This window comes from Streptomyces sp. NPDC056128, from assembly GCF_042263835.1.
In the GTDB taxonomy this organism is placed as follows: domain Bacteria; phylum Actinomycetota; class Actinomycetes; order Streptomycetales; family Streptomycetaceae; genus Streptomyces.
The window spans coordinates 1-105351 of record NZ_JBHJVQ010000017.1 but is presented as its reverse complement, the minus strand read 5'-3'; the positions used below and the strand labels follow the sequence as shown (position 1 = coordinate 105351).

The 105351-nt window shown below is 73.0% G+C and carries 99 protein-coding genes, 1 tRNA gene and 2 pseudogenes; 54 read left to right on the top strand and 48 right to left on the bottom strand.

The window, feature by feature from the left end:
- Positions 1-132: 132 nt before the first annotated feature.
- Together ACFC1X_RS26855 and ACFC1X_RS26850 are read right to left on the bottom strand one after the other, a co-directional pair.
- A complete protein-coding gene (locus ACFC1X_RS26855; RefSeq protein WP_376357804.1) occupies positions 133-423 on the bottom strand; it encodes a hypothetical protein in 291 nt (96 codons plus the stop codon).
- Positions 424-498: 75 nt separating this feature from the next.
- Positions 499-1299 carry a hypothetical protein gene (locus tag ACFC1X_RS26850; protein WP_376357801.1) on the bottom strand — a complete coding sequence of 267 codons (801 nt, stop codon included), beginning with the start codon at positions 1297-1299 and terminating at the stop codon, positions 499-501.
- 408 nt (positions 1300-1707) lie between these two features.
- Between ACFC1X_RS26850 and ACFC1X_RS26845 the strand changes: the two genes are divergently transcribed.
- From ACFC1X_RS26845 to ACFC1X_RS26835, 3 genes and pseudogenes are all read left to right on the top strand, one after another.
- Positions 1708-2529, top strand: a complete 822-nt coding sequence (locus ACFC1X_RS26845; protein WP_376357798.1) for a hypothetical protein — start codon at positions 1708-1710, stop codon at positions 2527-2529.
- Between the two features lie 46 nt (positions 2530-2575).
- Positions 2576-3572 (top strand): annotated as a pseudogene (locus tag ACFC1X_RS26840) (helix-turn-helix transcriptional regulator).
- A 335-nt stretch (positions 3573-3907) separates the two neighbouring features.
- Entirely contained in the window at positions 3908-4123 is a 216-nt protein-coding gene (locus ACFC1X_RS26835; RefSeq protein WP_161327356.1) for an I78 family peptidase inhibitor, read from the top strand.
- A gap of 7 nt (positions 4124-4130) precedes the next feature.
- On the opposite strand, the gene ACFC1X_RS26830 is transcribed toward ACFC1X_RS26835, so the two are convergent.
- Together ACFC1X_RS26830 and ACFC1X_RS26825 are read right to left on the bottom strand one after the other, a co-directional pair.
- Positions 4131-5150 (bottom strand): phosphatase PAP2 family protein, encoded by a 1020-nt coding sequence (locus tag ACFC1X_RS26830; protein ID WP_376357794.1) that lies wholly within the window; start codon positions 5148-5150, stop codon positions 4131-4133.
- A 238-nt stretch (positions 5151-5388) separates the two neighbouring features.
- A complete protein-coding gene (locus ACFC1X_RS26825) occupies positions 5389-6576 on the bottom strand; it encodes a glycosyltransferase family 39 protein (protein ID WP_376357792.1) in 1188 nt (395 codons plus the stop codon).
- Positions 6577-6833: 257 nt separating this feature from the next.
- Here ACFC1X_RS26825 and ACFC1X_RS26820 point away from each other — a divergent pair, with 257 nt between their 5' ends.
- The gene (locus tag ACFC1X_RS26820; RefSeq protein WP_376357789.1) at positions 6834-8435 is read left to right on the top strand and encodes an MFS transporter; all 1602 of its coding nucleotides are present in this window, start codon (positions 6834-6836) and stop codon (positions 8433-8435) included.
- Positions 8436-8717: 282 nt separating this feature from the next.
- The gene (locus ACFC1X_RS26815) at positions 8718-9911 is read left to right on the top strand and encodes an acyl-CoA dehydrogenase family protein (RefSeq protein WP_376357786.1); all 1194 of its coding nucleotides are present in this window, start codon (positions 8718-8720) and stop codon (positions 9909-9911) included.
- A 63-nt stretch (positions 9912-9974) separates the two neighbouring features.
- Here the strand turns inward: ACFC1X_RS26815 and ACFC1X_RS26810 are convergent, their stop codons facing one another.
- On the bottom strand, positions 9975-10412 hold the full coding sequence (locus ACFC1X_RS26810; protein ID WP_122617409.1) for a cell division protein SepF: 438 nt from the start codon (positions 10410-10412) through the stop codon (positions 9975-9977).
- Between the two features lie 289 nt (positions 10413-10701).
- Here ACFC1X_RS26810 and ACFC1X_RS26805 point away from each other — a divergent pair, with 289 nt between their 5' ends.
- From ACFC1X_RS26805 to ACFC1X_RS26780, 6 genes are all read left to right on the top strand, one after another.
- Positions 10702-11892: a DUF5685 family protein gene (locus ACFC1X_RS26805; protein WP_376357783.1), complete on the top strand. Its 1191-nt coding sequence runs from the start codon at positions 10702-10704 to the stop codon at positions 11890-11892.
- A gap of 341 nt (positions 11893-12233) precedes the next feature.
- Positions 12234-13313 (top strand): LLM class flavin-dependent oxidoreductase, encoded by a 1080-nt coding sequence (locus ACFC1X_RS26800; protein WP_376357780.1) that lies wholly within the window; start codon positions 12234-12236, stop codon positions 13311-13313.
- On the top strand, positions 13310-14335 hold the full coding sequence (locus ACFC1X_RS26795; RefSeq protein ID WP_376357777.1) for an LLM class flavin-dependent oxidoreductase: 1026 nt from the start codon (positions 13310-13312) through the stop codon (positions 14333-14335). The genes ACFC1X_RS26800 and ACFC1X_RS26795 overlap by 4 nt, the downstream gene beginning before the upstream one ends.
- A 4-nt stretch (positions 14336-14339) precedes the next feature.
- A complete protein-coding gene (locus tag ACFC1X_RS26790) occupies positions 14340-15125 on the top strand; it encodes a DUF1684 domain-containing protein (RefSeq protein ID WP_376357774.1) in 786 nt (261 codons plus the stop codon).
- Positions 15126-15329: 204 nt separating this feature from the next.
- Positions 15330-16232: a S1 family peptidase gene (locus ACFC1X_RS26785; RefSeq protein ID WP_376357771.1), complete on the top strand. Its 903-nt coding sequence runs from the start codon at positions 15330-15332 to the stop codon at positions 16230-16232.
- Positions 16233-16629: 397 nt separating this feature from the next.
- On the top strand, positions 16630-17712 hold the full coding sequence (locus ACFC1X_RS26780; protein WP_376357768.1) for a S1 family peptidase: 1083 nt from the start codon (positions 16630-16632) through the stop codon (positions 17710-17712).
- Positions 17713-17808: 96 nt separating this feature from the next.
- Here ACFC1X_RS26780 and ACFC1X_RS26775 read toward each other — a convergent pair whose 3' ends face one another.
- Positions 17809-18870, bottom strand: a complete 1062-nt coding sequence (locus ACFC1X_RS26775; RefSeq protein ID WP_376357763.1) for a DUF3533 domain-containing protein — start codon at positions 18868-18870, stop codon at positions 17809-17811.
- Positions 18871-19036: 166 nt separating this feature from the next.
- Between ACFC1X_RS26775 and ACFC1X_RS26770 the strand changes: the two genes are divergently transcribed.
- Both ACFC1X_RS26770 and ACFC1X_RS26765 read left to right on the top strand, forming a co-directional pair.
- Positions 19037-22516, top strand: a complete 3480-nt coding sequence (locus ACFC1X_RS26770) for a DNA polymerase III subunit alpha (RefSeq protein ID WP_376357761.1) — start codon at positions 19037-19039, stop codon at positions 22514-22516.
- The gene (locus ACFC1X_RS26765; protein WP_376357758.1) at positions 22513-23484 is read left to right on the top strand and encodes a hypothetical protein; all 972 of its coding nucleotides are present in this window, start codon (positions 22513-22515) and stop codon (positions 23482-23484) included. The genes ACFC1X_RS26770 and ACFC1X_RS26765 overlap by 4 nt, the downstream gene beginning before the upstream one ends.
- 14 nt (positions 23485-23498) lie before the next feature.
- Here the strand turns inward: ACFC1X_RS26765 and ACFC1X_RS26760 are convergent, their stop codons facing one another.
- Complete coding sequence (locus ACFC1X_RS26760) at positions 23499-23873, bottom strand: cupin domain-containing protein (protein WP_376357755.1); 375 nt, start codon at positions 23871-23873, stop codon at positions 23499-23501.
- A 259-nt stretch (positions 23874-24132) separates the two neighbouring features.
- On the opposite strand from ACFC1X_RS26760, the gene ACFC1X_RS26755 reads away from it, so the two are divergent.
- Positions 24133-24579 carry a MarR family winged helix-turn-helix transcriptional regulator gene (locus ACFC1X_RS26755; RefSeq protein ID WP_376357752.1) on the top strand — a complete coding sequence of 149 codons (447 nt, stop codon included), beginning with the start codon at positions 24133-24135 and terminating at the stop codon, positions 24577-24579.
- Between the two features lie 200 nt (positions 24580-24779).
- Entirely contained in the window at positions 24780-25646 is an 867-nt protein-coding gene (locus tag ACFC1X_RS26750; protein ID WP_376357750.1) for an esterase/lipase family protein, read from the top strand.
- A gap of 68 nt (positions 25647-25714) precedes the next feature.
- On the opposite strand, the gene ACFC1X_RS26745 is transcribed toward ACFC1X_RS26750, so the two are convergent.
- Entirely contained in the window at positions 25715-26776 is a 1062-nt protein-coding gene (locus tag ACFC1X_RS26745) for a lytic polysaccharide monooxygenase (protein ID WP_376357747.1), read from the bottom strand.
- A 270-nt stretch (positions 26777-27046) separates the two neighbouring features.
- Here ACFC1X_RS26745 and ACFC1X_RS26740 point away from each other — a divergent pair.
- A pseudogene (locus ACFC1X_RS26740) lies at positions 27047-27163 on the top strand (GNAT family N-acetyltransferase); the annotation flags it as partial.
- A 31-nt stretch (positions 27164-27194) separates the two neighbouring features.
- Here the strand turns inward: ACFC1X_RS26740 and ACFC1X_RS26735 are convergent.
- On the bottom strand, positions 27195-27329 hold the full coding sequence (locus tag ACFC1X_RS26735; protein WP_122617396.1) for a hypothetical protein: 135 nt from the start codon (positions 27327-27329) through the stop codon (positions 27195-27197).
- 151 nt (positions 27330-27480) lie between these two features.
- On the opposite strand from ACFC1X_RS26735, the gene ACFC1X_RS26730 reads away from it, so the two are divergent.
- Positions 27481-28098, top strand: coding sequence for a class I SAM-dependent methyltransferase (locus tag ACFC1X_RS26730; RefSeq protein WP_376357744.1), 618 nt, complete (start codon positions 27481-27483; stop codon positions 28096-28098).
- 13 nt (positions 28099-28111) lie between these two features.
- Here the strand turns inward: ACFC1X_RS26730 and ACFC1X_RS26725 are convergent, their stop codons facing one another.
- Positions 28112-28612, bottom strand: coding sequence for a DUF402 domain-containing protein (locus ACFC1X_RS26725; protein WP_376357741.1), 501 nt, complete (start codon positions 28610-28612; stop codon positions 28112-28114).
- A complete protein-coding gene (locus ACFC1X_RS26720; RefSeq protein ID WP_376357738.1) occupies positions 28593-29519 on the bottom strand; it encodes a GNAT family N-acetyltransferase in 927 nt (308 codons plus the stop codon). Before ACFC1X_RS26720 ends, ACFC1X_RS26725 begins: the two co-directional genes overlap by 20 nt.
- Positions 29520-29590: 71 nt before the next feature.
- Between ACFC1X_RS26720 and ACFC1X_RS26715 the strand changes: the two genes are divergently transcribed.
- Positions 29591-29959, top strand: a complete 369-nt coding sequence (locus ACFC1X_RS26715; protein WP_376357736.1) for a GntR family transcriptional regulator — start codon at positions 29591-29593, stop codon at positions 29957-29959.
- Here ACFC1X_RS26715 and ACFC1X_RS26710 read toward each other — a convergent pair.
- The 5 genes from ACFC1X_RS26710 to ACFC1X_RS26690 form a co-directional block, all read right to left on the bottom strand.
- A complete protein-coding gene (locus tag ACFC1X_RS26710) occupies positions 29947-30786 on the bottom strand; it encodes a DUF72 domain-containing protein (RefSeq protein WP_376357733.1) in 840 nt (279 codons plus the stop codon). The two genes, ACFC1X_RS26715 and ACFC1X_RS26710, sit on opposite strands and share 13 nt — an antisense overlap.
- Positions 30787-30838: 52 nt before the next feature.
- Positions 30839-31933, bottom strand: coding sequence for a DUF5925 domain-containing protein (locus ACFC1X_RS26705; RefSeq protein ID WP_376357731.1), 1095 nt, complete (start codon positions 31931-31933; stop codon positions 30839-30841).
- Positions 31934-32033: 100 nt separating this feature from the next.
- Positions 32034-32843: a polysaccharide deacetylase family protein gene (locus tag ACFC1X_RS26700; RefSeq protein WP_376357728.1), complete on the bottom strand. Its 810-nt coding sequence runs from the start codon at positions 32841-32843 to the stop codon at positions 32034-32036.
- A complete protein-coding gene (locus ACFC1X_RS26695) occupies positions 32836-33855 on the bottom strand; it encodes a glycosyltransferase family 2 protein (protein WP_376357726.1) in 1020 nt (339 codons plus the stop codon). The genes ACFC1X_RS26700 and ACFC1X_RS26695 overlap by 8 nt, the downstream gene beginning before the upstream one ends.
- Entirely contained in the window at positions 33852-34736 is an 885-nt protein-coding gene (locus ACFC1X_RS26690; RefSeq protein WP_376357723.1) for a glycosyltransferase family 2 protein, read from the bottom strand. The genes ACFC1X_RS26695 and ACFC1X_RS26690 overlap by 4 nt, the downstream gene beginning before the upstream one ends.
- Positions 34737-35288: 552 nt before the next feature.
- Between ACFC1X_RS26690 and ACFC1X_RS26685 the strand changes: the two genes are divergently transcribed.
- Positions 35289-36095, top strand: coding sequence for an SGNH/GDSL hydrolase family protein (locus tag ACFC1X_RS26685; protein ID WP_376357720.1), 807 nt, complete (start codon positions 35289-35291; stop codon positions 36093-36095).
- On the opposite strand, the gene ACFC1X_RS26680 is transcribed toward ACFC1X_RS26685, so the two are convergent.
- The 4 genes from ACFC1X_RS26680 to ACFC1X_RS26665 form a co-directional block, all read right to left on the bottom strand.
- The gene (locus ACFC1X_RS26680; RefSeq protein WP_376357717.1) at positions 36065-37729 is read right to left on the bottom strand and encodes a serine/threonine-protein kinase; all 1665 of its coding nucleotides are present in this window, start codon (positions 37727-37729) and stop codon (positions 36065-36067) included. The genes ACFC1X_RS26685 and ACFC1X_RS26680 overlap by 31 nt on opposite strands.
- A 78-nt stretch (positions 37730-37807) precedes the next feature.
- Positions 37808-39334: a sulfite exporter TauE/SafE family protein gene (locus ACFC1X_RS26675; protein ID WP_376357715.1), complete on the bottom strand. Its 1527-nt coding sequence runs from the start codon at positions 39332-39334 to the stop codon at positions 37808-37810.
- Entirely contained in the window at positions 39331-40836 is a 1506-nt protein-coding gene (locus ACFC1X_RS26670) for a tetratricopeptide repeat protein (RefSeq protein ID WP_376357712.1), read from the bottom strand. The genes ACFC1X_RS26675 and ACFC1X_RS26670 overlap by 4 nt, the downstream gene beginning before the upstream one ends.
- Positions 40837-40891: 55 nt before the next feature.
- The gene (locus ACFC1X_RS26665; RefSeq protein ID WP_376357710.1) at positions 40892-42424 is read right to left on the bottom strand and encodes a DUF4331 domain-containing protein; all 1533 of its coding nucleotides are present in this window, start codon (positions 42422-42424) and stop codon (positions 40892-40894) included.
- Between the two features lie 215 nt (positions 42425-42639).
- Between ACFC1X_RS26665 and ACFC1X_RS26660 the strand changes: the two genes are divergently transcribed.
- The 3 genes from ACFC1X_RS26660 (at position 42640) to ACFC1X_RS26650 (ending at position 44376) form a co-directional block, all read left to right on the top strand.
- Positions 42640-43182 carry a sigma-70 family RNA polymerase sigma factor gene (locus tag ACFC1X_RS26660; protein ID WP_122617384.1) on the top strand — a complete coding sequence of 181 codons (543 nt, stop codon included), beginning with the start codon at positions 42640-42642 and terminating at the stop codon, positions 43180-43182.
- The gene (locus ACFC1X_RS26655) at positions 43179-43991 is read left to right on the top strand and encodes an anti-sigma factor domain-containing protein (protein ID WP_376357708.1); all 813 of its coding nucleotides are present in this window, start codon (positions 43179-43181) and stop codon (positions 43989-43991) included. The genes ACFC1X_RS26660 and ACFC1X_RS26655 overlap by 4 nt, the downstream gene beginning before the upstream one ends.
- Positions 43992-44106: 115 nt before the next feature.
- Complete coding sequence (locus ACFC1X_RS26650) at positions 44107-44376, top strand: hypothetical protein (RefSeq protein ID WP_064727101.1); 270 nt, start codon at positions 44107-44109, stop codon at positions 44374-44376.
- 254 nt (positions 44377-44630) lie between these two features.
- Here ACFC1X_RS26650 and ACFC1X_RS26645 read toward each other — a convergent pair whose 3' ends face one another.
- Together ACFC1X_RS26645 and ACFC1X_RS26640 are read right to left on the bottom strand one after the other, a co-directional pair.
- Positions 44631-45449 (bottom strand): ABC transporter permease, encoded by an 819-nt coding sequence (locus ACFC1X_RS26645; protein WP_376357705.1) that lies wholly within the window; start codon positions 45447-45449, stop codon positions 44631-44633.
- Positions 45446-46390 carry an ATP-binding cassette domain-containing protein gene (locus tag ACFC1X_RS26640; protein WP_376357702.1) on the bottom strand — a complete coding sequence of 315 codons (945 nt, stop codon included), beginning with the start codon at positions 46388-46390 and terminating at the stop codon, positions 45446-45448. The genes ACFC1X_RS26645 and ACFC1X_RS26640 overlap by 4 nt, the downstream gene beginning before the upstream one ends.
- 63 nt (positions 46391-46453) lie before the next feature.
- On the opposite strand from ACFC1X_RS26640, the gene ACFC1X_RS26635 reads away from it, so the two are divergent.
- On the top strand, positions 46454-47158 hold the full coding sequence (locus tag ACFC1X_RS26635; protein ID WP_376357700.1) for a TetR/AcrR family transcriptional regulator C-terminal domain-containing protein: 705 nt from the start codon (positions 46454-46456) through the stop codon (positions 47156-47158).
- An 18-nt stretch (positions 47159-47176) separates the two neighbouring features.
- Here ACFC1X_RS26635 and ACFC1X_RS26630 read toward each other — a convergent pair whose 3' ends face one another.
- Genes ACFC1X_RS26630 through hmgA form a run of 3 tightly spaced genes read right to left on the bottom strand, consistent with a single transcriptional unit; the run spans position 47177 to position 50461 of the window.
- A complete protein-coding gene (locus ACFC1X_RS26630) occupies positions 47177-48337 on the bottom strand; it encodes a type ISP restriction/modification enzyme (protein WP_376357697.1) in 1161 nt (386 codons plus the stop codon).
- Between the two features lie 22 nt (positions 48338-48359).
- Positions 48360-49109: a GntR family transcriptional regulator gene (locus tag ACFC1X_RS26625; protein WP_376357694.1), complete on the bottom strand. Its 750-nt coding sequence runs from the start codon at positions 49107-49109 to the stop codon at positions 48360-48362.
- A gap of 26 nt (positions 49110-49135) precedes the next feature.
- Positions 49136-50461 (bottom strand): homogentisate 1,2-dioxygenase, encoded by a 1326-nt coding sequence (gene hmgA, locus ACFC1X_RS26620; protein ID WP_376357691.1) that lies wholly within the window; start codon positions 50459-50461, stop codon positions 49136-49138.
- A 191-nt stretch (positions 50462-50652) separates the two neighbouring features.
- Between hmgA and ACFC1X_RS26615 the strand changes: the two genes are divergently transcribed.
- The 10 genes from ACFC1X_RS26615 to ACFC1X_RS26570 all read left to right on the top strand — a co-directional run bounded on the left by ACFC1X_RS26615 (position 50653) and on the right by ACFC1X_RS26570 (position 63128).
- The gene (locus ACFC1X_RS26615; RefSeq protein WP_376357688.1) at positions 50653-51222 is read left to right on the top strand and encodes a hypothetical protein; all 570 of its coding nucleotides are present in this window, start codon (positions 50653-50655) and stop codon (positions 51220-51222) included.
- A 7-nt stretch (positions 51223-51229) separates the two neighbouring features.
- Positions 51230-51847: a TetR family transcriptional regulator gene (locus ACFC1X_RS26610; RefSeq protein WP_376357685.1), complete on the top strand. Its 618-nt coding sequence runs from the start codon at positions 51230-51232 to the stop codon at positions 51845-51847.
- Positions 51848-51964: 117 nt separating this feature from the next.
- Positions 51965-54262: a molybdopterin-dependent oxidoreductase gene (locus ACFC1X_RS26605; protein WP_376357682.1), complete on the top strand. Its 2298-nt coding sequence runs from the start codon at positions 51965-51967 to the stop codon at positions 54260-54262.
- Between the two features lie 141 nt (positions 54263-54403).
- A complete protein-coding gene (locus ACFC1X_RS26600) occupies positions 54404-55873 on the top strand; it encodes a CitMHS family transporter (RefSeq protein ID WP_376357679.1) in 1470 nt (489 codons plus the stop codon).
- Between the two features lie 57 nt (positions 55874-55930).
- Positions 55931-57184 (top strand): MFS transporter, encoded by a 1254-nt coding sequence (locus ACFC1X_RS26595; RefSeq protein WP_376357676.1) that lies wholly within the window; start codon positions 55931-55933, stop codon positions 57182-57184.
- A 2-nt stretch (positions 57185-57186) separates the two neighbouring features.
- The gene (locus ACFC1X_RS26590) at positions 57187-57375 is read left to right on the top strand and encodes a hypothetical protein (RefSeq protein ID WP_376357673.1); all 189 of its coding nucleotides are present in this window, start codon (positions 57187-57189) and stop codon (positions 57373-57375) included.
- Positions 57376-57551: 176 nt separating this feature from the next.
- On the top strand, positions 57552-58907 hold the full coding sequence (locus tag ACFC1X_RS26585; RefSeq protein ID WP_376357670.1) for an ABC transporter ATP-binding protein: 1356 nt from the start codon (positions 57552-57554) through the stop codon (positions 58905-58907).
- A 130-nt stretch (positions 58908-59037) separates the two neighbouring features.
- Positions 59038-60426 (top strand): aldehyde dehydrogenase family protein, encoded by a 1389-nt coding sequence (locus ACFC1X_RS26580; protein ID WP_376357667.1) that lies wholly within the window; start codon positions 59038-59040, stop codon positions 60424-60426.
- Between the two features lie 22 nt (positions 60427-60448).
- A complete protein-coding gene (locus tag ACFC1X_RS26575) occupies positions 60449-61546 on the top strand; it encodes a Zn-dependent alcohol dehydrogenase (protein WP_376357664.1) in 1098 nt (365 codons plus the stop codon).
- A gap of 256 nt (positions 61547-61802) precedes the next feature.
- Complete coding sequence (locus tag ACFC1X_RS26570) at positions 61803-63128, top strand: MFS transporter (protein WP_376357661.1); 1326 nt, start codon at positions 61803-61805, stop codon at positions 63126-63128.
- Here the strand turns inward: ACFC1X_RS26570 and ACFC1X_RS26565 are convergent.
- The 3 genes from ACFC1X_RS26565 to ACFC1X_RS26555 all read right to left on the bottom strand — a co-directional run bounded on the left by ACFC1X_RS26565 (position 63120) and on the right by ACFC1X_RS26555 (position 65557).
- A complete protein-coding gene (locus tag ACFC1X_RS26565; protein WP_376357658.1) occupies positions 63120-64088 on the bottom strand; it encodes a DMT family transporter in 969 nt (322 codons plus the stop codon). The two genes, ACFC1X_RS26570 and ACFC1X_RS26565, sit on opposite strands and share 9 nt — an antisense overlap.
- 70 nt (positions 64089-64158) lie before the next feature.
- Positions 64159-64869 (bottom strand): ArsR/SmtB family transcription factor, encoded by a 711-nt coding sequence (locus ACFC1X_RS26560; RefSeq protein WP_376357655.1) that lies wholly within the window; start codon positions 64867-64869, stop codon positions 64159-64161.
- A 46-nt stretch (positions 64870-64915) separates the two neighbouring features.
- Positions 64916-65557 carry a TetR/AcrR family transcriptional regulator gene (locus ACFC1X_RS26555; protein ID WP_376357652.1) on the bottom strand — a complete coding sequence of 214 codons (642 nt, stop codon included), beginning with the start codon at positions 65555-65557 and terminating at the stop codon, positions 64916-64918.
- Between the two features lie 103 nt (positions 65558-65660).
- Here ACFC1X_RS26555 and ACFC1X_RS26550 point away from each other — a divergent pair, with 103 nt between their 5' ends.
- The 3 genes from ACFC1X_RS26550 (at position 65661) to ACFC1X_RS26540 (ending at position 67918) form a co-directional block, all read left to right on the top strand.
- Positions 65661-66812 (top strand): acyl-CoA dehydrogenase family protein, encoded by a 1152-nt coding sequence (locus ACFC1X_RS26550; protein WP_376357649.1) that lies wholly within the window; start codon positions 65661-65663, stop codon positions 66810-66812.
- A 77-nt stretch (positions 66813-66889) separates the two neighbouring features.
- Entirely contained in the window at positions 66890-67204 is a 315-nt protein-coding gene (locus ACFC1X_RS26545; RefSeq protein ID WP_376357646.1) for a YiaA/YiaB family inner membrane protein, read from the top strand.
- A 60-nt stretch (positions 67205-67264) separates the two neighbouring features.
- Positions 67265-67918: a TetR/AcrR family transcriptional regulator gene (locus tag ACFC1X_RS26540; RefSeq protein ID WP_376357643.1), complete on the top strand. Its 654-nt coding sequence runs from the start codon at positions 67265-67267 to the stop codon at positions 67916-67918.
- On the opposite strand, the gene ACFC1X_RS26535 is transcribed toward ACFC1X_RS26540, so the two are convergent.
- Positions 67909-68370, bottom strand: coding sequence for a MaoC family dehydratase (locus ACFC1X_RS26535; protein ID WP_376357640.1), 462 nt, complete (start codon positions 68368-68370; stop codon positions 67909-67911). The two genes, ACFC1X_RS26540 and ACFC1X_RS26535, sit on opposite strands and share 10 nt — an antisense overlap.
- Before the next feature lie 112 nt (positions 68371-68482).
- On the opposite strand from ACFC1X_RS26535, the gene soxR reads away from it, so the two are divergent.
- Positions 68483-68992: a redox-sensitive transcriptional activator SoxR gene (soxR, locus tag ACFC1X_RS26530; protein ID WP_376357637.1), complete on the top strand. Its 510-nt coding sequence runs from the start codon at positions 68483-68485 to the stop codon at positions 68990-68992.
- 572 nt (positions 68993-69564) lie between these two features.
- On the opposite strand, the gene ACFC1X_RS26525 is transcribed toward soxR, so the two are convergent.
- Complete coding sequence (locus ACFC1X_RS26525; RefSeq protein ID WP_376357634.1) at positions 69565-70305, bottom strand: 3-keto-5-aminohexanoate cleavage protein; 741 nt, start codon at positions 70303-70305, stop codon at positions 69565-69567.
- Positions 70306-70394: 89 nt separating this feature from the next.
- Positions 70395-71000, bottom strand: coding sequence for a hypothetical protein (locus tag ACFC1X_RS26520; protein WP_376357631.1), 606 nt, complete (start codon positions 70998-71000; stop codon positions 70395-70397).
- Positions 71001-71222: 222 nt separating this feature from the next.
- Between ACFC1X_RS26520 and ACFC1X_RS26515 the strand changes: the two genes are divergently transcribed.
- Positions 71223-74030 carry a penicillin acylase family protein gene (locus ACFC1X_RS26515; RefSeq protein WP_376357628.1) on the top strand — a complete coding sequence of 936 codons (2808 nt, stop codon included), beginning with the start codon at positions 71223-71225 and terminating at the stop codon, positions 74028-74030.
- A gap of 16 nt (positions 74031-74046) precedes the next feature.
- On the opposite strand, the gene ACFC1X_RS26510 is transcribed toward ACFC1X_RS26515, so the two are convergent.
- The gene (locus ACFC1X_RS26510; protein WP_376357626.1) at positions 74047-75303 is read right to left on the bottom strand and encodes an exo-beta-N-acetylmuramidase NamZ domain-containing protein; all 1257 of its coding nucleotides are present in this window, start codon (positions 75301-75303) and stop codon (positions 74047-74049) included.
- 172 nt (positions 75304-75475) lie between these two features.
- Here ACFC1X_RS26510 and ACFC1X_RS26505 point away from each other — a divergent pair, with 172 nt between their 5' ends.
- From ACFC1X_RS26505 to ACFC1X_RS26495, 3 genes are read left to right on the top strand one after another with little or no spacing between them, the layout of a single operon-like run.
- Positions 75476-76246 (top strand): SDR family oxidoreductase, encoded by a 771-nt coding sequence (locus ACFC1X_RS26505; protein ID WP_376357878.1) that lies wholly within the window; start codon positions 75476-75478, stop codon positions 76244-76246.
- On the top strand, positions 76243-77913 hold the full coding sequence (locus ACFC1X_RS26500) for a class I adenylate-forming enzyme family protein (protein ID WP_376357623.1): 1671 nt from the start codon (positions 76243-76245) through the stop codon (positions 77911-77913). Before ACFC1X_RS26505 ends, ACFC1X_RS26500 begins: the two co-directional genes overlap by 4 nt.
- A 35-nt stretch (positions 77914-77948) precedes the next feature.
- Positions 77949-78542 carry a TetR/AcrR family transcriptional regulator gene (locus ACFC1X_RS26495; protein ID WP_376357620.1) on the top strand — a complete coding sequence of 198 codons (594 nt, stop codon included), beginning with the start codon at positions 77949-77951 and terminating at the stop codon, positions 78540-78542.
- Positions 78543-78594: 52 nt separating this feature from the next.
- Here ACFC1X_RS26495 and ACFC1X_RS26490 read toward each other — a convergent pair whose 3' ends face one another.
- The 6 genes from ACFC1X_RS26490 to ACFC1X_RS26465 form a co-directional block, all read right to left on the bottom strand.
- Entirely contained in the window at positions 78595-79809 is a 1215-nt protein-coding gene (locus tag ACFC1X_RS26490; RefSeq protein ID WP_376357617.1) for an acyl-CoA dehydrogenase, read from the bottom strand.
- A 6-nt stretch (positions 79810-79815) separates the two neighbouring features.
- On the bottom strand, positions 79816-80841 hold the full coding sequence (locus ACFC1X_RS26485) for a phosphotransferase family protein (RefSeq protein WP_376357614.1): 1026 nt from the start codon (positions 80839-80841) through the stop codon (positions 79816-79818).
- Positions 80842-80933: 92 nt separating this feature from the next.
- Positions 80934-81245 carry a DUF202 domain-containing protein gene (locus tag ACFC1X_RS26480; RefSeq protein WP_376357612.1) on the bottom strand — a complete coding sequence of 104 codons (312 nt, stop codon included), beginning with the start codon at positions 81243-81245 and terminating at the stop codon, positions 80934-80936.
- Positions 81246-81248: 3 nt separating this feature from the next.
- Positions 81249-81641, bottom strand: coding sequence for a YidH family protein (locus ACFC1X_RS26475; RefSeq protein ID WP_376357609.1), 393 nt, complete (start codon positions 81639-81641; stop codon positions 81249-81251).
- A 356-nt stretch (positions 81642-81997) separates the two neighbouring features.
- Complete coding sequence (locus ACFC1X_RS26470; protein WP_376357606.1) at positions 81998-82507, bottom strand: NUDIX hydrolase; 510 nt, start codon at positions 82505-82507, stop codon at positions 81998-82000.
- A 24-nt stretch (positions 82508-82531) separates the two neighbouring features.
- Positions 82532-83425 (bottom strand): DMT family transporter, encoded by an 894-nt coding sequence (locus ACFC1X_RS26465; protein WP_376357604.1) that lies wholly within the window; start codon positions 83423-83425, stop codon positions 82532-82534.
- Positions 83426-83679: 254 nt separating this feature from the next.
- Here ACFC1X_RS26465 and ACFC1X_RS26460 point away from each other — a divergent pair, with 254 nt between their 5' ends.
- Together ACFC1X_RS26460 and ACFC1X_RS26455 are read left to right on the top strand one after the other, a co-directional pair.
- Entirely contained in the window at positions 83680-84624 is a 945-nt protein-coding gene (locus tag ACFC1X_RS26460; RefSeq protein WP_376357602.1) for a hypothetical protein, read from the top strand.
- 38 nt (positions 84625-84662) lie between these two features.
- Positions 84663-86201 (top strand): APC family permease, encoded by a 1539-nt coding sequence (locus ACFC1X_RS26455; RefSeq protein ID WP_376357600.1) that lies wholly within the window; start codon positions 84663-84665, stop codon positions 86199-86201.
- A 49-nt stretch (positions 86202-86250) separates the two neighbouring features.
- On the opposite strand, the gene ACFC1X_RS26450 is transcribed toward ACFC1X_RS26455, so the two are convergent.
- Genes ACFC1X_RS26450 through ACFC1X_RS26435 form a run of 4 tightly spaced genes read right to left on the bottom strand, consistent with a single transcriptional unit; the run spans position 86251 to position 90082 of the window.
- Entirely contained in the window at positions 86251-87291 is a 1041-nt protein-coding gene (locus ACFC1X_RS26450) for an L-idonate 5-dehydrogenase (RefSeq protein WP_376357598.1), read from the bottom strand.
- Positions 87292-87308: 17 nt separating this feature from the next.
- Complete coding sequence (locus ACFC1X_RS26445; protein ID WP_376357596.1) at positions 87309-88070, bottom strand: SDR family oxidoreductase; 762 nt, start codon at positions 88068-88070, stop codon at positions 87309-87311.
- A 40-nt stretch (positions 88071-88110) separates the two neighbouring features.
- Positions 88111-89508: a GntP family permease gene (locus ACFC1X_RS26440; RefSeq protein WP_376357594.1), complete on the bottom strand. Its 1398-nt coding sequence runs from the start codon at positions 89506-89508 to the stop codon at positions 88111-88113.
- Between the two features lie 46 nt (positions 89509-89554).
- Positions 89555-90082: a gluconokinase gene (locus ACFC1X_RS26435; protein WP_376357592.1), complete on the bottom strand. Its 528-nt coding sequence runs from the start codon at positions 90080-90082 to the stop codon at positions 89555-89557.
- Positions 90083-90219: 137 nt separating this feature from the next.
- Here ACFC1X_RS26435 and ACFC1X_RS26430 point away from each other — a divergent pair, with 137 nt between their 5' ends.
- Positions 90220-90921 carry a FadR/GntR family transcriptional regulator gene (locus ACFC1X_RS26430; protein ID WP_122617343.1) on the top strand — a complete coding sequence of 234 codons (702 nt, stop codon included), beginning with the start codon at positions 90220-90222 and terminating at the stop codon, positions 90919-90921.
- Between the two features lie 14 nt (positions 90922-90935).
- Here the strand turns inward: ACFC1X_RS26430 and ACFC1X_RS26425 are convergent, their stop codons facing one another.
- Together ACFC1X_RS26425 and ACFC1X_RS26420 are read right to left on the bottom strand one after the other, a co-directional pair.
- The gene (locus ACFC1X_RS26425; RefSeq protein ID WP_376357590.1) at positions 90936-91307 is read right to left on the bottom strand and encodes a YchJ family protein; all 372 of its coding nucleotides are present in this window, start codon (positions 91305-91307) and stop codon (positions 90936-90938) included.
- A gap of 53 nt (positions 91308-91360) precedes the next feature.
- A tRNA-Leu gene (locus ACFC1X_RS26420) sits at positions 91361-91448 on the bottom strand.
- Between the two features lie 163 nt (positions 91449-91611).
- Here ACFC1X_RS26420 and ACFC1X_RS26415 point away from each other — a divergent pair.
- From ACFC1X_RS26415 to ACFC1X_RS26405, 3 genes are all read left to right on the top strand, one after another.
- Positions 91612-92937 carry a M20/M25/M40 family metallo-hydrolase gene (locus ACFC1X_RS26415; RefSeq protein ID WP_376357588.1) on the top strand — a complete coding sequence of 442 codons (1326 nt, stop codon included), beginning with the start codon at positions 91612-91614 and terminating at the stop codon, positions 92935-92937.
- Positions 92938-93067: 130 nt separating this feature from the next.
- Entirely contained in the window at positions 93068-93301 is a 234-nt protein-coding gene (chpH, locus tag ACFC1X_RS26410; RefSeq protein ID WP_376357586.1) for a chaplin ChpH, read from the top strand.
- A 170-nt stretch (positions 93302-93471) separates the two neighbouring features.
- Positions 93472-94290 carry a chaplin gene (locus tag ACFC1X_RS26405; RefSeq protein WP_376357584.1) on the top strand — a complete coding sequence of 273 codons (819 nt, stop codon included), beginning with the start codon at positions 93472-93474 and terminating at the stop codon, positions 94288-94290.
- Positions 94291-94345: 55 nt separating this feature from the next.
- Here the strand turns inward: ACFC1X_RS26405 and ACFC1X_RS26400 are convergent, their stop codons facing one another.
- Positions 94346-94534: a DUF5703 family protein gene (locus tag ACFC1X_RS26400; protein ID WP_376357582.1), complete on the bottom strand. Its 189-nt coding sequence runs from the start codon at positions 94532-94534 to the stop codon at positions 94346-94348.
- Positions 94535-94581: 47 nt separating this feature from the next.
- Here ACFC1X_RS26400 and ACFC1X_RS26395 point away from each other — a divergent pair, with 47 nt between their 5' ends.
- Positions 94582-95340, top strand: coding sequence for a hypothetical protein (locus ACFC1X_RS26395; RefSeq protein WP_376357580.1), 759 nt, complete (start codon positions 94582-94584; stop codon positions 95338-95340).
- 42 nt (positions 95341-95382) lie between these two features.
- Here ACFC1X_RS26395 and ACFC1X_RS26390 read toward each other — a convergent pair whose 3' ends face one another.
- Both ACFC1X_RS26390 and ACFC1X_RS26385 read right to left on the bottom strand, forming a co-directional pair.
- Positions 95383-97566, bottom strand: coding sequence for a helix-hairpin-helix domain-containing protein (locus ACFC1X_RS26390; protein WP_376357579.1), 2184 nt, complete (start codon positions 97564-97566; stop codon positions 95383-95385).
- On the bottom strand, positions 97563-98549 hold the full coding sequence (locus ACFC1X_RS26385) for an aldo/keto reductase (protein WP_376357577.1): 987 nt from the start codon (positions 98547-98549) through the stop codon (positions 97563-97565). The genes ACFC1X_RS26390 and ACFC1X_RS26385 overlap by 4 nt, the downstream gene beginning before the upstream one ends.
- A gap of 113 nt (positions 98550-98662) precedes the next feature.
- On the opposite strand from ACFC1X_RS26385, the gene ACFC1X_RS26380 reads away from it, so the two are divergent.
- Positions 98663-99718, top strand: coding sequence for an LLM class F420-dependent oxidoreductase (locus ACFC1X_RS26380; RefSeq protein WP_234960835.1), 1056 nt, complete (start codon positions 98663-98665; stop codon positions 99716-99718).
- Between the two features lie 226 nt (positions 99719-99944).
- Positions 99945-100733: a ferritin-like domain-containing protein gene (locus ACFC1X_RS26375; protein WP_376357575.1), complete on the top strand. Its 789-nt coding sequence runs from the start codon at positions 99945-99947 to the stop codon at positions 100731-100733.
- Positions 100734-100737: 4 nt separating this feature from the next.
- Here ACFC1X_RS26375 and ACFC1X_RS26370 read toward each other — a convergent pair whose 3' ends face one another.
- The gene (locus ACFC1X_RS26370; protein WP_376357573.1) at positions 100738-101733 is read right to left on the bottom strand and encodes a magnesium and cobalt transport protein CorA; all 996 of its coding nucleotides are present in this window, start codon (positions 101731-101733) and stop codon (positions 100738-100740) included.
- 61 nt (positions 101734-101794) lie between these two features.
- Here ACFC1X_RS26370 and ACFC1X_RS26365 point away from each other — a divergent pair, with 61 nt between their 5' ends.
- The 4 genes from ACFC1X_RS26365 to mshC all read left to right on the top strand — a co-directional run bounded on the left by ACFC1X_RS26365 (position 101795) and on the right by mshC (position 105285).
- Positions 101795-102481 carry a histidine phosphatase family protein gene (locus ACFC1X_RS26365; RefSeq protein WP_376357571.1) on the top strand — a complete coding sequence of 229 codons (687 nt, stop codon included), beginning with the start codon at positions 101795-101797 and terminating at the stop codon, positions 102479-102481.
- A gap of 79 nt (positions 102482-102560) precedes the next feature.
- A complete protein-coding gene (locus ACFC1X_RS26360) occupies positions 102561-103151 on the top strand; it encodes a DUF3090 domain-containing protein (RefSeq protein ID WP_122617332.1) in 591 nt (196 codons plus the stop codon).
- Positions 103115-103945 carry an SCO1664 family protein gene (locus ACFC1X_RS26355; RefSeq protein WP_376357569.1) on the top strand — a complete coding sequence of 277 codons (831 nt, stop codon included), beginning with the start codon at positions 103115-103117 and terminating at the stop codon, positions 103943-103945. Before ACFC1X_RS26360 ends, ACFC1X_RS26355 begins: the two co-directional genes overlap by 37 nt.
- 110 nt (positions 103946-104055) lie before the next feature.
- A complete protein-coding gene (mshC, locus tag ACFC1X_RS26350; protein ID WP_376357568.1) occupies positions 104056-105285 on the top strand; it encodes a cysteine--1-D-myo-inosityl 2-amino-2-deoxy-alpha-D-glucopyranoside ligase in 1230 nt (409 codons plus the stop codon).
- The last annotated feature ends 66 nt before the right edge of the window (positions 105286-105351 follow it).

The following is a 105351-nucleotide window of genomic DNA, read 5'->3' as shown; positions in this document are numbered from 1 at the left end:
AACCCCCCCCCCCCCGCCAACCCCGTTAGATTAACGACCGGGGGGCTCGTAGATGTGATAAAGACCCTGGTCGTCCGACGAGAGCGGGGCCCCCCGGCCGGGGTCACCCTCTCTCGTCGTACGGGGTGGCCGTCAGACACCCCTGCGCGGGGCCGGTGGCAGCGCCGCCGGGACGTGCTGGGTCCCGACCCGCTGCCACACCGACTGCTGGCCGACGCGGGCGCTCTGGGCCCCCGCGCTGTAGGCGCTGTACGAGCCTCTGCCGCGCGGGATGCTCCGGAAGGCGGTGAACCCCAGCTCCTCCTCACCGCTGCGATCGCCCGGCAGCGATCGGAAGGACCTGACGTACTCGGCGTAGAGCGCGTCGTAGATCGGCGTGGTCGAGGGGCCGCCATGGCGGTGGAAGGCGTCGTATGCGTACACGTATGTCCAAACGACCTCACGCGGGAAGGGATGCGGCCCAGGTGGCGGCCGCCCGGCACCCGCGTGAATCTCCGGTCAGGTTCCCGCCAGCGGCAGCGCCGCCGCGACCAGCTGTCCGCCCGCCGCTGCCTTGTCCAGCGCGTCCCGCAGCAGGTCCTCGCGCGGCTGCCGGCCGATCGAGCCCACGGGCGCCGCGAACATCAGTACCTGCTGGTGCTTGTTGGCCGCCGTGCGCCAGCCCTCGGTGACCTGGAGGGGCTGGTGCGCCTGCCACCAGGCCACCGGCCGGCCGCCGTCCGTGCCGGGCTGCAGCACCGCGTGCAGCTGACCCATCGCGAGCAGCACCGACCAGCCGTGCAGCACGGAGGGCGTGGAGGCCAGCTCGGTGACCGGCATGAAGCCCTGTTCGATCAGCAGCGGCAGGAAGTCGTCCCCGGCGCCGGCCGTCCCGGGCCGCGCGATCGGCGCGGTCGGCTCCACCACGAGGGCCGGGTGCAGCTCCCCGGCGATCAGGACCAGACCGCTGGTCACGCCGAGCACCGCCTGCTCGGGGGCCTGCTCGGGCGGGGCGGGCCGCTGCTGCTCGGGCCGGGCGGCCTGGTCGGCGTTGATGGACCGCACGGCGCCCTGGAGCTGCGCCTCGGTGACCTTGACGACCTGCGAGGGCAGGCAGCCGGCGTGGGCGAAGGCGAGGACCGCGGTCTCGTCGCCGATGAAGAGAACGGTGCTGGTGCGCTCCTGCTCGCAGTCGCCCGGGGTGCGACAGGACGTGCAGTCGTAGCTGCCCGGGGCGGACTCCCCGGCGAGCAGGCGGTCGGCTTCTTCGTCGCCGATCTCGGCGCGTACGTCGTCGCTGACGTCGAGCATGCGCGGCACGGGGGCTCCCTCGGGATGCGGTGCGTGACCGGACCGGGTGGCTCCTGGTCCGTGGTCCGGGCGGGTCCCCGGCTCATGCAAAGACAACGGGTGATCTGTGGCGGGAGTCACGCCCCATGGCCAACGGAATCGAACCGTGCGACGCGCGTGATCGTCTCCCGGCCACCTTCGCGGGGATGCACCCAAGTGACCTGCGGTGGAAGGGGGTTGAGCCCGGACGCGGACCGTGATCGTCGTCGCCGCAAGTCGACAAATCAGGAAATCAGTGAATGAATTGGGTGACTGGAAAAGGCCGTGGTCCCGGCCGATACTCCGGTCGTGACCACATCGCAATCGGACACGAACAACCAGAAGGCAGGGTTCCGGGTCTAACCGGACGATGAGAAGCCCAGGGAGGAACCGCATCGCATGACGACGCCGAACCCACCGGCCGCTCCGCTGCGCGCCGACTGCGTCGGCGACTCCGCGGGCGGCCTGACCTTCGACGTCGCCGCGCGCGGGAACACCGGGGCGGCCCTGCTCATCCTGCGCCGCCGCGACACCGACGCCGAGGAGACGGTCAGCCTGCCGCTGGCGCCGGCCGCCGAGGGCCTGCTGCGCGCCGCGCTGCCCAGCAGCGTCTCCCTGCCCGAGGGCCGCTGGGACGCCTACGCCGCCCTGTCCGACGGCGAGCCCAGGCGCCTGGTGCCCGGCGTCACCGACCTGCGCTCCCTCGCCGCCCGCATCCCCGGCGGGCTGCTCGGCCACGTCGCCGTCCGCATCCCGTACGCCACCCGCCAGGGCAACCTCACCGTCCGCAGCTGGCTGCGCGCCCCGCACGCGGAGACGGCGGAGCTGGGGCTGGTGAACGGCGGCCTGGCCGTGCGCGGGCGGGTGTACGGCACTCAGCTGACCTCCGGCGCCCACGCCGAGCTGCGGGCCAGGACCGCCGCCGACGGGGACGAGGAGGGCGTACGGCGGGTGGACGTCGTCACCGAGCGGACCGACTTCGGCTTCACCGTGCGCTACGACACCCTGGCGCCGGGCGACTGGGACCTGTGGCTGCGGCCCGCCGGTGAGTCCGGCCCGGTCGTGCGCCTGGCGCGGCTGCTGGACGACGTCGCCGACAAGCACCCGGTCCTCACCTATCCCCGCGCGCGGGTGCTCACCGCGGCCGGCCCCGTGGCGGCCGGGCCGTACTACACGGACGACAACGACCTGTCGCTCTCCGTCGTCCCGCTGGAGTCCTGACCCTCGCGGACAGAACCTGTCCTCGACCGCTGGCAGACTCGGCGCCATGCTCGAGACCTCGGCACGACTGCTGCGCCTGCTCTCCCTTCTCCAGGCCCACCGCGAGTGGTCCGGCACCGACCTGGCCGACACGGCTCGGTGTCTCCCCGCGCACCGTGCGCCGGGACGTGGACCGGCTGCGCGAGCTGGGCTACCCGGTCAACGCCAGCCCCGGCACCGGTGGCGGCTACCAGCTGGGCGCGGGCGCCGAGCTGCCGCCGCTGCTGCTGGACGACGACGAGGCGGTCGCCGTCGCCGTCGGTCTGCGCGCGGCCGCCGGGCAGGGCGTCGAGGGCATCGGCGAGACCTCCGTCCGGGCCCTCGCCAAGCTGGAGCAGGTGCTGCCGAACCGGCTGCGCCGTCGCGTGGGCGCCCTCACCGCCTTCACCGTGCCGATGCTGCGGGACCCCGCGTCGGCGGCCGTCGACCCGGCCGTCCTGACCGAGCTGGCCCATCTGTGCCGGGACGGCGAGCGGCTGCGCTTTGGCTACCGGGGCCACGACGGCGGGGAGAGCCGCCGCACCGTCGAGCCGTACCGGCTGGTCTGCTCCGAGCGTCGCTGGTACCTGGTCGCCTTCGACCTCGACCGCGCGGACTGGCGCACCTTCCGGGCCGACCGGATCACGCCCAGGCCGCCGCACGGCCCCCGCTTCGTCCCGCGCGAGCCGCCCGCCGAGGACCTGGCCGCCTATGTCTCCGAGGGCGTCTCCACGCGCGCGTACGCCACGCACGCCACCGTGCGGCTGTTCGTGCCCCTGGCGGAGGCCGCCGAGCGGATCTCGCCCACGGCGGGAGTCCTGGAGGCGGAGGGCCCGGCCAGCTGCCTGCTGCGCACCGGCGCCGGGAGCCTGGAGGTGATGGTGGTGCACGTGATGCTGCTCGGCTTCGACTTCGAGGTGCTGGAGCCGGCCGCGCTGACGGAGGCGATGCGGGCGGCGCGCGACCGGCTCGACCGGGCCCTGGCCCGGCCCCGGCAGCCTCGGGGAGATGGGGAGAACCTGTGAGCGATGGGTGTCTTTCCTGTGTCCCGCGTTCGGTCCGCGTAAGCGATTTCGAAGTCGCCCGCACGTTCGTTCGGGGATGTTCGGGTGCGGAATGCGGACCGGCCCGGGGGCGTATTGCGGGCCAATTTCGTCCGCCTATTCGACGGTCCGCGGCGACACGCGGTAATTCACCTCACCCGTCCGCGAAAGGCGTACAGAACCGTCCGTCCGTGTGACGGAGTTCCCGCAAAACGCGCCCCGTGATCCTGTGACAGAAATGTGACCGTAGGTGCATCCGCGCCCCGTGTTACCGGCCTGGGCTTCCCCGGTCCGGGGGCAGGGCATAGCGTGGCCGCATGGCACCGATTCCGACACCCCCGGCCGAACCCCAGGACAGCCCGGACGGCTACGTCGGCCTCGATTCCGACGAGGCCGAGCGGCTGGCGCGCGAGCGTGGCTGGTCGACGGTGCGGTCCCTGGCGCCGGGCACGATCATCACCATGGAGTACCGCGTGGGCCGCCTCAACTTCGAGGTGAAGGACGGCCGCGTGGCCCGGTCCTGGAAGGGCTGAGGCGCGCTCAGCCGCCCGACAGGGGGCGTGCGGCCGGGGCCGTGTTGCGCGGGTGCCGGTCGGCGTGCGGTGGCCGTCGGCTGCCCGCGGGGGTCACCGGCGTACGGTCCGAGCGCGCCGTGTGCGGGCCCGGAGCCAGATGCGCCGGGGCGCGGGTGGTGCGGGGCGAGGCCACCGGCTCGCGGGACGGCGCGTCCTCCCGGCCGGGCACCGGCGGGGTGAGGACCACGGGCGGGCCGGCCGGCCGACTCGTGGCGTCCTCGCTGCCGCGGCGGGCGTACCAGCGGTCGCGCAGGCCGAGGATCCAGGCCTCGGCGCGGGTGATCAGCGGTTCGAACCAGGGCAGCGCCAGCAGGATCAGCAGTCCGGCCGCCCAGCCGAGGAGCACGTCGCTCAGCCAGTGCGTACCGAGGTAGACGGTGGACATGCCCACCCCGAGCGAGGTGACCGCCATCAGGGCCGACAGCCAGCGCCGCGCCCTCGGCGTCGAGGCCAGGTAGGCCAGGATGCCCCAGGTCACGACGGCGTTCGCGGTGTGACCGCTCGGAAATATATCGCCGCCGAGCCACATCTCGTTGGAGCCGATCGTGGTCGCGTAGTGCGGTCCCAGCCGGCCCATGCCGTACTTGGCGGCACCGACCGTGACGTTCAGCAGGAGCAGGGAGACGCCGAGCGCGAGCAGCGGGCGCAGGGTGTGCTGCCGCCAGGAGCGCCAGCCCAGCCAGGCCGCGACCATCACGGCGGTGGGGCCGCGCTGGCCCAGTACGACGTAGTAGTCGACGAAGGCGTGGATCTCCGGCCACTGCTGGTAGGGCCGGAAGAACATGACCTGCCAGTCGAGCCGGACCAGCCACGAGCTGATCAGCACGGCCCACACGATCGCGAGGTAGAACGCGAGGGTTCCGGCGAACAGCGCGATCCTGTGCCGGCTCATCTCCGGCACGGCCAGGAGCGCCGGTCGTTCCGGCTCCCGGTCCAGTCTCGCGAACACCCGGTCCAGACGGGTGAGCTTCCGTTCGGTACGCACCCGATCGACGTTACAGCGAGTGAGGAGTGATCCCAGCCGAATCAACGGGTTTGTGATGACGATGTGATGTGGGATTCCTCTCAGGCGACGCTCTATTTCCGGCGAATGCGCAATCCCCGCCGGCCGTGGACTTCAATTCCTTTGATCGGTCCGGTCGGCGGTTTTATCGTGCTTATGAATTAGTTAACCGAATGCTGGTACGGAATTCTCCCGGCGGCCACCGGGCGCCCGCGGCCGGTCAGGGCGGTCCTGACCCGTTCAGCCAGAACGCCCCGTACACCGCCGACACCACCGCGAGGGCCCCCACGACAAGCGCTGACCTGGGCGTTCGCAGCTTGGCCAGGGCCACGGCGAGGGGCAGCAGCAGGGGAAAGGCGGGCAGCAGCAGCCGGGGCTTGGATCCGAAGTAGCTCGACGCGCACAGGGCGAGCACCACGACGAGGCCCGCGTACACCAGCAGCGCGAGCGGCTGGCGCCGCCGTACGCACACCACGTACAGCCAGACCAGCAGCGCGACCCCGACGATCAGTCCCACGCCCGCCAGGGCCCCCGGGAACGACGTGAACTTCCCGGCGACGAAGCGGGCGAAGGCCGCGCCCCCGTCGAAGCCGTTGCGCCAGCCGGCCTGCACGTCGAGATAGCCGAGCGGGCCCCCGCCGGTGCGGTGACCGACCCACAGCACGTAACCGGCGGCGCCCAGAGGTGCGAGGAGCATGCCGAGCACGCGCCGTGCGCCCTCGCCGGGGGCGCGCCCCGGCCGGTGGGCGCCGTCCGGGACGGCGTCGCTCCGGCTTCGCACGAATGCCGCGACCGCGGCCACCCACACCGCCGCCGTCACCGCGAGCCCCACCGGGCGGGTCAGCCCCGCCAGCGCGGCCAGCGTCCCCGCCGTCACCCAGCGCCCGGTCAGCACCGCGTACAGCGACCAGGCGGCCAGCGCCGTGAACAGGGACTCGCTGTACGCCATCGACTGCACGACCGCGACCGGCAGCACCGCCCACAGCAGCACGGCGCAGACGCCGGCGCGGCGGCCGTAGAGGTGCTCCGCCACCGCGAAGATCCCCCAGGCCGCGGCGAGCGAGGCGAGCAGGCTCACGACGAACCCGGCATCCGCGTACGACAGGGGCGTCACCGCCGCCCCGAGCCGCTCCAGCCACGGCAGCAGCGGGAAGAACGCCAGGTTGGAATGGACGTCCCCGTTGGGCAGCCGCACCTCGTAGCCGTACCCCAGCTCGGCGACCCTCGTGTACCAGAGGGAGTCCCAGCGGGCCGTCAGCAGCGTGTACGCGCTCTTGTCGCGGGCGGCGCTCCACAGGGCCAGGGCGAGCAGGCCGAGGGCGCGTACGGCCGCGTAGCCCAGGAGCGCCGGGGCGGCCCGGCGCAGGGCACCGGGGCGGTCCGCCGCGCGCGTGTCAAGATCGGTCACGGGCTCGATTATCGGCCGGGCGGGGCGGCGGCCCGTCGGCCGGGGCGGGCGGAACCGCGGCCGCGGTGGCACATGCCGCACAGGTCACGCGGGATGTGTGAGGCCCGCCACATGTGCGGTGCGCGCTCTCGCGTAATCTGGCCAGTCACTCGCGTTCCGTTGCACGGCCCGGAGACCTCCGCTCCTCTCCGGCGACCCGCAGGGGAGTCCCCACCCCGCGCAGCCCGCCGGACGCGAGGGAACATGGAGGTACGTACATGTCCGGTACGACCACGGCCGCTGTCGAGCTGCGCCGTCGGGCTGCCGGGGCCGGTGCCAACCGCTGGGTGGTCCTGGTCGTCCTCTGCGTCAGCCTGCTGCTCGTCGCCGTGGACGCCACGGTCCTCCACGTGGCGGTCCCCGCCGTCACCGAGGACCTCAGGCCCGGTGCGATCGAGCTGCTCTGGATCGTCGACATCTATCCGCTGGTCTGCGCCTCGCTGCTGATCCTCTTCGGCACGCTGGGTGACCGGGTGGGCCGCAGACGGGTCCTCCTGCTCGGCTACGCGCTCTTCGGCGTCGCCTCCGCGCTGGCGGCCCTCGCCGACAACGCCCAGGTCCTGATCATGGCCCGCGCGCTGCTCGGTGTCGGCGGCGCGATGATCATGCCCGCGACGCTGTCGATCCTGCGCCAGGTCTTTCCCGACCGGCGGGAGCGGGCGCTGGCCATCGGCATCTGGAGCGCGGTGGCCGCGGTGGGCGCGGCGGTCGGGCCGCTGCTCGGCGGGTTCCTCCTGGAGCACTTCTGGTGGGGCTCGGTCTTCCTCGTCAACATCCCGCTGATGCTGGTCAGCCTGCCGGTGGGGCGGCTGCTGCTGCCCGAGTCGAAGGGCGACGGGCGCGGGCCCTGGGACGTGGTCGGCGCGCTGATGGCGGCGGCCGGTCTCTTCGGGGTCGTCCTGGGCGTGAAGCGGCTGGGCGGCGGCGAACCGGTGGCGAGCCTGTTCACCGTGGTGCCGCTGGTGCTGGGCGCGGCCCTGCTGGTCGGGTTCGTACGGCGGCAGCGGCGGCGTACGCACCCGCTGGTGGACCTGGAGATGTTCCGGCGGCCGGCCTTCAGTACGTCGGTGGGGTGCATCGTGCTGGCCATGCTGGCGCTGGTGGGCCTGGAGCTGATCGCGGCGCAGTACCTGCAGCTGGTGCTCGGGCTGTCGCCGCTGGAGACCGGGCTGCGGCTGCTGCCGCTGACCTTCGCGGCGATGGCGGCGGGGCTGGCGGGCGCGCGGATGCTGCGGCGGTTCGGGCCGCGGCGGATGGTGTGCGCGGGGTTCTGTCTGACGGCCTTCGCGGTGGTGCTGCTGACGGCACTGGGGCGGAGCGACAACTGTGCGCTGATGCTGTCCGGGTTCGTGCTGCTCGGGTTCGGTCTGGAGACGACGCTGTTCGGGGCGTACGAGTCGATGCTGAGTGAGGCGCCGCAGGAGCAGGCGGGTGGGGCGGCGGCGATCGGCGAGACGTCGTACCAGCTCGGGGCCGGGATCGGGATCGCGCTGCTGGGGAGTGTGATGAACGCGGCGTACGGGCCCGGGGTGGCGGGGGGTGTGCCCGGGGTGCCGTCGTCGGCGTCTTCGGCGGCGGGGCATTCGTTGGGGGAGGCGTACGAGGTTGCCGCGCAGCTGGGGGGGCCTGCGGGGGTTGCGCTGCGGCGGGCCGCGGGGGATGCGTTTGTGCACGGGCTGCATGTGACGTTGGTGGTGAGTGCGGGGTTGTTGTTGCTGGGGGCGGTGATGGCGTTGCGGTTGCCGCGGGTGATGCAGTGCGAGGAGTCGGTGTCGGTGCCCGCGCCGCGGGACGCGGTGGAGTCACGCGTCTCGGTGTGACCGCGGACCGTCTCCCACCCACGCACCACCCGTTCACCGCTAAGAGAGGGGTGGACGTCGCCAGTGGGGGTGTGGCGTCGTCGGCGGCTTGCGGTGGGTGGTTCGTGCTTACCCGCAGCCGCCGATGGTGGTGCACCGCCACGGGCGACGTTCGCCTCTCGGTCGACGGTGAACGGGTGGTGCGTGGGTGGGAGGCAGGGTGGACGTGCGCCACACTGCCGCGTAACGTCGGCGTCGAGCCGTAACTAGCACTGCTAGTTTTATCGTCCCGGAGGGTGTCCCATGGCCTCGTCCCCCAAGTTGCCCGCCTTCGACCCCGTCGACCCCCTCGGCATCGACGACCTCCTGGACCCGGAGGACCTGGCGATCCGGGACACCGTGCGGGACTGGGCCGCCGACCGCGTGCTGCCGTACGTCGCCGACTGGTACGAGCAGGGCGAGCTGCCCGGCATCCGGGACCTCGCCCGCGAACTCGGCGCCATCGGCGCACTCGGCATGTCGCTGGAGGGCTACGGCTGCGCCGGCGCCACCGCCGTGCAGTACGGCCTCGCCTGCCTGGAGCTGGAGGCGGCCGACTCCGGCATCCGCTCCCTGGTCTCCGTGCAGGGCTCCCTCGCCATGTACGCCATCCACCGCTTCGGCAGCGAGGAGCAGAAGCAGGCATGGCTGCCGCGCATGGCCGCCGGTGACGTCATCGGGTGCTTCGGGCTGACCGAGCCCGACCACGGGTCCGACCCGGCCAACATGCGCACCCACGCCAAGCGGGACGGCGGCAGAGACTGGATCCTCAACGGCCGCAAGATGTGGATCACCAACGGGTCGGTGGCCGGCGTGGCCGTCGTCTGGGCGCAGACCGAGGACGGCATCCGGGGATTCGTGGTGCCGACCGACAGCCCCGGCTTCTCCGCCCCCGAGATCAAGCACAAGTGGTCCCTGCGGGCCAGCGTCACCAGCGAGCTGGTCCTGGACGACGTACGGCTGCCGGCCGACGCCGTACTGCCGGAGGCCACCGGGCTGCGCGGACCGCTCGGCTGTCTCACCCACGCCCGCTACGGCATCGTCTGGGGTTCGATGGGCGCGGCCCGCAGCTCCTTCGAGGCGGCCGTGGAGTACGCGAAGTCGCGGGAGCAGTTCGGGCGGCCCATCGGCGGCTTCCAGCTGACCCAGGCCAAGCTCGCCGACATGGCGGTCGAACTGCACAAGGGGATCCTGCTCGCCCACCACCTCGGGCGCCGCATGGACGCCGGCCGCCTGCGTCCCGAGCAGGTCAGCTTCGGCAAGCTCAACAACGTGCGCGAGGCCATCGACATCTGCCGCACGGCCCGCACGATCCTCGGCGCCAACGGGATCTCCCTCGAATACCCCGTCATGCGGCACGCGACGAACCTGGAATCGGTGCTCACCTACGAGGGCACCGTCGAGATGCACCAGCTGGTGCTGGGCAAGGCGCTCACCGGACTCGACGCCTTCCGGTAGGACGGGTCAGGTCCCGGGGGAGTCCGGCGTGGGGCGGGCGGGGCCGTGGTGAACGGCCCCGCCTCAGCTCTGGTTGAAGAAACCGTCGGAACGGTGCGCGGCGGGCTCGCCGCTGATGACCTGGGTGTCGGCCGGGCTGAGCAGGAAGACCCGGGTGGAGACCCGCTCGATCGAACCGCGCAGGCCGAAGATGAGCCCGGCGGCGAAGTCGACGACGCGCTTGGCGTCGGTCGCCTCCATGGCCGTCAGGTTCATGATGACCGGGACCCCTTCCCGGAACAGTTCGCCGATGGACCGTGCGTCCCGGAAGCTGTCCGGGGTGACGGTCGCGATGCGGCGGCCCTTCTCCTCGGCCACGTCCGAGGCCACCTTCACCCGCGGGTCCGTGACCCAGGCGTCCCCGGACTCGGTGCCCTCGGAGTAGTCGTCGTCGTAGTAACGCTCGTCATCGTTGTCGTCGACGAGGCCGAGCCACGCACTCGCCTTGCGTACCGATCCCATGGACGCCTCCTCTCACAGCGGTCTTTCGTGCTTCCGCATCCCTATGGTCATCCATGATGCGGACGTCGCGCCAAGTGGATAGACGCCGCCCGGGGGGTTTGTGACGGTACTGGTGCACAGCGAATCCGTCGAGAGTCCTTGTGTCCCAAGGGTCGTTTCCCAAACGGCTGCTGACTGTGAGTGAAATATGATTCTTCGCGGCGGACGGGTGAGACGGGGTGCGTACGGGTGAACGGGGCGCTCGGTACGATGCCGCAGCTCAGCGTCGTACCAACCACGGGGGAGCGTCGTGTTCGGAATAGTCAGGCCGTGCAGGCACCGGCTCGGAGAGAGCCTCACGAGCCAGTGGATGGCGCATTTGTGCGGGTTGTGTCTCGCTCTGCGCAAGGACCACGGACAGTTCGCGCGGATCGTGACGAACTATGACGGGCTGCTCATATCGGTTTTGACGGAGGCTCAGGCCGGGAGCGGTGGCGCGGGGGCCGGGCGGCGCACCGCCGGGCCCTGTCCGCTGCGCGGGATGCGTACCGCGTCCGTCGCGCACGGCGAGGGCGCCCGGCTCGCGGCGGCCGTCTCACTGGTGCTGGCCTCGGCCAAGGTGCGCGACCATGTCGCCGACGGGGACGGCCTGCTGGCGCGCCGTCCGGTGGCCCTCGCCGCCCGCCGGGTCGCCACCGGCTGGGACGCGGCGGGAGCGCGCGGCGGCAGTGCCGTCGGGTTCGACACCGCCGTCCTGGTCGACGCCGTGGACCGGCAGGGCGGCATCGAGGCGCTCGCCGGGCCCGGCACACCGCTGCTCACGGTCACCGAGCCGACCGAGACCGCCACCGCCGCCGCCTTCGCACACACCGCGCACCTCGCCGGCCGCCCGCACAACGCCGAGCCGCTCGCCGAGGCCGGGCGCCTCTTCGGCCGGCTCGCCCATCTCCTGGACGCCGTGGAGGACCGGGAGGCCGACGCCGCGTCCGGCGCCTGGAACCCGCTCACCGCGACCGGGACCCCGCTCACCGAGGCCCGGCGGCTCGCCGACGACGCGGTGCGCGGGGTGCGGCTCGCCCTGCGCGAGGCGGAGTTCGGCGACGGGCGGCTGGTGCACCGGCTGCTCGTGCACGAGTTGGGCAACTCCGTAGACCGCGCGTTCGGCACCGTGTCGTGCGCCCACGGCGGCCATCCGTACGCCCCTCCCGGCACCCCGGGCGCGCCCGGTGATCCCGGTGGGCCGACGCCCCCGGAGCCGCCCCGGCGCGACCGGCGGGGGCTGCTCGCGGGGTGCGCCGTGTGGGTCGGGCTGGCCTGTACGTGCCAGCTGTGCTGCGGCACCTACCACGACCCGTGGAGCAGGGAGCGCAAGGAGGGCTCGTGCACCAACTGCGACTGCAGCGGGTGCGACGGGTGCTGCAGCTGCTGCGACTGCTGCAGCAACTGCTGTGACGGCGACGGGTGCGGGTGCGACGGGTGCGACTGCGGGTGCAGCTGCTGAGTGTGGCGAGAGGGAGGGGCATGCGTGTGTGAAGGCGGGAGACGGAACGTCAGACCCGGGCAGGGGGTCGGCTCAACAGGAACAGGACCACACTCGACCGAAGTCGATGTGGGAGCGCGTGACCAGCCACTGCTGTGGATGCATGGGCCAAGTGGAACAGGCATCCGGTTCCGCGTCAACGAATTGAGACGTGCGGCTCACAGTGTGGACGCACGCGGGGACGCTCTTGACAGCCGACCGAAACACCGCCGTACTCTCGGCGGACGGTCCTGCTGAGGGGCTCGGCCGTGTGAAGGCACCACCCACCGTGTCCGACTGACTCGATGTCACGGAGCCTTCGCATGTCCTCCTCCCGCGGCCCCCGGCGGCTGCATCTGGCCGCCGCCCTAGACCGGCGGTCGGTGTACGACGCCGACGAGTACCTGGCGGCGGCGCGCCTCGCCGAACGCGGCACGCTCGACTTCGTGACGCTGGACGACGGCCTCGCCCGCCCCGGCCCCGACGCGTCGGCCGTCCTGGCCCGGGTGGCGCCCGCCACGCGGCGCGTCGGCCTGGTCCCCACCCTCACCACCACCCACACCGAGCCCTTCCACGTCCAGGCCGCCGTGGCGACCCTCGACTGGGTCAGCCGCGGCCGGGCCGGCTGGCGGATCGAGGTGTCCACCACCGAGGGCGAGGCCCGCCTCTTCGGCCGGCGGCAGGCCGCGCCCGCCGACGCGCTGTGGCAGGAGGCCGGCGAGGTCGCCGACGTGGCGGCCCGCCTGTGGGACAGCAGGCAGGACGACGCCGAGATCCTGAACGTGGCCACCGGCCGCTTCGTCGACCGGGACAAGCTGCACCACGTCGACTTCACCGGCTCCGCCTTCTCGGTCCGGGGCCCCTCGCTCGTGCCGCGGCCCCCGCAGGGACACCCCGTGCGCGTGGTGGACGCCACCGGCGGGCCGGCCCGCGCGGTCGCCGCCCGGTACGCCGACGTGGCCCTCGTCCGCACCGCTGACCCCGGTCGGGCCGCCGCCGCGCGGGCCGAACTGCGGGCGTCCGCGGCGGCGTACGGCCGGGACCCCGACGGCCTGCGGGTCCTCGCGGCCCTGGACATCGACCTCGGGTCCGGCGAGTACGCGGCCGACCCCGGCCACGGCGGAGGCGGCCCCCGGCCCACACCGCGCGGCCCGCTCTACCGCGGCGGCCCCGTCGACCTGGCCGAACTCATCGCCGCCTGGCACCGGGACGGCACCGTGGACGGCTTCCACCTGAGGCCGGTCGAGCCGCGCCGCGACCTGGAGCGCCTCGTCAACGGCACCGTGTCCCTGCTCCGGCACCGGGGACTGTTCCGCACCTTCTACCCGGGCGGCACGCTCCGGGACCACCTGGGCCTGGCCCGGCCCGCCAACCAGTACGCCGTCGCGCGGGGAGCGTCATGACCGGACCCAAGAGGATGCACCTGGCCGCGCACTTCCCGGGCGCCGGCCACACGACCGTCCGGGCCGATCCGCGCTCGGGCCCGCAGCTCGAGTTCGCCTCCTTCGAACACCTCGCCCGCACCGCCGAGCGCGGCCTGTTCGACTTCTTCCTCCTCGCGGAGGAGCCGCGGCCGGGCGAGCACGAGGGCCGCGTCCCCGACCCCGACGTGGTCGGCCGCCCCGAGTCCCTGACCGTACTGAACGCCCTCGCCGCCGTCACCGAGCGCCTCGGGCTGGCCGCCACCGCCACCGCCACCTTCAACGAGCCCTTCGAACTCGCCCGCCGGCTCGCCACCCTGGACCACCTCAGCGGCGGCCGGGCGGCCTGGCACGTGGTGACCTCCTCCGACGCCTCCACCGGCGAGAACTTCCGGCGCCGCGGCCACCTCGACCGGTCCGAGCGGTACGTCCGCGCCACCGAGTTCGTGGCCACCGCGCGGGAACTGTGGGACTCCTGGACCCCCGACGGCACCCCCCGCCCCTTCGCCCACCACGGGCGGCACTTCGACATCGCGGGCGAGTTCACCCTGCCCCGCTCCCCGCAGGGGCACCCGGTGGTGATCCAGGCGGGCGGCTCCGAGGAGGGCCGGGAGTTCGCCGCGTCCTCGGCCGACGTGGTCCTCGCGCGGCACGGCACCCTGGAGGCCTGCCGCGCCTTCTATGCCGATGTGAAGCGGCGCCTGGCGGCGTACGGCCGCGACCCGGACGACCTCAAGATCATGTCCGGTGTCACCGTGGTCCTCGGCGACACCGCCGCCGGGGCCCGCACCCCCGAGCACGTCGCCGCCGAACTGACGGAGTTCGTGGCGCGGGACGCCGCCGACGGCTTCGTCCTCGTACCGCACCCGGCCCCGGGCGGGCTGGACGCGTTCGTGGACCGGGTGGTCCCGTTGCTGCAGGAGCGCGGCGCGTTCCGTACCGCGTACGAGGGCGCCACCCTCCGTTCCCACCTCGGTCTGGGCGAACCGGTATGGAAGGGTTGATCCCATGACGACGGACGCATCCGACGAGTGGAAGCGGTGGCACGAACACCGCGTGGCGACGGTGTCGGCACCCTACGGGCCGCTCGCCCTCACCGGCACGCACTGGCTGGCGGACTATCCGGACGGGCAACTTCCGGACATCCCCGGGCGGTGGACGGCGGACGGCGACGCGGTGCTGCTGACGGCCACGGGTGCCGATGGGCTCACCGTGGACGGGCGGCCCCTCGACGGCGAGGTGCGGCTCACCGCCGACGCCGGGCCGGCCGGTGAGGCCCGGGTGGCGCTCGGGGAGCGGCGGCTGGTCGTGCTGGTCCGCGAGGGCCTGTGGGGCGTGCGTGACTTCGACCCGGCGGCCGGTCCGCGGCGGGCGTTCCGCTCCATCGCGGCCACTCCGTACGATCCGCGCTGGTCGGTGCCGGGGCGTTTCACGCCGTACGAGACCGGGCGGCGCAGTGTGCGGGTGCCGAACGCGGACGGCAGGGAGCGCGGCCTGGCCCTCGGCGGGGAGCTGGCCTTCGCCCTGGGCGGGCGGGAGCACACGCTCCAGGTGAGCGTCGAGGACGACGGTTCGCTGTGGGCGGTCTTCGCCGACGGCACCAGCGGAAGCACCAGTTACCGCTTCCGGTTCCTGCGCCCGGCCGCGCCGGACGCCGAGGGCCGTACGACGGTCGACCTCAACCGCGCGCTGCTGCCGCCGTGCGCGTTCGCCGACCACTTCGTCTGTCCCTTCCCGCCGCCGGGGAACACGCTGGTGGTCCGCGTCGAGGCCGGAGAGCGGGAACTGCGCTGAGGTTCAGCGGGGGTTGGTAAAGATCGTTCAAAGATCAACGGCCGAAAGGCACCCTTGCGCCGACCGGTCGTTCGGCCGAATACTCCAACCTCAGCGCTTGTCAGGGGCACGACGCATCCGGAACCCGGAGGTCCGCCCATGGCTGCGCCTCACGGGCCCAACCCCACACGAGGGCCCCCGACTTCCCATGTGGAGGAACGAAAAGTGAGGATCAAGCGCACTACCCCCCGCAGCGGCATCACGAGACGGACTCGGCTGATCGCCGTATCCACCGGCCTCGTGGCCGCGGCCGCCGTCGCGATCCCCAGCGCGACCGCGGCACCCGCCCCGGCCACCTTCAGCGCCGCCGAACTCAGCAGTGCCAGCGGCGCGGTGCTCAAGGCCGACGTCCCGGGCACCGCCTGGGCCGTCGACAGTAAGTCCGGCCGGGTGCTGCTCACCGTCGACAGCACCGTCTCCCAGGCCGAGATCGCGAAGATCAAGGAGCAGGCGGGCGACAAGGCCGGCGCGCTCACGGTCAAGCGCACACCCGGCACGTTCAACAAGCTCATCCAGGGCGGCGACGCCATCTACGCCAGCAGCTGGCGCTGCTCCCTCGGCTTCAACGTCCGGGCGAGCAACGGCACCGAGTACTTCCTGACCGCCGGTCACTGCACCGACGGCGCCGGCGCCTGGCGCTCCAGCTCCGGAGGCACCGTCATCGGACAGACGGCGGGCTCCAGCTTCCCGGGCAACGACTACGGCATCGTGCGGTACACGGGGTCCGTCAGCCGGCCCGGCACCGCGAACGGCGTGGACATCACCCGCGCGGCCACCCCGAGCGTGGGCACCACCGTCATCCGTGACGGCTCCACCACCGGCACCCACAGCGGCCGGGTCACCGCCCTGAACGCCACCGTCAACTACGGCGGCGGTGACGTCGTCGGCGGCCTGATCCAGACCACGGTCTGCGCCGAGCCCGGCGACTCCGGCGGTTCGCTCTACGGCAGCAACGGCACCGCGTACGGTCTGACCTCCGGCGGCAGCGGCAACTGCCGCTCCGGCGGTACGACGTTCTTCCAGCCGGTCACCGAGGCCCTGAGCGCCTACGGCGTCAGCGTCTACTAGTCCGGCCCGGTCGGCAGCACAACGAGCCCCCGTACACCAACCGGTGTGCGGGGGCTCTTCCGTGCCCCGGTCCGGAGGTCTCCGCGCGACCACCGCGTGTAGATGCACACCCGACGGCCGGAAGGCAAGGGGTGGTTTTCAGACAGGGTGGGGCCGGTTCGGCCGGTCTTCGGTTACTCGCCCGTAGCGTTTGCTGGTGCGTTCGCTCCGTGAATCCTGCTGGAAGGGACATGAATGGTGAAGGTCGTGTGACCACGCTGGAGTTGTCGTGCGCACGTCCTGAAGTCGACCTTGTGTGCTCCCTGTGGAATCGGAAGAGTTAGCGCTCGTCAACCAGCCTTCCGGTTCGCGAGGTCCCCACAACCTCCCGGGCCGACCCCCCACAGGAGGACATGAGTTGAAGCACCGACGGATACCCAGGCGACGGGCCGCAGTCGTAGGCGCGGGCATCACCGCACTGGTCGCGGCGGGAGTCACCTTCCAGAGTGCGAACGCCAGTGAGGCGCCGCAGTCCGCCGCCCCCGAGACTCTCTCGGTCACGGCGGCCGGAAAGCTCGCCTCCACGCTCCTCGGCGACCTCGGCACCGACGCCGCGGGCACGTACTACGACGCACAGGCGAAGAGCCTCGTGGTCAACGTGCTCGACAAGGCCGCCGCGCAGACCGTCGAGGAGGCCGGCGCCAAGGCGAGAGTCGTCGAGAACTCGCTCGCCGAGCTGAAGAGCGCGCGCACCACCCTCACCGAGGACGCGGCCATCCCGGGCACGTCCTGGGCGACCGACCCGACCACCAACAAGGTCGTCGTCACCGCGGACCGCACGGTCTCCAAGGCCGAGCTGACCAAGCTGACCAAGGTGGTCGACGGGCTCGGCGCCAAGGCCGAACTCAAGCGCACCAAGGGTGAGTACAAGCCCTTCATCGCGGGCGGCGACGCCATCACCGACGGCAGCGGGCGCTGCTCGCTCGGCTTCAACGTCACCAAGGGCGGCGAGCCGCACTTCCTGACCGCCGGGCACTGCACCGAGGGCATCACCAGCTGGCAGGACTCCTCCGGCACCCAGCTCGGCGAGAACGTGACGTCCAGCTTCCCGGACAACGACTACGGCCTGGTCAAGTACAGCGGCGACGTGGACCACCCGAGCGAGGTCAACCTCTACAACGGCTCCACCCAGGCCATCTCGGGCGCCGCCGACGCCACCGTCGGCATGGAGGTGACCCGCAGCGGCTCCACCACCCAGGTGCACTCCGGCAAGGTCACCGGCCTCGACGCCACCGTCAACTACGGCAACGGCGACATCGTCAACGGCCTGATCCAGACCGACGTCTGCGCCGAGCCCGGCGACAGCGGCGGCTCGCTCTTCTCGGGCGACAAGGCGGTCGGCCTCACCTCCGGCGGCAGCGGCGACTGCACCTCCGGCGGCGAGACCTTCTTCCAGCCGGTGACGGAGGCCCTGTCGGCCACCGGTACGCAGATCGGCTGAGCACGAGCGGTACGCAGCACGCAGGAGTCCCGTCCCTTGTGGGGCGGGACTTCCGCGTGTGTGCTTCCGCGCGTGCGTGCGTGCGAGGGCCGTGGGTCAGCCGGCCTGCGTGGGCAGCTCCGGCTCCCGGCGTTCGCGGCGCAGTACGGACGCCAGCATCGCGATCACCGTCCCCGCGACCGCCCACGCCCACAGCACCAGCAGGGACTCGGTCACGTCGTTCGCCTTGAAGTACGCGATCGAACGCGCCGCCCAGGTGCCCGCGCCGGGCGGCAGCGCCGGTCCGATCGCCTGCCAGAACGGGGGCAGCATCGGCAGCGGGAAGGCCCCGCCCGCGCTCGGGTTGCCCGCGACCACCACCAGCAGGATCGCCAGCCCGATCCCGACGATCCCGAAGACCCCCTGGAGGGCGAGCGTGGCCGCGCCCACCGCGAAGGTGATCAGCGCGCCGAGCCCCCACAGGTCCACCACACTGCCGGGCAGCGCGCCCAGGATCGGCCCGACGATCACCGCGCCGCCGAGTCCGCCGGCGATCGACACCAGCGCCATCACGATCAGCCGGATCCCCGCGCGGCGCGGGTTGGCCGGCCGGGCGCCGGTGCTGATCGCCAGGATCGAGGCGCACAGATAGCCGCCGACGCACCAGCCCACGACCAGGTAGAACGACGACAGCCCGTCGAAGTCCTGGGCCGAGGCAGGGGCTACGTCGACGGTGCGCACCGCGCGGTCCTGGCTCCGCTCCACCTCGGCGACCAGCCCCTCCAGGGTGGTGGCGAGGACGGTGCCGCCGCCGGAGGCGACCAGCAGGGTGTCGGTGCGGCCGGAGTCCTCGACGACCAGGGCGCCGTCGATGTCCCGGTTCTCGATCTGCTTGCGGGCGCTCGCCGCGTCGGCCACCGTCCGCGGGTCCAGCGGCGACCCGGGCAGCCCCTCCAGCGCGCGCACCGTCCGGTCGGCGACCGCCGGGGGTGCGACCACCCCGAAGGGCACGTCCCTCGGCTTCGGGTCGTGCAGCGCACCCACGTAGGAGGCGATGAAGAGCAGCTGGAGCGCGATCACGCCGAGCACGAGCAGGGTGGCCCGCGGGGTGACGGCGTCCTTCACCTCGGAGAGGAAGGAGCTGCTTCGCGTGCCGGGGTCGCCCGGTGTGTGTGACATGTCCTCACGGTCCGGGCCTGAGGGTGTTTGCGCAGGTGGGACGGGGCCGAACGGATGTCGCACACACATTCGAAAATTGGTCTATGGTGGGGGTGAGGTAGTTGGGAACAGACGTTCGATAAGCGTAGGGCTCAGGGCGTCGGGTTCATGAGATCGGGAGGTGCGTGTGCCGGGTTTCACGCATCTGCACACCGTCTCCGGGTTCTCCGCCCGCTACGGCGCCTCCCACCCGGAGCGGCTGGCCGAGCGCGCCTCGGAGCGGGGCATGGACGCCCTCGCCCTCACCGACCGCGACACCCTCGCGGGCGCGGTCCGCTTCGCCAAGGCCTGCGCGAAGGCCGGCGTCCGCCCGCTGTTCGGCGCGGACCTGGCGGTGGCCGCCCCCGAATCCGGGACCGGCCGCACGGAGACCTCCGTACGCCGGGACCGGCGCCGCGTCCCCGTGCGCGGCGGCGCCTTCGTCGACGAGTCGGCCCCGCGGGTCACCTTCCTCGCCCGGGACGGCGCCCGCGGCTGGGCCGACCTGTGCCGCCTCGTCTCCGCCGCCCACACCGCCGAAGAGACCCCGCTGCTGCCCTGGGCCGACAACCACGCCGACGGCCTGACCGTCCTGCTCGGCCCCGGCTCCGACGTCGGCCGCGCCCTCGCCGCCGGCCGCCCCGACCGCGCGGCGAGGCTCCTCGCCCCCTGGCGGGAGGTCTACGGCGACGCCCTGCGCCTGGAGGCCGTCTGGCACGGCCGCGAAGGGACCGGCCCCGGCTCCCTGCGCCTGGCCGCCCGTACCGTCGGCTTCGCCGCCGAGCAGGGCGTCCGGCCGGTGCTCAGCAACGCCGTCAGGTACGCCGACCCCGGCCAGGGCCAGGTCGCCGACGTCCTGGACGCCGCCCGCCGCCTCGTCCCGATCGACGCCACCGGGGAACTGGACTCCGGTGAGGCGTGGCTCAAGGACGCCGCCGCCATGCGGCACGCCGCCGAGCGGATCGTCGAGTCCGCGGGCTTCCGCCGTGACACGGCCCACCGGCTGCTGGAGCAGACCCGGGCGACGGCCGCCGAGTGCCTGGTCGACCCCGAGGACGACCTCGGCATGGGCGCCGTCCACTTCCCCGAGCCCCACCTCGTGGGCGCCGGCCGCCGCACCGCTCAGCGGGCGCTCGCCTCCCGGGCGGTGGCCGGCATGGTGCTGCGCGGCTACGACCGGCGGCGCGACCACCGGGAGTACTGGGAGCGGATGCACCACGAGCTGGACATCATCGCCCACCACGGCTTCGCCTCGTACTTCCTCACCGTTGCCCAGGTCGTGGACGACGTACGGCACATGGGCATCCGGGTCGCCGCGCGCGGCTCCGGCGCGGGCTCGCTCGTCAACCACCTCCTCGGCATCGCGCACGCCGACCCGGTCGAACACGGGCTGCTGATGGAGCGGTTCCTGTCCAGGGAGCGGGTGGTGCTGCCCGACATCGACATCGACGTGGAGTCCGCGCGCCGGCTGGAGGTCTACCGCGCGATCATCGGCCGGTTCGGCACCGAGCGGGTCGCCACGGTCGCGATGCCGGAGACGTACCGGGTGCGCCACGCCGTCCGCGACGTCGGCGCCGCCCTGTCCATGGACCCGGCCGAGATCGACCGCGTCGCCAAGTCCTTCCCGCACATCCGCGCCCGCGACGCCCGCGCCGCGCTGGAGGAGCTGCCCGAGCTGAGGGAGCTGGCGGAGGAGTCCCGCCGGGACGGGGGAGGGAGGTACGGCACGTTCTGGGAGCTGGTCGAGGGCCTCGACGCCCTCCCGCGCGGCATCGCCATGCACCCCTGCGGCGTCCTGCTGTCCGACGCCTCCCTCCTCTCCCGTACGCCGGTGATGCCGACCAGCGGCGAGGGCTTCCCGATGGCGCAGTTCGACAAGGACGACGTCGAGGACCTCGGGCTGCTCAAGCTGGACGTGCTCGGCGTGCGGATGCAGTCGGCGATGGCGCACGCGGTCGCCGAGGTGAAGCGGGCGACGGGCACCGAGGTCGACCTGGACGCGGTACCGGAGGGCGACCCGGCGACGTACCGGATGATCCGCTCCGCCGAGACGCTGGGCTGCTTCCAGATCGAGTCGCCGGGACAGCGGGACCTGGTCGGCAGGCTCCAGCCGGCCACCTTCCACGACCTCGTGGTCGACATCTCGCTCTTCCGCCCCGGTCCGGTCGCCGCCGACATGGTGCGGCCGTTCATCGAGGCCCGGCACGGGCGGGCGCCGGTGCGCTATCCGCACGAGGACCTGGCGGAGCCGCTGGAGGGGACGTACGGGGTCGTCGTCTTCCACGAGCAGATCATCGACATCGTCGACATCATGACCGGCTGCGGACGCGGCGAGGCGGACCGGGTGCGGCGCGGGCTCTCCGACCCGGAGTCGCAGGGGCGGATCAAGGTGTGGTTCGCCCAGCACGCGGCGGAGCACGGGTACGACGCGGAAACGATTCAGCGCACCTGGGAGATCATCGAGGCCTTCGGCTCGTACGGCTTCTGTAAGGCGCACGCGGTCGCCTTCGCGGTGCCGACGTACCAGTCGGCGTGGCTGAAGGCCCACCATCCGGCCGCCTTCTACGCGGGCCTGCTCACCCACGACCCCGGCATGTACCCCAAGCGGCTGCTGCTGGCGGACGCGCGGCGGCGCGGGGTGCCGATCCTGCCGTTGGACGTGAACAGGTCCGGGGTCGCACACCGTATCGAACTGGTGTCCGAGAACAAGCGGGGCGCATCCGTGTGGGGCCTGCGTCTCGCCCTCTCCGACGTGCACGGCATCAGCGAGGCCGAGGCGGAACGGGCCGCCGAGGGGCAGCCGTACGCCTCCCTGCTCGACTTCTGGGAACGGGCCCGCCCCAGCAGGCCGCTGGCCGGACGGCTGGCCCAGGTCGGCGCGCTGGACGCGTTCGGCGCCAACCGCCGCGACCTGCAACTGCACCTGACCGAGCTGCACCGCGGCGCCCGGGCCGGACGCGGCGACCAACTCCCCCTCACCGGCGGCCGCAAGACCGCCTCCGCCGGACTGCCCGACCTCACCTCCGAGGAGAAGCTCAGCGCCGAACTGGGCGTGCTCTCCATGGACGCCTCGCGCAACCTGATGGACGACCACCGCACCTTCCTGCGCGAGCTGGGCGTGGTCTCGGCCAAGCGGCTGCGCGAGGCCCGGCACGGGGAGACGGTGCTGGTCGCGGGCGCCAAGGCGGCCACGCAGACACCGCCGATCCGCTCCGGGCGCCGGGTCATCTTCTCCACCCTCGACGACGGCACCGGCCTGGTCGACCTCGCCTTCTTCGACGACTCCCACGACGCCTGCGCGCACACCGTCTTCCACTCCTGGCTGCTGCTGGTGCGCGGGGTGGTGCAGCGGCGCGGCCCGCGCAGCCTCAGCGTGGTCGGCTCCGCCGCCTGGAACCTCGCCGACCTGCTGGAGGTGCGGGGAGAGGAGGGCCTCGAGGGCGTCGCGGCCCGGCTGGCAGCCGCCCCCGGCGCCGGTCCCGAGGCGGCCGACGGCGACGGGGAGCAGCGGAGGATCCGCATGTCCACGGGGTACGAGATGCACCCCTGGGCCGATCTGCGCCCCGCGGGCGAAGGGCCCGCGGTGGGAAGGAAGTTGTGGCACCAGAGTCCGGGGAGTGCGGGATGACCATTCTCTGCGTACGTTTCCAGCTGCCGCCGATGTACGAGGCGGCCCTGCCCCAGCTGCTGGGGCTCCTGGAGGAGTTCACGCCGGTCGTCGAGGCGTTGCCACCCGACGGCGCGCTGGCCGACCTGCGCGGCGCCGAGCGGTACTTCGGCCGCGACGCCGTGGAACTGGCCGCGGTGATCCGCGTCCGTGCCCTCGCGCTGTACGGCGTCGACTGCCTGATCGGCGCCGGGCCGGGCCCGATGCCGGCCCGCATGGCCCTGCGGGACGCGCGGCCGGGGCTGACCCGCGCGGTACCCGAGGGCGGGGTACGGGAGTTCCTCGCCGGCAAGCCCGTCGCCGCGCTGCCCGGCGTCGGCACCGCGACCGCCCGCACGCTGTGCGAGTACGGCCTCGACACCCTCGGCCGGGTCGCCGCCGCACCCCTGTCCACGCTCCAGCGCCTGCTCGGCGCGCGGACGGGCCGCGAGCTGCACGAGAAGGCCAACGGCATCGACCGAGGCCGGGTCGTCCCCAACGGGATCTCCCGCTCACTGGCCGCCGAACGCCCCTTCGACCGCGACGAGCTGGACCCCGACCGGCACCGCCGCGCCCTGCTCTCGGCCGCCGAGGAACTGGGCGTCCGGCTGCGCGCCGTGGAGAAGGTGTGCCGCACCCTCACCCTCACCGTGCGCTACGCCGACCGGTCGGCCACCACCCGCAGTCGCACCCTGAAGGAGCCGACCGCGCACTCGGCGGCGCTGACGCGGGCCGCGTACGGCATGTACGAGGCGCTCGGCCTCCAGCGCGCCCGGGTCCGGTCGGTCGTCCTGCGCGCCGAGGGCCTCGCCCCCGCCGAACAGGCCTCCCACCAGCTCACCTTCGACCCCGTGGACGAGAAGGTCCGCCGGATCGAGGAGGTCGCGGACCGGGCGCGGGCGAAGTTCGGGCCGCGGGCGGTGATGCCGGGGTCCTTGGCGGTGGCTTGAGGCGTCCTCGCGGGTCAGTTGGCCCACGGCGGAGTGAGCCGGGTGCCGTCGGCCAGTTCGGCCGTCAGGCCGACCGAGGTGGTGACCCAGGTCGTCGCCGTCCGGTCGGTGGGATTCTCCACGGCGAGGGTCGCCCCCGGGTTGATGATCACGGTGTCGCCCGCCGCGACGCGCTCGGTGCGGCCGTCGAGGGTGATCAGCAGTTCGCCGGTGAGCAGGTGGAGGATCTCCTCCCGGTCGACGGTGTGCGCGGGCGCCCGCGTCCCCGCCGGGATCTCGCCCCGCCAGGCGCACAGGTGGCTGCTGCCGGTGCGGGGGGTGGCGTACGAGACGAAACGGGCGCCGTGGATCTCGTGGGTGACGGCTTCGGACGAGCGGATGATGGGCATGGGGGTCTCCTGAGGGGCGAGGGGGGCTTGAGGTGCGTTGTCGGCTGCGGGCAGTCGGTGGCTGGTCGCGCAGTTCCCCGCGCCCCTTGTCGGCGTCGAGGTGACGTCCCTCAAGGGGCGCGGGGAACTGCGCGAGCAACCACGACGCACCCGCAGCCGCCCACCGGCGGAAGCCGAAATGGTCAACCTGCTTGACTACTTTGCTCGCCTCTATGGTCAAGCTGCTTGACCAATACGTCAAGGGTGTTTCAATGCCCCCGTGCAGAACTCCGACGCCATGGCGCTCTCCGCCGCCCTGCTCGCCGCGGCCGGCGGGCTCACGCAGCGCATCCACGAGGGAGTCGCCGCTCGCGGCTTCGAAGGGCTGCGGCCCGCCCACGGCTTCGCGTTCACCCGGCTCGCCCCGGACGGCGCGACGGTCACCGACCTCGCCGCGCACCTCGGGATGACCAAGCAGGCCGCCAGCCAGCTCGTCGACGAGCTGGTCCGCAAGGGGTACGCCGAACGCCGGCCGCACCCCGCCGACGCGCGCGCCCGGCTGGTGGTGCTGACCGAGACGGGGTGGGCCTGCACGCGGGCCGCGGAGGAGGCGGCGGCGGAGGCCGTGGGCGCGTGGGTCGAGGTGCTCGGCGAGGACGAGGTCCGCGCCCTGCGGGACCGTCTGCTGCGCGTCGCGCCGGGAGGGCCCGTCCGGCCCGCCTGGTAACTCGCTCCTGGTGACCCTTTATCACCTGCGGTGCACCGCAATCTGGTTATCACTGGAAGTTTTTACTGACGCGTAACTTCACACTTGCACTACTCGCCCGTAACTTGACGGGTGAACAGCATCCCGTGATCCGGATCACAGGGCGTCCTGCCGTCGCACCTCCCTGTCGCACCGCCCTTGAGCCGCAAGGAGATCACCTGATGCTGCCCTGGAGACGATTGCTCAGACCGCTGACCGCGCTGCTGCTGACCGCCGCGGTCGCCCTCTTCCCCGCCGCCACCGCCGCCCACGCCGCCGACGCCCGCCCCAGCGCCGGCTGGAACGACTTCGGCTGCAAGCCCTCCGCCGCCCATCCCCGCCCCGTCGTCCTGGTCCACGGCACCTTCGGGAACTCCGTCGACAACTGGCTCGGCCTCGCGCCCTACCTGAAGAACCGCGGCTACTGCGTCTTCTCCCTCGACTACGGCCAACTGCCCGGCGTCCCGTTCTTCCACGGCCTCGGTCCGGTCGAGAAGTCGGCGGAGCAACTGGACGCCTACGTCGACAGGGTGCTCGCCGCGACCGGCGCCGCGGAGACCGACATCGTCGGCCACTCGCAGGGCGGCATGATGCCCCGCTACTACCTGAAGTTCCTCGGCGGAGCGGCCGAGGTGAACGCCCTGGTCGGGATCGCGCCCAGCAACCACGGCACCACTCTCCTGGGCCTCACCAGGCTGCTGCCGTACTTCCCCGGCGTCGGGGACCTGCTCGACGAGAACACCCCCGCCCTCGCCGACCAGGTGGCCGGCTCCGACTTCCTCACCAAGCTCAACGAGGGCGGCGACACCGTGCCCGGCGTCCGCTACACCGTCCTTGCCACCCGGTACGACCAGGTGGTCACGCCGTACCGCAGCCAGTACCTGAGCGGTCCCGGGGTGCGCAACGTCCTGTTGCAGGACCTGTGCCCCCTCGACCTCTCCGAGCACCTGGCGATCGGGCTGTTCGACCGGATCGCCTTCCACGAGGTGGCCAACGCCCTGGACCCGGCCCGCGCCAGGCCCACCACCTGCGCCTCGGTCCTCGGCTGACCGGAGCGCCCGGAACGCGGGGCGGGGTCCGTCCGGCCTGAGCCGCCGGACGGACCCCGCGTCCCGGGTCAGCGGCCGTGCCGGCCACCGGTCGTCAGCGCCCGGCGGCGGACCGAGGCGAACAGCGCGGCCGCGCCGAGGGCCAGGGCGGCGGCGCCGCCGACGGCGATGTAGGGCGTGCTGCTGTCCCCGCCGGTCTCGGCGAGGTTCTCGGTGCCACCGCCGGCGGCCTTGACCTGGTTGGGCTCCGCGGCGGCCTCGGTGGCCGGGGCGGCGGCCGGGTCCGTGGGGTCGGTGGTGGTCTCGGCGTCCTGGTCGCCGTGGCCCCGGTGCTCGATCGTCGACTTGTCGGCCGCGGCGGCGAGCTGTTCGTCGGTGGGCGCGGAGGCCTCGGGCGCCGGTGCGGTACCGGCGGCGCTCTCGCCGCCCGTGCTCCCGCCGGTCGCGCTCTCGTCGGCCGCCGCCTCCTCGCCCGCGGCACCGCCGCCGCCGAACGAGACGTCGGAGCAGGAGTAGAACGCCTCCGGGCTGTCCGAACGCTGCCACACCGCGTACAGCAGGTGCTTGCCGGAACGCTCGGGCAGCTTGCCGGAGAAGGTGTAGAAGCCGCCCGAGGCGGCCGGGTCGGTGGCCGTCGCGACCGGGGCGGACAGATCCAGGTCGCCCCAGCCCAGCGGCTTCGCCGGGTCGTAGCCGGGCTTGGTGATGTACACCTTGAACGTGCCCTTGTGCGGGGCCGTCACGCGGTACTTGAAGGTGTACGAGCCGCTGCTCACGCTGGTCGTGGGCCAGTCCGCGCGCGCCAGGTCCATGCCCTTGAAGGCGGGGTCGTTGGCGCTGCACAGCTTGCCGTCCGGGATCAGCTCCTGGTGCTTCCCGGCGGCGTTGCCGATGCGGATGCCGTTCCAGTCGTAGAGGGCCTGCGTGCCGCCGGCCGCGACCGCGGCCTTGCACGCGGCGGACTTCGGGTTCTCGGGGCCCTCGGCATGGCACTGCGACACCCGGCTGACCGGGTCGCCCATCGAGCCGTGCGCCGACGCGGGCGCGGCGGCCAGCGTGGTCAGGGCGAGCGGGGCGAGCCCGGCGACGGCGACGGCGGCGGCCCTGCGGGACGCGGAGGGTGCGGGCATGGGGATCTCCTGGAGACGGTCACGGTGGACGTGGGGACGTGGGGACGTGGGCCGGAACCCGTGGGGTGATCAGCAAACTAGCCCCAAGAAACCGTGAAATCGCCTGCTGGAGACGGGCGATGGAGATCCTTATGGTCGCGTTAAGGGAGTGCTCAGGCTGAGCTGAGGTAGCTACCGTTCGAGGTATGGAAGACGAACAGGTCCGACAGGCGGTCACCGGCGACGTACCCGCGGTGAAGGCGGTCACCGACGCCGCCTACCGGCCCTACATCGAGCGCAATGATGTGGGAGAACCAGGAGATCTATCCGAAGTACGGGTACGAGCTCGTGGAACGCCGAGTGGACGGGCCCTACGACCGCGTCCACTACCGCAAGCGGCTGCCCTGACACGTCTGCGTCTCATGACGCGCCCGCCCGGTCAGCTCTCCGGCCACCAGGTCCGCGCGATGTCCTTGCGCACCTCCGGCCGCCCCGCGGGCCGCTCGTCGACCTCCTCGCGGACTCGGCGGGCGTCGCTCTTCTTCAGGGGCTTCTGCACGGTCAGACGGCGCATGGCTGCCTCCTTACGGATCCACCGGGTTCCGCGTTCTCACGGAGGTAGACCCTTTCCCCGAGACTCACTCATCGATGCATCCCTGTCAGTGGCGGTTGTCACGTTGCCCCGCCCCGACTCCGTTGTCAGTGGCGGGTGTCACGCTGGGTGCATGGACGAGAACGGTGACGAGACGACCACATCGGGTGTCGACTGGGACGCGGAAGCCCCCGACTTCGACGACGAGCCGGACCACGGGCTGCGCGACCCGGACGTACGCCGGGCCTGGGCCGCCCGGTTGGCGTCCTGGCTGCCCGCACGGCCCGGCGACCTCCTCGACCTGGGCTGCGGCACCGGCAGCCTGTCGCTCCTCGCGGCGGAGCAGGGACACCGCGTCACCGGCGTCGATCAGTCCCCGGCCATGGTGAAGCTCGCCCGGGCCAAACTCGCCGGTCGTGACGCGGTGTTCCTCGAGGGTGACGCCGCGGCACCGCCCGTGGGCGAGCAGCGCTTCGACGCGGTACTGGTCCGGCACGTCCTGTGGACCCTGCCCGACCCCGGCCGGGCCCTGAGCCGCTGGCGGCACCTGCTGCGCCCCGGGGGCCGGCTGGTCCTGGTCGAGGGCGTGTGGGGGACCGTCGCCCCGGTCGGCATACCCGCGGACCTGCTCACCGCCCTCCTCGCCCCGCTCGCCGGGCACGTGCGCCTGGAGCGGCTGTCGGACGACCCCGCGCTGTGGGGGCGGGAGGTGACGGACGAGCGGTACGCGGTGGTCGCGTTGCCCGAATGAGGCGCGCCCCGGGCTAGGCCAGCAGGTCCGTGAAGTCGTTTCCGCGGGCCAGGTGTTCCAGTTCGTCCAGTGCGGCCATGGCCGCCGCTGCCGCCTCCGGGTCGCGTTCCGGCAGGCCGCTCTCGGCGAACTCGTCCTCGTCCAGGCGTCGTACGTCCGTGCCGTCGGCGGAGCGCCACAGGTCCAGGTCGAGGTCCTCGACGACCAGCTCCGTGCCGGTCAGGACGGCGGGGCGGGTGATGTCGCAGTACCAGCCCTTCAGTGCTCCGGCGGCCGTGCGGACCTCCTTCACCGAGTACCAGCGGTCGCGCCAGTAGTACTCGGTGAAGACGTCGCCGGCCTCGAAGCGCACGAAGCCGAAGTCGCGGACGCCGTCACCGGCCCAGGGCGCGCGGACGGCGAGGCGGGTGCCGTCGTCGTGCAGCAGCTCACTCGCGTACCGGATTTTCGTACGGCCCGCCTTGACCAGGACGACGTCCACCCGGGCAGGCGGCTCAGCCGAGTTCGCGGACATGGCGCACCTCCGTCGCGCAGACCTCGTACCCGAGCCACTTGTTGATGGCGAGCATCGGGCCGTTGTCGGCGTCGTTGCCCGTGAAGGCCACCGTGCAGCCGGCGGCGCGGGCCCGGTGCAGGGAGTCGGTCTTGGTGAGCTTGGCCAGGCCCCGGCCGCGCTGGGCGCGGACCGTGCCCGTCATCGCGGTCGCGTACCGGGTGCCGTCGGTGTAGGCGACGCTGAAGGCGGCGGGACGCCCGTCGACGACCGCGACCGTCGTCAGTTCGCGGTTCAGCAGCGGGTTGCGCCAGGTGTCCGCGAGCCACGCCTCGTAGTCCGTGAACTCGACGTCGACGTCGCTCGGTTCGTCCGCCACCGTCTCCGCGTCCAGCTCGAACATCGGGCGGGGGTCGTCCGCGAAGTCGGCGGCGGTGCGCAGTTCGACGCCCGGGGGAGGGGTCCACCGGGGCGGGAGCGCGGCGCCCGCCAGGTCCAGCCGGAGGAAGTGCGCGGCGCGCCGCCGCTCGTAGCCGTGCCGCTCGGCGAAGGCCAGGTTGGCGGGCCCGTCCAGCACCCAGGAGTACAGCTTCGTCGCGCCCTCGCCGGCCAGGTACTCCTCGGCCGTGCGCACCAGCAGCCCGCCGGCCCCGTGCCGGAACCTCTCGGGGTGGACGTAGATGTTGAGGAACGCCTGGCCGGGCTCCGGGCTGTCGTGGACCAGCCCGATCTGCGCCGTGCCGATCACCTCCCCGTCCTCTTCCGCGACCAGGGAGCGGCTCCGGGCGTCCGGGTGGGTGTGGACGAGCCGGTGGACGATGGCCTCCGGCGTCCACAGGATGAACGGCACCGCGAGATGGCGGACATGGGCGAAGGCCGCGACGTCGGCCGGATCATCGCTGCGCAGGTCGCGCACAAGAACGGTCATGTGGGCGCACGCTACGGCGGGTGGGCCGTCGGGTGCCTCTTATTTTCGCGGGGATACGGGACAATCACCCCGTGACCTTGAAGATCCACATCGACGACGGCGCGCCGCCCTACGAGCAGGTGCGCGCGCAGATCTCCGACCAGGCCCGCTCGGGCGCCCTGCCGGTCGGCTACCGGCTGCCGACCGTACGCGGACTGGCCGAGTCCCTCGGGCTCGCCGCGAACACCGTCGCCAAGGCGTACCGGGCGCTGGAGGGGGACGGGGTGATCGAGACGCGGGGGCGCAATGGGACGTTCGTCGCTGCGGCGGGCTCTGCGGCGGAGCGGGAGGTCGCGTCTGCGGCGCAGGAGTATGCGGCGCGGGCGCGGAGGCTTGGGGTGACGGAGGCCGAGGGGATGGCTGCCGTGCGGGATGCCCTGCGGGCGGCTTACGGGGGGTGAGCGCCGTTTTGGCTACGGTCCGGTCTTGTCTGCGGGTGCGTCGTGGCTTGTCGCGCCCCGCGGCGGAGCCGCTGATCGACACAGCCCCGCGCCCCTGAGGGGCGCGTTTGGAGCAGCCTTGCGAAAAGCTGTGCGTCCCTTACCGCCGCCGCGTTCGGGTCGTTGTTGAAGTATGTGTAGACGTCCTGGTCGGGGGGCCAGGTCGTGGTGATGCGGTCGAGCCATGTCGACAGGGAGCGGTGGCCGTAGTGGGGCCACGGGGTGGCCCGGCCCTCGTGGAAGCGGACGTAGCCCCAGTCCGTGGTGCGCCACAGCGGGGTGACCGGGCGGGCCCGGACGTCCGCCCAGCACAGGGCCGCGCCCCGGGACGTCAGGACCTCGCGGACCTCGGGCGTCCACCAGGAGTCGTGCCGGGGTTCCACCGCGACCCGCGTGCCGGGCGGGAAGCAGGCGAGGCAGGTGTCCAGGAGGGCCGGGTCGGCACGCAGGGTCGGCGGGAGCTGGAGCAGGACCGGGCCGAGACGGTCGCCCAGGCCCGCCGCGTGGGTCATCAGGCGGTCGACCGGCTCCGCCGGGTCACGCAGTCGTTTGATGTGCGTCAGGTAGCGGCTCGCCTTGACCGCGACCACGAAGTCCGGCGGCACCCGTTCCCGCCACGCCTCGAACGTCTCGCGCGCCGGCAGCCGGTAGAAGGCGTTGTTGATCTCGACCGTCGGGAAGGCGTCCGTATACCGCTCCAGCCAGAGCCGGACGGGCAGACCGGGCGGGTAGAAGGCCTCCCGCCAGTCCCGGTACTGCCAGCCCGACGTGCCGACGAATAGGGGCATACCCCCATCAAAGCAGCTCTAGCAGCTCTAGCAGCTCTAGCAGCTATAGCGGCTACAGGTAGAGCCCGGCCTCCGAACCCGCCCGCGGCTCCGGCAGCGCGGTGGGCGAGGTGCCCCGGCGCAGCGCGTACAGCTCCGCCAGGGTGGCACCCTCGCGGCCCACCCCCTCCTCGGTGCCGAGCCAGCCGACCGCCTCCCGGCGGGTCAGCGGGCCGACCTCGATGCGGGCCAGGCAGCGGCCGGGGCGGACTACGGCGGGGTGGAGGCGTTCGAGGTCCTCGTTGGTCGTGACGCCGACGAGGACGTTGCGGCCCTGGCCCAGGAGACCGTCCGTGAGGTTCAGCAGCCGCGAGAGCGCCTGCCCCGCGGTGTGCTTGGCCTCGCCGCGGATCAGTTCGTCGCAGTCCTCCAGGAGCAGCAGCCGCCAGCGGCCCTTGCCCGCCGCGTCCTCCTCGCCGATGGCGATGTCCATCAGATAGCCGACGTCGGAGAAGAGCCGCTCGGGGTCGAGGACGCAGTCCACCTGGCACCAGTCCCGCCAGGACCGGGCGAGCGTGCGCAGCGCCGAGGTCTTGCCGGTGCCGGGCGGCCCGTGCAGGAGCAGCAGGCGGCCCGCGATGTCCTCCGGGGTCGTCTTCATCAGGCTGTCCATCGCGTCCGCGACCGGCGCCGTGTAGTTGGCGCGGACTTCCTCCCAGGTGCCCGCGGAGATCTGCCGGGTGGTGCGGTGCGGGCCACGGCGCGGGGAGACGTACCAGAAGCCCATCGTGACGTTCTCCGGCTGCGGTTCGGGCTCGTCCGCGGCGCCGTCCGTCGCCTCGCCGAGCACCTTCTCCGCCAGTTCGGCGCTGGTCGCCGTCACCGTGACGTCGGCGCCCCGGTTCCACCGCGAGACGAGCAGCGTCCAGCCGTCGCCCTCCGCCAGCGTCGCGCTGCGGTCGTCGTCGCGGGCGGTCCGCAGCACCCGCGCGCCGTCCGGCAGCAGCGTGGCGGCGGACCGTACGCGGTCGATGTTCGCCGCGTGCGAGTACGGCTGCTCGCCCGTCGCGAAGCGGCCGAGGAACAGCGCGTCGACGACGTCGGACGGGGAGTCGCTGTCGTCGACGTTGAGCCGGATCGGCAGGGCGTCGTGCGGGTTCACGGACATGCCGCCATGATCCGGCACCCGGCCGCCGCGTGCACCCGGTTTCCCGGGCACACGCGGTGCGGACGGCACGCGGCGGCCGGCGGTGCGGGCGGCCGGCGGTTCAGGCACCGGCCCCCAGCACCCGCCTCCCCGCCTGCCGGGTCCTGCGGAGCACGGCGTACCCCTTGGTGAGGACGCGGTCCCCGGCGAAGGTCCGGGCGATCGCGCGGCCCTCGACCAGCCGGGCGAACTCGTCGAGCCCCGTGCGGCGGCGCACGGTGACCCGCCGCAGGGCGTACGGCCCCTGGGCGCGGCGGGCCAGGCCGTTGCCGACGGCGAGCGCCTGCGCGTACCCGGTCTCCCGCACCGCGCGCCGCACCCGGCGGTCCGAGTACCCGTACGGGTAGGCGAACGAGTCCGGTACGGTGCCCAGTTGGTCGGCGACGATCTCCTTGCAGTGGATCAGCTCGAACCGCAGCCGCTCCTCGCCGAGCTGGTCCAGCTGCGGATGCGTGTGGCTGTGCCCCCCGATCTCCACGCCGGTCGCGGCCAGTTCGCGGACCTGGTCCCAGTCGAGCATGGTGTCCAGGGCGCCCCCGGTGTCGTACGGGCCGCGCAGCCAGCCGGTCGAGACGAACAGGGTGGCCGGGAATCCGTGCTTGGCCAGGGCGGGCAGGGCGTGCCGGTGCACGCCCTCGTAGCCGTCGTCGAAGGTGATCAGGACGGGCCGCCTCGGCAGCGGACGCCCCGAGCGCCAGGCGGCGGCCAGTTCCGCCGTGCCGATCGGGGTCAGGCCCCGGTCGGCGATCGCCGCCATCTGCTCCGCGAAGGCCTCCGGGGTCACCGACAGGGCGCGGGTGGCGTCGTTCGGTTCGGCGGCGACCGCGTGGTACATGAGCACCGGCACGCGCGCGTCTGCCTCCTCAGCCATGCGCGCCCCCCTCGGCGGGAGCGAGCGGCGCCACCGAGAACGTGGCCCCGCCCCGGCGGGCCCGCAGGCTCCCCACCACGTAACCTCCCGCCGCCGTGAGCACCCCGGCGACGATCGCGCCCGCCCGGCCCGCGCCGCCCGGCCGGGCCAGCACGGCGTCGCGCAGCCCCCGCGCCACCCCGGCCGGCAGTACCCGGGTGGCGTACCGGCGTTCGGACTCCAGGCCCTTGTCCGCGCCGACGCTGCGTGCCACCAGGGCCTTGGACAGGCCCTCGGCGTAGGCGCGGGTGCGGAAGTAGCCGAAGTGCTCGCGGGCCGCGGGCACCCGGTGGTGGATCACCGCCCGGTCGTCGATCAGCAGGACGGCGTCGGGCCGGGCGCGGGAGAGCCGGATGCACAGCTCGGTCTCCTCGCAGCCCAGCGGGCGCTTGTCGCCGTCCCGTCCGATGCCGGTGGCGAAGCCGCCCGCCGCGTCGAACGCCTCGCGCCGGAAGGAGGCGTTGCCGCCCAGCACGTTGCGCACCCGGACCCGGCCGGGCGGCAGGCCGCGGTACGTGCAGCCCACCACCCAGTCGAACTCCTCGGGGAACCAGACGGGCCGGCGCCCCGACGCCCAGATCGGCACAGTGCGCCCGCCGACGGCGACGACCGCCGGGTCGGCGTACCCCTCGGCGAAGTGCCGCAGCCAGTCGCGTTCGGCCACGGCGTCGTCGTCGAGGAAGGCGATCACCTCCCCGCGCGAGGCGGCGATGCCGGTGTTGCGGCCGGCGGACAGGCCGCGGGGGCCCGCGTTGGCGAGCACCCGCACCTCCCTCCGTTCCGTGTACTCCTCGTACTCCTTGAGCAGCCGGTCCCGGAGCGCCTCGTTGTGGTCGACGACCAGCAGCGTCTCCCGGGCCGGGTGGGACTGCGCCCGCACCGAGTCGACCGCCGCGAGGATGTCCTCCCAGCGGTCCTCGGTGTAGACGCAGATCACCACGGAGACCGTGAGCGAGGCGCGGCTACCGCTCAAGACGCCTTCCCGCGGGCGGGTGCCACCGGGCTGACCGGGGTCACCGGCGCGACGGCGGTGACGGAACCGACCGGGCCGAGCGTCGCCGAGCGCGTACGGCCGCGCAGCGCACGCCGGTTGGAGCGCTCGTCGAGGATGACTCTCAGCACCCGCAACCCGTCCCGCACCGCGCGCAGGTTGCTGACGCCGTGGATGCGCAGGTACTCGTGGCTGGGAATCTCCTGGACCTTCAGGCCGGCCTTGACCACCCTGATGTTCATCAGGGTCTCCACCTCGAAGCCGGTGCAGTCAAGGTCGATCTTGTCCAGGCAGTGCCGCCAGAACGCGTTGTAGCCGTAGCAGAGGTCGGTGTAGCGGGCGCCGAACTTCCGGTTGACCACCGCGCACAGGGCGCGGTTGCCGAGCTTGCGGATGAAGGTCATGTCGTCGGTGCCGCCGCCGTTGGCGAAGCGGGAGCCCTTGGCGAAGTCGGCGCCGGAGACGAGCGCGGAGACGTAGGAGACGATCTCCTGGCCGTCGGCCGAGCCGTCGGCGTCGACCATCACGATGATGTCCCCGGTGCACGCCTTGAAGCCGGTGATCAGCGCGTCCCCCTTGCCCTTGCCGCGCTGCTCGACGACCTTGACGTCCGGCCACAGCTCCCGGGCGACCTCGATGGTGTTGTCGGTGGAGTTGCCGTCCACGAGGACGACCTCGTGGACCCAGTCGGGCAGTGTCTTGAAGACGTAGGGAAGGTTCTCCGCCTCGTTCATGGCGGGTATGACCACGCTCACCGGCGGTGCTATCGCCAGGTGCGAGGAGACGGGCCGGTACGTGCCGGCGGGTGTCGGGTCGGCCGACGGATCATTGCCCGTCGAAGCCGGCTGCAGAACTGAGCTCATGAGTCTGGTCCCTCTCGTCCGGCGGACCGCCCGCCCCAGGGGCGGTCCGGCTCTGTATCCGGTTCGAAAGGGGGGTTCTCGCCCAACAGCGCGCGACGAAGTGCTACTCCGTGCGTGCCAGATGAGCTGGCAAAGCTTGTCGGCACCGCGAGAAAAACGGCAGCCGACCGCGCGGCACGGCCCGGTCACCGATGCGGTCACCGAGCACGGCACCCCCCTACCGCGCATCCCGCCCCGGTGCGCCGCGGCCTCGAGCCCTCCCCTGAGCCGCTTGCCGACGTACCGATGCGGGAGATGTATGACGGTATTGACGGTTGAAACCGTATGGCAAGACCTGGACGCAGGTCTCACGTTTTTGTTGTTTTGCCGTCATCTGTTCTTCGCGCCTCAATCTGGCCCAGCCCGGCTCGGAGCGTCAAGGGCGCACTGACGTTCCCACTGACTTTCGTCCGATTTTGAATGACTGTCAGCCATTTCTTGGCATGGACACTCCCGGTCAACGCGCGTCACTGTTACGACGGTTACGGCAGAGATCCTGCTAAAGGAGGTTCCATGAGACGTCTCCGACTTGTCGGCTTCCTGAGTTCCGTCCTCCTCGCCGCCGGCGCCGCCCTCACCGGGGCCGCGACCGCCCAGGCGGCCCAACCCACCGCGGCCGGGGGCTATGTGGCCCTCGGCGACTCCTACTCCTCCGGGGTCGGAGCGGGCAGCTACATCAGCTCCAGCGGCGACTGCAAGCGCAGCACGAAGGCCCACCCGTACCTCTGGGCGGCCGCCAACTCCCCCACGACCTTCGACTTCACGGCCTGTTCCGGCGCCCGAACGAGTGAAGTTCTCTCCGGACAACTCGGCCCGCTCTCCACGGCCACCGGCCTCGTCTCGATCAGCGTCGGCGGCAACGACGCGGGCTTCGCCGACGTCATGACGACCTGTGTGCTCCAGTCCGACAGCGCCTGCCTCTCGCGGATCGCCACCGCGAAGGCGTACGTCGACTCGACGCTGCCCGGCAGCCTCGACAGCGTCTACTCGGCGATCAGCGCCAAGGCTCCGAACGCCGACGTCGTCGTCATCGGCTACCCGCGCTTCTACAAGCTCGGCACCTCCTGCATCGGCCTCTCCGAGACCAAGCGGAAGGCGATCAACGACGCCTCCGACCACCTCAACACCGCCATCGCCAAGCGGGCCGCCGACCACGGCTTCACCTTCGGCGACGTCCGCACCACCTTCACCGGTCACGAGCTGTGCTCCGGCGCCTCGTGGCTGCACAGCGTCAACTGGCTGAACATCGGCGAGTCGTACCACCCGACCGCGGCCGGTCAGTCCGGCGGCTACCTGCCGGTCCTCAACGGCGCCGCCTGACCCGAAGCGGAAGCGGAAGAGGAGGGGGAGGCCCCGTCCGTCGGGGTCTCCGTCTCCGTCCCGGTCTCGCAGGTCACGGAGAACGCCACCGCGTTCGACGTGACCCGCACCGGGGACCGCACCTCCACCCGCACGGCGCCCTCGAACGCGCCGCTGTCCTCACGCGTCGTCACCACGACGGTGTCCTCGTCCGAGCGGTCGCCGTCCGCGGGGAAGGACAGCGTCCGCCACCCCGGGTCGGAGACCGAACCGTCGTCCGTGACCCAGCGGTAGCCGACCTCCGCGGGCAGCCGCCCCACCGTGAACGTCGCCGTGAAGGCGGGCGCCCGGTCGCGCGGCGGGGGACAGGTGCCCGAGTAGTCGGGGTGCGAGCCCGCCACGGACACCTTCACCGACTGCGGGGGCGTACCGCTCTCCGAACCGTCGTCCTCCGACTCCGACTCCGACTCCGACGACTTCGACGGACTCGGCTCGGCACTCTCGCCCGGTCCCGTCGTCGTGGCACTCGCCGAAGGGCCCCGGCCGCCCCCCGAGCCCTCCGTCCCGTCACCGCCGTCCGAGCGGTTCAGCAGCCCGTACGTCAGCCCGGCCGCCGCCAGCGCGAGCACGGCCACTCCGGCGATCAGTACGGCACGCGCGCGCCGGTCCCGGTGCGCGGGCGGGCCCGTCCCGGTCGTGCCCGCCGTCGTCGCCGGTCCCGGCAGCGGGGGAGTCGGAGCGGCCTCCGCGTCATGACGACCCGCGACGGTCGTGGCGTACCCGTCCGTCGGCGCCGCGCCGTACGCGCCTCGCTCCGACGCAGGGGTGCCCCCGGCGCCCACGAGCCGCAGCTCCCGCTCGGCGCGTTCCGCCGGGAGCCGCTCGGCCGGGTCCTTGCGCAGCAGCCCCTCGATGACGGGCGCGAGCGCGCCCGCCCGGTACGGCGGCGGCAACTCCTCGTCGACAATCGCGCGCAGGGTGCTCAGCGGAGTGTCCTGGCGGAACGGCGAGGCACCCTCGACCGCCGCGTACAGCAGCACGCCCAGCGACCACAGGTCGGACTCGGGACCGGGGGTGCGGCCCAGCGCCCGCTCCGGGGCGAGGAACTCGGGCGAGCCGATGACCTCGCCGGTCATGGTCAGCGCGGAGCTGCCCTCGACCCTGGCGATCCCGAAGTCGGTGAGCACCACCCGGCCGTCGTTCGACAGCAGCACGTTGGCCGGCTTCACGTCCCGGTGCAGCACCCCGGCCGCGTGCGCGGCCCGCAGCGCGGCCAGCACCTCGGCACCGATCAGCGCGGCCCGCCCCGGCTCCAACGGGCCCTCGGCGTCCAGCAGGTCGGCCAGGGACAGCCCGCGGACCAGCTCCATCACGATCCAGGGCCGGTCGCCGTCGGTGGCGACGTCGTACACCGTGACGACGTTGTGGTGGGCGACCCGGGCCGCGGCCCACGCCTCGCGCTCCAGCCGGGCGTACATCCGCCGCACGTCGCTCTCCGGCAGCCCGGAGGGGGCGCGCACCTCCTTGACGGCGACCTCGCGGTTCAGCACCTCGTCGCGGGCGCGCCACACCGTGCCCATGCCGCCCTCGCCGAGAGGGGACAGGAGGCGGTAGCGGCCGGCGATCACGCGCTCACCGCCGGGTTCCTCGAACACCGGCGCCCCCTAAGACGTCTCGCGCGGACACGTCCCGGGAACGGGCCCGGCTGTCCGCCGCGTTCTTCCCAAAGTAGCTCAGCCGAGTGCGGATGCCGCCCCCCTGAACACCAATCCGGCCCCGAGGACCACCACCACGCACGCCGATCCGAGCGGGGTGGCCCGGCGCACCATGCCCGCCAGCCGGCCGGACGTCCACCGGGGGCGCCGCGTCAGCAGCCGACTCACGCCACCGCCGAACCGGACGACCGCGACCCCGGCGGCGGTGAGGGTGAGGGCGAGCCCGAGGCCGTACGCGACCACGAGCAGCAGTCCGAACCAGGCGTGGCCGACGGCCGCGGCGCCCACGAGCACCACCACGGCGGACGGACTGGGCACGAGCCCGCCCGCGAAGCCCAGGAGAATCGTGCCGCGCAGGGTGGGGGAGACGGGGTGGGTGTGGGTGTGCGGTCCGTGTTCGTGAGGGTGATGGTGCCCGTGGCCGTGCCCATGCCCGTGGCCGTGGTCATGACTGTGACTGTGTCCGTGGTCGTGGTCGTGATGGTGACCGTGCGCGTGCGTACGGCCGTGCGCCCGGTTGCGCAGGGCGCGGCGTACGAGGCTCGCGCCCGCCAGCGTGACCAGGACGCCGCCGGAGACACCGAGCCACGCGACGACCGACGGCGTGGCCGCGGAACCCGCGGTGACCAGGAGGCCGAGGACGACCACGCCCAGGGTGTGGGTGACCGTCACCGAGGCCGCCATGGGGAGGACGTCCTTCAGCCGGGCCCCGCCGCCCCGGGCGGCCGCCGTCGCCGCCATCAGGGTCTTGCCGTGGCCCGGTGCGAGCGCGTGCCCCGCGCCGAGGGCGACCGCGACGACCAGGGCGAGGGCGGCGAAGCCGAGGGTGAGGTGCTGGCGGGCGACCAGGGAGTCCAGCGCGCGGGTCCAGCGGTCCGCGCCGCGGGGCAGGACGGAGGCGGCGGGGGCGTCCTGCCGGTCCCGGTCCAGGGCGGGACCGCCGGGCCGGACCCGCAGCGACGCGCTCGCCGTGTCGGCCGGGGAGGACAGCGACTCCCGCGGATAGCGGGTCAGTTCGCGTGAAGCCGACTCCTCCGGCACGTCCGACGCGGTGAGCGTCGTACGGTCGCCGCGCGCGGTGATCTCCCGCCAGCCGGGGCCCGCCGAGGCGCCGGCCGCACGGAAGCCGACGCTCACCGGACCGGACTCGGGCAGCGGTGCCGTGAACCGGCACTCCAGCCGCAGCGTGTCGAGCCCGGCCTGCCCCGGCCGCACGCGCACGCCGCTGTGCCGGGCGGTGAGGGCGACGCCGCGGCCGTCCACGGTGAGCCGGCTGTCGAGCGCCGCCCGCTCGCAGCGCCGCCGGGCCCACTCGGCCGGGCCGAGCCGCTCGACCTCGGGGCCCGCCTGGGTCGCCGGGATCTCGGCGAGGTCCTCGACGTGGTCGACGCGCAGTTGACCGGGGGCGGCGATCAGACCGTCGTAGCGGTTGACGGTGAAGTTGCCGAGCGGATGCGCGCTCGCGCCCGCCGGGGCGAGGAGGACCAGGGCGCACGCGGCGGTGAGGGCGGCGGCGCCGCGCGCGAGGAGACCGCGGGGCGTCAACGGGCCGCCTCCAGTTCCTTCAGCGCCCTGCGCGCCTCGCGGGCGCCGAGCGGCGAGAAGCCCGGGTCGAGGCCGAGCGCCGCGGAGAGATGGCGGCGCGCGTCCCCGTGCCGTCCCACGGCGCGCTCGATCACGCCCAGGTGGTAGAGGAACGCGGCGTCGCGGTACCCCGTGGCGACGGCCCGACGGGCGTACGGCAGTGCCTCCCGGTCACGGCCGTTGACGTGCAGCGCCCAGGCGAGCGCGTCGGCGGTATGCACGGTGCGGCGGCGGTCCCACTCGGCGAGGGCCGCGCGCAGGGCTGCCTTCCGGTCGCCGTGGTCGGCGGCGGCGAGGGCGGTGTCCAGGTCGGCTTCGACACCGCCGGCCCGGGCGAGCGCCGTCCACGCGTCGACGAGAGCGTACTGCTCGCGCGCCTTCGCCGGCTCGCCGCGCACCTCGTACAGCTCGCCGAGCGCGACGAGCGGACCGGGCAGCGGGGCGCGGGCGACCACGCGCTCCAGGTCCCCGACCGCGCCGTCCCGGTCGCCGCTCGCGGCCCTGGCCCTGGCCCGGCCCTCCAGGGCGGGCAGGTACGTGTCGTCGGCGGCGAGGGCTCGGGCGTAGTGGCGCAGGGCGGCCGGCTGGTCGCCCTGCCTGCGGGCGAGGTGGCCCAACTGCGTGGCGACGTAGGCCACGTCGGCGGGGGAGGAGGCAGCGGCGAGCGCCCGCTCCAGCACCTTCCGCGCGGTGTCCGTCTCGCCGCGCAGTTCGCGGACGTACGCGTACCGGGTGAAGACGGGGACGCCGGGGCGCCGGGTGTCGGCGGTGTCGGCGGCCCGGGCCGCGTCGTCGTAGCGGCCCAGCTCGACGAGGGCGTCGACACGGGAGCACAGGGCCCGCTCGTTGTAGGGGTTCGCCGCCAGCGCGCGGTCGGCGTACGTCAGGGCCGTGGCGAAGTCGTGCCGGGCGGCGGCGAGCGCGGCGCGGCCCGACAGTGCCAGGTCGTTGCCCGGCTTCAGCTCCAGGGACCGCTTCAGCGCCCGCTCGGCCCTCGGATAGCGGGAGGGGTCGCCGTCGGTGCGGGCCAGCTCGACGTGGGCCAGCCCGAGGGCCGCCCAGCCCTCGAAGTCGCGGGGCTGGGCCCGGAGCCGGGCCTCCAGCGCGGGAATCCCCACGTCGGGCCCGGCGTCGCGCACCGCTCCCGGCCGGCCCGTGGGTGCGCCGCCCGGCACGACGCCGGCCCCCTCCCGGGCGCCGCCGACCGCGACGGCCCCCGCGCTGAGGGCCACGGCCAGCAGGACGGCGCACCCGGTGACCTGGAGTCCCCGCCAGCGTCGCGCCGCCGCCGCGAACCGCCGCACGGCGACGACCCGCGCCACGTCCCTTCCGGCACCGGGCGGTGCGTCACCGGGGCCGGGGGTCGCGGCGGCGACGGCGTCGGTGTCGGGCGGGGGTGGGGCGGTGGCGGCCGGGTCGGGTGGCTCGCTCCGTGCCTCGTTGTCGTTGCCGTGCGAGGACATGCCTCTCCTCAGGTCGGGCGGTCTGCGTGAAGGGTGCGAGCAGCGGTGCGGCCGGTCAGTACGCCCGCCCGCGCATGCGGCGCCACCACGCCACCGCGCCGCCGATCAGCAGGATGCCGACGGCTCCGGCCCCCGCCGAGGCGGCGATGAGGGTCGTGTCGCCGGAGCCCGCCGGGCGCAGCGCGTCACCCAGCTGGTTGCGCACGTCGTTGCCGCCGCCCGTGCCGTCGGCGAGCGGACCGCGCGAACCCTCCGTCGGGTTGGCCACGTACGGGAAGGCGGCCTCGAACTCCTTGTCGTTGGCGTCGACCGCGTCGCCCAGGTCGTTCGCGGCACCCACCAGTTCGCCCTCGACGACCTGGAGCGCGGCGTCGATCACGTCGTCGGTCAGTCGGCGTCCGTTGGGGAAGCCCGCGTTGTCGCCGTCGAGGACACCGAGGCGCTTGGGCTCGGCGGCCGGTTCGACCGAGGTGTTGAGGCGCAGTTGCTCCGAGGGCGTGACGTGGGGCGGCTGGTTGAGGTCCGGCACGCCCTTGAGGAACACGTCCACGAGGTCGTCGCGGGGCTCGGCCGGTGCCTTGATGTCGTAGATCGCCTCGATGAGCTTCGGCAGTTCGGGGTTGGTGACGTTCTGGAGGAACTGGGCGTCGTCCGCCGGCGCGGACGCGTTGAAGGTGTCCTTGTCCTTCAGCGGATTGACCACCTCGTTCACCAGGGGGTTCCCGAGCCGGGACACCTGCGTGAACTCGCCCTGGGCGTTCTCGCGCCGGGTCGTCGACCAGATGCCGACCACCGGCTGCTCCGCCGACTCCACGATCATGTCGGTCGGGATCTGGAGGGCGATCGAGTTGACGTTGTAGCCCTTGAGGGTGTCGTTGCCGACCTCCGACAGGTTCCCGCCGTACAGCAGGTCGAAGACCCGCAGGTCCAGGAAGAAGGGGTCGTCGGCCTGACCGGCGAACGTCTTCGTCCCGTCGTCCAGTTCGTGGACGGCCTGGTCGCGCAGGGCGCCGTAGTCCGGCATCGACGCCTTGCCGACGTTCGACGGCGCCACCGGCACCTCGTGCGCGATCGTCGTCCGGGACGCTTCCTTCCCGCCGTGCAGCTTGATCAGCTCGATGTCGTAGGTCTGCGTGATGTTGAGGTCGGGGTCGTCGAGGCTGGTGACGGTGCCCGTGTTGTAGAGGAACGACTTGTCGTTCTTCGTGTGCGTGGTGAACGTGTACCGGAACAGCAGGTCGCCGAGCGCGTCGCCGTCGTTGTCGACGTGCAGGTCGTACTGGGCGTCCTCGGCGAAGGTGAAGAAGTTCGGCCCGCCGGCCGGTTCCTCGAACGGGATCCAGTTCGCGACGAGCGTCGTGGTGTCCGGCCGGTCCGGGCTGACGAAGGCGTACAGATCCGTGTTGTCGTACTGCGGGGTCCCCGATATCAACGGCGCCTCCCGGTGGCTGGAGGCGTACGCCGCCCGCGGTTCCAGCGCGGTCACGCCGGCCGCGGTGAGCCCCCCGGCGGCCAGCGCGCCACAGACCAGCGTGGCCAAGCGCCGGCGACCCGTGTCGATTCCGGAGATACCGGAGAAAGGTGTCATGCGGTCCGTCCTCTGTGCCCGAGTTCCGAGTTACCTGACGCACCGGCATTCGGAGCGCCCCCGGGGCCGGATTGGTGCGGCCCCGGATCCGATTCCGTCCCCGGCCGACTGGCGATTTCGGGCCGCCGATCCGTAACCCCTGCGAAGGGCGTGCCGCCGTGCGCGCCCTCGCTGACGCGGACGGGCCCGGAGCGGCCCGCGGAGAGGGGGACGGGGTGGAGGCGGACGAGCTGCTGACGCTCGTGGCGGACGGCGACCAGAAGGCATTCGAGGAGCTGTACGGGCTGGTCTCGGGCCCGGTCTTCGGACTCGTACGGCGGGTGGTGCGCGACCCCGCGCAGTCGGAGGAGGTGGCGCAGGAGGTGCTGCTCGAACTCTGGCGGTCCGCGGCGCGGTTCGACCCGCGTCGCGGCAGCGCCCTGTCGTGGATCCTCACCGTCGCCCACCGCCGCGCCGTCGACCGGGTGCGCAGCGCCCGCGCGGCCGGCGAACGCGAGCGGCGCGAGGCCCGGCGCGCCCACCACCCCGCCTTCGACCAGGTCTCCGAGGAGGTCGAGGCGGGTCTCGAACGCGAGTGGGTGCGCCGCTGCCTGGACCGGCTGACCGCCCTGCAACGCCAGTCGGTCACCCTCGCCTACTACGACGGCTACACCTACCGGGAGGTGGCCGAACGCCTCTCCCTGCCGCTGGGCACGGTGAAGACGCGGATGCGGGACGGACTGGGCCGCCTGCGCGACTGCCTCGGAGGTACCGCATGAGCCTCCTCGGCCGGCTGTCCCGCCGCGGCGACCTGCACTCCCTCGCCGCCCCCTACGCCCTGGACGCCCTGGAGGGCGCCGAACGGGTCCGCTTCGAACGGCACTTGGAGGGCTGCGGCCACTGCGCCGCCGAGGTGCGGGCCCTGTCCGAGGACGCCGTCCGGCTGGCCTGGTCCACGGCCGCCCCGGCACCGGCCGCCCTGCGCGAACGGGTCCTGGCCGCCGTACGCACCACCCCGCAGGAGACCGCGGCCGGACGCGGCCCCGCGCTCCGGCTGCCCGCCCATGTGTGGGAGGGGCGGCGGACGCCGGAGCGGTCCCGCGCGGTCCGGCCGCGTCCCCTGCTGGTGCCGTTCGCCACGGTGACGGCCGCCGCGGCGCTCGTGGTCGCCTCGCTCTTCGCCGTGCAGGCCGACCGGACCCGGGACGAGTTGGACACGGCGCGGGACCGGGCACGTGAGATCGCCCACGTTCTCGCGGCTCCGGACGCCCGCGCGACGAGCGACAGGGACGATCGCGGCCGCGGCATCGGAGTGGTCGCCTCCGCCGCCGAGGGGCGTGCGGTGGTCACCCTGAGCGGATACGGCGAGCCGCCGGGCGACCGCGTGCACCAACTGTGGCTCATGCGCCCCGGCGCCGGGCCGCGCTCCCTCGGGCTTCTGGACGGCGACACGCCCCTGATCGCGTCCGGTCTGAACCGGTCAGCGACGTCACTCGCGGTGACCGTCGAGCCCGGAGGGGGGTCGGTCCGGCCGACGAGCAGCCCCGTTGTCCAACTCACCCTGGAATCTGTCGGATTCGGAGAGTAATCGTCAACCCCCTTACGGGGAAGGTGAATCCTGTGACCGCGATACACGCATCCCGTACCGGGGCGATAGGGTTACCCTGCCCGGGCCGGGTGGACTCGTACGGGTGGGGAGTGACATGGAACAGATAACAGTGCGCAGCAGGGCAAGGGTGCCTGCGATCACCTGCAAGAGCAGCGCGAGCAGCTCGCGTCTCGACCGGCATCTCGCGGTGCTCGGAGGGCCTGCCCTCCCACAGCGGGAGACCGTGGAGGCGACGTCGCTGATGCGTGAGCTGACCGCGCGTGAGCCCGCGCACAAGCGCAGCAGCAGGGGCGCCAGGGTGCGCCGGGTCTCGCTGTTCGCGCCACTGCGCCGACTGCGGCGCTCGCTGTTCGGCGGCAACTGAGGCCCGCGCTCCGGAGGTCACACCGCCCCGGCGCGGCGCCGCGCACTCGTCCGTCATCCCCACGGCACGCAGCGGCGCCCCGGTGTGTTCCCGAGCGCGGGTGCTTCCCGTACGCCTGTCCCGTAGACCCGTAGACCCGTAGACCCGTAGACCCGTAGACCCGTAGACCCGTAGACCCGTAGACCCGTAGACCCGTCAGGTCCCTGGCCCTCGGCCCGCCGCCTCCCGCCCGGCGGTGGCGCCCGCCGGCGCGCTCAGCGCTCGCCGCGCGCGTACCGGCGTACGGCGAGCGGGGCGAACACCGCCAGCAGCAGCGCGCAGCAGGCCAGCGATCCGGCCACGGGATGCGCCACCGGCCAGGCCGCCCCCTCCGGCACGGGCGCGTTGCCGAACAGGTCACGCAGCGCCGTCGTCACCGCGCTGATCGGATTCCACTCGGCCACCGTGCGCAGCCAGCCGGGCAGACCGTCGGTCGGGATGTACGCGTTGGAGAGCAACGGCAGGATGAAGGTCGCGCCGCCCAGTTGACCGGCGGCCTCCTCATTCCGGGTGAGCAGCCCCAGGAAGATCCCGATCCACGTCGTCGCGAACCGGAACAGCAGCAACAGCCCCACCGCTCCGGCCGCGCCCAGCGCGCCGCCCTCGATCCGCCACCCCACCGCGAGACCCACCAGCAGCAGCGGCACCGTCCCCGCCGCCGTGACGAGCACATCCGCCACCGACTGCCCGAGCGGCACGGCGGCCCGGCTCACCGGCAGGGTGCGCAGGCGGTCCGTCACCCCCCGGTGGGTGTCCTGGGCCGCCTGGAACATACCGGTCATGATCCCGTTCGCGGCCGTCGCGACCAGCAGGCCCGGCACCAGGAAGGAGCGGTACTCCTCGCCCGGCATCGCCAGCGCGCTGCCGAAGACGTAGCCGAAGAACAGCAGCATCGTGATCGGCATCGTCTGGGTGAGGATCAGCAGGCCCGGGTTGTTCCGGAGCCGTTGCAGCTGGCGGCCCAGCATGGCCGATCCGTCGTACACCAGACCGTACGGCCCCGGTCGGCCCGGCCTTGTCGTCACCGTGCTCATGCCACCAGCTCCCTGTTGTCGGTCAGGCGGAGGAAGACGTCGTCGAGGGTCGGCGGCCGCAGGCTCGCGTCCACCAGCGGCACTCCGGCCGCGTCGAGTTCGCGCACCAGGCGCGGCAGGGTCAGCGTCGGGTCCGTGGTGACCGCGCCTACGGTGCGCCGGTCGTGGTCCAGCGCGGGTTCGGTTCCCGTGAGGCGGTCCAGGACGCCCGCCGCCCGCACCATGGCGTCCGCGTCGGCGACGACGGCCTCGGCGTACGCCCCCACCAGTGCCTTGAGTGCGGCCGGCGACCCCGTGTGCGCGACCCGGCCCCGGTCCACCAGGGCGATGTCGTCGGCGAGGCGGTCGGCCTCCTCCAGGTACTGGGTGGTGAGCAGCACGGTCGTGCCGTCCTCCTTCAGGGCGCGCACGGCGTCCCAGATCCGGTTGCGGCTGGCCGGGTCCAGGCCGGTCGTCGGCTCGTCCAGGAAGAGCACGTCGGGGCGCCGGACGAGACTCGCCGCCAGGTCGAGACGGCGCCGCATGCCCCCGGACAGGGTGGACGCGGGCCGGTCGGCGGCCTCGGTCAGGCCGAAGCGGTCGAGCAGCTCACCGGTCCGCGCCGCCGCGTCCCGCACCCGGTGCAGGCGGGCGAAGAGCCGCAGGTTCTGGCGCGCGGTGAGGTCCCCGTCCACCGACGCGTACTGCCCGGTGACCCCGATCCGGCGCCGCACCGCGGCCGCCTCGCGGACCAGGTCGTGCCCGGCGATCCGGGCCGACCCGGCGTCCGGCCGCAGCAGCGTCGTCAGCAGCCGCACCGCCGTGGTCTTGCCCGCCCCGTTCGGTCCGAGCAGTCCGCACACCGTGCCCTCGGCCACCGCGAGATCCAGGCCGCGGAGCGCGCGCACCTCGCCGAAGCGTTTCTCCAGACCCTCACTAAGTACAGCGTACGTAGTAGTCATGGGGTGACCATAGCGCACTACGTACGCTGTACGTAACTAGGATGGTGGCCGAGGTGATGAACGATGGCGGGCCGAGCGGCCGTACCCGAAGTGATCTGGTCGCGCCCCGAGCGCACCGGCAGGGGGCCGAGACCGGCCTACACCCGTGCCGACATCGCCGCCGCCGCGGTGCGGATCGCCGACGCCGAGGGGCTGGACGCGGTCTCGATGCGGCACGTCGCCGCCGCGCTGGGCTGCGGCACGATGTCGCTCTACAACTACGTCCCCCGCAAGGAGGACCTGTACGAGCTGATGATGGACGCGGTCAGCGGCGAGCACGAGCTGTGGGAACCGAGCGGCGACTGGCGTGCCGACATGATCCGGGTGGCCCACCAGACCCGCGCGCTGATGCACCGCCACACCTGGCTGCCCCGCCTGATGTCCCCGGTCTACGGCTTCAGCCCCAACGCCCTGCGCTACCTGGAGCACTGCCTGGCCTGCCTCGACCCCTTCGACGCGCCCCCGGGCACCAAGATGGAGCTGGTCGCGATGGTGAACGGCGTCGTGACGACCTACGTCACCAACGAGATCTCCACCGTGGAGCGCACCCGGTCGCTGCCCTGGTCCCAGGAGCAGGAGGACGCGACGCGCATCGCCTACCTGGGCAAGCAGCTCGTGAGCGGCGCCTATCCGCGGCTGGCCGCGAGCTTCGCCGAGGACGCCGGTCCGATCGACCTGGAGGCGGTCTTCGAGCGGGCGCTGACCAGGGTGCTGGACGGCTTTACCTGAGCACCGGGGCCGGGGCTCCTACAGCAGCGCCAGCTGTCCCTCCGGCCCTTCCTCCGGGCCGTCCAGCACGGAGGCCGGCCGGCGGGCCGTCGGGGGCACCGGCAGCACGCCCGCCTCGCGCAGCTCCGCCGCGGTGATCTCCGCCGTCACCGTCAACTCCGCGTACCCGGAGCGCACGTCGGCGAGGAGCGCGAGGACCGTGATCAGCTCCAGCAGCTCGGACGTCCAGGGCTGCGGCCAGGTGGCCGGGCGGATCGCCGCCAGCGTGCCCGGCTCGCCCTCGGCGGTGCGGGCCGCGAACCACTGCTCCAGCACCCGGACCCCGCCCACCTCGAACTCCCAGGCGCCGGGCGGCACGGGGGAGACGCGGCCCTCGTCCAGGTGCAGGACCTCGTCGTCCGGGTCGTAGCGCAGGGTCAGCGGGCGCGCGGGCAGCGGGGCGCGGACGTACGGGCGGCGGCCGCCGGGGAGCTTGGGGCGCTCGCCGTCGCGCAGCATCAGCCTCAGCGCGCGCCGCCCCAGGTCGACGCCGTGCTCCCACAGCTCGGGGTCCGCGGTGAACGGGACCGTCCCGCCGGGCCGCACGGCCGCGACGGACCAGGCCAGCACGTCCAGCGGCGCGACCGGCCGCCCGAGCCGGGCGGCGAGGTGGTCCAGGAGGCCAGGGGCCAGGTTGGGCTCGGCGCCGCCGGGCCTGCGGTACAGCGGACGGATCCGGGCGGGGCCGAACAACGGCAGCCGGGAGCCGGCGAGCAGCAGCGGCGGGCCGGTGGCCTCGGGCACCGCCACGACGAACACCTGTCGCTCGTCCGCCACCCGCCACAGCTCCGGGCGGGCCGCGTCGATCAGCCGGTGGTCGGGAATCAGCCACTGCTCGTCGAAGGGCGCGCGCAGCACCCGCAGCGGCTCCGGGCACGGCCCCGAGGCGCGCGCCAGCCGCTCGGTGCCCCCGGCGCCGCCGGGCAGCCGCCCGACCGCCGTGTGCGGGGTGCGGGAGCGGGTCGGCTCGAACAGGGCCTCGCGGTCGGCTCCCTCGGCCTTCACCAGCGCGTCCCAGCGGGCCTTCAGGGACGCCGCGTCGGGCGCCGTCGGCCACCCCCGGCCGAGCCGTGGCGGTGCGACGGACCACGGCATGAGGTCCGCCAGCGGCGGAGCGTCGTCGTGCGTCACGCCCGGCATCGTACGACGGGAGGGCGCGGCCTCATGTGGCGTCCAGGGTGACCGTGAAGGAGAACCGGTCGCCCCGGTAGTGGATGACCGCCACGTCCAGCACCCGGCCCGCGGTGTCGTAGGTGACGCCCGTGTAGTGCAGGATCGGGCTGAGCAGCGGGACTTCGAGCAGCCGGGCCGTCTCCGGGTCCGCGAGCCGGGCCTCCACGGTGTCCGTGATCCGGCTGATGTCCATCCCCACCACGTCCCGCAGCACCTTGGTCATCGGCCATCGGGCGAGGTCGTCCACGTCGATGCGGGCGGCCAGCTCGGGACGGACGTAGTTGCGGGCGTGGTTGGTGGGCTCGCCCGTCGTCTCGTCGCAGCGCAGCCGGTGGTACGTCCCCACCTCCACGCACTCGGGGAAGTACTCGGCGACCTCGGGCGGCACCGGCACCGTGCCGTGGCCCAGCAGTTCGGCCTTCATGCCGGACTGCTGCGCCACGATCGCGTCCACCGAGCCCAGCAGCCGCACCGGGGCGCCCCGCCGGGCGTCGGGCTCGATGAACGTGCCGCGCCGGCGGTGCCGGGTGATCAGCCCCTCGTCCTCCAGCTCCTTGAGCGCCTGCCGCATGGTCAGCACGCTCACCCCGTAGTGACCGGCCAACTGCTCCTCGGTGGGCAGCCGCAGCGGGTCCCGGGGCGAGCGGCCGAGTATCGAGGCGCGCAGCGACTGCGACACCTGGTACCACAGCGGCAGCTTGCGGTTCAGGACGATGGAGTCCGGGGCGAAGGAGGTCACGGGCCATCCGTACCGGTAGGGAAACCTCAGTGCAAGGGGCGGAAGTGACGCTCCAGGCCCTGCCAGACGTCGTCGTAGCCGGGTTGCAGGTGCTCGGCGCGGGCCGCCTGGGGGGTGAGGGTCACCGGCCAGCGCGTCTCGAACATGAACGCCAGGCCGTCGTCGATCCGCTGCGGCTTCAGCTCGGCGGCGCTCGCCCGGTCGAAGGTCTCCCGGTCCGGGCCGTGCGCCGACATCATGTTGTGCAGCGAGCCCCCGCCCGGCACGAAGCCTTCCGCCTTCGCGTCGTAGGCGCCCTCGATCAGGCCCATGTACTCGCTCATCACGTTCCGGTGGAAGTACGGCGGCCGGAAGGTGTCCTCGCCCACCAGCCAGCGCGGCGCGAAGACCACGAAGTCGACGCCCGCGAGGCCGGGGGTGTCCGACGGGGAGGTGAGCACCGTGAAGATGGACGGGTCCGGGTGGTCGTACGAGATGGTGCCGATGACGTTGAAGCGGCGCAGGTCGTAGACGTACGGCACGTGGTTGCCGTGCCAGGCGACGACGTCCAGCGGGGAGTGGTCGTACTCGGCCGTCCAGAGGTTGCCGCAGAACTTGTTGACCACCTCCACCGGGCCCGGCGTGTCCCCGTCGTCCTCGTAGGCGGCGACCGGCGCCATGAAGTCCCGCGCGTTCGCCAGGCCGTTGGCGCCGATCGGGCCGAGGTCCGGGAGCTGGAAGGGGGCGCCGTAGTTCTCGCAGACGTAGCCGCGGGCGTCGGCGTCCAGCAGCTCCACCCGGAAGCGCACCCCGCGCGGGATCAGCGCCACATGGCCCGGCTCGGCGTGCAGCATCCCGAACTCGGTGCGCAGCAGCAGGCCGCCGCGCTCCGGGACGATCAGCAGCTCGCCGTCGGAGTCACTGAACACGCGCTCCATGGAGGCCGTCGCGTGGTACAGGTGCACGGCCATGCCGGTGCGCTGGGTGGCGTCGCCGTTGCCGCCGAGCGTCCACAGGCCCGCGACGAAGTCCGTCCCGGCGGCCGGCTCCGGCAGCGGGTTCCAGCGCAGCCGGTTCGGGTCCGGCACGGCCTGCGCGAAGGGCGCCGTGCGGATCGCGCCGTTGCCCGCGCGGGTGAACGCCGGGTGGGCGGCCGAGGGGCGGATCCGGTACAGCCACGAACGCCGGTTGTGGGCCCGGGGCTCCGTGAACGCCGTGCCGCTCAACTGCTCCGCGTACAGCCCGAGCGGCGCCCGCTGCGGCGAGTTCCGGCCCTCGGGCAGTGCGCCCGCGACCGCCTCCGAGCCGTGCTCGTTGCCGAAACCGGACAGATAGGCCAGCCCCTCCGCGGTCTTCCGCGCGTCCCCGCTCATTGATCGCTCCCTCGCAACCCGATTCCTATGGCACACCGTAGGATTGCGGTTTCCCGCGCGCAAGAGGGCGTACGGGTCTTCCCGGTGCGTCCCGGTTCTTCCCCGTCCGGCGCGCGGGTCCTCCTGAAGGATGACCGGAACCAGGCCCCCGGGGGATCCGGACTGTCGGACCCGTGTTCTAGTCTCGCGTCATGTCGTGGACGCGGGGAGTGCTCGCCGTGCTCGCGGTCTGCGTCCTGCTGTTGACCGGATCCGCGGGCTGCGGCTCGGGCGACGACGGAGAACCGGAGGCCGGGGAGTCGGCCGCCCCGGCGGGCAGGCTGCTCGACGCCACCGACGAGCAGGGCCGGCGCTACCGGGAGGTGGACGCCGAACAGGCCCCCGAGGTCGGCATCGAGGTGCAGCCCGAGGACGACGACAGCTGGGACGTACGCCTGACCGTCCGCGGCTTCAGGTTCTCGCCGGACGGCACCGAGGCCGAGGCGGTGCCCGGCCGCGGCGTCGCCCACCTCTTCCTCGACGGCGACCTCGTCACCCGCCTGCGCGGCCCGGAGTACCGGCTCACCGCCGACCTGGTCCCGCGCGGCACCCACCAGGTCACCGTCCGGCTGTACGCGGACGACGACACCGTCTGGGCCGTCGACGGCGAGCCCGTCGAGAGCACGGCGGACATCACGGCGTCGGACGCCGAGCCGACGGAGGCGACGGAGCCCGAGGAGATCGAGGGCCGGACGGTTCCCACCCGCGCGACGGCACGGTGAGGGCATCATGAGCACCGTGCCCCCCGCGACCCCGCTCCGCCGCGCCCCCGTGCAGCGGCGCAGCGCCGAACGGCTGACCAGGATCCTCGACGCCTGCGCCGACCTCCTCGACGAGGTGGGCTACGACGCCCTGAGCACCCGGGCCGTGGCGCTGCGCGCGGACGTCCCCATCGGGTCGGTGTACCGCTTCTTCGGCAACAAGCGGCAGATGGCCGACGCGCTGGCCCAGCGCAATCTGGAGCGCTACGCGGAACGCGTGACCGAACGGCTCACGGAGACCGGCGACGGCGGCTGGCGCTGCGCCCTGGACGCGGTGCTCGACGAGTACCTGGCGATGAAGCGGACCGCCCCCGGCTTCTCCCTGATCGACTTCGGCAACCAGATACCGGTCGGCGACCGGGCCACCGTCCCCAACCACCGCGTCGCCGAGCGGCTCACCGAGCTGCTCTCCGGCTACCTCGGCCGCCGCCCCGACGACGACCTGCGCCGCGTCTTCCTCGTCGCCGTGGAGACCGCCGACACCCTCGTCCAGCTCGCCTTCCGGGTCGCGCCGGACGGGGACGCGAAGATCATCGAGGAGGCGCGGGAGCTGCTCCGGGCGTATCTGGGGCGCGTGCTGGACTGACGCACCGGCCGCACCGGCGCCGTGCGGCCGTTCGCGCGGGAGCCGCAGGGGCTCCCCAACATGCCTACCGGTCGGTATGCTCGCGGGCAAGAGCGACGCCGCCCTCCGGGAGGACCCGTGTCCCGCACCGCCCTGCGTATCTGCCCCCTGTGCGAGGCCACCTGCGGCCTGGCCCTCACCATCGACGGCACCGAGGTCACCGCCGCCCGCGGCGACCGCGACGACGTCTTCAGCCACGGCTTCATCTGCCCCAAGGGCGCCTCCTTCGGGGCCGTCGACTCCGACCCCGACCGGCTGCGCACGCCCCTGGTGCGCAGGGACGGCGAACTGCGCGAGGCCACCTGGGAGGAGGCCTTCGACGCGGTCGCCGCCGGGGTCCGCACCGTCGCCGAGCGGCACGGACCGCACTCCGTCGGCCTGGTCCTCGGCAACCCCAACGTGCACACCGTGGCCGGCGCCCTCTACCCGCCCGTCCTGCTCGCCGCCCTCGGCACCCGCAGCCTCTTCACCGCCTCCACGGTCGACCAGATGCCCAAGCACGTCTCCAGCGGGCTGCTCTTCGGCGACGCCAACGCCATCCCGGTACCCGACCTCGACCACACCGACCACCTCCTGCTGATCGGCGCCAACCCGCTGGAGTCCAACGGCAGTCTGTGCACCGCCCCCGACTTCCCCGGCCGGCTCAAGGCCCTGCGCGCCCGCGGCGGCACCCTCACCGTCGTCGACCCGCGCCGCACCCGCACCGCGAAACTCGCCGACCGGCACGTGGCGATCCGCCCCGGCACCGACGCCCTGCTGCTCGCCGCGATGGTCCACGTGCTCTACGAAGAGGACCTGGTCGACCTCGGCGACCTCGCCCCGCACGTGATCGGGGCCGACGAAGTCCGGGACGCCGTACGCGACTTCACCCCCGAGGCCGTCGCCGCCGCCTGCGACGTGGACGCCGGTGTGACACGCGCCCTCGCCCGCGAACTCGCCGCCGCCCGCACCGGCGCCGTCTACGGCCGCATCGGCAGCTGCACCGTCCCGCACGGCACCCTCGCCAGCTGGCTCGTGGACGTCCTCAACATCCTCACCGGCAACCTCGACCGGCCCGGCGGCGCCCTCTTCCCGCAGGCCGCCACCGACCGGACCCCGCGCCCCGCCGGACCCGGCCACGGGTTCGCGCTCGGCCGCTGGCGCTCCCGGGTGAGCGGACACCCCGAGGCCAAGGGCGAACTGCCCCTGTCCGCCCTCGCGGAGGAGATCGACACCGCCACCGACACGGCCACCGACGCCGACGCCGACGCCGACGCCGACACCGCCACCGACGCCGGCACCGCCACCGGCGAGCCGGTCCGCGCGCTGATCACCATCGCCGCCAACCCCGTCCTGTCCGCCCCCGACGGCGACCGGCTCGACAAGGCGCTCGACTCGCTCGACTTCATGGTCAGCGTCGACCCCTACCTCAACGAGACCTCCCGCCACGCCGACGTCGTCCTGCCGCCGCCCCCGCCCGCGCAGAGCCCGCACCACGACTTCGCCTTCAACACCCTCGCCGTGCGCAACCAGGTCCGCTACACCCGCCCCGCCGTCCCGCTGGAGCCCGGCCGCATGGCGGAGACCGAGATCCTGGCCCGGCTGACCCTGGCCGTCAGCGGCAGGCACGGCGCCGACCCGGCCGCCGTCGACGCCATGGTGATCGAGCAGACCCTCGGCAGGTCCGTCCGCGACCCGCACTCACCCGTGCACGGCCGCGACCCCGGCGAGCTGACCGCGCACCTCACCGGTGAGACGGGCCCCGAGCGACGGCTCGACCTGATGCTGCGCCTCGGCCCCTACGGCGACGGCTTCGGCGCACGCCCCGACGGGCTGACCCTGGAGCGCCTGCTCGCCCACCCGCACGGCATCGACCTCGGCCCGCTGCGCCCACGCCTGCCGCAGCCGCTGAAGACCCGCAGCGGCAAGGTGGAGCTGCTGCCGGAGCCGATCGCCGACGACCTGCCCCGCCTGCGGCACGCCCTGGCCGAGCGCCCCGCCGGGCTCGTCCTCGTCGGCCGCCGCCACCTCAGGTCCAACAACAGCTGGATGCACAACATCCCGGCCCTCACCGGCGGCTCCAACCGCTGCACCCTGCACCTCCACCCCGACGACGCCGGACGGCTCGGCGTACGCAGCGCGCAGCCCGTGCGCGTCCAGGGACCCGGGGGAGAGGTGACCGTCCCCGCCGAGGTCACCGACACCGTCCGGCCCGGCGTGGTCAGCCTCCCGCACGGCTGGGGCCACGACCGCCCCGGCACCCGCCAGACCCACGCCGCCACCGAGCCCGGCGTCAACGTCAACCAGCTCCTCGACGGCAGCCTGCTCGACCCGCTCTCCGGCAACGCGGTCCTCAACGGCGTACCGGTAAAGCTCACCCCGGTGACCGCCCCCTGACCTGAGCAAAGCTTTGACCTGGAGTTTTGCGCTTATTGCTCGCATGTCAACGTCTTGTTAACGCGACTTCACGGCACCTAACGTCGCTCGCACCGCCTGCCCCCGGTGGAATGTTCAAGGGCGAACGTTAGGTACTCACACATGCTGACCATCCTCGGCTTCGCCATGATCGCGACCTTCCTGGTCCTGATCATGATGAAGAAGATGTCGCCGATCGCGGCGCTCGTGCTGATTCCCGCGCTGTTCTGCGTGTTCGTCGGCAAGGGCGCCCACCTCGGCGACTACGTCATCGACGGCGTGTCCAGCCTCGCCCCCACCGCGGCGATGCTCATGTTCGCGATCGTCTACTTCGGGGTGATGATCGACGTCGGGCTCTTCGACCCGATCGTCCGGGCCATCCTGAAGTTCTGCAAGGCCGACCCGATGCGCGTCGTCGTCGGTACGGCGCTGCTCGCCGCCATCGTCTCGCTCGACGGCGACGGCTCCACCACCTTCATGATCACGGTCTCGGCCATGTATCCGCTGTACAAGCGGCTGAAGATGAGCCTGGTCGTGATGACCGGCGTCGCCGCGATGGCCAACGGCGTGATGAACACGCTGCCCTGGGGCGGCCCCACCGCCCGTGCCGCCACCGCGCTCAAGGTCGACGCCACCGACATCTTCGTCCCGATGATCCCGGCCCTGGCCGTCGGTCTGCTCGCGGTCGTCGCCCTGTCGTACGTGCTCGGTCTGCGCGAGCGCCGGCGGGTGGGCACGCTGACGCTGGACGAGGCGCTGGTGCGCGAGCCGGAGCCGGAGAGCGAGACGGTGCTGGTCGGTGCGGGCGCGGGTGCGGGTGCCAAGGCCGGTGCCGGTCGTGGCGGCTCGGGCGGAGCGGACCGCTCCGAGGGTTCCGCCGGTTCCGCCGGTTCCGCCGGTTCCGCCGGCTCCGGCGGCTCCGCCGGACCGGACGAGGCGTCGGACGACGACTTCAAGGGCCTCGACCCGAACCGGCCCACCCTGCGCCCCAAGCTGTACTGGTTCAACGCGCTCCTCACGGTCGCGCTGCTCACCTCCATGATCATGGAGCTGCTGCCGATCCCGGTGCTCTTCCTGCTCGGCGCCGCGCTCGCGCTCACCGTGAACTTCCCGCACATCCCGGACCAGAAGGCCCGGATCGCCGCCCACGCCGACAACGTGCTCAACGTCTCCGGCATGGTCTTCGCCGCCGCCGTCTTCACCGGCGTCCTCACCGGCACCGGCATGGTCGACCACATGGCCAACTGGCTCGTGGACACCATCCCCGACGGCATGGGCCCGCACATGGGCCTGGTCACCGGCCTGCTGAGCCTGCCGCTCACCTACTTCATGTCCAACGACGGCTTCTACTTCGGCGTCCTGCCCGTGCTCGCCGAGGCCGGGCAGGCGCACGGCGTGTCGACGCTGGAGATCGCCCGCGCCTCGATCGTCGGCCAGCCGCTGCACATGTCCAGCCCGCTCGTCCCCGCCGTGTACGTCCTGGTCGGCATGGCGAAGGTCGAGTTCGGCGACCACACGCGGTTCGTCGTGAAGTGGGCGGTCCTGACCAGCCTGGTGATTCTCGCGGCGGGCATCCTGTTCGGCATCATCTGATCATCGGAACGGCTTCCGCGGCAGCTGCGCGGTGAGTCGTACAGGAAGGAAACGATCATGGGGCCCGGTGGGAACCGCGGCTGGCTGCTCCGCCTCGTCATCGCCTTCGGCTTCGCGCAGGGGGCGGTGTCGATGGCGCGGCCCGCCGTCTCCTACCGGGCCCTCGCGCTGGGCGCGGACGAACGGGCGGTCGGCGTCATCGCCGGTGTGTACGCGCTGCTGCCGCTGTTCGCCGCCGTCCCGCTCGGCCGCCGTACCGACCACGGCCGCTGCGCGCCCCTGCTGCCCGTCGGCGTGGTGCTCATCGCCGGGGGCTGCGCGCTCAGCGGCGTCGCCGGTTCCCTGTGGGCGATGGCCCTGTGGAGCGGCGTCATGGGCCTCGGCCACCTCTGCTTCGTCATCGGCGCGCAGTCGCTGGTCGCCCGCCAGTCCGCGCCGCACGAACAGGACCGCAACTTCGGGCACTTCACCATCGGCGCCTCGCTCGGCCAGCTGATCGGCCCCATCGCCGCGGGCGCGCTGATCGGTGGCCCCGACATGGCCGGCAGCAGCGCGCTGGCCCTGGTGGTGGCGGGCGCGGGCGCGGCGGTCGCCTTCACGTCCCTGTGGCGCATAGAGCACCCGAGGACCGCCGGGGCAGGCGAGGAGCGCGGCGCGCGCGTCCCCGTGGGCAGCATCCTGCGGGCCCGGGGTGTCCCGGCGGGCATCCTGATCAGCCTGTCGGTGCTGTCCGCGACCGACATCCTCACCGCCTATCTGCCGGTGGTCGGCGAGCACCGGGGCATCTCCCCGGCCGTGATCGGCGTCCTGCTCAGCCTGCGTGCGGCGGCCACCATCGCCTGCCGGCTCGTGCTGACGCCCCTGCTGCGGCTGCTCGGCCGCACGGTGCTGCTCACGGTGACCTGTCTGCTGGCCGCCCTGCTGTGCGCCGGGGTCGCGCTGCCGGTGCCGGTGTGGGCGCTCGCGCTGATGCTGGTCGTGCTCGGCTTCTGCCTCGGCGTCGGCCAGCCGCTGTCCATGACGACGGTCGTCCAGGCCGCCCCCGACGAGGCCCGTTCCACGGCCCTCGCCCTGCGGCTGACCGGCAACCGCCTCGGCCAGGTGGCCGCGCCCGCCGCGGCGGGACTGATCGCGGGCGTCGCGGGCGTCGCCGCGCCCTTCGTGATGCTCGGCGGGCTGCTGCTGCTCTCCTCGGGGGTCGCGCTGCGCTCCCCGTCGGCGGGTGCGGGCGACCGTCGGCGGGCGGCGATCGGGCAGGATGACACGGACCGGGCCGGCCGCGACCGGCCGTGTCGGGAACCGAAGGGGTGAGCATGATCCTCGTCTTTCTGTCCGCGATCCTGCTGCTGGTCATAGGCGGCTGTGTCTGCGTCGTGTGGGCGGCCCGGGGCGGCCCGCGCTGGACGCGGGGGGTCTCCAGGGCGACCCTGCTGGCGGGCGAACTGCTGCGCGCGTCGAACCGTCGTTCGCGCGGGGGCAGGAGCAGCAGCGGGGACGACTGAGGGAACCCGATCGTCCGCTTTCTCACCAGGTGGACGATGGAGCGGGATCCGGTCCGGCGTCTTCCCCCGGCCGCGCACTGTCCGTTAACTTCCGTGACTCACACGCCCCGTACGACCCGCACGAGGGCGTCCGACCGCGGAGCACCAGCGCCCAGTGAGCCCCCGGGGGCACCTCCATGACACGCGCCATCTCCCTGCACGACGTGAGCAAGACCTTCGCGCGAGGCGTCCGCGTGGTGGACCGGCTGTCGCTGGACATCGCGCCGGGCGAGTTCCTCGTCCTGCTCGGCCCCTCCGGCTGCGGCAAGTCGACCGTGCTGCGCATGATCGCCGGTCTGGAGGAGGTCACCGAGGGCGAGGTGCTGCTGGACGGCGCGTACGCCAACGACCTGCTCCCCGCCGAGCGGCGGATGGCGATGGTCTTCCAGAACTTCGCCCTGTACCCGAACATGACGACCCGCGGGAACATCGGCTTCCCGCTGCGCGTCGAGGATCCCCAGACCGACCCCGGGCCCCGCGTGGACGCCACCGCCCGCATGCTGGGCATCGAGGACCTCCTCGACCGCCTGCCCGCCCAGCTCTCCGGCGGCGAACGCCAGCGCGTCGCCATGGGCCGGGCCATCGCCCGCCACCCCACCGCCTTCCTGATGGACGAGCCGCTGTCCAACCTGGACGCCAAGCTCCGCAACCACCTGCGCGCCGAGATCACCAGGCTGACCCGGGAACTGGGCGTCACCACGATCTACGTCACCCACGACCAGTCCGAGGCCATGTCCCTCGGCGACCGGGTCGCGGTCCTGCGCGGCGGCGTGCTCCAGCAGGTGGACACCCCGCGCGCCGTGTACGCCCTGCCCCGCAACGTCTTCGTCGCCGCCTTCATCGGCACCCCGCGCATCAACCTGCTGCGTGGTCTCGTGCGCGCACCGCTGGACGGCGCGATGACGATCAGCCTGGGCAAGCAGTTCCTGCGCCTGCCCGAACCGCTCTGCCTGGACCACCAGTTGCTCCGTGTCCAGCAGGGCCGGGAGGTGATCGTGGGCCTGCGTTCGGAGGCGGTCCGGATCGCGAAGCCCGCGTCCGCCCGCCCCGGCGAGGTGCTGCTCACCGGCCTGGTGGAGCACGTCGAGTTCCAGGGCCACGAGATCCTCGTCCACCTCAACACCGGTTCGCGGCCCGCCGTCGTGCCCGACCTGGAGGCCCCGCGGCTCGCCACCCGGCCCGTCCGGCGCCGCCGCCGCGACGGCACCGTCCTGGACCGGCTGAGGGAACGGGCGGGCGCCCTGCGCGCCGGGCCGGTGGCGGTCATGGACGAAGCGGAGGAACCGGCGGAGGCACAGCGGCGGGGCCCCGCCGTCACCGCCCCCGACGGTCGCCTCCCCGGCGACCTGATCGTCCGGACCACCCCCGACATCGACCTGCGCCACGGCATGCAGGTCCCGCTGCTCGTCGACCTCGCCCACCTGTTCGTCTTCGACCAGCACGGCGACCGTATCTGCCCCGCCCCCGCGCGGCTGCCGGACCTGGAGGAGTGAACCCGCCGGGACCGCGGGGACCGCGTCCCGGAGAGGGTGAGCCGCGCCACCATCGGGGGAGCCCCTGGTGCCGTAAAACTATCGGCGCTAGTTTGGGGCCGGACGACATGGCCCGCCCGGAGGGAACCCGATGAAGGCACACGACGGCATGTACATCGACGGGGCCTGGCGGTCCGCCGACGGCCGGGACACGATCGACGTCGTGAACCCGGTCGACGAGCGGGTGATCGGGACGGTCCCCGCCGGCACCGCCCTGGACGTCGACACCGCCGTACGCGCGGCCCGCGCCGCCCTGCCGGGCTGGGCCGCCACCCCGCCCGCCGAGCGCGCCGCCCGGCTGGCCGCCCTGCGGGACGTCCTGGTCGCCCGCAAGGACGAGGTCGCCGAGACGGTCACCGCCGAGCTGGGCTCGCCGCTGAAGTTCTCGCAGGCCGTGCACGCCGCCGCCCCCATCGCGGTCGCGGGCTCCTACGCCGAGCTGGCGGCGACGTACGCCTTCGAGGAGAAGGTCGGCAACTCCGTCGTCCACCACGAGCCGGTCGGCGTGGTCGGCGCCATCACCCCCTGGAACTACCCGCTGCACCAGATCGTCGCCAAGGTCGCCCCGGCGCTCGCGGCCGGCTGCACCATCGTGCTCAAGCCCGCCGAGGACACCCCGCTCACCGCGCAGCTCTTCGCCGAGGCGGCGCACGAGGCGGGCCTCCCCGCGGGCGTCTTCAACCTGGTCACCGGCCTCGGCCCGGTCGCCGGACAGGCCCTCGCCGAGCACCCCGGCGTCGACCTGGTCTCCTTCACCGGCTCGACGGCGGTGGGCCGCCGCATCGGCGCCCTCGCCGGTGCCGCCGTCAAGAACGTCGCCCTCGAACTCGGCGGCAAGTCCGCCAACGTCATCCTGCCCAGCGCCGACCTGGCCAAGGCCGTGAACGTCGGCGTCGCCAACGTCATGTCCAACTCGGGCCAGACGTGCAGCGCCTGGACCCGCATGCTCGTCCACCGCGACCAGTACGACGAGGCGGTGGAGCTGGCCGCCGAGGCCGCCGCGAAGTACGGCGACCGGATCGGCCCGGTCGTCAACGCCAAGCAGCAGGAGCGCGTGCGCGGATACATCGAGAAGGGCGTCGCCGAGGGCGCGCGGATCGTCGCGGGCGGCCCCGAAGCCCCGCACGAGCAGGGCTACTACGTCTCCCCGACGGTCCTCGCCGACGTCACCGAGGACATGACGGTCGCCCAGGAGGAGATCTTCGGCCCCGTCCTCTCCGTCCTGCGCTACGAGGACGAGGAGGACGCCCTGCGGATCGCCAACGGCACGGTCTACGGCCTCGCCGGCGCCGTCTGGGCCGGGGACGAGGCCGAGGCCGTCGCCTTCGCGCGGCGGATGGACACCGGGCAGGTCGACATCAACGGCGGACGGTTCAACCCGCTGGCACCCTTCGGCGGCTACAAGCAGTCGGGCGTGGGCCGCGAACTGGGCGCGCACGGCCTCACCGAGTACCTCCAGACCAAGTCCCTCCAGTTCTAGCCCCAGGGGAGTTGCCCACGCCATGGCCGTCCGTTCCGCTGTCCGTGCCGCCGTCGTACCCGCCGTAGGCGCCCCCCTGGAGGTCACCGGGATCGAACTCCCCGAGCCGGGCCCCGGCCGGGTGCGGGTGCGGCTCGCCGCCGCCGGGGTCTGCCACTCCGACCTGTCCCTGTCCAACGGCACCATGCGCGTGCCGCTCCCCGCCGTCCTCGGCCACGAGGGCGCCGGCACCGTCCTGTCCGTCGGCGAGGACGTCACCCACGTCGCGCCCGGCGACGCCGTGGTCCTCAACTGGGCGCCGTCCTGCGGCGCCTGTCACGCCTGCACGCTCGGCGAGGTCTGGCTGTGCGCCAACGCCCTGGCCGGCGCCGCGCACGTGCACGCCCGCCGCGCCGACGACGGCACCGACCTGCACCCCGGCCTGAACGTCGCCGCGTTCGCCGAGGAGACGGTGGTGGACGCCGGATGCGTGCTGCCCGCCCCGGACGGCATCCCGCTCACCGACGCGGCGCTGCTCGGCTGCGCCGTCCTCACCGGCTACGGCGCCGTCCACCACTCGGCGAAGGTCCGCGAGGGTGAGACCGTCGCGGTCTTCGGCGCCGGGGGAGTGGGCCTCGCCGCCCTCCAGTCGGCCCGGATCGCGGGCGCGTCGAAGATCGTCGCCGTCGACGTGTCCCCCGAGAAGGAGGAGCTGGCGCGCGCGGCCGGCGCCACCGACTACCTGATCGCCTCCGACACCACCGCCCGCGAGATCCGCGCCCTCACCGGCAAGCAGGGCGTCGACGTCGCCGTCGAGTGCGTCGGCCGCGCGACCACCATCCGCACCGCCTGGGAATCCACCCGGCGCGGCGGGCGCACCACGGTCGTCGGCATCGGCGGCAAGGACCAGCAGGTCACCTTCAACGCCCTGGAGATCTTCCACTGGGGCCGCACCCTGTCCGGCTGCGTCTACGGCAACGCCGACCCGGCCCGCGACCTCCCCGTCCTCGCCGAACACGTCCGGGCCGGACGCCTCGACCTCGGCGCCCTGGTCACGGAACGCATCGCGCTGGACGGCATCCCGGCGGCGTTCGAGAACATGCTGGCGGGCAAGGGCGGCCGGGCGCTGGTGGTGTTCTAGGCCGCCGCACCGCGCCACACGGGCACGAGGGTGCCGGGTCCGCCCCGGCGCCCCGTTCCGCGTGCCCGCGCGCGCCGCGCCTCCCTGCGTAGCGCCACGATCGCGGTGCGACAAACATCCGGCACGACTGTTGACCGCATACCGTCCGGTCAGTACGTTCCCCGAAACGTTTCCCCGACGTCCCCTCCCCGCCCCCACATCCCCCGTGGGTCCCCCACGCCCCACGTCCCCCCCGCACTCACCGGAGCGTGCCCGTATGGACACCACCCCCTCCGCTCAGCCGCTGGCCGCCACCGCCGAGGCCGCCGCCCCCAACCGCCGCCGCGTCGCCACCGCCGCGGCCCTCGCGTCGGCCGTCGAGTGGTACGACTACTTCGTCTTCGGCATCGCCGCCGCCCTCGTCCTGGGCGACCTGTACTTCCCGGCCGGCAGCTCCACCGCCGGGGTCCTGGCCGCCTTCGCCACCTTCGCGGTCGGCTTCCTCGCCCGCCCGATCGGCGGCATCGTCGCCGGGCAGCTCGGCGACAAGAAGGGCCGCAAGCCGATGCTGGTCCTCGCGCTCACCCTGATGGGCGTGGCCACCACCGGCATCGGCCTGCTGCCCACGTACGAGACGATCGGCGTCGCCGCCCCCATCCTGCTCGTCCTGCTGCGCATCGCCCAGGGCGTGGCCGTCGGCGCCCAGTGGGGCGGCGCGATGCTGCTGGCCACCGAGTACGCCCCCGAGGGCAAGCGCGGCATCTACGGCAGCGTCGTCCAGCTCGGCGTCCCCATCGGCGTGGTCACCGCCAACACCGTCTTCCTGCTGGCCGGGGCGTTCACCTCCGAGTCGGCCTTCGAGTCCTGGGGCTGGCGGGTGCCGTTCGTGGTCGGCCTGCTCGTGCTCGGACTGGCCTGGTACATCCACACCCGCGTCGAGGAGACCCCGGAGTTCCGGGAGGCCGAGCGGGCGCTGGCCGAGAAGGAGCAGGGCGAGCAGTCGTCGCCGCTGCGCACGATCATGCGCGATCACTTGGGCACGGTCCTGCTGGCCGGCGGCTCCTTCGCCGTGAACACCGCGACGTTCTACATCCTCATCACCGGCGTCCTCGACTACACGACGCGCGAACTGGACATGGACCACGGCGCGGTGCTCGCCGTCTCGCTCTGCGTCAGCCTCACCCAGCTGGTGCTGATCCCGGGCGCCGCCGCCCTGTCCGACAAGTTCGGCCGCATCAGGGTCTACACCGTCGGCGCGGTCGGCATCGCCGTGTGGGCCGTCCCGCTGTTCCTGCTCATCGACACCGGCTCACTGGTGTGGCTGGCGGTCGGCACCTTCGTCGCCAGCTGCTTCCTCAGCATCATGTACGGCCCCCAGGCCGCCCTCTTCGCCGAGCTGTTCACGCCGGAGATGCGCTACACCGGCGCCTCCCTCGGCTACCAGATCGCCGCCGTCGGCGGGGGCGGGCTCGCCCCCTTCGTCATGGTGCTGCTCCTGGAGGCGACGGGTACCTCGATGGCCGTCTCCGGCTACATCATCGCCCTCTCCGTGATCGCCCTGGTGTCCATCAAGGTGCTGGCCGACAGGGCGCGTTCACGCTGACCGCGAAGCGCCCCCGGGCCGCGACCCCACCAGCTCGTCCGGGGTCGCGGCCCGCGCCCGCTTCCGGGACCGCGACACCGCCACACCCGCCAGGCAGAGCGCGCCGCCCGCCAGGGTGAGCAGCCCCGGCACCTCACCGAGCGCCAGCCACGACATCAGGACCACCAGGGCGGGCACGGCGTACGTGGTGGCGCCCATGCGCCCGGCGGTCGTCCGGGCCAGCGCGTACGCCCAGGTCGTGAACGCCAGCGCGGTCGGGAACACGCCCAGGTACACCATGTTCAGCGTCGCGGAGACGGGCGCGTCGGCCGCCTCGTGCACCAACTGCCCCGTGAACGGCAGGCAGAGCACCGCACCGACCAGGCATCCGAACGTCGTCACCTGGAGCGCGCTCGCGTGCCCCAGCGCGGGCTTCTGCGCGACCACCCCGCCCGCGTACGCCACCGCGGCCAGCAGACACAGCACCACCCCGAACAGCGAGGAACCGCCCTCGCCGGACATCGACAGGCCCACGGTCACCGCACCGGCGAACGACACCGCCATCCCCGCCAGCAGCCGCGGCGGCAGCGCGTCCCCGAGGAGGCGGGCGCCGAGCAGCGCGATGAGGATCGGGCCGACGTTCACCACGAGCGCGGCCGTACCGGCGTCCACCTGCTGCTCGCCCCAGTTCAGGACCACCATGTAGAAGCCGAACCACAGCAGCCCCGATATCGCGATCCCCCGCCAGGCCGCCCGCGGCGGCAGCCCTTCCCGCCGCACCAGGCAGATCAGCGCGAGGGTCACGGCGCCGGACAGCAGCCGCCCGAGGGCCAGCGCACCCGGTGAGTAGGCCTCGCCGGCGCTGCGGATGGAGACGAAGGCGGAGGCCCACAGGACGACGGTCACGGTGGCCGCGCCGGCCGCGAGCAGCTGCGGACGCCGGGAGGGGGCGGAAGGAGACGTGCGGGCGGTGCTCATCATGCTCCAGACGTTAGGGCGCGACGGCCTCGTGGTCTCGCGGATTTCGGACGGGGAGGCGGTGCCGCGCGACTCAGCGCAGCGCCACCGGATCGATGCCCAGCAGCTCGGAGAGCGCGGCCTCGCCCGCCGGGGTGACCTTCACCGCCCGCTCCGAGCCGATGCGCACGCACCAGCCGGTGTCCAGGGCGTGCCGGCACAGGGCCGCGCCCGCCACGCCCGCGAGATGCGGACGGCGTTCGGTCCAGTCGAGGCAGGCCCGCGCCAGCGGACGGCGGCCCGTGGGCGTCAGCGGAATCCCGGCCGCGTCGAACCAGCCGAGCCCCGCGTCGGTGAGCGCGAAGCCGGTGTCCTGGCGCAGCAGTCCGCGCCCGGTGAGGGCGTCGGTCACCGCGATGCCGAGCCGTCCGGCGAGGTGGTCGTAGCAGGTGCGCCCCCGGGCCATCGCCGACCCGGCGCTCGACGCCCGCAGGGTGCGCGGACGCCGGGCGGCCTGGGGCGCGACCTGCGCCGCCAGGTCCTCGACCAGTTGCGCGACCCGCTCGTCGGCCAGCCGGACGTACCGGTGCCGCCCCTGGCGCTCCTCGGTGAGCAGCCCGCCCGCGACGAGCTTGCCCAGGTGCTCGCTCACCGTGGACGCGGCGACGCCCGCGTGCCGGGCCAGCTCACCGGCGGTCCAGGCCCGTCCGTCCAGCAGCGCCAGCAGGCAGGCGGCGCGCGTCTCGTCCGCGATCAGCCCGGCCAGCCGCGCGAGGCCGGGCGCCTCGGCGTCCCTCTCGGTCATGCGTCCAGGATGGGCCACGCACGGTTCGGCGGGCGCCGAAGTGTCCTCAGACGCCCCGCGTCACCTGCGCGTACTGCTGGGTCAGTCCGTCCAGCAGGGCCGTCAGCCCGGTCTCGAAGGCCCGCTCGTCGATCTTCTCCTGCTGCTCGGCCAGGAGGTGGGCCTGCTGAAGGTGCGGGTAGGCGGCGGGGTCGTAGGCGCCGGCGTCGTCGACGAAGCCACCGGCGAAGGAACCGAGCGCGGAGCCCATGATGAAGTACCGCATCAGCGCGCCGATGGACGTGGCCTGGGCCGGGGGCCAGCCGGCCGCGACCATGGCGCCGTAGACGGCGTCCGCGAGGTGCAGCCCGGCCGGACGGCGGCCGGGGCCGTGCGCCAGTACGGGGACGATGTTGGGGTGGTCGCGCAGGGCCGCCCGGTAGGAGACGGCCCAGTCGTGCAGCGCGGTCCGCCACTCCCGGCCGTCCTCGAACATCGACAGGTCCACCTGCGCGCTCACCGAGTCGGCGACCGCCTCCAGGATCTCGTCCTTGGTGCGGAAGTGGTTGTAGAGCGAGGGCCCGCTGACGCCCAGCTCCGCGGCGAGCCGGCGGGTGGAGACGGCCGCGAGGCCCTCCGCGTCCACCAGAGCGCGGGCTTTCTCGACGATCCGGTCGGTGCTGAGCAGGGGCTTGCGCGGTCGGGCCATGGCGCACATAGTAGGGCTGCGGCTTTAAACTAGCAGTGCTAATTTAAAAGTCCGGCTTTCAAAGTCCACTGGTCAAGGACCGTCTTCTGTGGGGTGACTCGGCATGAATCTGGAGCTCAGCGAGGAGCAGAGCGCCGTGCGGCGACTCGCGCGGGACTTCGTGGAGCGCGAGATCGCCCCGCACGTCATCGCCTGGGACCGCGCCGAGGAGGTGGACCGGTCCGTCGTGAAGAAGCTCGGCGAGGTCGGCTTCCTCGGGCTCACCGTCGACGAGGAGTACGGCGGCTCCGGCGGCGACCACCTCGCGTACTGCCTGGTGACGGAGGAGCTGGGGCGCGGCGACAGCTCCGTGCGCGGCATCGTGTCCGTCTCCCTCGGCCTGGTCGCCAAGACCATCGCTGCCTGGGGCGACGAGGAGCAGAAGCGGCGCTGGCTGCCGGGGCTCACCTCCGGCGCGTACGTCGGCTGCTTCGGCCTCACCGAGCCCGGCACCGGCTCGGACGCGGGGAACCTCGCCACCCGTGCGGTCCGCGACGGCGACGACTACGTCATCAATGGCACCAAGACGTTCATCACCAACGGCACCTGGGCCGACGTCGTCCTGCTCTTCGCCCGCTCCACCGACGCCCCGGGCCACAAGGGCGTCTCCGCCTTCCTGGTGCCCACCGACACCCCCGGCCTGACCCGGCGCACCATCCACGGCAAGCTCGGGCTGCGCGGCCAGGCCACCGCCGAACTGGTCCTGGAGGACGTCCGGGTCCCGGCCGCCGCGATGCTCGCACCCGAGGGCAAGGGCTTCTCGGTCGCCATGTCCGCGCTCGCCAAGGGGCGGATGTCGGTCGCGGCAGGCTGCGTCGGCATCGCCCAGGCCGCGCTGGACGCGGCCGTGCGCTACGCCGGCGAGCGCGAGCAGTTCGGGAAGACCATCGCCCATCACCAGCTGGTGCAGGAGCTGATCAGCGACATCGCCCTCGACGTGGACGCGGCCCGGCTGCTGACCTGGCGGGTAGCCGACCTGATCGACCGCGGGCAGCCCTTCACCGTCGAGTCCTCCAAGGCCAAGCTGTTCGCCTCGGAGGCGGCCGTCCGCGCCGCCAACAACGCCCTCCAGGTCTTCGGCGGCTACGGCTACATCGACGAGTACCCGGCCGGCAAACTGCTGCGCGACGCCCGCGTGATGACCCTGTACGAGGGCACCAGCCAGATCCAGAAACTGGTCATCGGGCGGGCGCTGACGGGGGTTTCGGCCTTCTGAGGGCCGGGGGTTCTGAGTACCCCGACTGAGTACGACGGCGGATGTGGCCCGGACCACATCCGCCGATCCTTGTACCCATGAGTGACACACCGGTCAAGCAGCAGAACACGGCGGCCTTCTACGGGCAGGCCGTCGCGTCGTTCTCGGTCGCCATGGCCGCCACCGCCATCGGCATCTACCAGCTCCAGGCCGACGCCTGGGTGCGTGCCTTCCTGGCCATCGCCGTCCTGTACCTCGTCACCTCGGCCTTCACGCTGGCGAAGATCATCCGGGACCGTCAGGAGGTGGGGCAGATCGTGAGCCGTGTGGACCAGGCGCGGCTGGACAAGATCCTTGTCGAGCACGACCCCTTCCACAAGCCGGGCGGACCCGCCTCCGGGCAGCGCGCCTAAGCGCCCGCTCAGTTTCGGCGGTATGGTGGTGCTCCTGTCACCGAGAGGGGCGAACAAGCGATGAGTACGGCGGCCGAGACGACGGGCGGCGACATCGAGCCGTGGGAAGAGGTCACGCCTGACGCGGCCCGGCGGCTCCTGGTCGCCGCCGTGGAGGCGTTCGCCGAACGCGGGTACCACGCGACCACGACTCGCGACATCGCCGGGCGGGCCGGCATGAGCCCGGCCGCGCTCTACATCCACTACAAGACCAAGGAAGAGCTGCTGCACCGCATCAGCCGCATCGGTCACACCCGGGCGGTGGCCATCCTGCGCTCCGCGGCCCAGGGTGACGGCAGTGCGACCGCACGGCTCGCCGACGCCGTGAGCTCCTTCGTCCGCTGGCACGCCGGCCGGCGCACGACCGCGCGGGTCGTGCAGTACGAGCTGGACGCGCTCGGTCCCGAGGCCCGGGAGGAGATCCTCACGCTCCGCCGGCAGTGCGACGCCGCGGTGCGCGGCATCATCGACGACGGCGTGGCGACGGGCGAGTTCGACGTGCCGGACGTCAAGGGCACCACCCTCGCCGTGCTGTCGCTCTGCATCGACGTGGCCCGCTGGTTCAACGTGAACGGCGCCCGGACGCCCGACGAGGTCGGCGCGCTCTACGCCGACCTCGTGCTGCGGATGGTCGGGGCCGGGGTGTCCGGCTCCGCCCGGTCCGCTCAGACGTAGTAGCGGGCGACGGACTCGGCGACGCAGACCGGCTTGTCGCCGCCCTCGCGCTCCACCGTGAAGGCGACGGAGACCTGGATCCCGCCCGTGACGTCCTCGACGCCGGTGATCGTCGCCGTGGCGCGCAGCCGCGAGCCGACCGGGACGGGGGCGGGGAAACGGACCTTGTTGGTGCCGTAGTTGACGCCCATCTTCACGCCCTCGACCCTGATCAGCTGCGGCCCGAACAGCGGGAGCAGCGACAGGGTCAGATAGCCGTGCGCGATGGTGGTGCCGAACGGGCCCGCGGCGGCCTTCTCCGGGTCGACGTGGATCCACTGGTGGTCGCCGGTGGCCTCGGCGAACAGGTCGATCCGCTTCTGGTCGACCTCCAGCCAGTCGGTGTGTCCCAGCTGCTCGCCCACCGCCGCCTTCACCTCGTCGACGGATGTGAAGATCCTCGGCTCTGCCATGCTCCCGGCCTCCCGTGTGACGCGACTCTAAGCGACTGCTTAGCATGGTCGTCCGGGGAGCCCCTGTCAACGGACCGGACGGGTGAGTGGGCGGGTGGGTAGGGTTCGAGGGGTGCCTCAGATTCCCGAGAAGATCCACGAGCTCACCGTCGGCCAGCTCGCAGCGCGCAGTGGCGCCGCCGTCTCCGCCCTGCACTTCTACGAGTCCAAGGGCCTGATCAGCAGTCGCCGCACCTCGGGCAACCAGCGCCGCTTCAGCCGTGACGCGCTGCGCCGGGTCGCCTTCGTACGGGCGGCCCAGCGGGTCGGCATCCCCCTCGCCACGATCCACGAGGCGCTCTCGGAGCTGCCCGAGGGCCGCACCCCCACCCGGGACGACTGGGCCCGGCTCTCGGCGTCCTGGCGCTCCGAACTCGACGAGCGCATCAAGCAGCTCAACCGGTTGCGCGACCACCTCACCGACTGCATCGGCTGCGGCTGCCTGTCCCTGGACACCTGCGTCCTGTCCAACCCGGACGACGCGTTCGGAGAAACCCGAGCGGGTTCCCGCCTCCTGGTGGAACGCAAGCCCCGGCACCAGGACAGCCGGACCTGCGCCCCGACCCCGACGAACTGCGACTGACCCGCCCCCGACAGACGTCCCGCCCGGCCCCTGATGCCCGCTTCTGCGGCGGCGTTCCGCCGCCACGGGCTCTGACGGCCCGCGTGCGCCGGGGCGTTCCGCCGCCCCCGGGACCGGACGATCCCCTCGCCGTCCCGACGGGGGCGGGCGCCGGCGCCGGTGGCCGTGCGTGGTGGCACGCCCGGTCCCACCATCCCCGGGCTCTGACGGCCCGCTGTGCGGGGGCGCTCCGCCGCCCCCGGACCGGACGATCCCCTCGCCGTCCCGACGGGGGCGGGCGCCGGCGCCGGTGGCCGTGCGTGGTGGCACGCCCGGTCCCGGCCCCCCGGGGGATCTAACCGCCCGTGCGCGCCAGGGGGTTCCGTCGGCGCCGGGGCCGCGCGATCATCTCGCCGTTCCGGCGGGGTTGGTGGCCGGGCGCGGTGACACCCCCGGTCCGACGCGCGCGCCACTCGTGGCGGTCGCGGGGTCGGTCCAGCGGCTCGGCGTTGGTGGCTGGATGCCTCCTGTCGCCCGGAGGTGCCGGCTCCGCGTGAGCGATCGGCCGCATCGCCGGTGGCCCGGCGTGGTGTTCACGCCCCGCCCCGCCGTGCCGAGGCCCACTCGTCCAGTCCCGCCCTCACCAGTTCGGCGTTGGAGGCGGCCCGGCTGCCGTCCGGCAGGAGCAGGGTGTCCTCCAGGCCGATCCGGGTCGGCAGGCCCAGGCGGCCGGCCAGGCGCAGTACCGGCCAGGCGCCGGCGTCCTCGCCGTGCAGCAGGACGGGACGGCCGCGGGCCGTGCCCAGCGTGGACAGCAGGGCCCGCGCCGCGTCGCGCGCGGTCGCCGGGCCGCCGGTGTCCGTGACCTCGGCCAGTACCCGCAGCACCTTCGGTCCCAGTGGTGAGCGCAGGAAGCGCGCCGCCCCGTCCGTGCCCGACCAGACGCCGGCCTCCACGCCCACCCCGCGCTCCATCAGCGCGGCCGCGGCCTCCTCGGCGCCCGGCTCGTGCCAGTTGACCGACGCGTGGTCGGGCAGCACCGTCCAACTCCGTATCCGCGCCACCCGGGCGGCCGGGTCGGGCTCCGCCCAGGCGCCCGTCGTGACGCCGACCGGAACCGAGGCCGGCACCCGCGCGCGCACCGCCTCCAGCGTGGCCGCGAGCACGCGCGGCGACAACGTGTCCCGGCCACAGGGTGTCTTCGGGTGGACGTGGACATCCGTCGCCCCGGCGGCGACCGCTCCCGCCACGGAGTCCGCGAGCGCCTCCGGCGACAGCGGCACCACCGCCCCGTCGGCGGCCTCCCGGCCCCCGTTCGCACACAGTTGCACCATCCCCCCATGGTGCCGGGCCCCACTGACAACACCCGTCGGCCGCCGGTCGTCGGGGGTGCGGCATCCCCGGCACACCCCCGCTAGTCCGGCTACGCCGACATCAGCAGCCGTCGCCCCCGCCGGGCCTCCGCGAGCGCGTCGGGGGTGAGGACCGGCCGCGGCACGAGGATCCCGCACTCCGCGCAGACGGGCCCCGTCGAGGGTTCGTGGTCGAGGTCGTAGGTCCAGACGAGGCGGTCCCCGTCGCACACCGGGCAGACGGCGCCCGGTTCCCGCTCCAGCGCCGAGATCAGCCGGCGCAGCACTTCCGCCAGCGGCCAGTCGGGATGCACCCGGGGGTCGTCGCACCAGGCGACGCCGAAACCGCCCCAGGTCAGCCGGTGCCAGTCGTCCACGCTGCCCGGCCTGCGCAGCCCGTCGTGCTTCTCCTTCCTGCGCCGCTCGGCGAACTCGACCTCATAGGCCAGCCACACGGAACGCGCCTCCTCCAGCTCCTCCAGTGCGGCCACGAGCCGCGCCGGGTCCGGGGAGCGGTCCTCGGGACCGAACCCTGCCCTGGAGCAGAGATGGTCCCAGGTAGCCCTGTGCCCATAAGGGGCAAAACGTTCAAGGCACTTGCGCAGCGAATAACGCCGCAGCGCCAGGTCGCACCGTGGATCGCGGACCTGTCTCGCCAGACTTCGGAAACCGGCCATCGCCCTGCACCTCCGTCACACCTGCACCTGTACTCGGGTCACTTCGGCGTCGTCGTACGGACGTCGCCGAATAGACGTATCGACAACCGATTCGGCTCCATCCGATTTCCGATGCCCCCCATCAGCCGATCCACCCACTGGAAAAAAGTGACGCATGTTCATCTTCCAACTCGGGGATACCGGCGGTAACGTCCCGCCACACCCCCGTCGGGAGGAGCTGCCATGCCACGACGCACCCCACGCGACGCCCTCGACAGACTGAGAACTCCCCGCGGCCTCCACGGGTTCCTGAAGGGCGCTTCCGTATGCGCCCTCATAGCCGGCCTCCTGTCGCCGCTTTCCCCGGCGATGGCCGCCGACACGGAATCCGCCGAAGCCACGACCGCCGAAGCGACGGCCCAGGACCACTGCGGAGGACAGTGTTCCGACATCCTCCCGCCCGGCCAGAACGGCAACGCCACTCTCGCCCAAATCCTCCTCAACCAGGCATTCGGCACCCAGCCCGCCCACGCGGAGGACCAGCTCGGCCCGTACGCCAACCTCGCCACGGGCTACTCCGCCCTCACCAACGACAAGATCGACGACTTCTTCAACGACGCCTCCTTCGGCGTCCCCGCCGGGCAGGTCGCCTCCACCATCCGCCCCGCGGGCCGCGACGACGTGACCATCGTCCGCGACAAGAAGACCGGTGTGCCCCACATCACCGGCACCACCCGCTACGGCACCGAGTTCGGCGCCGGCTACGCCGCGGCCCAGGACCGGCTGTGGCTGATGGACCTCTTCCGGCACGTCGGACGCGGCCAGTTGACCCCCTTCGCCGGCGGCGCCCCCGCCAACCAGGGCCTGGAACAGCAGTTCTGGCGCAGCGCCCCGTACACCGAGGCCGACCTGGAGGCGCAGATCGAGAGCGCCGCCGCCAAGGCCGGCGAACGCGGCGAGCTGGCCCTGGCCGACGTGGACGCCTACGTCGCCGGCATCAACGCCTACATCGACCGCTCCGACCGGGGCCGCTACTTCCCCGGCGAGTACGTCCTGACCGGCCACAAGAACGCCATCACCAACGCCGGCACCATCGAGCACTTCAAGCGCACCGACCTGATCGCGCTGGCCTCGGTCATCGGCTCCCTCTTCGGCGCCGGAGGCGGCGGCGAGGTCGGCAACGCGCGCTCCCTGCTCGCCGCCCAGGAGAAGTACGGCGTGGCCGAGGGCACCGAGGTCTGGGAGTCCTTCCGCCAGCGCAACGACCCCGAGGCCGTCCTCACCCAGCAGGACGGCAGCTTCCCCTATCTGCCGAGGCCCGACGACCCGCAGGGCCGCGCCCTGCCCGACGCCGGGTCGGTCGAGGCGGAACCGCTGATCTACGACCGCACCGGCAGTGCGGCCACGGCGAACGCGACCGGCGCCTCCACCAAGGCGGCCGACGCGGCCGTGACGTCGGCCCGGCGCGGCATGTCCAACGCCCTCGTCGTCAGCGGCGAACACACCGCCAGCGGCCACCCGGTCGCCGTCTTCGGACCGCAGACCGGCTACTTCGCGCCCCAGCTCCTCATGCTCCAGGAGATCCAGGGCCCGGGCCTGAGCGCCCGCGGCGCCTCCTTCGCGGGCCTGAGCATGTACGTCGAACTCGGCCGCGGCCAGGACTACGCGTGGAGCGCGACCACCTCGGGCCAGGACATCATCGACACCTACGCCGTCGAACTCTGCCAGGACGACTACCACTACCTCTACCGCGGCACCTGTACCCCGATGGAGAAGATCGAGCGCAAGAACGCCTGGAAGCCGACCGTCGCCGACGGCACCAAGGCCGGCTCCTACACGATGCGCGTCTGGCGCACCAAGTACGGCCCGGTCGAAAACCGCGCCACCGTCGGCGGCAAGAAGGTCGCCTACACCACCCTGCGCTCCTCCTACCTGCACGAGGCCGACTCGATCATCGGCTTCCAGATGCTCAACGACCCGGACTACCTCGACAGCCCCGAGCGCTTCCGGAGCGCCGTCCAGCACATCAACTACACCTTCAACTGGTTCTACGCCGACTCCGAGCACACCGCGTACTACAACAGCGGCGACAACCCGGTCCGGGCGAACGGCGTCGACGCGGAGTTCCCGGTCTGGGCGCGGCAACCGTACGAGTGGCAGGGCTGGGACCCGGACGGCAACACCGCCCGGTACACCGAGGCGGCCGCCCACCCGCAGTCGGTCGACCAGGACTACTACATCTCCTGGAACAACAAACAGGCCAAGGACTACCCGGCGTCCTCCTGGGGCAACGGCTCCGTCCACCGCGGCAACCTCCTCGACGACCGCGTCAAGAAGTTGGTCGCCGAGGGCGGCGTCACCCGGGCCGCACTGGTGCGGGCCATGGCCGAGGCGGGCCTCGCCGACCTGCGGGCCGAGGACGTGCTGCCCGACCTGCTGAAGGTGATCGACTCCGCGCCGGTCACCGACCCGGACGCCCGGGCGGCCGTCGACCGGCTCAAGGCCTGGCGCGCGGCGGGCGGCCTGCGCACGGAGACCTCGGCCGGCTCGAAGCAGTACGCCCACGCCGACGCGATCCGCACCCTGGACGCCTGGTGGCCGCTCCTGGTGAAGGCCGAGTTCGAACCCGGCCTCGGCAGCGACCTGTACACCGCCTTCGCCGCCAACCTGCCCGTCGACGAGTCACCGTCCGCCGCCCACGGCCCCACCGGCGGCCACGCCGGCAGCGCCTTCCAGTACGGCTGGTGGAGCTATGTCGACAAGGACATCAGGGCGGTACTCGGCGAGTCCGTCCAGGGACCGCTCGCGCGGGAGTACTGCGGCGGCGGCGACCTCGCCGCCTGCCGGGACACCCTGGTCGCCACCCTGAAGGAGGCGTCGGGCCGCACGGCCGCCCAGGTCTACCCGGGTGACGACAACTGCTCGGCGGGCGACCAGTGGTGCGCCGACTCGGTCATCCACCGCACCCTGGGCGGCATCAAACACGGAGGGATCAGCTGGCAGAACCGGCCGACCTACCAGCAGGTCGTGGAGTTCACCTCCCACCGGTGACCGGCCGGTCGCCGGCTCAGCGGTAGATCAGGTACTGGCGGCGGGTCCTGCGGAACGCCGCCAGTTCCCGCTGCCAGCCGTCCACCACCTCGTCGGTGTCCGCGCCCGCGTCGATCATCGTGCGCACCTGCGTGGACCCGGTGAGCTTGTCGATCCAGTTGTCCGACCGCCAGGCGAAACCGTCCCAGGTCTGCTTGGCGGTCACCAGGAGGGCGATTCCGGTGCGCACCGGATCGAAGGCGTCCCGGTCGTGCACGTGGAGCTGGACGCCTCCGACGGTCTTGCCCTGGAACTTGGAGAAGGTCGGCGCGAAGTAGGCCTCCCGGAAGCGCACGCCGGGCAGGTCCAGTTCGTTGACGGCGGCGGCCCAGCTCCCGTCGACGCCCTCGGCGCCGAGCAGTTCGAACGGGCGGGTGGTGCCGCGCCCCTCCGACAGGTTCGTGCCCTCGAACAGGCAGGTGCCCGAGTAGACCACGGCCGTCTCCGGCGTCGGCATGTTCGGGCTCGGCGGCACCCACGGCAGCCCCGAGGCGTCGTAGAACTCCGAGCGCCTCCAGCCCGTCATCGTCACCGTCTCCAGCGGGACCGGCGACGGCAGGAACTCGTGGTTGAAGAGGTGCGCCAGCTCGGCGACCGTCATGCCGTGCGCCTGGGAGATCGGCTGACGGCCGACGAAGGTGGCGAACTCCTTGTGCAGGACCGGGCCGAGTGCCGCCCGCCCGGTGACCGGGTTGGGCCGGTCCAGTACGACGAACCGCTTCCCCGCGAGCCTCGCGGCCTCCATGCAGTCGAACAGCGTCCAGATGTACGTGTAGAAGCGCGCTCCGGCGTCCTGGATGTCGAAGACGACGGTGTCCACGCCGGACGCCGTGAAGATGTCCGCGAGCGGCTGCCCGCTCTTGAGGTACGTGTCGTAGACCGGGAGCCCGGTCGCGGGGTCGTCGTAGCGGCCCTCGGAGCCGCCCGCCTGCGCGGTGCCGCGGAATCCGTGCTCGGGGCCGAACACGGCGGTGAGGTTCACCCGGTCGTCGGCGTGCATGACGTCGACGATGTGGCGGACGTCCCGGGTGATGCCGGTCGGATTGGTGACCACGCCGGCCTTCTGGCCGTCGAGCACGGCGTAGCCGTCGGCGGCGAGGCGCTCGAAGCCGGTGCGCAGCCGGCGGCCGCCGTGGCCCCCGGGCGCCGCCTGGGCCGGGCCGGCGGCCGCGGCCGTGGTGCCGGCCGCCACCGCGGCCGTCGTGGCGAGCAGATTCCGTCTGGACAGCGTCATGCGGTGACCTCCGTGATCGCGGCGGGTGTCATGCGCACGCACGCTAACCCGCGCCTTGGGTCGCATGGAATGGAGTAGACCGCGCTTCGCCTCTTCCGTCGTACATACCGACTGGTTAGTCTGGCGCTGCAACGGGGAGTCAGCAGTGCCCGAGCCGTGTCGAAGGAGACCGATCGTGGAAGCCGTGCAGGATGCCGGAGTCGTCGTCACCGGGGCTGGAGGCGGCATCGGGGCCGCGCTGGCCCGCCGCTTCGCCGCCGAGGGCGCCCGCGTCGTCGTCAACGACCTCGACGCCGACCGGGCCGAAGCCGTGGCCGACGAGATCGGCGCGATCGCGGTGCCCGGTGACGCCTCCGCGATCGTCGGCGAGGCCCGTGCGGCGCTGGGCGGCACGGTCGACGTGTACTGCGCCAACGCGGGCGTCGGCTCCGGCGGGACCGAGGCGGCCGAGGAGGCCGTCTGGGCGCTCGCCTGGGACGTCAACGTGATGGCCCACGTCCGCGCGGCCCACGAACTGGTCCCGGACTGGCTGGAGCGCGGCAGCGGCCGTTTCGTCTCCACCGTGTCGGCCGCCGGACTGCTCACCATGATCGGCGCCGCCCCCTACAGCGTCACCAAGCACGGCGCCTACGCCTTCGCCGAGTGGCTGTCCCTGACGTACCGCCACCGCGGGATCAAGGTCCACGCCATCTGTCCGCAGGGCGTGCGCACCGACATGCTCACCGCGAGCGGCAGCGCGGGCGAACTCGTGCTCCAGCCCACCGCGATCGAGCCGCAGGACGTGGCCGACGCCCTCTTCAAGGGCATCGAGGAGGACCGCTTCCTGATCCTGCCGCACCCGGAGGTCGCCGAGTACTACCAGGCCCGCGCCGCCGAACCGGACCGCTGGCTGCACGGCATGAACCGGCTCCAGCGGCAGTGGGAGGAGGGGAGCGCCCGATGACCGGCTCCCCCTACGCCGCCAAGCCCTGGCTCGACCTGCTGACCGACGCCCAGAAGGCGCCGCTCGACCCCGACGCCTCTCTGGTGCACGCCCTGCGCCGGGTCGCCGCCGACACCCCCGACCGCGTCTTCCTCGCCTACTTCGACGGCCGCCTCACCTACCGCGAGGTGGACGAGCTGAGCGACTCCGTCGCCGGGCACCTCGCCGCGCGCGGCCTGGAGCGCGGCGACCGGGTGGCGGTCGTGCTGCAGAACTCCCCGCACTTCGTGCTCGCCGTCCTGGGCGCCTGGAAGGCGGGCGCGGTCGTGGTGCCGGTCAACCCGATGTACAAGTCGGGGGAGGTCGGCCACGTCCTGCGGGACGCCGAGGTGGCCGCGCTGGTCTGCTCCGACCGGGCCTGGGAGGCGTACCTGCGCGACACGGCGGCCGGCTCGCCGGTGCGGATCGTGCTCACGGGGTGCGAGTTGGACTTCCAGACCCGCGGGGACGCGCGCGTGCTGACCTTCGAGCGGCTGCCGGAGGCCACCGACGCCGACGACCTCACCGCGGCGGCACGCGCCGGCCACCCGGCACCCGAGGGACGCGACCCGGCGCCGGACGGCACCGCGCTCATCAGCTACACCTCGGGCACCAGCGGCACCCCCAAGGGCGCCACCAACACCCACCGCAACATCATGTACAACGCGGAACGCCAGCGCACCGGGCTCGGCCTGCCCGACGCGCCGGTCTACTTCGCGCTGGCGCCGCTGTTCCACATCACCGGCATGGTCTGCGAGTTCGGCGCCTGTCTGAACAGCGCGGGCACGCTGGTGCTGGCGTACCGCTTCGAGCCGGGCGTCGTGCTGGACGCGTTCGCCGAGCACCGGCCGCACTACACGGTCGGCCCGTCCACCGCCTTCATGGCGCTGGCCGCCCAGCCGTCCGTCACGCGTGAACACTTCGCCTCCTTCGCCAACATCTCCTCCGGCGGCGCCCCGCTGCCGCCGGCCCTGGTGGAGAAGTTCCGCGCGGGCTTCGGGCCGTACATCCGCAACGGCTACGGACTCACCGAGTGCACCGCGCCGTGCGCCTCGGTCCCGCCGCACCTGGAGGCCCCGGTGGACCCCGCCTCCGGGACCCTCGCGGTCGGCGTGCCGGGCCCCGAGACCGTCGTCCGCGTCGTCGACGAGCTGGGCGCCGAGGTGCCCCTCGGGGAGCAGGGCGAGATCGTCGTCAGCGGGCCGCAGGTCGTCCCCGGCTACTGGCGGCGCCCGGACGCCACCGCCGAGACCTTCCCCGGCGGCGAGCTGCGCACCGGCGACATCGGCTTCATGGACGCCCAGGGGTGGCTCTACGTCGTCGACCGCAAGAAGGACATGATCAACGCCTCCGGGTTCAAGGTCTGGCCGCGCGAGGTCGAGGACGTGCTCTACACCCATCCGGCGGTGCGCGAGGTCGCCGTCGTCGGCGTGCCCGACGGGTACCGGGGGGAGACGGTCAAGGCGTACATCAGCCTCCGGCCGGGCGCCGACACGGCCCCGGACGCGCTCGCCGCGTACTGCGAGGAGAGACTGGCCGCCTACAAATACCCGCGTCAGGTGGAGATCCTGCCCGACCTGCCGAAGACGGCGAGTGGGAAGATCCTCCGTCGGGAACTGCGTTCCCGTAAGCACGACGACGGACAGTGAAGACGGACAGTTGAACGGAAAGGCAGGTGACGGCAGTGCCCAGGACCACGGACGGGGACGGCACTCCGGTGCCGCAGCGGCTCCTGGCCGCCGCCACCCGGCTCTTCGCGGAGCAGGGCTACGACCGCACCTCGGTACAGGAGATCGTGGAGGCGGCGGGCGTCACCAAGGGAGCGCTGTACCACTACTTCGGCTCCAAGGACGACCTCCTGCACGAGGTCTACGCGCGCGTGCTGCGCCTCCAGCAGGAGCGCCTCGACGCCTTCGCGGACTCCGACGAGCCGGTCGAGAAGCGGGTGCGGGACGCGGCGGCCGACGTCGTCGTCACCACCATCGACAACCTCGACGACGCGTCGATCTTCTTCCGCTCCATGCACCAGCTGAGCCCCGAGAAGAACAAGCAGGTGCGGGCCGAGCGGCGCCGCTACCACGAGCGCTTCCGCGCCCTCATCGAGGAGGGCCAGCGGGCCGGGGTCTTCACCAAGGAGACCCCGGCCGACCTGGTGGTGGACTACCACTTCGGTTCCGTCCACCACCTGTCCACCTGGTACCGCCCCGACGGCCCGCTGGGCCCGCAGGAGGTCGCCGACCACCTCGCCGACCTGCTGCTGCGGGCACTGCGCCCGTGAGGTGACGGCCCCCGGGGGTTCCGGGGGCGCCGCCTCGCCCGGTCGGCCTCGTTCAGAGGTACTTCTTGATCTCCCGGCGGGCCAGCGAGCGCTGGTGCACCTCGTCCGGCCCGTCGGCGATCATCAGCGTCCTGGCGCCCGCGTACAGCTCCGCCAGCGGGAAGTCCTGGCTCACGCCGCCCGCGCCGTGCAGCTGGATGGCCCGGTCGATGATGTCGACCACCGCGCGCGGGGTGGCGATCTTGATGGCCTGGATCTCGGTGTGCGCGCCCCGGTTGCCGACGGTGTCCATCAGCCAGGCGGTCTTCAGCACCAGCAGCCGCAACTGCTCGACGGTGACCCGGGCGTCGGCGATCCAGTTGTGGACCACGCCCTGCTGGGCCAGCGCCTTGCCGAACGCCTCGCGGGACACCGCGCGGCGGCACATCAGCTCGATCGCGCGCTCGGCCATCCCGATGAGCCGCATGCAGTGGTGGATGCGGCCGGGGCCGAGGCGGGCCTGGGCGATGGCGAAGCCGCCGCCCTCCTCACCGATCAGGTTCGACACCGGCACGCGCGCGTGGTCGAACGTCACCTCGGCGTGGCCGCCGTGGTAGTGGTCCTCGTAGCCGAAGACCTGCATGGCCCGGTCGACCGTCACCCCGGGCGTGTCGCGCGGGACCAGGATCATGGACTGCTGGCGGCGGATGTCCGCGCCGTCCGGGTCGGTCTTGCCCATCACGATGAAGATCTGGCAGTCCGGGTTCATCGCCCCGGAGATGTACCACTTGCGGCCCGTGATGACGTACTCGTCGCCGTCCCGCTCGATGTGCGTGGTGATGTTCGTGGCGTCCGAGGAGGCCACGTCCGGCTCGGTCATCGCGAACGCGGAACGGATCTCGCCGGCCAGCAGGGGTTCGAGCCACTGCTTCTTCTGCGCCTCGTCGGCGAACTGGGCCAGCACCTCCATGTTCCCGGTGTCCGGGGCCGCGCAGTTCGTCGCCGTGGGCGCCAGCTGCGGGCTGCGGCCGGTGATCTCGGCGAGCGGGGCGTACTGGAGGTTGGTCAGGCCCGCGCCGTACTCGGCGTCGGGGAGGAAGAGGTTCCACAGGCCCTGGCGGCGGGCCTCGTCCTTCAGGTCCTCCACGACCTGCGGGGTGTCCCAGGGGGAGGCGAGGCGGGCGCGCTGCTCGTGGGCGACCTGCTCGGCGGGGTGGACGTGCTCGTCCATGAAGGCGAGCAGCCTGGCGCGGAGTTCCTCGGTGCGTGCGTCGTACGCGAAGTCCATGGCGGGTCAGCCCTTCTGAAGGGTGGTCAGGCCGTGCTCGATGAATACGGGGACGAGGTCGCCGATGCGGTCGAAGCCGGGGCCGACGGTGCGGCCCAGCGTGTAGCGGTAGTGGATGCCCTCCAGGATCACGGCGAGCTTGAACCACGCGAACGCCGTGTACCAGGCGACGGCGCCCACGTCGCGGCCCGAGCGGTCGGCGTACCGCTGGACCAGCTCGGCGGGGGCGGGGTGGCCGGGGGCCTGGGCCGTGGTGGAGACGGGGGAGTCCGGCATGCCGAGCGGGCTGCTGTACATCACCAGCAGGCCGAGGTCGGTGAGCGGGTCGCCGAGGGTCGACATCTCCCAGTCGAGGATCGCGTTGATCTCGTCGTTCTCGCCGCCGATCAGGACGTTGTCCAGGCGGTAGTCGCCGTGGACGACCGTCGGGGCGGGGGAGTGGGGCAGCTCCCGGCCGAGCGTGGCGTGCAGTTCGTCGATGCCGGGGAGGTCGCGGTTGCGCGAGGCGTCGAGCTGCTTGGCCCAGCGGCGGAGCTGGCGGTCCAGGAACCCCTCCGGGCGGCCGAAGTCCCCGAGGCCGACCTCGGCGGGGTCCACCGCGTGCAGCTCGACGAGGGTGTCGACGAGGTTCAGCACGGCGGCGCGGGTGCGCTCGGGGCCGAGGGGGGCGAGCTGGTCGGCGGTGCGGTACGGGGTGCCCTCGACGAACTCCATGACGTAGAAGGGCGCCCCGACGACGTCCTCGTCCTCGCAGAGGAGCAGGGGGCGGGGGACAGGTACGTTCGTGGGGTGCAGGGCGCTGATGACGCGGTGCTCGCGCTTCATGTCGTGCGCGGTGGCGAGGACGTGGCCGAGCGGGGGGCGTCTGACGACCCAGCGGGCGGTGCCGTCCGTGACGGCGTAGGTGAGGTTCGAGCGTCCGCCCTCGATCAGCCGGCCGGACAGCGGGCCGGTCACCAGGCCGGGCCGCTCGCGGTCGAGCAGCTCGCGCAACCGGTCGAGATCGAGTCCGGGCGGGTGGTCGGGGGTCATCGTCGCTCCCTGTGGCAGGTGAACAGTACGCGTCTCATGATGCCGACCGGTCGGTATGCCGTCCAGTGGGCGGGCGGAACGTGATCGGTACCTCAGAGGACGAGGAGCGCGCCGCAGACGGCGACGGCGACCGTGCACAGGGCTGCCGCGGTGGCGTGCGGTGGGGTGAGGGCCCGGGGGCGGTTCGTCGAGGCGAGGGTGGTGATGCGGCCGTGGGCGATCCGGAGGAAGGCCAGCCACAGGGCGCAGCACAGGGTGGCGGCCAGGACGGACGGGGGTGTCGCGCCGCCGTGCAGCGCGGTCTTCGCGGCGAGTACGGCGACGACGGTGCCGGAGAGGGTGGTGCGGCGCCAGGCCAGCCGGGTGCGTTCGGGCTGGAGGCCGGGGTCGCGGTCCGTGCTCACCGGTCAGCCCTCCCAGCCGACGAGGACCACGAGGACCATCGCCACGGCGACGACCGCGACGACCAGGCTGAGCAGGGCCGGGAAGCGGGAGGCGGGGAGGTCCTCGCCGCGGCGCATGGCGCGTTCGCAGCGCACCCAGTGGTTCACGGCGCGCAGCGAGCACAGCACGCCGGCGGCGAGCAGCGCGAGCGCGAGGCCGACGCGCCAGCCCCAGCGGAGGTCGGGCAGGAACTGGTCCACCGCGAAACCGCCGCCGATCAGGGCCATGGCGGTGCGCAGCCAGGCCAGGAAGGTGCGCTCGTTCGCGAGCGAGAAGCGGTAGTCGGGCGTACGGCCCTCTCCCTTGACCTCCTCGGGCACGAACCAGAGCCGAGCGTTCCGCACGAATTCGATCACTTGGGGACCCTATCTGCCGGGATGCCTGCGGCGGCCTGTGGCTGCTTCGGGGGGTGCGCGTAGCGCGTGGGGTTCGGTGGTGGGTCGGGGCCGCGCCGGGGGGGTGTCCGTCCTCGGAACGGCGCGGAATCGGTCGGCCACAGAAGTTCTCTGTGCTGACGCGCCAACCGCTGCGGGCGGACACCCCCCGACACGACCCCTTCTCGCCGTACGCGGCTATCCGGCCGTCCCCCCCTAGCTGCCGGTAGTCGCCGCCCCAGCTGCGGGTAGTCGCTCCCGCCCCAGCTGCGGGCAGTCGTGCCGCTGGGGCGGCACCCGTCCCACAGAGAGCGGCACCCGGCAAGCGTCGGCCCGCGTCACCCACCCCCGGCCCGCAGCCGCGCATACGCCGCCAAACCGTCCGGCACCCACTCCCACTCCCCGAGGCGTCGTTCCAGCTCCGCCTCCGGCAGGAACCCGTGCCAGGCCACCTCCTCCACCTGCGGAGTGACCGGGCCCTCGCAGCGCACCTCGTACACCGCCGACCACCAGGTCCGCCCGGCGCCGTCGTCGTACAGGAACTTGAAGAGGAACTCCGGGCGCGGCAGCCCGGTGACCCCCAGCTCCTCCTCCGCCTCCCGCAGCGCCGCGTCGTCGTACGACTCGCCCGCTCCCACCACCCCGCCGACGAACATGTCGTACTGGGAGGGGAACACCAGCTTCGTCGCCGTGCGGCGGTGGACGAAGACCCGGCCCTCCGCGTCCCTGGCCCACACGAACACGCAGCGATGGCGCAGCCCACGTGCGTACGCGTCGCCCCGCCGGGCCTGTCCGACGACGTGGTCGTTCTCGTCGACGATGTCGAGGATCTCGTCAGCAGCGCTCATGCCGACCATCCAAGCAGCGGCCGGTCAGCGCCGCTGCAGCGCCCGTTCGCGTCCGCTCTCGCCCGTGCCCTGCGGCATCGCGGGGTGCATGCCCAGCAGCACGATGCCGGCCACCACCGACGCGAGCCCGCCCGCCTCCCAAGCCAGCGCCGCGGTGTCGGTGCGCAGGCGGTCGCCGAGGAAACCGACCCCGCAGGCGATGCCCGCGAGCGGCTGGGCGGCCGTCAGCGCGGGCAGCGACCTGCGCAGCGGCGCCGTCTCGAAGGCGCTCTGGACCAGGACCAGGCCGGTGACGCCGAGGACCACGACCACGTACGGCTGCCAGCCCGTCAGCAGTTCCGCGAGGCCGCCCGCGGAGAAGCGGCGTCCGCTGACCCGCGTCAGCGCGTCCTGCACCCCGTAGAGCAGCCCGGCGGCCAGGGCCAGCAGGGTCGGGCCCCAGGTCAGCCGGAAGCGTCCGGCGCATGCCGCGAGCAGGACCGCCACGCCCAGCATCACGCCGATGATCAGCCAGTGCCGCAGCGGGTCGCTCACCGCGCTGCCGCCGCGCGGCTCGCCCGCCAGGATGAACGCCGTCACCCCGCCCGCGAGCAGCGCCAGGCCGGCCCAGCCCTGCGGGCCCAGCGGCTGCCGGGTCTGGAGGCGGGACAGCGCGAGCGCGAAGAGGAGGTTGGTCGCCAGCAGGGGTTCGACGAGGGTGAGTTCGCCGCCGCCCAGCGCGATCGCGCCCAGCACCATGCCGGCCACCATCAGCCCCATGCCGGCCAGCCAGCGAGGCACCCGCACCAGGTCGAGCAGCAGGCGGGGCGAGAGGAAGTCGCCCAGCGGAGCGCGCTGCGCGGCGTTCTGCTGGAGGACGAAACCGAAGCCCAGGCAGCACGCGGCGCTCACGGCGAGAACCAGAACCAGAACCGACACGCTGCGTACCTCGATCGTCAGTCGGGTCACGGGTGCGTCGAGGCCGACTCTAGTGTCGGCGGCAGCCGGTCGCCGGGCGAGTGCGGCATTCGGGGTGGGGACCGGTCAAGTTGCCCTGCCAGCAAATGAGTTGACGCGTGTAACGAACGGAATCCTCTTGACGTCAAGCCTTGGCGGCCGGTTTGCTGTGCGTGATCAGTTCATGGCAGTCCGGCTACGACGACCCCCCGCGTCGCGTGAGGAAGTTTCCCGCGGTGTCCCCACCCCCGCCTCCCCTCGGCCGCGGCCGCAGACGTGCGGCCCAGGCGTTCGACGAGGCCCTCGACGACGCCGAACTCATAGCCGCCCGCGCGGCATTGGCCCAGGGGCGCTGGCAGTCCGTCCGCTCCCTGCTGGTCCACACGGGTGACGACTGGGACCGCCGGGGGCATCGGGTGGCCGTCCTCGCCAAGGAGCCCTACTGCGCCCCCTGGGCCCGCGAGTGGCTGCTCGCCGAACCCGACTCCGCCGACGCGTCGGTGCTGCTCGCCCTCGCCCTGGTCCATCGCGCCCTGCGGGGCAAGGAGAAGGCCGCCCGGGCCCGGGAGGCGTGCCGGGGCGCCGCCGCGCTCGTGCCCGGCGACCCCACGCCCTGGCTCGGGCTCCTCATGCTGGAGCGCTCGCTGGGCGCCGAGGAGGACGTCGTCCGGGTCTTCGACGAGGTGCGGGTGCGGTACGCCGACCACCACCACGCCCACCACCTGATGGTGGCCCGGCTCGCCGAGCGCGGCGGCGGTCCCGACCCGCTGCACGAGGTGTACGACTTCGCCAACTGGGCCGCCGAGCAGGCCCCCGCCGACTCTCCGCTGGCCATCCTCCCGGTCGTCGCGCACGCCGAGCGCTACCGCGTGCTCGCCGTCGCCGGGCACGAGTCCACCGACCCGAACACCGCCGGCCACTGGGTGGGGCGCCGCGCCCGGCTGGTGATGAAGGCGGCCTTCGACTGGTGGCTCGAGTGGGAGCAGGACGGCCACCCGCGCCGGCTGATCGACCTCAACTTCCTCGCCCACGCGAAGTGCTGCGAGGGCCGGGGCGCCGAGGCCGCCGCCCTGTTCCACCGCATCGGCGAGCACGTCACGCCCGCCCCCTGGGCGTATCCCGACCGCGACCCGTTACCCGCCTTCCGCGCGGCCCGCGCGAGCGCGCTCGGTACGGCCTGACCATCCCCCCCCCGCAGACGAGAGAAGGACGTCCCCCGATGACCACGGGCAGTTCGAGCACGGGCAGAACCGCGAACGGTGGCGCCATCAGTACCTTCAAGGGCGAGGAGCGCGCGCTGCGCGCCGACCGGCTGGGCACGGGCGGGCTGCTGCTGTCCGTGCTCGCCGCCACGGCCCCGCTGATGGTGGTCGCGGGCGTCATGCCCACCACCTTCGCCGTGATGGGCATCGTGGGGCAGCCGCTGCTCTTCGTGCTGCTCGGCGTGGTGCTGATCCTCTTCAGCGTCGGGTACGCCGAGATGAGCCGGCACGTCCACAACGCGGGCGCCTTCTACGCGTACATCTCCCGCGGCCTCGGCGGCACCGCCGGCGCGGGTGCCGCCCTGGTCGCGCTGGTCGCCTACAACGCGCTCCAGGTCGGCATCTACGGCATCTTCGGCTTCGAGGTCTCCGGGCTCCTGGCCACCTACGCCGACCTGGACGTCGCCTGGTGGATCCCCGCGCTGCTGGCCGTGTTCGCCGTCGGCACGCTGGGCTGGCTGAAGATCGACGTCAACGCGCGCGTCCTGGGCGTACTGCTGCTCATCGAAGTGGTCCTGGTGGTCGTCTTCGACATCGCCGCCGTCGCCGACCCGGGACCGCAGGGGCTCTCGCTGCACGCCTTCAACCCGGACACCCTGACCGGCGCAGGGGTCGGCACCGCCCTGTGCTTCTGCATCGCCGCCTTCCTCGGCTTCGAGCAGGCGCCCGTGTACGCCGAGGAGACCAGCCGGCCGCACGTGCTGGTACCGCGTGTCATGTTCCTGGCGGTCGGTGGGGTCGCCGTCTTCTTCGCGCTCAGCAGCTGGGCGCTGACCGTGGCCACCGGGCCGGACAGGATCGTCGGTACCGCCCAGGAGCAGAGCGCCGGACTGCTCTTCTTCCTGACCGAGTCGCGGCTCGGCTCCACCTTCACGGACGTGCTGCACGTGCTCTTCGTGACCGGCATGTTCGCCGCCCTGCTCAGCTTCCACAACGTCGTCGCCCGGTACGCCTTCGCCATGGGCCGCGAAGGACTGCTGCCCGCCGCCTTCGGCCGGACCAGCGGCTCCAGCGGTGCCCCGGGCACCGGCTCGCTGCTCCAGACCGCCGTCTCCGTGGTCGTCGTGGCCGGGTTCGCCCTCGCCGACGACAAGCCGAACGGCGACCCCACCCAGCCCGTGCTGCACCTGTTCACCTGGGGCGGCAACATCGGCGCCCTCGGCGTGATCCTGCTGATGGCCACCGCCTCGTTCTCCGTGGTGGCCTTCTTCGTACGCCGCGGGGCCGCCGGCGCCCAGGGCGTGCGGCTCGCCACCTCCGCCGTCGCGGGCATCGCCCTGCTGGTGATCGCCGGGTACACGGTCAAGGACTTCGACGTCCTGGTCGGCGCCGGTCCCGACTCCGCCCTGAGCTGGGTGCTGCCCGGCATCATCGGCCTCGCGGCCGTCGCCGGTGTGGTGCAGGGACTGCTGCTGCGCTCCCGGGCACCCGAGCGGCACGCCCGCATCGGGCAGGGCAACGAGGCGTTCCAGCTGGACAAGGCGGCGTCCTCCTGATCAGGAGGGATCAGGAGGAGGGCGTAGGAGACGTGCGGGTCCCGGGGCCTCAGAGCGCCGGGTCCGCCCCGAAGTCCAGGAGCACCTTGCAGGACCGGCTCCGGTCCGCGGCCAGTTCGAACGCCGACTCCGCGTCGCGCACCGGGACCACCGCGCCGACCAGCGCGTCGAACGCGGGCTCGGCGGCGAGCAGCTCCAGCGCCGCGTCGAACTCGCCGTCGAAGCGGAAGGCCCCGCGCAGCTCGATCTCCCGGCTCACCACCAGGTTGCCCGCGAAGGGGCTCCGGCCCGGCGGCAGCATGCCGAGCTGGACCACCACCCCGCCGCGCCGGACCAGCCGCAGACAGGCGTCCAGGCCCGCTGCCACCCCGGACGCCTCGATCGCCACGTCCACCTCGGCCGGCCACCCGGCGTCGCCCGGGTCGTCGGCCCGTACCAGCACGTCGGCGCCCGCGGCCCGCGCGTACTCCAGGGCCGCCGGCAGCAGGTCCGACACCGTCACGCGGGCCGCGCCCGCCGCCTTGGCCGCCGCGACCACCAGGCAGCCCATGGGCCCGGCACCGGTGACCAGGACGTGCCGGCCGGTCAGGTCCCCGGCCCGGTGTACGGCGTGCAGGGCGACGGAGAGGGGCTCGGCGAGGGCCGCGCGCCGGGGGTCGAGGCCGGACGGAAGGGCCCGGAGCTGGGAGGCCGGGACGGCGATCCGGGACGCGAAGCCGCCCTGCACGTGGGGGAAGCGGGCCGCGCTGCCCAGGTAGCGGGTGTCCCGGCAGACATTGCGCCGCCCGTCCACGCACTCCGGGCACACCCCGCACGGGGTCGCCGGGTGCACGGCGACGGGCGTACCGACGGCCGGGCCCGGCGTGCCGGGGGAGCCGTACGCCACCACCGTGCCGACCACCTCGTGCCCTAGCAGCATCGGCTCGCGCAGCCGGAAGTCGCCGACCCCGCCGTGCCGCCAGTAGTGCAGATCGGAGCCGCACACGCCGCCGTAGCGCACGGCGACCAGCGCCTCGCCCGGACCGGGGCGGGGGACCGGCACCTCCTCGACCCGCAGGTCTCCGGCGCCGTGGATCACACAACCCCGCATGGCAGCCTCCCCGGCGTTCACAGCACGCTCGTCATGCCGCCGTCGACGTACAGCACCTGTCCGCCGACGAAGTCCGCGGCGGGCGAGGCGAGGAACAGCAGCCCGCCCACCAGGTCCTGCGTAGTGCCCCAGCGCCCGGCAGGCGTGCGCCCGCGCACCCAGGCGCTGAACTCCTCGTCCTCGACCAGGGGCCGGGTCAGCTCGGTCTCGATGTAGCCGGGACCGAGCCCGTTGACCTGGACTCCGCGCGGGCCCCAGTCGGCGCACATGCCCTTGGTGAGCATCTTCAGCGCGCCCTTGGTGGCCGCGTAGGGCGCGATGCCCGGGCGGACCACCTCGCTCTGCAGCGAGCAGATGTTGACGATCTTGCCGTGGCCGCGTTCCGTCATCCGGCGCGCGGCCTCCCGGCCCACCAGGAAGGCGCTGGTGAGGTTGGTGTCCAGGATGCGGTGCCAGTCGGCGTCCGCGAACTCCAGGAGCGGCGCCCGCAGTTGCATGCCAGCGTTGTTGACCAGGATGTCGAGCGGGCCCACCCGCTCCTCGACCTCCGCGATCCCGGCGGCCACGGACGGGCCGTCGGTCACGTCGAAGGCGGCCGTGTGCACGTCGCCCGGGAGGCCGGCGGCCGCCTCGGTGAGGCGTCCGCCGTCGCGTCCGTTGAGGACCACGCGGCAGCCTGCCTCGGCCAGGCCCCGGGCCAGGGCCAGCCCGATGCCCCGGCTGGAGCCGGTCACCAGGGCCGTACGCCCGCCGATGTCGAAGAGAGAGTGAGCCGTCATCGTCGTACTCCTGCTTCTGACTGGCCGGTGTCCCGTGCGCCTATATGACCAGGGACAACAGCAGGACCAGGGCTCCGGCGACCACCGAGATGATCGTCTCCATGACGGACCAGGTCTTGATGGTCTGGCCGACGCTCAGCCCGAAGTACTCCTTCACCAGCCAGAAGCCGGCGTCGTTGACGTGGCTGAAGAAGAGCGAGCCGGCGCCGATGGCCAGGACCAGCAGGGCGGCGTGCGTGGTCGACATGTCGGCCGCGAGCGGAGCGACCAGACCGGCCGCCGAGACCGTCGCCACCGTCGCCGAACCGGTCGCCAGCCGGATCGCCACCGCGATCAGCCAGGCCAGCAGCAGCGCCGGGATCGACCAGTCCTTGGAGATCTCCAGGATCATCTGGCCCACGCCGGAGTCGATCAGCGTCTGCTTGAAGCCGCCGCCCGCGCCGACGATCAGCAGGATGCCGGCGATGGGCGCGAGGCCCTTCTCGACCAGGCCCGACAGCCGGTCCTTGCCGAACCCGGCGGGCCGCAGCAGCGTGAAGATGCCGACGATCACGGAGACCAGCAGGGCGATCAGCGGGTTGCCGATGACGTCGAAGGTGCGCTGCACCAGGTTCTCCGGGTCGTCGACGATGATGTCGACGAGCGCCTTGAGCAGCATCAGCACGACCGGCAGCAGGATCGTGGCCAGCGTCGCGCCGAAGCCCGGGCGCTTCTCCAGGTCCTCGGAGGCGCGCGTCGGGATCATCCGGTCGGGAGCGGGGACGTCCACCCAGCGGGCGGCGTACTTCGAGAACACCGGACCCGCGATGATCACCGTCGGGATGGCGATCAGCACGCCCAGCGCCAGGGTCACGCCGAGGTTGGCGCCGACCGCGTCGATCGCGACCAGCGGGCCGGGGTGCGGCGGGACCAGGCCGTGCATCACGGAGAGACCGGCGAGGGCCGGGATACCGATCCGCATCAGCGAGTAGTTGCCGCGCTTGGCGACCATCAGCACGACCGGGATCAGCAGCACGATGCCGACCTCGAAGAACAGCGGCAGTCCGATGACCGAGGCGATCAGCACCATCGTCCACGGCATCGAACGAGGCGTCGCCCTGGCGAGGATGGTGTCCACGATCTGGTCGGCGCCGCCGGAGTCGGCGAGCATCTTGCCGAGGATCGCGCCGAGGGCGATCAGCACGCCGACGCCCGCGACGGTGGAGCCGAGCCCGGCGGTGAAGCTGGTGATGACCTTGTCCAGCGGCGCCCCGGCGAACGCGCCGAGCGCCAGTGACCCGATGGTCAGCGACAGGAAGGCATGCAGCTTGAACTTGGTGATGAGCAGCACGATGACGGCGATGCCGAGGAGCACGGCGATGCCCAGTTGGGCATGTCCGGCCGAGGTGATCGGCTCGACGGTGTCCGCTGCCAGCATCTCGACGCTGAGTCTGGTCACGGTGGGTTCCTTGCGGTGATGGGGATTCGGGGGACGGTGCGGGGGGTTACTGGACCGGCTCGGGGAGGTCGCTCAGGGCGCTCGCCGCCCGCTCGGTGATCTCCTCGGGCGTACCGGCGACGTCCACCGCGACCCCGGCCTCGTCCGACTGGAGCGGCTGGAGGGTGGCGAACTGGGAGTCGAGCAGGGCCGTCGGCATGAAGTGGCCCTGCCGGTGCGCCATCCGGTCCTCGATCAGCTCACGGCTGCCCGTGAGATGCACGAAGACGACACCGGGAGCGGCTGCCCGCAACCGGTCGCGGTACGACCGCTTGAGCGCCGAACTGCTCACCACCCCACCGAGCCCCGCACGCCCGTCGGCCCAGCCGCCGATGGCGTCCAGCCACGGCCAGCGGTCCTCGTCCGTGAGCGGGGTGCCGGCCGTCATCTTGGCGATGTTGGCCGGCGGGTGGAAGTCGTCGCCCTCGGCGTAGGGAACGCCGAGCCGGGCCGCGAGCAGGGGGCCGATGGTGGTCTTCCCGGTGCCCGCTACGCCCATGACCACGACGACATGGGGGGTGTGCAGTCGCTGCATCGCACTCTCGCTGTCTGCTGTCTTCGTCGACACGTGATGTCGACGCCACTGAAACCCATTAGGTACGACGAATTCAAGAGGCTGTGACATATAAGTCTGACTTTTTATTCCCGTGACGCGCCCCGTACGCTGAGTGCATGAGCACACCGGGCCGGGGGCTGCACGGCCGCGTACTGGACACCCTCGGTCCCGCGATCACAGCGGGCGAATACCCCGCGGGCAGCGTGTTGCGCACGGACGAACTCGCGCAGCGCTTCGAGGTGTCACGCTCCGTGATGCGCGAGGCGGTCCGGGTCCTGGAGTCCATGCACCTCGTCGAGTCACGCCGCCGCGTGGGCGTCACCGTCCTGCCCGAGTGCGAGTGGAACGTCTACGACCCGCAGGTCATCCGCTGGCGCCTGGCCGGCGCGGAACGCCCCCGGCAGCTGCGCTCCCTGACCGTACTGAGGTCGGCGGTCGAGCCGGTCGCGGCCGGCCTCACGGCGCGGCTCGCCACGCCGGAGCAGTGCGCCGAGCTGACCGAGTGCGCGCTCGGCATGGTCGCCAACTCGCGCGGGCACCGGCTGGAGGAGTACCTCTTCCACGACGTGGCCTTCCACCGCGTCATCCTCACCGCCTCGGGCAACGAGATGTTCGCCCGCCTCGGCGGCGTCGTCGCCGAGGTCCTGGCCGGCCGCACCCACCACGACGTGATGTTCGAGGACCCCGACCCGGCCGCCGTCACCCTGCACGTCCAGGTCGCCGAGGCGGTACGGGCCCGGGACGCCGAGCGCGCCGAGCGGCTGACCCGGGAGATCACCGTCGGCGCGCTGCAGGAGCTGGACATCCTGGCACCCTGACTGCCGGGCGGGCGTCAGTCGAGGAACTCCCCGTCCACGTACACCCATGCCCCGTCCACCCGCTCGAAGCGGCTCCGCTCGTGCAGCGAGCCACCGCGGTGGGAGGCGCGGAAGGTGACCGTCCCGGTGGTGTGGAAGGCGGACCCGCTCGTCGAGTCCAGGATCTCCAGGCCGGTCCAGCGCGTCCCCGGGTCCAGGTCCAGCCGGGCGGGCCGGGTCCTCGGGTGCCAGGTCCGCAGCAGGTACCCGGCGTCGCCCTTCACGAAGGCGCTGTAGCGCGAGCGCATCAGGGCCTCGGCGCTCGGGGCGGCGGCCCCGGCGTGGAAACGCCCGCAGCACTTCTCGTACGGCTCGGACCGCCCGCAGGGGCAGGGAGGGGTGGTCATGGCGACCACTGTAGAGGAAAAGCAGAAAACCCCTGCTCAGCAGGGGTTTCAGCTGGTGTCCGAGGGGGGACTTGAACCCCCACGCCCGATAAAGGGCACTAGCACCTCAAGCTAGCGCGTCTGCCATTCCGCCACCCGGACAAGGTGTCTGCCGCGCGGGGCGTTGCCCGCGGCGACGACGTAAACATTACCAGGCTTTCCGGGGTGGCCGATCACCCCCTTCTTGGGCACGGGCGTCCGGAGAGAGAGGATGAGAGCGACCCACCAGCAGGGACCCACCAGCAGTGACAGCGGGAGGAACCACGTGAGCGACTCGGGCACGGCCAGGAGCGTCACCGGCGAGGACGAGGTCGTCGACCTCTGCCGCGAGCTGATCCGGATCGACACCAGCAACTACGGCGACCACTCGGGGCCGGGCGAGCGCAAGGCCGCCGAGTACGTCGCGGAGAAGCTCGCGGAGGTGGGACTCGAACCGCGGATCTTCGAATCCCACCCCGGACGAGCCTCCACGGTGGCCCGGATCGAGGGCGAGGACCCGTCCCGGCCCGCGCTGCTCATCCACGGCCACACCGACGTCGTCCCGGCCAACGCGGACGACTGGACCCACCACCCCTTCTCCGGCGAGGTCGCCGACGGCTGCGTGTGGGGCCGCGGCGCCGTCGACATGAAGGACATGGACGCGATGACCCTCGCGGTCGTCCGCGACCGGCTGCGCAGCGGGCGCAAGCCGCCGCGCGACATCGTGCTGGCGTTCCTCGCCGACGAGGAGGCAGGCGGCACCTACGGCGCCCGGCACCTCGTCGACAACCACCCCGACCTCTTCGAGGGCGTCACCGAGGCGATCAGCGAGGTGGGCGGCTTCTCCTTCACCGTGAGCGAGCAGCGCCGCCTCTACCTGATCCAGACGGCCGAGAAGGGCATGCACTGGATGAAGCTGACCGTGGCCGGTACCGCCGGGCACGGGTCGATGATCCACCGCGACAACGCGATCACCGAGCTGTCGGAGGCCGTCGCGCGCCTCGGCCGGCACACGTTCCCGATCCGCGTGACCAAGACGACCCGGGCGTTCCTCGACGAACTGGGCGACGCGATGGGCATCGAACTCGACGCGGACGACATGGAGGCCACGCTCGCCAGGCTCGGCGGCATCGCCAAGCTCATCGGCGCGACCCTGCGCAACACCGCCAACCCCACGCAGCTGGGGGCCGGCTACAAGGTCAACGTCATTCCGGGCGCGGCCACCGCGCACGTCGACGGGCGGTTCCTGCCCGGGCACGAGGAGGAGTTCCTCGCCGACCTCGACCGGATCCTCGGCCCGAAGGTGCTGCGCGAGGACGTGCACGCCGACAAGGCCGTCGAGACGACCTTCGACGGAGCGCTCGTCGAGGCGATGCAGTCCGCGCTGGTGGCCGAGGACCCGGCCGCGAAGGCGATCCCCTACATGCTCTCCGGCGGCACGGACGCGAAGTCCTTCGACGACCTGGGCATCCGGGGGTTCGGTTTCGCGCCGCTCAAGCTGCCGCCGGAGCTGGACTTCGCGGGCATGTTCCACGGGGTGGACGAGCGGGTGCCGGTGGAGGGACTCCAGTTCGGCGTGCGGGTGCTCGACCGCTTCATCGACGCCTCCTGAATCGCCTGCGCGTACGGGAGGCAACCGGGACGGGTGAATGCACTCATAAGCTCGTAGCCTCATTACTCCCTCCTCGTTACAGGTAATGCGATCAGCAAGCTGGGATCGCGTTTTCCAACTAGGAGGAACAATGCTCAAGAAGGTCGTCGCCGCCGCGGCTGCCACCGGTGGTCTGGTTCTCGCGAGCGCGGGCATGGCCGTCGCCGACTCCGGTGCGCAGGGTGCCGCCGTGCACTCGCCCGGTGTCCTTTCCGGCAACGTCGTTCAGGTTCCCGTGCACGTCCCGGTGAACGTGTGCGGCAACACGATCTCCGTGATCGGTCTGCTGAACCCCGCCTTCGGCAACGTCTGCGTCAACAAGTGACGTTGTGCCTCGCCCCATGAGGGTCTGAGTCCGCCGGCCCCGGAGCGCACGCCATGCGCTCCGGGGCCGACGACCTTTTGAACGACCTTCGAGGCGGGGGAGCGACGGCAACGCCGGAATTCCCGGCATTCTCGGTACCAGGGGACTAGGGCAAGGCAGGGATCCAGGAAATGCGACAGGTCACCCGCAAGGGCCTGATGACGATGGCGGCGGCCACCGGTGTGATCGCCGCCGCGGGCGGCACCGCCCACGCCGACTCGGGGGCGCACGGCTCGAGTTCGGGTTCGCCCGGCGTACTGTCCGGCAACACCGTGCAGGCGCCGGTGCACGTGCCGGTGAACGTGTGCGGCAACACGGTCGACGTCGTGGGCCTCCTCAATCCGGCGATGGGCAACTCGTGCGCCAACCGGGGCGGCGGCGCGTCCGCGGGCTCGGGCGGACACGGCGACTCCGGCGGATACGGCGACTCCGACGGCGGGGACGGCTCTAACGGGGGCTCGAACGGGGGCTCGCACGCCGGCGGTCACGCCACGGACTCGCCGGGCGTCGCGTCCGGCAACCACATCGAGGTGCCGGTGCACGTGCCGGTGAACGTGTGCGGCAACAGCGTCGACGTCGTCGGTGTCCTCAACCCGGCCACCGGCAACGACTGCGGCAACGGGGGCGGCGACCACTCCACGCCGCCCGGCGGCGACCACGAGACGCCCCCCGGCGACCCGGGCGATCCCGGTGACCCGGGCGACCCCGAGAACCCGGACACCCCGGACGACCCGCCGGGCTCGGACGGCCCGGACGGTCCGGACGGCGGGACCCCGGGCGGTTCCCCGGACGAGGACGGCACCGGTACCCGGAACGCCGCCCAGCCGCACGGCGACGCCCGCCTCGCCGAGACCGGCAGCGGCCTGCCGCTGGGCCTCACCCTGCCGGTGGGCGCGGGAGCGCTGCTCGCGGGCACGGTGCTCTACCGCAAGGCGCGCGCCTCGGCGTGACCCGGGCGGTGCGGTACGCGGAGCGGGCCCCGCATCGGCGGGGCCCGTCAGCGGCTCACCAGGTGGCGCGAACCTGGCGGATGATCCGCCGCCGCAGCCGTACCTTCCGGCTGCCGTCGCGCAACAGGGTCAGGCGGTACAACTCCCAGTGTCCGTACTCGGCATGTTCCGTCAGCAGACGTGTCGTCTCCTTGCGGGTGACCCCGCGCGGAAGGTACACATCGACAAATTCGTATTCCGGCATCGAATCTATTGTGCGGGCTGGGGCCCGGTACGGATAGCGTCTGCACTATGTCTGATGCTGCGCAGCCCACCGCTGCCGAGGTACGCGCCGCCGCCGAGGCGGTCAAGACCGCGCTCGACCGCCACCTGGCCGCGGTCGAACGCCGGTCGGGGGAGGACGACCCGGCCGTCTACGACGCGTTCAACCAGCTGGCCGCGGCCGCGGAGGCGTACGACGAACTGCTCTACGACCGGTACGACGAGGTCACTCCCTTCGAGATCCCCGGCACCGAGGACTCGATGCCGCCGTACACGGGCCCCGAGGAGCCCAGCGCGCTCAGTGTCCTGATCCGCCGGGACTACTCGGTGGCCGAGCCGCAGCGTCTGATGGCCCAGGCCCGGCGGGTCGAGGCGGCGGACGAGGAGGGCGCGGGCGCGGAGGCCTCCGGCACGGTCCACGGGGCGCTGGGCCTGCTGTTCGGCGAGTTCGAGCCGGACGAGATCGCCTCCCGGCACAAGGAGTTCGGACTGGAGGAGGGCGACTCCACGCTCTGGGTGACGGCCGCCGACGAGACCGCCGACCCCGGCGAATGGCTGGAGGCCCCGTTCGACCAGGTAGACCCGCAACTGGTCGTCTGCCGCTTCGACGTCAGCGCGGTCTTCGACGACGAGTTCGACGACGGTCTCGACGATGACGACGAGGCGGACGCGGACGAGAGCGGCGACGTCGGTGCGGGGGAGCTGGACGAGGACCTCGACACGGACCTGGACGACGACCTCGACCCGGACGAGGACACCGAACCGACGCGTCCGACCGCGGGTCGCTGAGTGGCCGGCCCCCGGGAGCGCCCCGGGGGCCGGTGCTCGGGGTCAGTCGGTCGTCGGGATCTGTGGCGCGAGCAGCGCCGGCAGTCGGGTCGTGCGGGGCTTGGCCGGGATTTCGGTCACGGCGTGGGGCAGCGCCTGTTCCACGCCGTGGACCACGGAGAGGTGCCGGGCGGCCCGGCCGAAGGCCGTGTAGACCCAGGGGCGGCTGAGGGCCTGCGCGGCGTCGCCGGGCAGGACCACGACCACCGCGGGCCACCGGCCGCCCACCGCCTGGTGCGCGGTGAGGGCCCACCCGTGCCGCACGGATCCCTCCACCCGGTCCTTGGGGACGACCACGTCCTCGCCCCCGCACGACAGGTGCAGTCCGTCGGCGTCGGCCGTCACCACCCGGCCGGGCAGCGTACGGCCCGGCGCGGGGGAGTAGGCGACACGGTCGCCGGGGTCGAAGCCGCCGAAGCGGCCGGGGCCGGGATTCAGCCGTTCCTTCAGCGCCGCGTTGAGCGCCCGGGTGCCCGCCGCGCCGCCGTGGCCCGGCGTGATCACCTGGGTCTCCTCGGCGGGTACACCGATCGCACGCGGCACCGAGTCCGCGACGAGCTGGACGGTGCGGTGCACGGCCTCGCCCGCCTCCCGCACCGGCACGATCACGACCTCCTTGCCGGGCGCCTCCACCTGGCCCAGCTCACCGATGCCGATGCCCGAGACGAGTTCGCCGAGCGGGCCCGGATCCGGGAGCCGCGAGGCGATCTGGGGGCAGACCCCCGCCGCCAGCAGGTCCGCGAAGACCCGCCCGGGACCCACCGAGCCGAGCACCGCCGGGTCACCGGCCAGCACCAGCCGGGCCCCGTCCGAAAGCGACTCCGCCAGCAGCGCGCCCGCCTCGACGTCCAGCTGCGGTGCGTCGACGACCACCAGCAGATCCAGGTCCACCGCACCGTCGGCGTCCCGCCCCGGCCCCTCGGCACCGGCCAGCAACCCGGCCAGGGTGACGACCGCCGGACCGTCCCCGGCCGCGGCGCCCAGCAGCGCGGCGAAGCGGTCGCGGCCGAGCGAGCCCGGCGCGGCGGCCCAGGCACGCAGCCCCAGGGCGTGCGCGGCGTGCAACAGGGCCGCCGGTTCGGCCAGGGACGCCTCCCCGCCGGTGTGCAGGACCAGCCCGTGGCCCGCGACGGCGCGGATCAGCTCGGCGGCGGACCCCTGCGCCGACGCGGCCGCCTGCTCCCAGTCGGCGCCCGAACCGTCCTGCTTCGGTGGAGCGTTGACGAGCCGGGCGAGACCGTCGGCCAGGCTCTCCTCGGCGAGCGCGTACCGCTCCAGGCCGATCAGGACACGGACCGGGCGCTCGTCGGCCCCCGCGTCCTCCTCGCCCGAGCCCTCCGCGCCGCCCGCCGCGCGCTCCGGGCGGGCGCCGGGCTCGTCCAGGGCGTCCTGGAAGGCCAGCGCCTCGCCCTCGGCCAGCGTGCTCTGCACGGCCGCGTCGGGATCCGGCACGCCCCGCTGACCCAGCGTGGCGGTGAGGCGCGCCAGCTCCAGGGCGGTGTGCCCGGCCAGCGCCGCCTGCTCCAGCAGCCACACGGTGACGGCACGGCCACGCCGCTCGTCGTCCGGGCCGCACTCCGCGCCGAGCAGCGCGCGGGCGAACCCGTCGGCCTGCTCGGGCCGCACCCCGCCGACCCGGAGCAGCTGCCAGGGGTCCGTACGCAGGGCCTCCTCCGCCCCCTCGCCGAGGAGCACGGCGGTCTGCGGGGCGAGCGCCTCGGGGGCGCCGCCGTCGGCCAGCACGCGCCGGACCGCCTCGACGGTCTCCGGCGGGGGGCCCACGGGTGCGGCGGACGGCTCGGCGGGCGCGGGCCGGGACGGCCGCACCGGCTCCGGGGCGGGGCGGCGGGCCGGGCCGGGGTCGCCGAAGACGGTGGCCGCGGGCTTCTCGCCGCCCTCCACGGCCCGGACGGCGGCCAGCAGATCGGCCGCCGTGCCGCTGAGCTTGCCCCCGGCCTCGATCGGCCCCTGCCTCTCCGCCTTCCGCCGCTCGATCCGCTCCCGCTCGACCCGCTGAGCGGCCAGCTCGGCCTCGGTCTCGGACACCTGCCCCGCCGGGGCGGCCGCGTCGCCTCCCTCCCCGCCGGTCCCGGCGGCGTCCGCGGCGTCCTCGGCGCCCGGCGTTCCCGGCCCGGGCTCCACGGTCTCTGCGGTGTCCTCGGAGGCGGGCTCGGGCTCCGTGCTCACAGCGTGCTCCAGTCGTGATCGGGATAGCGGTGCACCGGCGCCGACACGTCGTCGAGCGCCCGGCAGATCTCGTCAGGAAGACTAAGGGCCTCCACTGACAACGCCGCCGTGAGCTGCTGCGCGTTGCGCGGTCCGATGATCGGCGCGACCACACCCGGCCGGTCGCGGATCCACGCCAGCGCCACCTGGAGCGGGGTCACCGCGAGCCCGTCGGCCGCCGTCGCCACCGCGTCCACGATGTGCCCGGCCGTGTCGTCGAGGTAGGGCGCGACGAACGGCGCCAGATGCTCCGAGGCGCCCCGCGAGTCCGGGGGCGTGGCGTCCTTGCGGTACTTGCCGGTCAGGACACCCCGGCCCAGCGGCGAGGAGGGCAGCAGGCCGACGCCCATGTCCAGGGCGGCCGGCAGCACCTCACGCTCGACGCCCCGCTGCAGCAGGGAGTACTCCATCTGGGTGCTCGCCACCCGGTTCCGTACGCCGGGCGCCGCCAGCTGCCAGGTCGCGGCCTTGGCGAGCTGCCAGCCGCAGAAGTTGGAGACCCCCGCGTAGCGGGCCCGGCCGCTGCTCACCGCCACGTCGAGGGCGTGCAGCGTCTCCTCCAGCGGGGTGTGCGGGTCGAAGGCGTGCAGGTGCCACACGTCGACATGGTCGGTGCCGAGCCGCGCGAGCGAGGCGTCCAGCGCGGAGAGCAGATGGCCGCGCGAACCGTCGAAGCGGCGGTCGGGATCGGGCACGCTGCCCGCCTTCGTCGAGATCACCAGGTCCCGGCGCGGCACCAGGCCCTCCATGAGACGGCCGAGCAGGTACTCCGACTCCCCGTCGCCGTACACGTCCGCCGTGTCGACGAGTGTGCCGCCCGCTTCCCAGAAGGTCTTCAAGAGGTCCGCGGCGTCGTGCTCGTCCGTGCCCCGGCCCCAGGTCAGGGTGCCGAGACCGATGCGGGACACGCGCAGGCCGGTGCGGCCGAGATGCCTCTGCTCCATGAACGGCGACATTACTGGCCACGGCTTGAGCTGTGGGGGCCTGTGGACAACCGATTTCCGCGCGCTAAGGTCGGGACACCAGCGACGTTACTGATGGGTAAGGGGAATCGGCCATGCAGCTCGGGATCAACCTCGGCTACTGGGGTGCCGGAATGGACGCGGACAACCTGGCCGTGGCCAAGGAGGCCGACCGGCTCGGATACGCCGTGTGCTGGGCCGCCGAGGCCTACGGCTCCGACGCGGCCACCGTGCTCACCTGGGTCGCCGCCCAGACCGAGCGCATCGACGTGGGCTCGGCCATCTTCCAGATCCCGGCCCGCCAGCCCGCGATGACCGCGATGACCGCCGCCACCCTGGACTCCCTCTCCCAGGGCCGCTTCCGCCTCGGCCTCGGCGTCTCCGGACCGCAGGTCTCCGAGGGCTGGTACGGCGTCAAGTTCGACAAGCCCCTCGCCCGCACCCGCGAGTACGTGGAGATCGTGCGCAGGGCGATGACCCGCGAGCGGCTGTCGTACGAGGGACAGCACTGGACGCTGCCGCTGCCCGGCGGCCCCGGCAAGCCGATCAAGCTGACCGTGCACCCGCAGCGCGAGCACATCCCGCTCTACATCGCCGCCATCGGCCCCAAGAACCTGGAGCAGACCGGCGAGATCGCCGACGGCGCCCTGCTCATCTTCCCCTCCGCCGACCACCTGGAGGAGACCGCCGTCAAGCACCTGCGCGCCGGACGCGAGAAGGCCGGCCTGACCCTCGACGGCTTCGACGTCTGCCCGACCCTGCCGCTCGCCCTCGGCGAGGACAAGGACGTCACCACGCTCGCCGACACCTTCCGGCCCTACACCGCGCTCTACGTCGGCGGCATGGGCAGCCGCAAGCAGAACTTCTACAACCAGCTCGCCCAGCGCATGGGCTACGAGCGGGAGGCCGCCGAGATCCAGGACAAGTACCTGTCCGGCGACAAGCAGGGCGCCGCCGCGGCCGTGCCGCACGAGCTGATCGACCAGACGACCCTGCTCGGCTCCGTCGACCGGATCGCGGACCGGATGAAGGCCTACGCGGCGGCCGGAGTCACCACCCTGACGCTCGCCCCCGCGGGCTTCACCCTGGACGAGCGCCTCGCCGCGCTCCGCGCCGGCACCGAGGCCCTGGAGCGCGCCGGACTGGCGTGACCTCGCGGCAAGTTCTGCGGCCGTGGTGGGGGCTCGGGGGTCTTCCCCGCCACGGCCGTCACGAGGAACAACGCGCCCGCGCGCCGGGGGTTACGCCTCCTCGTGACCCCGGTGGTCCTTCTTTCGGCGGACTTGTCCGCCGCACCTGTTGCCGTCTCCCGGCTTCCGCACTTGACTCGTGCTTTGCGGAGTGTGCGGAACCTGCAGAAGCAGAGAGGGGCCACCGATGCTTTCGGCCAAGAGCCTGTTCCAGGAAATCCTCGACAACGACGAGTCGTTCCGTCTCTTCTGCTCCATCGCGGCCAGCGGCGAGTCGCAGGGCGGCTGGGAGAACGCCCGCATCGCCGCGCTCGTGCCGGAGAGCGAGCGCGCCCTCGCCCCCAAGATCACCCGGCACGGTGCCGACGAGGACAAGCACGGCCGGATCTTCAACGCCCTGCTGAAGAAGCGCGGCCTCGAACCCGTGGACGTACCCGCCGAGACCGACTACACCATGCTCCTGGAGCGGCACGGCATCGGCCTCGCCCACGACAAGCTCAAGGCCGACCAGCCCCTCACCGTGCGGGACATCATCACCTACCTCGCGCACAGCAGGGTCACCGAGCAGCGCGCCGCCGAGCAGATGGCGCTGCTCCTCAAGTACTTCGCCGGCCACCCGGACCTGGGCCGGGCCGTCCGCATGATCTCCGCCGACGAGGACAACCACCTCGCCTACTCCCACGAGGAGCTGCTGCGCTACGCCGCCGACGGGCACGGCCCGTACATCCGGCGGACCCTGCGCGAGTGCGCGCTGGCCGAGATCCGCGTCCACCGGGACGTCAGCCTCGCCGTGATGGCCCGCATGGGGCGCCTCCTGGGCTGGTCCCGCGGCAGGTCGGCGCTGCTCGCGGCCGGCATCCACGCGACGTACGCCTACGAGCGGCTGGCCGGCTGGCGCCGCATGGTGCGGCTGCGGACGCCCGCCCGCCGCGACGCGCTCGGCGGCCCCACGACCCCGGCCCCCGAGGTCGCCTGAGCCCCTAGAGCCAGCCCCGGCGTTTGAACTGCCGGAACAGCAGCACCTCCAGAGCGGCCATCAGCAGGATCACCGCCGGGTAGCCCCCGACCCAGTGCAGCTCCGGCATGTGGTCGAAGTTCATGCCGTAGATCCCCGCGATCATCGTGGGGACCGCGGCCATGGCGGCCCACGCGGAGATCTTCCGCATGTCGTCGTTCTGGCGGACGCTCATCTGCGCCAGATGCGCCGACAGGATGTCCGAGACCAGCCGGTCCAGGTTCTCCACCGACTCGTTCACGCGCGTGAGGTGGTCGTTCACGTCCCGGAAGAACGGCCGCGCCCGGTCGTTCACGAACGGCACCCCGGAGCCGAACGCGCCCGTCCCCGCCAGCCGGGCCAGCGGCGGCGCCAGCGGACCGGTCGCCCGCCGGAACTCCAGGATCTGCCGCTTGAAGTTGTAGATCCTGGACGCCGTGTGCCGCGAGCCGCCGCCGTCCGGCGAGAAGACCTCGGCCTCCAGCCCCTCCAAGTCGTTCTGGAGCTCGACCGCCACGTCCAGGTAGTGGTCCACAGTGGCGTCCGCGATCGCGTACAGCACCGCCGTGGGCCCCTTGCCGAGCAGCTGCGGCTCGTGCTCCAGACGCTGCCGCACGGCCTTCAGCGGGGAGCCCTCGCCGTGCCGGACCACGACCGCGAACGCGTCGCCCAGGAAGATCATCAGCTCCCCGGTGGAGACGGTGTCGCTGTCCGGCTCGTACACCACCGGCTTGAGGACGGCGAAGAGCGAGTCGTCGTACACCTCCAGCTTGGGCCGCTGATGCGCCTTGAGCGCGTCCTCCACCGCCAGCGGGTGCAGCCCGAACTCCTGGCTGACCAGCTCGAACTCGGCCTCGGTCGGCTCATGCAGCCCGATCCAGACGAAGCCGCCCGCGGACCGGGCCTCGCCGAGCGCGTCGGACAGGTCCTCGGGCCCGTCCGTGCGGTGCCCGTCCCGGTAGATGGCACAGTCGACGATCACCGAACGCATTCTCCCCTCGCCCCGGCGCCCCTGCATCGCGCCGTACGCCTACCCTGGCCGCATGCCCACGCTGATCCTGGTTAGGCACGGACGTTCCACCGCCAACACCGAGGGGCTGCTCGCCGGGTGGACGCCCGGCGTTGCCCTCGACGAACGCGGCGCCGCACAGGCCGCCGCGCTGCCCGCGCGGATCGCCGGCCTGCCACTCTCCGAGATCGTCACCAGCCCGCTCCAGCGCTGCCAGGAGACGATCCGGCCGCTGCTCGACGCCCGGCCCGGTCTGCGGGCGCACACCGACGAACGCATCGGTGAGTGCCACTACGGCGACTGGTCCGGCCGCAAGCTCGCCGAACTCAAGGACGAGCCCCTCATGGAGGTGGTGCAGTCGCACCCGTCCGCCGCGGCCTTCCCCGGCGGCGAGTCGATGCGCGCGATGCAGACCCGCGCCGCCGAGGCGGTACGCGAGTGGAACGCGCGCGTGGAGCGCGACCACGGCGCCGACGCCGTCTACCTCATGTGCTCCCACGGCGACATCATCAAGTCCCTGGTCGCGGAGGCGCTCGGCCTTCATCTCGACCTCTTCCAGCGGATCTCCGTCGAGCCCTGCTCCGTCACCGCGATCCGCTACACGCGCCTGCGGCCGTTCCTCGTCCGCCTCGGTGACACCGGCGACTTCGCCTCCCTGGCCCCCCAGCAGACGCCGCCGGACGACGAAGCCCCGGTCGGGGGTGGTGCGGGCGCACCGTGATCGTCCGCCGCAGTAGGGTGAACCGGTCGCGGCAGTGCCCCCGATCTTCCGCTTTCCCCGACTTCCATGGAGACAGGACGTGTCCCGTCAGGTGTTCCTCTACGACCAACCGGAACGTTTCGTGGCCGGTACGGTCGGGCTGCCCGGGCGCCGTACGTTCTTCCTCCAGGCCACCGCAGGCTCCCGGGTGACCAGCGTGGCCCTGGAGAAGACCCAGGTCGCCGCCCTCGCCGAGCGCATGGACGAGCTGCTGGACGAGGTCGTACGGCGCAGCGGCGGCAGCACCGTCGTCCCCGCCGTGGCACCCACCGAACCGTCCGACACCGCGCCGCTGGACACCCCCGTCGAGGAGGAGTTCCGGGTCGGCACCATGGCGCTGGCCTGGGACGGCGAGGACCAGCGCATGATCGTCGAGGCGCAGGCCCTGGTGGAGCTGGAGGCCGAGTCCGAGGAGGACCTGGCGGAGGCCGAGGAACGGCTCCTCCAGGACGAGGAGAACGGCCCCCCGATGCTCCGGGTCCGCCTCACCGGCGCGCAGGCCAGGGCCTTCGCCAAGCGCGCCCTCGACGTCGTCAACGCCGGGCGCCCGCCGTGCCCCCTGTGCAGTCTCCCGCTCGACCCGGAAGGACACGTATGTCCGCGCCAGAACGGATACCGCCGCGGAGCGTGACCACCGACGCGGCCGCGGCCGAGTTGCTCGCGCTGGGCGAACTGACCGTGCGCGGACGCATCCGTGAGGCGTCCAACGCGGCGCTGTACTGCACCGTGACGCACGAGGGGCGCGAGGCGGCCTGCATCTACAAGCCGGTCGCCGGCGAGCGGCCCCTGTGGGACTTCCCCGACGGCACCCTCGCCCAGCGCGAGGTCGCCGCCTACGAGGTGTCCGAGGCCACCGGCTGGGGCCTGGTCCCGCCCACCGTGCTGCGCGACGGGCCCTACGGCGAGGGCATGGTCCAGCTGTGGATCGAGGCGGTGCCGGAGACGGAACTGCTCGCCCTGGTGGACGAGGAGGACCCCGGCCCCGGCTGGAAGGGGATCGCCCTGGCCGAGGTCGGCGAGGGCCGCACCGCGCTGCTCGTGCACGCCGACGACGAGCGGCTGCGCCGGCTCGCCGTACTGGACGCCGTGATCAACAACGCCGACCGCAAGGGCGGGCACCTGCTGCCCGCCGACGGCGAGCGGCTGTACGGCATCGACCACGGGGTCACCTTCCACGCCGAGAACAAGCTGCGCACCCTGCTGTGGGGCTGGGCGGGCGACCCGCTCACCGGGGAGGCCCTGGCGGCGCTCGACGCCCTCAGGGAGGCCCTGAAGGACGGCGGCGCCCTGGCGCTCAGGCTCGGCGACCTCATCACCCCCGCCGAACTCGACGCCACGCGCGCGCGGGTCGACACCCTGCTGGCCGCCGGGAAACACCCCGAGCCGGGCGGCGAGTGGCCGGCCATCCCCTGGCCGCCGGTCTAGGCACCCCGTACCGCGGAGGCACGGGGGCCGGTGTCGCGCAAGAGCGCCCCACCGGCCATCCGGCCCGGTCCGGTTCGTGTACGGAACATCCGTCCGGTTACGCTCATGACATGCATGCCTGGCCCGCTTCCGAGGTCCCCGCCCTGCCCGGTCAGGGCCGCGACCTGAGGATCCACGACACCGCGACCGGAGACCTGGTGACCCTCGCCCCCGGTCCCGTCGCCCGCATCTACGTCTGCGGCATCACGCCGTACGACGCCACCCATATGGGGCACGCGGCGACCTACAACGCGTTCGACCTCGTGCAGCGCGTGTGGCTCGACACCAAGCGGCAGGTGCACTACGTCCAGAACGTCACCGACGTCGACGACCCGCTCCTGGAGCGGGCCGTGCGCGACGACGTCGACTGGACCGCCCTCGCCGAGAAGGAGACCGCCCTCTTCCGCGAGGACATGACGGCGCTGCGGATGCTGCCGCCGCGGCACTACATAGGCGCCGTCGAGGCCATACCCGGCATCGTCCCGCTCGTCGAGCGGCTGCGCGACGCCGGCGCCGCCTACGAGCTGGAGGGCGACACCTACTTCTCCGTCGAGGCCGACCCGCACTTCGGCGGCGTCTCCCACCTCGACGCCGCCGCCATGCGGCTGCTCTCCGCGGAGCGGGGCGGCGACCCGGACCGGCCGGGCAAGAAGAACCCGCTCGACCCGATGCTGTGGATGGCGGCCCGCGAGGGCGAGCCCAGCTGGGACGGCGCCTCCCTCGGCCGCGGGCGTCCCGGCTGGCACATCGAGTGCGTGGCCATCGCCCTCGACCACCTCGGCATGGGCTTCGACGTCCAGGGCGGCGGCTCCGACCTCGCCTTCCCGCACCACGAGATGGGCGCCTCGCACGCCCAGGCGCTCACCGGCGAGTTCCCCATGGCCAAGGCGTACGTCCACGCCGGCATGGTCGGTCTCGACGGCGAGAAGATGTCCAAGTCCAAGGGCAACCTGGTCTTCGTCTCCCGGCTGCGCCACGACGGCGTCGACCCCGCCGCCATCCGGCTGTCGCTGCTCGCCCACCACTACCGCGCCGATTGGGAGTGGACCGACCAGGTGCTGCGGGACGCCGTCGCGCGGCTGGACCGCTGGCGCGCCGCCGTGTCCCGGCCCGACGGCCCGCCCGCCGAGGCGCTCGTCGAGGAGATCCGCGCCGCCCTCGCGAACGACCTGGACTCGCCGGCCGCGCTCGACGCCGTCGACCGCTGGGCCGCCCGCCAGCAGGAGAGCGGCGGCACGGACGAGGGCGCGCCCGGCGTCGTCTCCCGCGCGGTGGACGCCCTGATGGGCGTGGCCCTTTAGGCACGCGCCCGGACGCGAAACCAGCGTACGGACGTGAACGGGGGCGCTTCCCGCGGGAAGCGCCCC

Coding starts and splice junctions, on each gene's coding strand:
- ACFC1X_RS26845 (WP_376357798.1), top strand. CDS start 1,708: ATGACGACGCCGAACCCACCGGCCGCTCCGCTGCGCGCCGACTGCGTC.
- ACFC1X_RS26835 (WP_161327356.1), top strand. CDS start 3,908: ATGGCACCGATTCCGACACCCCCGGCCGAACCCCAGGACAGCCCGGAC.
- ACFC1X_RS26820 (WP_376357789.1), top strand. CDS start 6,834: ATGTCCGGTACGACCACGGCCGCTGTCGAGCTGCGCCGTCGGGCTGCC.
- ACFC1X_RS26815 (WP_376357786.1), top strand. CDS start 8,718: ATGGCCTCGTCCCCCAAGTTGCCCGCCTTCGACCCCGTCGACCCCCTC.
- ACFC1X_RS26810 (WP_122617409.1), bottom strand. CDS start 10,412: ATGGGATCGGTACGCAAGGCGAGTGCGTGGCTCGGCCTCGTCGACGAC.
- ACFC1X_RS26800 (WP_376357780.1), top strand. CDS start 12,234: ATGTCCTCCTCCCGCGGCCCCCGGCGGCTGCATCTGGCCGCCGCCCTA.
- ACFC1X_RS26795 (WP_376357777.1), top strand. CDS start 13,310: ATGACCGGACCCAAGAGGATGCACCTGGCCGCGCACTTCCCGGGCGCC.
- ACFC1X_RS26790 (WP_376357774.1), top strand. CDS start 14,340: ATGACGACGGACGCATCCGACGAGTGGAAGCGGTGGCACGAACACCGC.
- ACFC1X_RS26775 (WP_376357763.1), bottom strand. CDS start 18,870: ATGTCACACACACCGGGCGACCCCGGCACGCGAAGCAGCTCCTTCCTC.
- ACFC1X_RS26765 (WP_376357758.1), top strand. CDS start 22,513: ATGACCATTCTCTGCGTACGTTTCCAGCTGCCGCCGATGTACGAGGCG.
- ACFC1X_RS26760 (WP_376357755.1), bottom strand. CDS start 23,873: ATGCCCATCATCCGCTCGTCCGAAGCCGTCACCCACGAGATCCACGGC.
- ACFC1X_RS26750 (WP_376357750.1), top strand. CDS start 24,780: ATGCTGCCCTGGAGACGATTGCTCAGACCGCTGACCGCGCTGCTGCTG.
- ACFC1X_RS26745 (WP_376357747.1), bottom strand. CDS start 26,776: ATGCCCGCACCCTCCGCGTCCCGCAGGGCCGCCGCCGTCGCCGTCGCC.
- ACFC1X_RS26735 (WP_122617396.1), bottom strand. CDS start 27,329: ATGCGCCGTCTGACCGTGCAGAAGCCCCTGAAGAAGAGCGACGCCCGC.
- ACFC1X_RS26730 (WP_376357744.1), top strand. CDS start 27,481: ATGGACGAGAACGGTGACGAGACGACCACATCGGGTGTCGACTGGGAC.
- ACFC1X_RS26725 (WP_376357741.1), bottom strand. CDS start 28,612: ATGTCCGCGAACTCGGCTGAGCCGCCTGCCCGGGTGGACGTCGTCCTG.
- ACFC1X_RS26720 (WP_376357738.1), bottom strand. CDS start 29,519: ATGACCGTTCTTGTGCGCGACCTGCGCAGCGATGATCCGGCCGACGTC.
- ACFC1X_RS26710 (WP_376357733.1), bottom strand. CDS start 30,786: ATGCCCCTATTCGTCGGCACGTCGGGCTGGCAGTACCGGGACTGGCGG.
- ACFC1X_RS26705 (WP_376357731.1), bottom strand. CDS start 31,933: ATGTCCGTGAACCCGCACGACGCCCTGCCGATCCGGCTCAACGTCGAC.
- ACFC1X_RS26700 (WP_376357728.1), bottom strand. CDS start 32,843: ATGGCTGAGGAGGCAGACGCGCGCGTGCCGGTGCTCATGTACCACGCG.
- ACFC1X_RS26690 (WP_376357723.1), bottom strand. CDS start 34,736: ATGAGCTCAGTTCTGCAGCCGGCTTCGACGGGCAATGATCCGTCGGCC.
- ACFC1X_RS26685 (WP_376357720.1), top strand. CDS start 35,289: ATGAGACGTCTCCGACTTGTCGGCTTCCTGAGTTCCGTCCTCCTCGCC.
- ACFC1X_RS26670 (WP_376357712.1), bottom strand. CDS start 40,836: ATGTCCTCGCACGGCAACGACAACGAGGCACGGAGCGAGCCACCCGAC.
- ACFC1X_RS26665 (WP_376357710.1), bottom strand. CDS start 42,424: ATGACACCTTTCTCCGGTATCTCCGGAATCGACACGGGTCGCCGGCGC.
- ACFC1X_RS26655 (WP_376357708.1), top strand. CDS start 43,179: ATGAGCCTCCTCGGCCGGCTGTCCCGCCGCGGCGACCTGCACTCCCTC.
- ACFC1X_RS26650 (WP_064727101.1), top strand. CDS start 44,107: ATGGAACAGATAACAGTGCGCAGCAGGGCAAGGGTGCCTGCGATCACC.
- ACFC1X_RS26645 (WP_376357705.1), bottom strand. CDS start 45,449: ATGAGCACGGTGACGACAAGGCCGGGCCGACCGGGGCCGTACGGTCTG.
- ACFC1X_RS26640 (WP_376357702.1), bottom strand. CDS start 46,390: ATGACTACTACGTACGCTGTACTTAGTGAGGGTCTGGAGAAACGCTTC.
- ACFC1X_RS26635 (WP_376357700.1), top strand. CDS start 46,454: ATGGCGGGCCGAGCGGCCGTACCCGAAGTGATCTGGTCGCGCCCCGAG.
- ACFC1X_RS26630 (WP_376357697.1), bottom strand. CDS start 48,337: ATGCCGGGCGTGACGCACGACGACGCTCCGCCGCTGGCGGACCTCATG.
- hmgA (WP_376357691.1), bottom strand. CDS start 50,461: ATGAGCGGGGACGCGCGGAAGACCGCGGAGGGGCTGGCCTATCTGTCC.
- ACFC1X_RS26615 (WP_376357688.1), top strand. CDS start 50,653: ATGTCGTGGACGCGGGGAGTGCTCGCCGTGCTCGCGGTCTGCGTCCTG.
- ACFC1X_RS26610 (WP_376357685.1), top strand. CDS start 51,230: ATGAGCACCGTGCCCCCCGCGACCCCGCTCCGCCGCGCCCCCGTGCAG.
- ACFC1X_RS26600 (WP_376357679.1), top strand. CDS start 54,404: ATGCTGACCATCCTCGGCTTCGCCATGATCGCGACCTTCCTGGTCCTG.
- ACFC1X_RS26595 (WP_376357676.1), top strand. CDS start 55,931: ATGGGGCCCGGTGGGAACCGCGGCTGGCTGCTCCGCCTCGTCATCGCC.
- ACFC1X_RS26590 (WP_376357673.1), top strand. CDS start 57,187: ATGATCCTCGTCTTTCTGTCCGCGATCCTGCTGCTGGTCATAGGCGGC.
- ACFC1X_RS26585 (WP_376357670.1), top strand. CDS start 57,552: ATGACACGCGCCATCTCCCTGCACGACGTGAGCAAGACCTTCGCGCGA.
- ACFC1X_RS26580 (WP_376357667.1), top strand. CDS start 59,038: ATGAAGGCACACGACGGCATGTACATCGACGGGGCCTGGCGGTCCGCC.
- ACFC1X_RS26575 (WP_376357664.1), top strand. CDS start 60,449: ATGGCCGTCCGTTCCGCTGTCCGTGCCGCCGTCGTACCCGCCGTAGGC.
- ACFC1X_RS26570 (WP_376357661.1), top strand. CDS start 61,803: ATGGACACCACCCCCTCCGCTCAGCCGCTGGCCGCCACCGCCGAGGCC.
- ACFC1X_RS26565 (WP_376357658.1), bottom strand. CDS start 64,088: ATGATGAGCACCGCCCGCACGTCTCCTTCCGCCCCCTCCCGGCGTCCG.
- ACFC1X_RS26560 (WP_376357655.1), bottom strand. CDS start 64,869: ATGACCGAGAGGGACGCCGAGGCGCCCGGCCTCGCGCGGCTGGCCGGG.
- ACFC1X_RS26555 (WP_376357652.1), bottom strand. CDS start 65,557: ATGGCCCGACCGCGCAAGCCCCTGCTCAGCACCGACCGGATCGTCGAG.
- ACFC1X_RS26550 (WP_376357649.1), top strand. CDS start 65,661: ATGAATCTGGAGCTCAGCGAGGAGCAGAGCGCCGTGCGGCGACTCGCG.
- ACFC1X_RS26545 (WP_376357646.1), top strand. CDS start 66,890: ATGAGTGACACACCGGTCAAGCAGCAGAACACGGCGGCCTTCTACGGG.
- ACFC1X_RS26540 (WP_376357643.1), top strand. CDS start 67,265: ATGAGTACGGCGGCCGAGACGACGGGCGGCGACATCGAGCCGTGGGAA.
- ACFC1X_RS26535 (WP_376357640.1), bottom strand. CDS start 68,370: ATGGCAGAGCCGAGGATCTTCACATCCGTCGACGAGGTGAAGGCGGCG.
- ACFC1X_RS26525 (WP_376357634.1), bottom strand. CDS start 70,305: ATGGTGCAACTGTGTGCGAACGGGGGCCGGGAGGCCGCCGACGGGGCG.
- ACFC1X_RS26520 (WP_376357631.1), bottom strand. CDS start 71,000: ATGGCCGGTTTCCGAAGTCTGGCGAGACAGGTCCGCGATCCACGGTGC.
- ACFC1X_RS26515 (WP_376357628.1), top strand. CDS start 71,223: ATGCCACGACGCACCCCACGCGACGCCCTCGACAGACTGAGAACTCCC.
- ACFC1X_RS26510 (WP_376357626.1), bottom strand. CDS start 75,303: ATGACGCTGTCCAGACGGAATCTGCTCGCCACGACGGCCGCGGTGGCG.
- ACFC1X_RS26500 (WP_376357623.1), top strand. CDS start 76,243: ATGACCGGCTCCCCCTACGCCGCCAAGCCCTGGCTCGACCTGCTGACC.
- ACFC1X_RS26490 (WP_376357617.1), bottom strand. CDS start 79,809: ATGGACTTCGCGTACGACGCACGCACCGAGGAACTCCGCGCCAGGCTG.
- ACFC1X_RS26485 (WP_376357614.1), bottom strand. CDS start 80,841: ATGACCCCCGACCACCCGCCCGGACTCGATCTCGACCGGTTGCGCGAG.
- ACFC1X_RS26470 (WP_376357606.1), bottom strand. CDS start 82,507: ATGAGCGCTGCTGACGAGATCCTCGACATCGTCGACGAGAACGACCAC.
- ACFC1X_RS26455 (WP_376357600.1), top strand. CDS start 84,663: ATGACCACGGGCAGTTCGAGCACGGGCAGAACCGCGAACGGTGGCGCC.
- ACFC1X_RS26450 (WP_376357598.1), bottom strand. CDS start 87,291: ATGCGGGGTTGTGTGATCCACGGCGCCGGAGACCTGCGGGTCGAGGAG.
- ACFC1X_RS26445 (WP_376357596.1), bottom strand. CDS start 88,070: ATGACGGCTCACTCTCTCTTCGACATCGGCGGGCGTACGGCCCTGGTG.
- ACFC1X_RS26435 (WP_376357592.1), bottom strand. CDS start 90,082: ATGCAGCGACTGCACACCCCCCATGTCGTCGTGGTCATGGGCGTAGCG.
- ACFC1X_RS26430 (WP_122617343.1), top strand. CDS start 90,220: ATGAGCACACCGGGCCGGGGGCTGCACGGCCGCGTACTGGACACCCTC.
- ACFC1X_RS26425 (WP_376357590.1), bottom strand. CDS start 91,307: ATGACCACCCCTCCCTGCCCCTGCGGGCGGTCCGAGCCGTACGAGAAG.
- chpH (WP_376357586.1), top strand. CDS start 93,068: ATGCTCAAGAAGGTCGTCGCCGCCGCGGCTGCCACCGGTGGTCTGGTT.
- ACFC1X_RS26405 (WP_376357584.1), top strand. CDS start 93,472: ATGCGACAGGTCACCCGCAAGGGCCTGATGACGATGGCGGCGGCCACC.
- ACFC1X_RS26400 (WP_376357582.1), bottom strand. CDS start 94,534: ATGCCGGAATACGAATTTGTCGATGTGTACCTTCCGCGCGGGGTCACC.
- ACFC1X_RS26395 (WP_376357580.1), top strand. CDS start 94,582: ATGTCTGATGCTGCGCAGCCCACCGCTGCCGAGGTACGCGCCGCCGCC.
- ACFC1X_RS26385 (WP_376357577.1), bottom strand. CDS start 98,549: ATGGAGCAGAGGCATCTCGGCCGCACCGGCCTGCGCGTGTCCCGCATC.
- ACFC1X_RS26380 (WP_234960835.1), top strand. CDS start 98,663: ATGCAGCTCGGGATCAACCTCGGCTACTGGGGTGCCGGAATGGACGCG.
- ACFC1X_RS26375 (WP_376357575.1), top strand. CDS start 99,945: ATGCTTTCGGCCAAGAGCCTGTTCCAGGAAATCCTCGACAACGACGAG.
- ACFC1X_RS26365 (WP_376357571.1), top strand. CDS start 101,795: ATGCCCACGCTGATCCTGGTTAGGCACGGACGTTCCACCGCCAACACC.
- ACFC1X_RS26355 (WP_376357569.1), top strand. CDS start 103,115: ATGTCCGCGCCAGAACGGATACCGCCGCGGAGCGTGACCACCGACGCG.
- mshC (WP_376357568.1), top strand. CDS start 104,056: ATGCATGCCTGGCCCGCTTCCGAGGTCCCCGCCCTGCCCGGTCAGGGC.